Source organism: Methylopila henanensis, from assembly GCF_042681025.1.
Taxonomy (GTDB): Bacteria; Pseudomonadota; Alphaproteobacteria; order Rhizobiales; family Methylopilaceae; genus Methylopila; species Methylopila henanensis.
On record NZ_JBHUER010000001.1, the window covers coordinates 348,682 to 429,972 of the forward strand.

86 protein-coding genes, 1 tRNA gene and 1 pseudogene are annotated in these 81,291 nt (G+C 68.9%); 39 read left to right on the top strand and 49 right to left on the bottom strand.

Translation table 11 applies throughout. The features are described from left to right. Positions 1–235: hypothetical protein (locus ACFSCV_RS01695; RefSeq protein WP_378796373.1), on the top strand; the 235-nt coding region annotated here is incomplete at its 5' end. 1,154 nt (positions 236–1,389) lie between these two features. Here ACFSCV_RS01695 and ACFSCV_RS01700 read toward each other — a convergent pair. The 5 genes from ACFSCV_RS01700 to ACFSCV_RS01720 form a co-directional block, all read right to left on the bottom strand. Further along, positions 1,390–1,695, bottom strand: a complete 306-nt coding sequence (locus ACFSCV_RS01700) for a hypothetical protein (RefSeq protein WP_378796375.1) — start codon at positions 1,693–1,695, stop codon at positions 1,390–1,392. A gap of 199 nt (positions 1,696–1,894) precedes the next feature. After that, complete coding sequence (locus tag ACFSCV_RS01705) at positions 1,895–2,740, bottom strand: DUF4747 family protein (protein ID WP_378796377.1); 846 nt, start codon at positions 2,738–2,740, stop codon at positions 1,895–1,897. Positions 2,741–2,916: 176 nt separating this feature from the next. Then, complete coding sequence (locus ACFSCV_RS01710; protein WP_378796379.1) at positions 2,917–3,534, bottom strand: hypothetical protein; 618 nt, start codon at positions 3,532–3,534, stop codon at positions 2,917–2,919. A 41-nt stretch (positions 3,535–3,575) separates the two neighbouring features. Further along, positions 3,576–5,819 carry a tape measure protein gene (locus tag ACFSCV_RS01715; RefSeq protein ID WP_378796381.1) on the bottom strand — a complete coding sequence of 748 codons (2,244 nt, stop codon included), beginning with the start codon at positions 5,817–5,819 and terminating at the stop codon, positions 3,576–3,578. Continuing rightward, positions 5,812–6,036 carry a hypothetical protein gene (locus ACFSCV_RS01720; protein WP_378796383.1) on the bottom strand — a complete coding sequence of 75 codons (225 nt, stop codon included), beginning with the start codon at positions 6,034–6,036 and terminating at the stop codon, positions 5,812–5,814. The genes ACFSCV_RS01715 and ACFSCV_RS01720 overlap by 8 nt, the downstream gene beginning before the upstream one ends. A 100-nt stretch (positions 6,037–6,136) precedes the next feature. Between ACFSCV_RS01720 and ACFSCV_RS01725 the strand changes: the two genes are divergently transcribed. Next, positions 6,137–6,394, top strand: coding sequence for an I78 family peptidase inhibitor (locus ACFSCV_RS01725; protein WP_378796742.1), 258 nt, complete (start codon positions 6,137–6,139; stop codon positions 6,392–6,394). On the opposite strand, the gene ACFSCV_RS01730 is transcribed toward ACFSCV_RS01725, so the two are convergent. From ACFSCV_RS01730 to ACFSCV_RS01780, 11 genes and pseudogenes are all read right to left on the bottom strand, one after another. Beyond that, positions 6,391–6,585 carry a hypothetical protein gene (locus tag ACFSCV_RS01730; RefSeq protein ID WP_378796385.1) on the bottom strand — a complete coding sequence of 65 codons (195 nt, stop codon included), beginning with the start codon at positions 6,583–6,585 and terminating at the stop codon, positions 6,391–6,393. The two genes, ACFSCV_RS01725 and ACFSCV_RS01730, sit on opposite strands and share 4 nt — an antisense overlap. 41 nt (positions 6,586–6,626) lie before the next feature. Then, positions 6,627–7,262 (bottom strand): hypothetical protein, encoded by a 636-nt coding sequence (locus ACFSCV_RS01735; protein WP_378796387.1) that lies wholly within the window; start codon positions 7,260–7,262, stop codon positions 6,627–6,629. A gap of 125 nt (positions 7,263–7,387) precedes the next feature. Continuing rightward, the gene (locus ACFSCV_RS01740; RefSeq protein ID WP_378796389.1) at positions 7,388–7,678 is read right to left on the bottom strand and encodes a hypothetical protein; all 291 of its coding nucleotides are present in this window, start codon (positions 7,676–7,678) and stop codon (positions 7,388–7,390) included. A 195-nt stretch (positions 7,679–7,873) separates the two neighbouring features. Beyond that, a pseudogene (locus tag ACFSCV_RS01745) lies at positions 7,874–8,233 on the bottom strand (HK97 family phage prohead protease); the annotation flags it as partial. 190 nt (positions 8,234–8,423) lie between these two features. Beyond that, positions 8,424–8,630 carry a hypothetical protein gene (locus ACFSCV_RS01750; protein ID WP_378796391.1) on the bottom strand — a complete coding sequence of 69 codons (207 nt, stop codon included), beginning with the start codon at positions 8,628–8,630 and terminating at the stop codon, positions 8,424–8,426. Next, entirely contained in the window at positions 8,627–9,235 is a 609-nt protein-coding gene (locus ACFSCV_RS01755; protein WP_378796393.1) for a hypothetical protein, read from the bottom strand. The genes ACFSCV_RS01750 and ACFSCV_RS01755 overlap by 4 nt, the downstream gene beginning before the upstream one ends. A 9-nt stretch (positions 9,236–9,244) precedes the next feature. After that, the gene (locus tag ACFSCV_RS01760; protein WP_378796395.1) at positions 9,245–9,733 is read right to left on the bottom strand and encodes a hypothetical protein; all 489 of its coding nucleotides are present in this window, start codon (positions 9,731–9,733) and stop codon (positions 9,245–9,247) included. Between the two features lie 1,299 nt (positions 9,734–11,032). After that, on the bottom strand, positions 11,033–12,538 hold the full coding sequence (locus ACFSCV_RS01765; RefSeq protein WP_378796397.1) for a hypothetical protein: 1,506 nt from the start codon (positions 12,536–12,538) through the stop codon (positions 11,033–11,035). 246 nt (positions 12,539–12,784) lie between these two features. Then, positions 12,785–13,012, bottom strand: coding sequence for a DNA-binding protein (locus ACFSCV_RS01770; RefSeq protein WP_378796398.1), 228 nt, complete (start codon positions 13,010–13,012; stop codon positions 12,785–12,787). Next, on the bottom strand, positions 13,009–14,256 hold the full coding sequence (locus ACFSCV_RS01775; RefSeq protein ID WP_378796400.1) for a tyrosine-type recombinase/integrase: 1,248 nt from the start codon (positions 14,254–14,256) through the stop codon (positions 13,009–13,011). Before ACFSCV_RS01775 ends, ACFSCV_RS01770 begins: the two co-directional genes overlap by 4 nt. 164 nt (positions 14,257–14,420) lie before the next feature. Beyond that, positions 14,421–14,510 (bottom strand) — tRNA-Ser (locus ACFSCV_RS01780). Positions 14,511–14,616: 106 nt separating this feature from the next. Here ACFSCV_RS01780 and ACFSCV_RS01785 point away from each other — a divergent pair. The 8 genes from ACFSCV_RS01785 (at position 14,617) to ACFSCV_RS01820 (ending at position 22,693) form a co-directional block, all read left to right on the top strand. Then, positions 14,617–15,006 (top strand): hypothetical protein, encoded by a 390-nt coding sequence (locus ACFSCV_RS01785; RefSeq protein WP_378796402.1) that lies wholly within the window; start codon positions 14,617–14,619, stop codon positions 15,004–15,006. Between the two features lie 183 nt (positions 15,007–15,189). After that, positions 15,190–16,431, top strand: a complete 1,242-nt coding sequence (locus ACFSCV_RS01790; RefSeq protein WP_378796404.1) for a septal ring lytic transglycosylase RlpA family protein — start codon at positions 15,190–15,192, stop codon at positions 16,429–16,431. A gap of 97 nt (positions 16,432–16,528) precedes the next feature. Beyond that, positions 16,529–17,740: a D-alanyl-D-alanine carboxypeptidase family protein gene (locus ACFSCV_RS01795; RefSeq protein ID WP_378796406.1), complete on the top strand. Its 1,212-nt coding sequence runs from the start codon at positions 16,529–16,531 to the stop codon at positions 17,738–17,740. Next, on the top strand, positions 17,740–18,438 hold the full coding sequence (tmk, locus tag ACFSCV_RS01800; protein WP_378796408.1) for a dTMP kinase: 699 nt from the start codon (positions 17,740–17,742) through the stop codon (positions 18,436–18,438). The genes ACFSCV_RS01795 and tmk overlap by 1 nt, the downstream gene beginning before the upstream one ends. After that, positions 18,435–19,499 carry a DNA polymerase III subunit delta' gene (locus ACFSCV_RS01805; RefSeq protein WP_378796410.1) on the top strand — a complete coding sequence of 355 codons (1,065 nt, stop codon included), beginning with the start codon at positions 18,435–18,437 and terminating at the stop codon, positions 19,497–19,499. Before tmk ends, ACFSCV_RS01805 begins: the two co-directional genes overlap by 4 nt. A 28-nt stretch (positions 19,500–19,527) precedes the next feature. Further along, entirely contained in the window at positions 19,528–21,084 is a 1,557-nt protein-coding gene (gene metG / locus ACFSCV_RS01810; RefSeq protein WP_378796411.1) for a methionine--tRNA ligase, read from the top strand. Beyond that, positions 21,081–21,899, top strand: coding sequence for a TatD family hydrolase (locus ACFSCV_RS01815; protein WP_378796413.1), 819 nt, complete (start codon positions 21,081–21,083; stop codon positions 21,897–21,899). Before metG ends, ACFSCV_RS01815 begins: the two co-directional genes overlap by 4 nt. Further along, positions 21,896–22,693 (top strand): MBL fold metallo-hydrolase, encoded by a 798-nt coding sequence (locus ACFSCV_RS01820; RefSeq protein ID WP_378796415.1) that lies wholly within the window; start codon positions 21,896–21,898, stop codon positions 22,691–22,693. Before ACFSCV_RS01815 ends, ACFSCV_RS01820 begins: the two co-directional genes overlap by 4 nt. 119 nt (positions 22,694–22,812) lie before the next feature. On the opposite strand, the gene ACFSCV_RS01825 is transcribed toward ACFSCV_RS01820, so the two are convergent. Further along, positions 22,813–23,688, bottom strand: a complete 876-nt coding sequence (locus ACFSCV_RS01825) for an EamA family transporter (protein WP_378796417.1) — start codon at positions 23,686–23,688, stop codon at positions 22,813–22,815. 256 nt (positions 23,689–23,944) lie between these two features. On the opposite strand from ACFSCV_RS01825, the gene mazG reads away from it, so the two are divergent. Further along, entirely contained in the window at positions 23,945–24,769 is an 825-nt protein-coding gene (gene mazG, locus ACFSCV_RS01830) for a nucleoside triphosphate pyrophosphohydrolase (RefSeq protein WP_378796419.1), read from the top strand. Between the two features lie 8 nt (positions 24,770–24,777). Here mazG and ACFSCV_RS01835 read toward each other — a convergent pair whose 3' ends face one another. Continuing rightward, positions 24,778–25,722 carry an alpha/beta hydrolase gene (locus ACFSCV_RS01835; protein ID WP_378796421.1) on the bottom strand — a complete coding sequence of 315 codons (945 nt, stop codon included), beginning with the start codon at positions 25,720–25,722 and terminating at the stop codon, positions 24,778–24,780. Positions 25,723–25,892: 170 nt separating this feature from the next. Between ACFSCV_RS01835 and parE the strand changes: the two genes are divergently transcribed. Together parE and ACFSCV_RS01845 are read left to right on the top strand one after the other, a co-directional pair. Further along, positions 25,893–27,938 carry a DNA topoisomerase IV subunit B gene (gene parE, locus ACFSCV_RS01840; RefSeq protein ID WP_378796423.1) on the top strand — a complete coding sequence of 682 codons (2,046 nt, stop codon included), beginning with the start codon at positions 25,893–25,895 and terminating at the stop codon, positions 27,936–27,938. Between the two features lie 83 nt (positions 27,939–28,021). Then, complete coding sequence (locus ACFSCV_RS01845) at positions 28,022–28,582, top strand: hypothetical protein (RefSeq protein ID WP_378796425.1); 561 nt, start codon at positions 28,022–28,024, stop codon at positions 28,580–28,582. A 13-nt stretch (positions 28,583–28,595) separates the two neighbouring features. Here the strand turns inward: ACFSCV_RS01845 and ACFSCV_RS01850 are convergent, their stop codons facing one another. After that, a complete protein-coding gene (locus tag ACFSCV_RS01850) occupies positions 28,596–29,291 on the bottom strand; it encodes an alpha/beta fold hydrolase (RefSeq protein WP_378796427.1) in 696 nt (231 codons plus the stop codon). A gap of 194 nt (positions 29,292–29,485) precedes the next feature. Here ACFSCV_RS01850 and ACFSCV_RS01855 point away from each other — a divergent pair, with 194 nt between their 5' ends. After that, the gene (locus tag ACFSCV_RS01855) at positions 29,486–30,964 is read left to right on the top strand and encodes a DEAD/DEAH box helicase (RefSeq protein WP_378796429.1); all 1,479 of its coding nucleotides are present in this window, start codon (positions 29,486–29,488) and stop codon (positions 30,962–30,964) included. Between the two features lie 165 nt (positions 30,965–31,129). Beyond that, positions 31,130–32,206: a GGDEF domain-containing protein gene (locus tag ACFSCV_RS01860; protein ID WP_378796431.1), complete on the top strand. Its 1,077-nt coding sequence runs from the start codon at positions 31,130–31,132 to the stop codon at positions 32,204–32,206. Between the two features lie 9 nt (positions 32,207–32,215). Here ACFSCV_RS01860 and ACFSCV_RS01865 read toward each other — a convergent pair whose 3' ends face one another. The 12 genes from ACFSCV_RS01865 to ACFSCV_RS01920 form a co-directional block, all read right to left on the bottom strand. Continuing rightward, positions 32,216–33,328, bottom strand: a complete 1,113-nt coding sequence (locus ACFSCV_RS01865) for an alkene reductase (protein WP_378796433.1) — start codon at positions 33,326–33,328, stop codon at positions 32,216–32,218. Positions 33,329–33,459: 131 nt separating this feature from the next. After that, on the bottom strand, positions 33,460–34,125 hold the full coding sequence (gene tenA / locus ACFSCV_RS01870) for a thiaminase II (RefSeq protein ID WP_378796435.1): 666 nt from the start codon (positions 34,123–34,125) through the stop codon (positions 33,460–33,462). Then, positions 34,122–34,469 (bottom strand): TfoX/Sxy family protein, encoded by a 348-nt coding sequence (locus ACFSCV_RS01875; protein ID WP_378796437.1) that lies wholly within the window; start codon positions 34,467–34,469, stop codon positions 34,122–34,124. Before ACFSCV_RS01875 ends, tenA begins: the two co-directional genes overlap by 4 nt. Further along, a complete protein-coding gene (locus ACFSCV_RS01880; RefSeq protein ID WP_378796439.1) occupies positions 34,469–34,852 on the bottom strand; it encodes a HesB/IscA family protein in 384 nt (127 codons plus the stop codon). Before ACFSCV_RS01880 ends, ACFSCV_RS01875 begins: the two co-directional genes overlap by 1 nt. A 77-nt stretch (positions 34,853–34,929) precedes the next feature. Continuing rightward, complete coding sequence (locus ACFSCV_RS01885) at positions 34,930–35,367, bottom strand: VOC family protein (RefSeq protein WP_378796441.1); 438 nt, start codon at positions 35,365–35,367, stop codon at positions 34,930–34,932. Positions 35,368–35,374: 7 nt separating this feature from the next. After that, the gene (locus tag ACFSCV_RS01890; RefSeq protein ID WP_378796443.1) at positions 35,375–35,743 is read right to left on the bottom strand and encodes an SUF system Fe-S cluster assembly protein; all 369 of its coding nucleotides are present in this window, start codon (positions 35,741–35,743) and stop codon (positions 35,375–35,377) included. A gap of 13 nt (positions 35,744–35,756) precedes the next feature. Then, positions 35,757–37,007, bottom strand: coding sequence for a cysteine desulfurase (locus ACFSCV_RS01895; protein WP_378796445.1), 1,251 nt, complete (start codon positions 37,005–37,007; stop codon positions 35,757–35,759). Positions 37,008–37,030: 23 nt separating this feature from the next. Next, entirely contained in the window at positions 37,031–37,684 is a 654-nt protein-coding gene (locus ACFSCV_RS01900; RefSeq protein ID WP_378796447.1) for a hypothetical protein, read from the bottom strand. A 2-nt stretch (positions 37,685–37,686) separates the two neighbouring features. Continuing rightward, a complete protein-coding gene (gene sufD, locus ACFSCV_RS01905) occupies positions 37,687–39,003 on the bottom strand; it encodes a Fe-S cluster assembly protein SufD (protein WP_378796449.1) in 1,317 nt (438 codons plus the stop codon). Positions 39,004–39,017: 14 nt separating this feature from the next. Continuing rightward, complete coding sequence (sufC, locus tag ACFSCV_RS01910) at positions 39,018–39,770, bottom strand: Fe-S cluster assembly ATPase SufC (RefSeq protein WP_378796451.1); 753 nt, start codon at positions 39,768–39,770, stop codon at positions 39,018–39,020. Positions 39,771–39,902: 132 nt separating this feature from the next. Further along, entirely contained in the window at positions 39,903–41,372 is a 1,470-nt protein-coding gene (gene sufB, locus ACFSCV_RS01915) for a Fe-S cluster assembly protein SufB (protein WP_378796453.1), read from the bottom strand. A gap of 100 nt (positions 41,373–41,472) precedes the next feature. Then, positions 41,473–42,648, bottom strand: a complete 1,176-nt coding sequence (locus ACFSCV_RS01920; protein ID WP_378796455.1) for a cysteine desulfurase family protein — start codon at positions 42,646–42,648, stop codon at positions 41,473–41,475. A gap of 204 nt (positions 42,649–42,852) precedes the next feature. On the opposite strand from ACFSCV_RS01920, the gene ACFSCV_RS01925 reads away from it, so the two are divergent. Next, complete coding sequence (locus tag ACFSCV_RS01925; RefSeq protein ID WP_378796457.1) at positions 42,853–43,548, top strand: alpha/beta hydrolase; 696 nt, start codon at positions 42,853–42,855, stop codon at positions 43,546–43,548. An 18-nt stretch (positions 43,549–43,566) separates the two neighbouring features. Continuing rightward, positions 43,567–43,902, top strand: coding sequence for a divalent-cation tolerance protein CutA (gene cutA / locus ACFSCV_RS01930; protein WP_378796459.1), 336 nt, complete (start codon positions 43,567–43,569; stop codon positions 43,900–43,902). A gap of 17 nt (positions 43,903–43,919) precedes the next feature. Here the strand turns inward: cutA and ACFSCV_RS01935 are convergent, their stop codons facing one another. The 5 genes from ACFSCV_RS01935 to ACFSCV_RS01955 all read right to left on the bottom strand — a co-directional run bounded on the left by ACFSCV_RS01935 (position 43,920) and on the right by ACFSCV_RS01955 (position 48,520). Further along, positions 43,920–44,870, bottom strand: a complete 951-nt coding sequence (locus ACFSCV_RS01935; RefSeq protein WP_378796461.1) for a ring-cleaving dioxygenase — start codon at positions 44,868–44,870, stop codon at positions 43,920–43,922. Positions 44,871–45,029: 159 nt separating this feature from the next. Further along, complete coding sequence (locus ACFSCV_RS01940; protein ID WP_378796463.1) at positions 45,030–45,371, bottom strand: hypothetical protein; 342 nt, start codon at positions 45,369–45,371, stop codon at positions 45,030–45,032. A gap of 196 nt (positions 45,372–45,567) precedes the next feature. Beyond that, a complete protein-coding gene (otnC, locus tag ACFSCV_RS01945; RefSeq protein WP_378796465.1) occupies positions 45,568–46,209 on the bottom strand; it encodes a 3-oxo-tetronate 4-phosphate decarboxylase in 642 nt (213 codons plus the stop codon). Then, entirely contained in the window at positions 46,206–47,474 is a 1,269-nt protein-coding gene (gene otnK / locus ACFSCV_RS01950; protein WP_378796467.1) for a 3-oxo-tetronate kinase, read from the bottom strand. Before otnK ends, otnC begins: the two co-directional genes overlap by 4 nt. 20 nt (positions 47,475–47,494) lie before the next feature. Next, entirely contained in the window at positions 47,495–48,520 is a 1,026-nt protein-coding gene (locus ACFSCV_RS01955; RefSeq protein WP_378796469.1) for a LacI family DNA-binding transcriptional regulator, read from the bottom strand. 127 nt (positions 48,521–48,647) lie between these two features. Between ACFSCV_RS01955 and ltnD the strand changes: the two genes are divergently transcribed. The 6 genes from ltnD to ACFSCV_RS01985 all read left to right on the top strand — a co-directional run bounded on the left by ltnD (position 48,648) and on the right by ACFSCV_RS01985 (position 54,598). Further along, positions 48,648–49,565, top strand: a complete 918-nt coding sequence (ltnD, locus tag ACFSCV_RS01960) for an L-threonate dehydrogenase (RefSeq protein WP_378796471.1) — start codon at positions 48,648–48,650, stop codon at positions 49,563–49,565. Between the two features lie 73 nt (positions 49,566–49,638). Then, positions 49,639–50,943 carry an MFS transporter gene (locus ACFSCV_RS01965; RefSeq protein WP_378796473.1) on the top strand — a complete coding sequence of 435 codons (1,305 nt, stop codon included), beginning with the start codon at positions 49,639–49,641 and terminating at the stop codon, positions 50,941–50,943. A gap of 158 nt (positions 50,944–51,101) precedes the next feature. Then, complete coding sequence (gene otnI, locus ACFSCV_RS01970) at positions 51,102–51,878, top strand: 2-oxo-tetronate isomerase (RefSeq protein WP_378796475.1); 777 nt, start codon at positions 51,102–51,104, stop codon at positions 51,876–51,878. Between the two features lie 195 nt (positions 51,879–52,073). Continuing rightward, a complete protein-coding gene (locus ACFSCV_RS01975) occupies positions 52,074–52,466 on the top strand; it encodes a RidA family protein (protein ID WP_378796477.1) in 393 nt (130 codons plus the stop codon). Between the two features lie 60 nt (positions 52,467–52,526). After that, positions 52,527–53,618, top strand: a complete 1,092-nt coding sequence (locus tag ACFSCV_RS01980; protein WP_378796479.1) for an ATP-dependent DNA helicase — start codon at positions 52,527–52,529, stop codon at positions 53,616–53,618. Positions 53,619–53,743: 125 nt separating this feature from the next. Beyond that, positions 53,744–54,598 carry a quinoprotein dehydrogenase-associated SoxYZ-like carrier gene (locus ACFSCV_RS01985; protein ID WP_378796481.1) on the top strand — a complete coding sequence of 285 codons (855 nt, stop codon included), beginning with the start codon at positions 53,744–53,746 and terminating at the stop codon, positions 54,596–54,598. A 199-nt stretch (positions 54,599–54,797) separates the two neighbouring features. Here the strand turns inward: ACFSCV_RS01985 and ACFSCV_RS01990 are convergent, their stop codons facing one another. The 7 genes from ACFSCV_RS01990 to ACFSCV_RS02020 all read right to left on the bottom strand — a co-directional run bounded on the left by ACFSCV_RS01990 (position 54,798) and on the right by ACFSCV_RS02020 (position 59,687). Beyond that, complete coding sequence (locus tag ACFSCV_RS01990; protein ID WP_378796483.1) at positions 54,798–55,139, bottom strand: hypothetical protein; 342 nt, start codon at positions 55,137–55,139, stop codon at positions 54,798–54,800. Next, positions 55,136–55,822: a hypothetical protein gene (locus ACFSCV_RS01995; protein WP_378796485.1), complete on the bottom strand. Its 687-nt coding sequence runs from the start codon at positions 55,820–55,822 to the stop codon at positions 55,136–55,138. Before ACFSCV_RS01995 ends, ACFSCV_RS01990 begins: the two co-directional genes overlap by 4 nt. Positions 55,823–55,980: 158 nt before the next feature. Beyond that, a complete protein-coding gene (locus ACFSCV_RS02000; RefSeq protein ID WP_378796487.1) occupies positions 55,981–56,664 on the bottom strand; it encodes a response regulator transcription factor in 684 nt (227 codons plus the stop codon). Further along, positions 56,661–58,289: a sensor histidine kinase gene (locus ACFSCV_RS02005; RefSeq protein WP_378796489.1), complete on the bottom strand. Its 1,629-nt coding sequence runs from the start codon at positions 58,287–58,289 to the stop codon at positions 56,661–56,663. Before ACFSCV_RS02005 ends, ACFSCV_RS02000 begins: the two co-directional genes overlap by 4 nt. Positions 58,290–58,385: 96 nt before the next feature. Next, positions 58,386–58,643, bottom strand: a complete 258-nt coding sequence (locus tag ACFSCV_RS02010) for a histidine kinase (RefSeq protein ID WP_378796491.1) — start codon at positions 58,641–58,643, stop codon at positions 58,386–58,388. 51 nt (positions 58,644–58,694) lie between these two features. Beyond that, entirely contained in the window at positions 58,695–59,126 is a 432-nt protein-coding gene (locus ACFSCV_RS02015; RefSeq protein ID WP_378796493.1) for a cupredoxin domain-containing protein, read from the bottom strand. Positions 59,127–59,471: 345 nt separating this feature from the next. Continuing rightward, positions 59,472–59,687: a hypothetical protein gene (locus tag ACFSCV_RS02020; protein ID WP_378796495.1), complete on the bottom strand. Its 216-nt coding sequence runs from the start codon at positions 59,685–59,687 to the stop codon at positions 59,472–59,474. 368 nt (positions 59,688–60,055) lie between these two features. On the opposite strand from ACFSCV_RS02020, the gene fae reads away from it, so the two are divergent. Then, positions 60,056–60,568: a formaldehyde-activating enzyme gene (gene fae, locus ACFSCV_RS02025; protein WP_378796497.1), complete on the top strand. Its 513-nt coding sequence runs from the start codon at positions 60,056–60,058 to the stop codon at positions 60,566–60,568. Positions 60,569–60,755: 187 nt separating this feature from the next. On the opposite strand, the gene speB is transcribed toward fae, so the two are convergent. After that, positions 60,756–61,748, bottom strand: coding sequence for an agmatinase (gene speB / locus ACFSCV_RS02030; protein WP_378796499.1), 993 nt, complete (start codon positions 61,746–61,748; stop codon positions 60,756–60,758). Positions 61,749–61,907: 159 nt separating this feature from the next. Here speB and ACFSCV_RS02035 point away from each other — a divergent pair, with 159 nt between their 5' ends. Beyond that, a complete protein-coding gene (locus ACFSCV_RS02035; RefSeq protein WP_378796501.1) occupies positions 61,908–63,449 on the top strand; it encodes a DUF1963 domain-containing protein in 1,542 nt (513 codons plus the stop codon). Positions 63,450–63,467: 18 nt separating this feature from the next. After that, the gene (locus ACFSCV_RS02040) at positions 63,468–64,412 is read left to right on the top strand and encodes an SMI1/KNR4 family protein (protein WP_378796503.1); all 945 of its coding nucleotides are present in this window, start codon (positions 63,468–63,470) and stop codon (positions 64,410–64,412) included. A gap of 85 nt (positions 64,413–64,497) precedes the next feature. Here ACFSCV_RS02040 and rpsI read toward each other — a convergent pair whose 3' ends face one another. The 3 genes from rpsI to ACFSCV_RS02055 form a co-directional block, all read right to left on the bottom strand. Then, positions 64,498–64,977, bottom strand: a complete 480-nt coding sequence (gene rpsI, locus ACFSCV_RS02045; RefSeq protein ID WP_378796505.1) for a 30S ribosomal protein S9 — start codon at positions 64,975–64,977, stop codon at positions 64,498–64,500. A 2-nt stretch (positions 64,978–64,979) separates the two neighbouring features. Beyond that, positions 64,980–65,459: a 50S ribosomal protein L13 gene (rplM, locus tag ACFSCV_RS02050; RefSeq protein WP_378796507.1), complete on the bottom strand. Its 480-nt coding sequence runs from the start codon at positions 65,457–65,459 to the stop codon at positions 64,980–64,982. Positions 65,460–65,652: 193 nt separating this feature from the next. Beyond that, entirely contained in the window at positions 65,653–66,105 is a 453-nt protein-coding gene (locus ACFSCV_RS02055) for a PaaI family thioesterase (RefSeq protein ID WP_378796508.1), read from the bottom strand. A 147-nt stretch (positions 66,106–66,252) separates the two neighbouring features. Here ACFSCV_RS02055 and ACFSCV_RS02060 point away from each other — a divergent pair, with 147 nt between their 5' ends. The 4 genes from ACFSCV_RS02060 to ACFSCV_RS02075 all read left to right on the top strand — a co-directional run bounded on the left by ACFSCV_RS02060 (position 66,253) and on the right by ACFSCV_RS02075 (position 70,141). Beyond that, positions 66,253–66,942, top strand: coding sequence for a hypothetical protein (locus ACFSCV_RS02060; protein ID WP_378796510.1), 690 nt, complete (start codon positions 66,253–66,255; stop codon positions 66,940–66,942). 193 nt (positions 66,943–67,135) lie between these two features. After that, positions 67,136–68,197 (top strand): SDR family oxidoreductase, encoded by a 1,062-nt coding sequence (locus tag ACFSCV_RS02065; protein WP_378796512.1) that lies wholly within the window; start codon positions 67,136–67,138, stop codon positions 68,195–68,197. Positions 68,198–68,309: 112 nt separating this feature from the next. Beyond that, complete coding sequence (locus ACFSCV_RS02070) at positions 68,310–68,756, top strand: CoA-binding protein (RefSeq protein WP_378796514.1); 447 nt, start codon at positions 68,310–68,312, stop codon at positions 68,754–68,756. Between the two features lie 86 nt (positions 68,757–68,842). Further along, positions 68,843–70,141: an O-acetylhomoserine aminocarboxypropyltransferase gene (locus ACFSCV_RS02075; RefSeq protein WP_378796516.1), complete on the top strand. Its 1,299-nt coding sequence runs from the start codon at positions 68,843–68,845 to the stop codon at positions 70,139–70,141. 2 nt (positions 70,142–70,143) lie between these two features. Here ACFSCV_RS02075 and ACFSCV_RS02080 read toward each other — a convergent pair whose 3' ends face one another. Beyond that, complete coding sequence (locus tag ACFSCV_RS02080) at positions 70,144–71,250, bottom strand: COX15/CtaA family protein (protein WP_378796518.1); 1,107 nt, start codon at positions 71,248–71,250, stop codon at positions 70,144–70,146. Between the two features lie 133 nt (positions 71,251–71,383). On the opposite strand from ACFSCV_RS02080, the gene ACFSCV_RS02085 reads away from it, so the two are divergent. Next, the gene (locus tag ACFSCV_RS02085; RefSeq protein ID WP_271201506.1) at positions 71,384–71,590 is read left to right on the top strand and encodes a DUF2842 domain-containing protein; all 207 of its coding nucleotides are present in this window, start codon (positions 71,384–71,386) and stop codon (positions 71,588–71,590) included. Between the two features lie 6 nt (positions 71,591–71,596). Here the strand turns inward: ACFSCV_RS02085 and ACFSCV_RS02090 are convergent, their stop codons facing one another. Further along, positions 71,597–72,643, bottom strand: a complete 1,047-nt coding sequence (locus ACFSCV_RS02090; protein WP_378796520.1) for a polysaccharide deacetylase family protein — start codon at positions 72,641–72,643, stop codon at positions 71,597–71,599. 228 nt (positions 72,644–72,871) lie between these two features. Here ACFSCV_RS02090 and ACFSCV_RS02095 point away from each other — a divergent pair, with 228 nt between their 5' ends. From ACFSCV_RS02095 to ACFSCV_RS02130, 8 genes are all read left to right on the top strand, one after another. Then, complete coding sequence (locus ACFSCV_RS02095; RefSeq protein WP_378796522.1) at positions 72,872–73,450, top strand: TadE/TadG family type IV pilus assembly protein; 579 nt, start codon at positions 72,872–72,874, stop codon at positions 73,448–73,450. After that, on the top strand, positions 73,450–74,019 hold the full coding sequence (locus ACFSCV_RS02100; RefSeq protein WP_378796524.1) for a TadE/TadG family type IV pilus assembly protein: 570 nt from the start codon (positions 73,450–73,452) through the stop codon (positions 74,017–74,019). The genes ACFSCV_RS02095 and ACFSCV_RS02100 overlap by 1 nt, the downstream gene beginning before the upstream one ends. 4 nt (positions 74,020–74,023) lie before the next feature. Then, positions 74,024–75,394 carry a pilus assembly protein TadG-related protein gene (locus tag ACFSCV_RS02105; protein ID WP_378796526.1) on the top strand — a complete coding sequence of 457 codons (1,371 nt, stop codon included), beginning with the start codon at positions 74,024–74,026 and terminating at the stop codon, positions 75,392–75,394. Between the two features lie 52 nt (positions 75,395–75,446). Next, positions 75,447–76,670, top strand: a complete 1,224-nt coding sequence (locus tag ACFSCV_RS02110; RefSeq protein ID WP_378796528.1) for a GNAT family N-acetyltransferase — start codon at positions 75,447–75,449, stop codon at positions 76,668–76,670. 16 nt (positions 76,671–76,686) lie between these two features. After that, on the top strand, positions 76,687–77,922 hold the full coding sequence (locus tag ACFSCV_RS02115; protein WP_378796529.1) for a glycosyltransferase family 4 protein: 1,236 nt from the start codon (positions 76,687–76,689) through the stop codon (positions 77,920–77,922). Between the two features lie 90 nt (positions 77,923–78,012). After that, complete coding sequence (locus tag ACFSCV_RS02120; RefSeq protein ID WP_378796531.1) at positions 78,013–79,512, top strand: undecaprenyl-phosphate glucose phosphotransferase; 1,500 nt, start codon at positions 78,013–78,015, stop codon at positions 79,510–79,512. Then, positions 79,509–80,783, top strand: coding sequence for an O-antigen ligase family protein (locus tag ACFSCV_RS02125; protein ID WP_378796533.1), 1,275 nt, complete (start codon positions 79,509–79,511; stop codon positions 80,781–80,783). Before ACFSCV_RS02120 ends, ACFSCV_RS02125 begins: the two co-directional genes overlap by 4 nt. 92 nt (positions 80,784–80,875) lie before the next feature. Beyond that, positions 80,876–81,291 (top strand): ANTAR domain-containing response regulator (locus ACFSCV_RS02130; RefSeq protein WP_378796743.1); only part of this gene is annotated, 416 nt, incomplete at its 3' end.

The following is an 81,291-nucleotide window of genomic DNA, read 5'->3' on the forward strand; positions in this document are numbered from 1 at the left end:
GGGCAGCATCGCCGATTTCACCGCGTCGGTCGCGGTCGATTCAGGCGTCGGGTCGCCGTCTGATTACGATCAGTCCATTCAAGCCTTGGACGCCTATCTCGCCCAGTTCGCAGCGAAAGATCAGCGGCGAGCTCTACTGGCGGCGTTGGAGGCGCTGTCGAGCCTTAAACTTACTGGCGAAACTGGGGCGGCAGCGAAGGAGGAGATTGTGCGACGGCTTACGGTTGGGTCGTAATCGCGGCGCTATACGAGAAGGCGCACTTCCTACAGTGAGCAGGCCCGACGGCTGATTGGGTGATGTTCCTACCTCTTAAACAGGTCTCTCGCCCTGATCCATTGTTCGAGCCTTGCTGAAAAGTGCTTCTCTAATTCCATCAGCTCGGATGACGCCGCTTCGCCGAGCGCAATGATTGCGCTTCGAATCTCAGCCAGCCGCGTGCTTTCTTCGAGAATCTGCCGATCTAGGTCCGCGGCGAGACTGCTACGCGCGCGGGGAGACGCCGTGTTCCGAGGGCACGAGTACGCGTCCACGCGGCGTCGCTTAGGGGTGTCAGATGCGCTCACATCAACACTCTGCTCGACGGCACCTGAATGGTGCTATCGCGTCACTCTAGATCGAAACTTCAATTCACAGGGCAGAGAAGGCCCTTGCTCAAGTCGATCTGCCCATTCTTGCGCTTGCAGCTCCGTCAGGCCCAACAGAAGGCAGGAGCCGAACTCTATAACCTCGCCTGTGGCGGTCAACAGGACGGCCCAGGAAGCCGACCTTTTGGCATTTAACTGCAGGACGCAGAATCGCACCGTCTCACCTATTGGCTGACCCGCACCGATACGGAGGCTGCGTAATGCGCGCTATCTAAAGGTTTGGTTGTAATATCCACTACAATTTGCCAGGTGCTTCCAAGAAGCGTTTAGCCCACACAACTTCGCGTAAACTAAAGAGCGCCCCGCTCGGCTCCGGCCGGTGGGGCTAAGAATGGAGGCGATCGAACGGGACGCATCGCATTGGCTCCTATCCGAACCAATGGGAAAACCCGGTCAAGTTGACCAGGTTTCTGCGAAGGGCGGCCGTGGAAACGAAGGCGGCATTTCAGCCGCCGCCCGGGAGCTCGGCATCGACCGCAATGAGGCGCGGCGGGCTCTGGCCATAGCCTCCCCTCCCGTCGAGGCTAAGACGCTCGCTGTCGATCTCCGGTTCGAGCGTGACGAGCACATCGCCGAGTGGATCGAGAGGACGGAACGAAAGCAGAAGAAGGGACTGCCGTCGCAAGTTGCGACAGCAGTCTTATCCGACGGACGCCGCTCGGGACCGCAGCATCTCCAGTCCGGCATCCGCGCTGCTGCCCGAGAGCTGGGCGTATATAGAGAGTTTCGGTCGAGACCGCGGCTTTAGGTGAGGGGACCATTGTCGGGTGGATGGTTGGCCCCTGCATTGAATATCCTCGCCATTCCAAAAAGCATGGCTCCAATAGCTAGTGCTTGAAACATCGTGTAGATCGTTAATATAGCCGCAATTGCATCAATAAAGGAGGCGTCTGTTCGTTCAGCAAAAATGCAAATAATTAATGATATAACTTGAAGGGCTATGTAATGAAGGAAGTTTGCAACTAATTTCATAAAATATGAGTTCGGGTCTCCATCTTCTGCCATATGCCTGAATACGGATGTCGAGGCAACGGAGATAACGATTGCCATCGCGCCGATCGTAAAGCCAAGCATGCTTGGAATTAGTGCTATGCCTATCGTACTGAAGCTACTTCCTTCGTCCTTAGTGAAGTAGAATAGACCTCCGACAATAAGGCTAACTTGAAGGTATGGAGACAGCAGGAAGCCGGTCCAGCCGCCGAATGTTGACCAGTACTGGTGATAGCGAACAATCGTGTTGCGCCAGGTTCTAAAAAACCCCAAGCTTAGAAAGGAACTTAGATATCGAGAAGCCTGCATCCCCAAGATCGAGAACTTCGATCTTAGGATGAGACTTTGTGGATATATCCACTGTTTCAGTCTCTGAATCACGACCCCGGCCTCTCACGTATCCGTTCTTAGATGCGACGCGAGCCAAAGTTTTCGTGGTCTCATCGGGCTCAAGACTGACTTCACCTGCCGCCTTCGTAAGTATTTGGTGGTAACTTTTGGCGTTCTGGGTAGCCAGTCGTTCGAGAATTCTTGCTTCATCGTCGAGCAGGTCTTCTGGATTTGGTCGTTCTATATGGATTTCCAACTTTGTAAGCCGGAGTAGGTAGATCTTATCGAGAGCGTCCTCTCTCGGGATGACGGTCACAGATACCTCAGGAAAGTCAAACCCCAAGATTTCTCGGCTAAACAACTTTCTGAAAAACTTTTCCGCCCGGGTGATGCCGAATTTTTCACCGAACTCGTTCTCTATTTCGACAATCAGTCTATGCCGCGTTATGTCGAAGCCATATCTAAACGATCTATAATTCGGTTCGACTTCGTCGGGGATATTCAGGTCAGCGAGGTCTTCATCCGAGGCAACATCTTCCTTTGCGCGGTTGAGCCATTTTGTGTCCTCCTTAATAGGCGTCCACGTCAGAACTCGGCCTACGAGAATATCCTCGTTGGGGCGCTTCCGCGGCTTTGTAATCTTCCCGTAAACAGGACCCCAGATTTCGAGTTCGACGTCCGCGGCCGCAGCGAGCATCCTTTGATAAATACCCTCGGGATGCGGCGATGCAGCTACGTTCAGCCCGGCAATGACGATCCTGTTCTGCTGCGGCATCAAGCGCTCCCGAAAATTCGCGAGCTCACTCTATCCGTGGTTGTGATGGAGTCGATTCCAATAGAATCTCAACCCACAGACTTTACGGCGGGTCACGCCGCAAAGCGCCGACGTAGATGTGGGCCCGTGCGGGCAGGTAGATTCAAGTGGTCACGCCGGGAGGCATTCGTCACCACTCACGCCGCCTTCTTCCGCGCCTCGATCGCTCGTCGGTTGATCGGCTCGCCGATCTCGTCGTCCCACGCGTGCACGACGGCCATATCGGCCGGCGCGGCGGCGGACACCTCGGCATGCATGACGAAACCGCCGATGCCGTAGGCGACAACCGAGTCCTGCTTATCCGGGAACAGCGGCCACGGCGTCTGCCGCGCCCTCTCCATGGCCGCGATGCCGTCGGCGACGGTGAAGGTGTCGGGGGTCGCCTCGTTGTCGAACTCTCCGCCGAGGAACAGCGAGTCCGCCTCGTAGACCGCGCCCTCGGGGTCGAGCGTCGAGCGCACCAGGAGTAGCGGCGCCGCGCGTCTGGCTGACCATCCAGCGATAACGAGTTCGTTCGCCAGCACGCCGGGCTTGTGTTCCATAAGCGTGTCGTACTTCGCGAGGATCTCGTCGAGCTGATCGAGGAAGCCGTCGAAGTCCTCGTATTCGAAGCCGGTGCAGGCGAGCCAAAAACCGGTGAAGGCGCGCGAGTCACCGCGGCCCGTGAAGACAGCGTTGGCGCGCGGGACGTCGTGAATTTTCTGGATGACGGCGCGCAGATTGCCGGCGTCGTCGTAGGTGGCCGCGTCGGCCATGACGTGAACCCGGTCGGCTCGCGTCCATGCGAGAACAGCGCTCATCGGTGGCGCTCCTTGATGTTGAGGGTTGAAGGGCCGATAAGGCCGCCCGACCCGCCGCTGCTGCCCGTGTTGAACAGCGCGCTGAACAAAGAGTCGATCGCGCTGTCGGTGAACCGGGTAAGCAGGCGGTCGAGCACGTTGGCGAAGGCCTCGGCGGCCGACTTGCCGGCCTTCAGGTCGGCGATGAAGCCTTTCGTGGCGTCGGCGCCGGCGTCGGCCAGCGTCTCGCGGGCGCGCCGCAGGTCTTCCTCGCTGTTCGCGGCGGCCTCGTTGGCGGCCTTTAGCTCGAAGAGCGCCGCGACCTTGGCCTGAATGGCTTGTCCCTCGGCGCTGCTGAGCTCGACCCCGGCCTGCTGAAGGCGCTGCAGAAGCTCCTGCTGCTCCGCGGTCTTGCCGATCTGATCGGCCTCGAGCGAGAGCGCCTCTGTGACGCGCTTCACGGCCTCGGCGCGCTGGTCCGCTTCCTTCTGAGCGTCGGTGCGGGCGACCTTCGACCGGCCGCCGGCGGGTTCTATGTGCCAGTCTTCATTCGCGAGCGGGAACGAGAGGCCGAACGATGATGCATTGGCGTGCGCCCACTGTCTGGCCGCCGCGTCGCCGTAGCCGAGATCGGCGGCCTTGCCGGCGTTGTGCATCGACTTGCCGGGAGGAGCGACCCATTTTCGGGCCGCCGCCTCGGACCCGTACTTGGCGACCGCCTGAGCCCAGAGCTGCGCCTGCCGCTCGACGGAACGCTTGCCGCTGTTGATCGAAATATCGTGGCCGGCGTTCTTGGCCGCCGCAATGAAGCCCTCGAGCGATTTCGCGAACGACTTATTGAGGCCGTCGAGCTTCGTCGCAGTCGCGCCGCCGACGGGGAACTGCCTCACGCTGACCGTCGACGACTCCGCGCCCTGCGCGGCTGGCGTCGCGGGGCCGGAGGTCGCGCCGGCCGGCGCGGGCGGCATGTTGTTGACGTCGCCGATGCGGACCTGGGCGCCGCGCGCCGCGGCGGCCTGCACGTTCTCGATGACCTTGCGGAGCTCATCGAGTTCGCTCTTGGCGCTCTCGATGCGGGCCGTGTTGAGGTCGACCGTGAGCGGGTTCGCGGCGAGCGCCGTAATCTCGGCCTGAAGGTCCTTGGCCTGCGCCTCGAGCTCCTCCAGCGACGCCGATGCGCCCGGCAGCTCCGGCCGTCGCCCGAGGGCGCGGTCGATTTTCGGCCCGATGTTGGCCAGCCCGGTGAATTTACCGAAAGACTCCGCGCCGCCGTCGATCGCGCGTTTAATCCGCTCCAGATATCGCAGAACTGCGTTCAGCGGTCCCTGCGCGTCTTCGATGAAATTGGCGAGATCCTTGATCGCCGTCTGCACATCGCCGATCGCGGCGACGAACATGTCCGTACTCTTGGCGCCGCTGTCGAACTGGCCGGCGAGTTGGATAAGTGACGTCTTCAGGTTCTCGAACGCGCCGCTGACCGTAGTCTGCGTGCCAGCCAGCTTGGCGTCGAGCTGCGTTGCGCCGCGCATGAACGCCTCGAAGAACGCACGATTCGAAACTTGGCCATCAAGCACGAGGCCGCGGAGCTTCGAGACGGAGCCGCCTGCTTCCGCGAGCCCGTCGGCGACCGCCTGCAAGATCGGCCGGGCGCCCTCGTTCACCGAGTTGAACTCCTCGGCCTGGACCCGTGCGGAGCCCAAAAGCTGGGAAAGCTGCAGCAGCGCGCCGGACGCCGACTCCGGCGTCGCGCCGGCCACGCGAAGCGCTTTCGCGACGTTGTCGGTGAAGCCGAGAAGATCGTCCTGCGAGGCGCCAAGTTCTTTCGCACTCTGAGAGGCGCGGCTGTAGAGCGTCACCAGCGAGCCGAGCGGAGCGAAGTTGGCCTGCGCGCTGCGGGCGAGGTTGTTGAAGACCGAAGTCAGTTCCGCGCCGTCGAGGCCGGCGACCTTCAACTGGTTTGAGAGGTTGCGGAATTCGTCCGTGTATTGGACGAGCGACCGCAGCGCCATGCCGCCTGCAAGTCCGCCGGCGAGCAGGGCGGACGCCTGGCGCAGACCGGCGCCGATACTGCCGAGCGAAGCGTTCGACTTGGCGGCCGCAGCCGCCATCGAGGCCTCGATGCGGCGGCGCGATTCTTCGGCGCGGCGCTCGGCCGGGCGCATAGCACGATCGGTCACGCCCGACGCTTTCCGAAGCTCGCGCTCGTACTTCGTCAGCGACGCTTCAAGCTGGACGACAAGTCGCTCGAGATCTTCAGCCAATGCCGGCCACCTCCGCCGCCAGGTGGCGCAGCGCGGCCGCGGTCACGTCGCGCCCGGCGACGGCACGGAGATGACCGACCGCGGCACCAAGCAGCGCGAAAGCCGTTTCGGCCGGGGCGGGGGAGGAGACGACTGCCTCGCGCATAGCCGTGATGGCCGCCTCCTCGAGCGCGCGCAGCGGGTCGGTCGCGCCATCGGGCGCGTGGGTGTCAGTCATGGAAAAGCTCAGGTTGACGCGCCGGTGGTCGGCTGCGGAGGTGGCGGCATCAGTCGCCGCAAAGGAGGGACAGATGCGTTACGGATTACCCGCGCTCGCCATGGCGCTCGCACTGGCAGGCTGCGCGGCAGGTGGAGCGACCCCGCCGGCCAGCGCTGGCGCGTGCGACCCGCAAGCCGCGGCCGCGCTCGTTGGGCGGGCCAAGGTCACGGTCGCTCGCGCGCGAGAGATGACAGGCGCGGAGCTCGTCCGGCAAATCGCGCCGGGGCAGCCTGTCACGCAGGACTACCGGCTAAATCGCGTCACGATTGAGACCGATCCTGCGACCGGCCGCGTTGTGCGAGCGAGTTGCGGCTAGGCGGCAGTCTCGTCGCCCATCGGCGGCCAGATGTGGATGATTTCCGGGTCCGGTATGTGCCAACCTGCTTTTAGGTATGCGTCGAGTTCGTGCGGCTCGATTTCGGCCGTCTCAAAGCAAGGCTCGTCGCGCTCGTCGGCCTGCGGCAGCTGCCGCTTGAGGGTGAGGGTGGTGGCGCAGCGTCCAGCCATGGGGGGTCCTTAGAGGGTTGAGAGGGTTAGGGCGGGGGCGATCACGCGGCCAACGGCTGGCCGACGCGGTCGTCCTCCCAGGTGTGGATGCGCTCGATGGTCAGCCTGCGGCCGGCCACGAGGCGGGCGTGATCGACCCAGCCGCCAACATTCGTGACCGCCGCGCCGTCCTCGCCGTCACGCTCGAACACAGGTGCGGGCGTGGCGCGCTGAGCCTCGATGGAGGCGAGGGCGGCCTCGACGCTGAACGAGCCTGCGAGCGGGGCCGGCCCGGTGCAGAACTGCTCGAGCGCCATGAAAGTGCCGGCGGGCGCGCCGTGGCGATCGTGGTTGACCCGCAGGGTCAGAATCATGCGCCTCGCGGCCGCGGACCATCCTCCGATCAGCACATTGCATGGCGTCGCCGCGACGTCCTTTTCGGCCAGGTAGGCGTCGAAGGCGGTGAAGACCTTCGCCTGCTTGACGATCAGGTCGTCGATCGTGCGGGCGTTCGCCGCCCTCAAAGCGGCCTCGATCGCCGGCCACGCATGGACCGTGCCGGAAACGACAACGACCATGCGCTCGATCTGGACGATTTTGGACGCGAACGCGACGACAACGCCATCAGATGTGTAGCAAGCAGCATCGGCCGCGATGTCGATCGCCGAGCCGCTGTTTGCGGCGACGATCGCGGTCATAGGCACACCGCGCCGCGGATCGTGGCGAGCGTCGTGCCGGCGATTGCGGTTGTGCCTACCGCCGTTCCTGCCGTTCCTGCTGCGAAGATTGCAGCGGCAATAGCTGCGGCCATAGGGGCCTCCCTTCAGTTGAAAAATTCGGTTGCGGGGTCGGCCGGGTCCGCGCTTTCGGGAAGCGCTCGGATCGCGGCCGTCGATGTCGGTGTGAGGCCAAGAGAATTGAGGCACTGCCGCAGAAGGTTCAGGGCAGGGACGCCAGCCTCGCCGCGCCGCATCCGCGCGTGCAGGTGGCACGCGATGTGGACGACCGCCCGATGGCTGCGGTTCAGCCACGGCGCGGCAGCCTCAAACTCGTGCCACGCCTCGCGAGCGTCCGGATCGATCAGGCAGTCAGGTGGATCGCCGAGCGGCGGCAATCCTGACGGCTCAAAGCGAGTTCGAAACCGTTCGGGGTGCTTGAAAAGCGCCCCTGTCAGGCGCGCCTGCGCGCGCGAAAGTCGAGGTCGCGGCACGACGCCCCCCATATTCTGAATTGGAAAAATGTGCGCGTTGGTCCCTCGCCGGTCCCTAGGGCGCCGAGGCGGCCGTCCTGCGACCACCCCCTCCCGACCTCAGGGGCGGAGGCCGCGCAGGCTCTGCGCCATCCGCATCTGCATGCGCGCCAAGCGGGCCGCGTGCGGGCCGTCGACCTTGCGCGACGCGGCGATCTTCAGCGCGACGCTCGTCGTGGGGTAGGCGGGATGGTCGACGATCGAGATTTCGCTCAGATGCATTTTGTTGATGACTCTGAGCGGGAGGTCGTCGTCGTCAATCCACGCTTCGGAAATGGCGATGAACCCGAAGCTCATCGCGCGCAGATCGCGGCGTCGCACGAGCTCGAGAGCCGTTTCGCCGTCCGGCGAGCTCGGCAGGTCGAGCTCAAAGGCCAAGCCGCGCGCGTCTGCCTTCAGTCGAAGCGTGCCGGACTTGGTCCGCCCGAGAAGCTACCTGCGGTCGTGGTGGAGCAGCGCTGTCACGTCTGAGAGGTCAGCGCTGCGAACCGCGGCGACACTGATCCGCTCACGGAAAAGGCCGCCGATCACGGCCTCGTCGTCGCACCGGATCGCATACCCTGACACGAGGCGTCCGCCGCCTGTCGCCCGGTAATCGGCGGCCCGAACCTCAATCACGATATCGCTCCGCAAGGGCGTCGAGCCGCGCACGCTTTTGGGCCACCGTCCGCTTCTTCCGCTTGTCGATGATTGTGCGCGCGATCACTTCGGCCGACGGGCGCGCTCGCCCGTCGTCGCCGATGTCCTTGCCGTTGATGCGAATGGAAGTGCGCCTCCGCGACGGCGACCTGGTCGCCAATTCCAGCCGCTCGCTCACTTCAGCGCCTCCGGGACTTCGGCGATCAGGCCTGCCGCAAAAGCCTGCTGAGCGAACTGCGGGCCGCGGGTTTCGGCGAGCCAAGCGGCGCGCATCGGCGCGATGCGGCCGACCCAAGCCGCACCGGAGCGGTCGAGCTCGTCATAGGCGCGCTCGACCTCGCGGGCCGCCGAGACGGCGGCCGCTAGATGAGCCACGAACGTTTCGAGGCGATCCTTGATCATCGGGCGCACCTGGTCGCACAGCGTCTTGGATGCGCCGCCTCTGGCAGCAGAAATCCGCTCGTCCAGAATGCGGAGCGCCGCGTCGACGTCGGCGATCTCGCGCCCGATCTCGGTTAGCCTGGCCCGCTTACCGGACGTTGGAACGCCGGTGATTTCGTCGCCGAGGAGCGCCGCCACGCGGGACGTCGGCTCCGGCTTGGGCGGCTCATTGTCCAGGGCGAACATGATTTCAGAACGCTCGAGGTCAAGGCTGCGCTTTTTCTCGTCGAGATCCAGCCGTCGCTCGTGGAGCGCCGCATATTCGGGCGAAACCTCGTCAAGCGAAGGCGCGCGGAAGGGTTCGGTGGCCGCGTTCGCGGCGCCGGCGGGCTTTTTGAACATGAGGGTCTTTCAGGTGAGGGAGCGAGCGACAGTCGCGAACGCGTCGCCGTAGACGTGAATGAGGGTCCGTCGCGGCAGCGCGGGCCAATCGTCGCCGTCGCCGAAGCGGAGCGTCTGCTCCTCGCCGTCGAGCTCGAGCCGGACGAGCGCGGCGGGCTCCTCGTGAAGTAGTACGATCTCGGTCACTGAGTGGTCGCCGGCGGCGGAGCGGTCCATTTCGCGCTCGAGGAGGCGGGTTAGGGAAACGGCACGATCGCTATGGCAGGTGAGGTCGGCGTACTTCCTGACGGTGCGGCCCGTTTCCCTCGGTAGGGGTGCGAGCGCGCAAGCGAGCAGAAGTGCGATGGCGTGGTCGTTATCGACATGAGCCACGGCGCGGCCGCTGGAGCGCGGCAGGACGTCGAGGTCGCGCAGACGCGCTGCATAGCTAACCGCGCGGGGCTTCGGGGTGAGCGTCGCCTCGGCGACGACTTCGGTCAGTCCGGAAACTGAGGTCACATGCGAGTTCCTGCATTGGTGACGACGAAAACCCCGCTCGCGCGGTGCGCGGCGGGGCAAGGTCGATTGATGGTTGGTAGGTCTAGGCCGCCTTGGCGGCTGCCCTGAACCCTAGATGGTTGGCAAGTTGGTCAAGGCCGAGGTCGTGGGCGAACATTGCGACCGACTCTGCGGCAGGGTTCCGCTTGCCCGGCTTCGCCCCATAGCTGAGCGCGACTGTCGACGCGGGCTGGTTCAGGAGCACGAAGCCTCGGACGGCCGGCCAGAGCTTCGGGCCGATGGAATCGATCGCAGCGCCGAGCTCTCTGGCGGCTTTGGATCGGTCAACGGCGGCTTCCGCCGGCCAACACCATGTCGGGTTGCGCGTGCTGTCGACGATTGGTCTGGCGCAATCATGAGTACCCATGACGCCGTCTGTCCCGGCTTGAGCGGCGAGGCGCCGGAGCCAAGTTTCAGCGCGTTGCTGCTCAGGCGTGAGAACTCGATCGCGCGCCCAGACGGGCGCGACGTTGTCGTTTGCCGAATCCATAGGGAAGCCCCGGACGCAAATTTGGATCTTAATTCCAAGATGTCACGAATCGTATACGGCGTCAAGAACAAAAAGGAAACAAATTCGCAAACCTGCGAGTGGCCGTCGCTTGACAGGTGGCCTAGGTCGTCATTCCATGGTGTCTCTGGTGGGCATTAGCCCCTAGATATGGTGTTTAATCGCTGGGAGATGAGCATGACGAAGAAAGGAAGCGGTGGTCCTCACCGCAGCGCCTCGAGCGGCCAATACGTGTCAGCCGCCCAGGGCAAGGCGAGCCCGCGAACGACGGTGCAGGAAGCGCCGGGCAAGAGCGACAGCACGGGCGGGGCCTATCGAAGCGCCATCAGCGGCCGGTTCGTAACCGAGGCGCATGGGAAGCGGAGTCCGAGCACGACCGTCCGTGAGAAGTAAGGCGGTGCACGCAACTTCGCCGGCCGCGGTGCGCCGCGACCGGCCCTAGATCACTGAACTAAACGATATCGTTTATTCCCGGCTCTCGACCTTAAGCCCCTCGCACCGCAATTGATCGCGGGCCGACGAGTAGCGCCGTTTATCGCCGTGAAGAAGTTGCCGGTAATGGGCGCACCAGCCGGCGCGCTTGTGCGGTTTGCAGAGCCCGCAGACCCGCTGCGACTTGCGTCGTTTCCGCTTGTGATGAGCCATTCCATCCTCCGCAATAGAGCGGCGCGCCCTCGCGGCGCGCGCGCGTCTTGCGGAGCAGGGGAGGGATGATGGACATGCGGGGATCGTCGGGCCGGGGGCGCAGGCGGTCAAGCCTCGATAGTCCACTTCGGCCCGCTTTCAGCGAGCTCGCGGGCGGCCTCGGGGGAGATGTCCAGCCCGATCAGCTCGTCAGTGTCGCGGAGTTTCGAAATCCCGACCTCGCGACAGAGGCGCGCCAGGCGGGCCGCGTCTGGCCCTGCCACGGGTAGCCACTCGACCTGGCTCTTGCCGTCTGGGCGAGCAATCGTGATGGCCACCGTCTTCGAGCCGTCGTCTTCGATCTGAAGACTGGCGTCCACGATCCGTGGCGACGTCAGGCGAGGCGCAGGCGGGGCTCGCTTCGGCGCGGGGGCGGGCCGCTCGGGCGCCAACTCGTCGACCGGCACCGGCTGGAGATCTGACAAAGGCGCTTGCGCCCCGCCCGGCGCCGCGCCGTACGTGTACCCTTTGCCCTCAGCTCGGATTTCAACGCGGCGGCCGACCGCTTGGTTCGCATAGGCCGTGCCCGCCGCGTTCGCGAGCGCCCGCTCCAGCGCCCGGCCCTCATCGGTGAGGGACATGATCACATGCCTGAATTCCGAGCCGTCATCGCGGCGGAACGTGACGTGCGTCTCGGGCTCGGGCGCGAAGGGATTTGGCACTTCGACGGATAAGACCGTGACGGCCTCGCCGGTGACTGCCCCCCGCGGCCCGCCCTTCGGCTCGCGCGGCTTCGGCTGGCGCTTCTGGAACCTCGCCGGCGCGTCCTCTTCGTAGCGCTCGTCGGCGAGCCATTTCGCCAAGGTGAACCGCGGCGCCGTCGGATCGCCCTGCGCCGCCCAAGCCTCACGCCAGGCCGCAGCGGCGGTGATGATGTCCTCGAGGTGCTCGGCCGGAAGTTTCGCGAACGCGGCCCGAGCGTCGGCCCGGCCGCGGCGGACGCCATAGGCGCGCCACAAGCGCTCAAAGTCATCTTCATCCGCCCGTGCGGCTGAGGAGGCGGCGACGCCGCCGACCGAAGCCGGGGAGGGCGTCCCGAGCTCCGGCTCGGTCCCTCTTTCAGTGAAACCCGTCCGTGGACGGGTTTCTGTAAGAGGGTCTTTGTGTCCTACGGGGGGCACGCTAACCGGATTTGCGTGCCCTACGGGGGGCACAACAGCGTGCCCTACGGGGGGCACGCAAATGTCGGCGGGATGGTCGTCCGAGACCCCAAAATCCGATTTCGTTGCAAGGCCGTTGCAAGCCGTTGCAACGGCATCACTAAGTGCTCGTTCTGCAATGCTTTCTGGTTGCATCGGCGTTGCAACGCCGTTGTCGTTGGCTGCAACGGCCGGCTGGCAAACCAGTCGCCAAGCCGGCACATAACGGCTCGCGGACCGGCCCCCACCCGCGGTCGCGGACAGGTACCCCCAAGCAACGAGCTCTCGCAGGGTGGCGGCCACCTTACTGAAAGACAGCGCCCGCCCGCTGCTGCCGGCGCGCTCGGCGAGCTTGTCCGCAATGTGCCGCGCCGACGCGAGGGCGTCGCCGTAGCGGTCGTGATGCCAATCCAAGATGAAGCTGAAGATCAGCATGTGGCGACGCGACGCGCGAGGATCGTAGGGCAGACGGCAGAGCAGTTCGAATTTTGCTTGCAGGCTTCCGGGCGTGGGAAGTTTTCGGACACGAGGAGTGTCTACGTTCCCAGTATTTCCGGTTGCATCTTGGGCGGATGCCATTATGTTTGACCTAGCAATAACGGGGTCGGGTCAGGGTGGTGCCTGGGCGATTTCGTAACAACTCAGGGCCGCGCTGCCGAGGAGGGCGGGCGGCCCTTTTTCTTATGCGACGCGGGCGACGCTCTCGCGCTCTTGCGCTTCGATCCAAGCGAGCAGAACCGACTTGCGCGCGGACAGCGCGCCTCCTAGCCGGAAGATCGGAATGCGGCTCGTCTCGACGAGGTAGTACACGCGGCGGACGTTCGCCCGCGATGGCGAGCCGTAGATGAACGCGGCGATCTCGCGGGCGCCCGTCAGCAGGTCGTCGGCGAGGGCAGGGGCGTCGCTCATCGGCGGGGTCCGTCGAGCAAGGACTCGGCAGGCGGCAGGTCGTGAAGCAGAAGATCGGCCCACGCCTGCGCGAGCTCTCGACGGCGGGCGAGGTGAGCGGCTCGGTTGTAAGCCCCCTCGACCGCGTTCGCCGGCGTGTGGCCCAGCATGAGGTCAATGACGGCGCGATCGGCCGGGAATTCCTCATTCATGATGGTGGAGAAGGTCGCGCGCCACCCGTGGGGGACGTGCCGGCCGCTATAGCCTACGCGCTTGAGCGCGAAGCTCATCGCATTCTCGGACATGGGCTTGTGAGCCCAACGGGCGTTCGGAAACACGTATGGGCTTCCGCCGGTTATCCGGCGAACTGCATCTAGAACTTCAACGGCTTTGGCCGACAGCGGGACTAGATGATCACGGCCGGCATCTTCCTTCCGCTCAAGCGCGAGTTTCATGCGCGCCGCTGGAACGGTCCATGTCGGCGCGTGCTGATCAAGTACGCCCAGTTCACTCCATGGCAGGCTATTGATCACTCCCGGCCGGACCGCGGTCAGCGCCAGCAAGCGATGCGCGAGCTTCGTGACCGGATGCCCAGCCTCGCTCTCGACGGCCCGCAGCAGCGCACGAGCGTCGTCGAGGCTCGTGACGGCCGGCTGGCGGCCCTTCCGCAGAGGGGCCATTGCGCCCTTAACGATTGCGGCGGGATCGGTCGCCGCCTGGCCGCTCGACATCGCGTAGCTAAAGACCGCCGAGATCCTCTGCCGGACCCGACGCGCTGTCTCAATCGCCGGCCGGGCCTCGATCTCGCGGAGCACGGCGAGCACGACCGGCGGCGTGATCTCGTGCAAGGGCAGGGCGCCGAGCGCCGGGAAGACGTCTCGCTCGAGCGAGGTGATTACGTCGTCCGCGTGGCGCGCGACCCATGTGTTCGCGTTGAGCTTGAACCACTCCCGCGCCACAATCTCAAAGGTCGTCGCCGACGCCTTGACCGTGGCGGCCTTCGCCACCTTTTTCGCAACGGCCGGGTCACGGCCGGACTTGAGGATCGCCCGCGCCTCATCACGCGCCTGACGCGCGCCGGCGAGGGAGAGCGCAGGGTAGGCGCCGAGGCTAAGGAGCTTCTCCTTGCCGCCGAACTCGTAGCGCCAGCGCCAGAGCTTCCCGCCCGCGGGTGTTACATATAGGTGCAGCCCGCCGCCGTCGGTCAGCTTGAACGGCTTCTCCCGCGGCCTCGTCTTGCGGATTTCCACGTCCGTGAGCGGCATAAGAGCTTCCGATACCCGGTTTCCCGAAAATATACCCGGAAAAATACCCTACTTTTTCCGGGTATGCACGAAACAAAACAGGAACAAACGGGACCTTGACGGACACCACAAGGGCCGGAAACCCCTCAGAAATCAACGTAAGTGTTTGATTTCGTTGATGTTAATGGCGGAAGGGGTGGGATTCGAACCCACGGTGGAGTCGCCCCCACGGCGGTTTTCAAGACCGCTGCCTTAAACCACTCGGCCACCCTTCCCGCGGCGCGGATGATGGCCGAGCGGCGCCGGGGCCGCAACTGGCGCGCATCCGACTCGGCCTTCGGCGCGTACGCTCTTCACAATCTACGCTTGAAGGAGGCCGGCATGCGCCCGATGTCCGTCGCCCTTGTCGCCGCCGCGCTCGTCGCAGGCTTCGCCGGAGCGGCGGGCGCCGAGCCGTTGCGGGGCGATTCGCTCGTGGGCGCGATCTCGGGAAAGCGCGTGTTTCTCGCCACGCCGCTCGGCGGCGAGTTCCCGCTGAACTACCGCGCCAACGGCGTCGTCGACGGCTCGGGCGAGGCGATCGGGCTCGGACGCTTCATGCAGCCGAAGGACACCGGCCGCTGGTGGGTCGATGGGGCCAAGCTCTGCCAGCAATGGCGCAGTTGGTACAATGGTAAGCAATTCTGCTTCAGCATCACGTCCGCCGGCCCCGGAAAGATCACCTGGGCGCGCGACGACGGCCTGACGGGGACCGCCCGCATCGAGCCCTGAGGGCGCGTGCGCGGAGCGTCGCGCCGCATTCTTGCCTTATTTCCGACGCTTGTTCTAACCTGACTGTGGCTCTGTCGTGACAGGGTCAGCATATGAGGGGGAATGCGCAGCTTCGGCGCGCGGTCGACGCCCGCGGAAAAAGCCGCGGCGCTCGGCGTCCTCCCTGGCAGGGAACTGGACGGCATGACCGACGCGGCGACGACTGAACCCATTCAACGTCGTCGCGCCTTTCGCCCGTTCCCATCCCGATCCGACATTGCGTTTTCGCGCTTCGCCCTCGGGCGCGTCGCCGCCGCGTCGGTCGCGGCGCTCGCCTGTGGCCTGATCGCGGGCTGCTCGGCGCAGACCGGGCGTCCGGTCGCGGCCGCGACGAGCGCGCCGGCGGCGTCCGTGGCCGCCGCCGAGGCGCCTCAGCAGGACGCCGTGAAGACCGCCGCCGCCCAGCCGGCGCAGGTCCGGGCCGCTGGCGGCCGCGCGGTCGCCGCGTCCGCCTCGCGCAGGACGAACGCGGTCGGCCTCGCGTCCTGGTACGGATCGCGCTTCCACGGCCGCCGCACCGCGAACGGCGAGACCTACGACATGCGCGCGCTGACCGCGGCGCACCCGTCTCTGCCGCTGCCGTCCTACGTCCGTGTCACCAACGTCTCCAACGGGCGGTCGCTGGTCGTGCGCGTCAACGATCGCGGCCCGTTCCACCGCGGCCGCATCATCGACGTCTCGAGCCGCGCCGCCGACGTGCTGGGCTTCAAGACGTCCGGCGTCGGCAACGTGAAGGTCGACTATGTCGGCCCCGCGTCGACGAGCGGCAGCGAGGATCTCAAGCTGCTCGCGACCTATCAGGAGTTCGGCCGTCCGGCGGCGCCGGAAGGCGTGCAGATGGCGTCGCTGAAGCCGGTGCGGGACGCCGACCTCGTGAACGGGGCAGGGGCCGCGCCGACCGTCGTCGCGGCGGCCCAGCCGGTCCGGGTCCAGACCAACGCGCCGGCCGCCGCCGCGGCGGCGACGCCGGTTCGTCCGGAGCCGCCGCAGGCTCCGGTGGTCGCCTACGCGGCGCAACCGGCCGCGAAGCCCTCCGCGCTCGGCGCGCCGCTGGCGCAGGCCGCGCGCGTCGCGGCCGCTCCGGCCGAGGCTCCGGCGCCGAAGGCCCAGGCACCCAGGGTCCAGACGCCGCCGCAGATCGCGCTGAAGCCCTCCATGCCGCCGGCGCCGGCCAAGCGGGTCGTCCAGCCCGCCGAGCCCGTGCTCGCCTCCGTCGCGCCGGCGATCGGCGCGGAGGAGGAGCCGGCGGCTCCCGCCGCCGTGGAGCCGGAGCGCCGCCGCGCCGGCGGCTCCGAGGTCTCGGCGCGCATCGCGGCGAGCTTCGAGGGCTTCGACTCCTTCGCGAAGCCGCAGGACGGCGGCGCCGCTTTCAGCAGCCTGCGCTAACCACGGCTCCGCGTTCCTCGCGCGCGCAGCCTGCGCGCCGTTGTGCGCGCGCCTTCGCGGCCGTATCCTGACGCCGTGGCGTTTTCGGGAGGGGGCGATGGTCTGGCTGTGCGGTCGTTCGGTCGGCCGAGGCGCGATCGCCTTCGCGGCGCTCGTGGGGCTCGGCCTCGCCGCCGCGCCGGCCCGCGCCGCGTCCCCGGCCGCGAAGGACATGCGGACCGAGGCGCCGATCGCCTTCCTTTACGACGTCACCGCCGACGCCGCCCTGTTCGCCAAGCAGGCCGACCTGCCGTCGCCGCCCGCCAGCATGGCGACGCTGATGACGACCGAGATCGTGTTCAAGGCGCTCGCGGACGGGGCGCTGAAGGCGGACGACCAGTTCAAGGTGACCGAGGACGCGTGGCGGCGGGGAGGGGCCCCCTCCCGCAGCTCCGCCATGTTCGCCAAGCTCAACTCGCAGGTCTCGGTGTCGGACCTGCTCCGCGGCGTGATCGTGCAGTCCGGCGGCGACGCCGCGATCACGCTTGCGACCGGCCTCGCCGGATCGGAGGCCGCCTTCGCCGAGCGCATGAACGAGCGCGCCAAGGCGCTCGGCCTCACCCGCTCCACCTTCCGCAACGCCACCGGCCAGCCGGACCCGGCGCAGGCGATGACCGCGCGCGACATCGCCCGGCTGGCGGCGCACATCATCCGCGTCTATCCCGACCGCTACGCCATGTTCGCGGAGCCGGAGTTCACCTGGAACAAGATCACCCAGCGCAACCGTAACCCGCTGCTCGCTGAGTATCCCGGCGCCGACGGCCTGAAGACCGGCTTCACGGCGGATTCCGGCTATGGGCTGGTCGGCTCGGTGACGCGCGACGGTCGGCGCCTGATCGTGGTGCTGAATGGGCTCGAGACCGCGAAGGCCCGCGCCGCGGAGGCCCGCAAGCTGCTGGACTGGGGCTTCGACGCGTTCCAGCGCCGCCGCTTGTTCGAGGCCGAGGAGCAGGTCGCCGAGGCCCGCGTGTTCGGTGGGGCCCAGCGCTACGTCCCGCTGATCGCCGACGTGGCCGTCGACGTGCTCACGCCGAAGAATGACGACGCCCGCATCGTTGCGCGGGTCGTCTATGACGGGCCGATCACGGCCCCGGTCGAGAAGGGCGCGCGGATCGGCGTGCTGCGGGTGTGGCGTGGCGACATGCTCTCGGTCGAGACGCCGCTGCGCGCCGGCGAGGCGGTGCCGGAAGGCGACCTCGGCCGCCGCGCGGTCGACGGCGCGCTGGAGCTGGTCGGCGACTGGTTCGATCAGGTCATCGCCAGGATCTGATGTCGGCCGTCCCCATCTCCGCCCCGGCCGTCGCCGGCGGGCGTTTCGTCACTTTCGAAGGCGGGGAGGGCGTCGGCAAGTCGACGCAGCTCCGCCGGCTCGCCGAACGGCTGCAGGCCGCGGGCGTCGCCGTCACCGTCACCCGCGAGCCCGGCGGATCGCCCCGCGCCGAGCAGCTCAGGGCGTTCCTGCTGTCCGGCAAGGCCAAGCGCTATGGAACCTTCGCGGAGACCGCGCTGATCGCGGCGGGGCGCGCCGATCATGTCGACCGGCTGATCCGCCCGGCGCTGAAGCGCGGAGACTGGGTGCTGTGCGACCGCTTCATCGACTCGACCCGCTGCTATCAGGGCGTGCTCGGCGAGGTGCCTGACCGCCTGATCGCTGGGCTCGAACGTCTCGCCGCGCGCGACGTCATGCCCGACCTGACCCTGATCCTCGACGCGCCCGCCTCCGTCGGGCTGGCGCGCGCTCGCCGCCGGGCCGGGCTGGACGCCGCCGCGGATCGTTTCGAGAGCGAGGACGAGAGCTTTCACCAGAGGCTGCGCGAGGCGTTCATTGACATCGCGCGCCACGAGCCCGAGCGCTGCCTGCTGATCGACGCGCTGGGCGAAGCCGACGCGGTCGCGGCGCGCATCTGGGACGGCGTCGTGCGGCGCTGGCCGGAGCTCGCGACGCAGACGAAGGAGGCCGCGCGATGAGCGACGTCGAAGGCGCGCCCGAATCCGACCGGCGCAACTCCTGTCCGCATCCGCGCGAGACCTTCGCCTTCGTGGGCAATCGCGCGGCCGAGGCCGATCTGCTGGCGTCCTACGCCTCCAGTCGGATGCACCACGCCTGGCTGATCTCCGGCGTGGAGGGCGTCGGCAAGGCGACGCTGGCCTACCGGCTGGCCCGCTTCATTCTGGCCAATCCCGACCCGACGGCCGAAGCCGTGCGGCGCGCGGCGAACCTCTCCGTGCCGGAGGACGCGCCGGCGGCGCGCCGCGTCGCCCGGATGTCGCATCCGGACCTGCTCGCGCTGCGGCGCGGCTGGAACGCGGACCGCAAGGCGTTCTACGGCGACATCCGCGTCGACGACGTGCGGCGCGCGACCACGTTCTTCGGCGCGACGGCGGGCGAGGGCGGCTGGCGGGTCGCGATCGTCGACACCGCCGACGACATGAACGGGGCCGCGGCGAACGCTCTTTTGAAGGTGCTGGAGGAGCCGCCGCCGCGCGCGGTGTTCCTGCTGCTGTCGGCCGCGCCGCGCTCCCTGCCCGCGCCCGTGCGCTCCCGCTGCCGCACGCTGACGCTCGCGCCGCTTGCCGCGGAGGAGACGCTCGCCGTTCTCCACGGCCTGCCGGAGATCGCCGAGCAGCACGACGCCGAGGCGCTGCGCCGGGCGGCCGAACTCGGGGAGGGCAGTGTGGCGCGCGCGCTGTCTCTGCTCGCGAGCGACGGCGCGTCGCTCCACACGGCCGTGGCGGCGCTGTTCGACAAGCTGCCGCAGGTGGACGTGAAGGCGGCCCATGCGCTCGCCGAGGACCTGTCGAAGCGCGGCGCGGAGGCGCGGTTCGCGCTGTTCGTGACGCTCGTCGGCGACTGGCTGCACCAGCGCGTCCGCGCCGGCGCCGCGGTGCGGGAGCCGCGCCTTGCGCGCCTAGCCGAGGTATGGGAAAAAACCGCCCGCTCCGCGCGTGAAATCGAGGTGTTCAACCTCGACCGGCGGCCCTTTGTTCTCGAGACGCTTCAGCAGCTTGCCGGACTCGCGCGCCGCTGACGCCGGCTTGAGCCCGAGAGTGTGATCGATGGCGACCGACAAGAAGCCCTTCTACGTCACGACGGCCATCGCCTACCCCAACGGGGCGCCGCACATCGGCCATGTCTACGAGGCGGTCGCCACCGACGCGATCGCGCGTTTCCACCGGCTCGACGGCCGCGACGTACGCTTCCTCACCGGCACCGACGAGCACGGCCTGAAGATGGCGCAGACCGCCGCCCGCGAGGGCGTGCCGCCGCTCGACTGGGCGACGCGGAACGCCGCGCGCTTTCGCGAGATGGACGAGCGCTACGGCGTCTCCTTCGACCGCTTCATCCGCACCACCGACGCCGACCACTACGCCGCGAGCCAGGAGCTGTGGCGGCGGATGAAGGCCGCCGGCGACATCTATCTCGGCAAGTACGAGGGCTGGTACTCGGTCCGCGACGAGGCCTATTTCGACGAGAGCGAGACGACGCTGGGCGAGGACGGCTCCCGCAAGGCGCCGACCGGCGCTCCGGTGGAGTGGGTGGTCGAGGAGAGCTATTTCTTCCGGCTATCAGCCTATCAGGACCGGCTGCTGAAGCTCTACGAGGAGCAGCCCGGCTTCGTCGGCCCGGACTTCCGCCGCAACGAGGTGGTCGCCTTCGTGAAGCGCGGGCTGAACGACCTTTCGATCAGCCGCACCACCTTCGACTGGGGCGTGCCGGTGCCCGACGACCCGAAGCACGTCATGTACGTCTGGGTCGACGCGCTGACGAACTACCTCACAGGCGCCGGGTTCCCGGACGAAGCCAGCGACCTCAGGCGCTTCTGGCCGGCCGACCTGCACGTCATCGGCAAGGACATCATCCGCTTTCACACGGTCTACTGGCCGGCCTTCCTGATGTCGGCGGGCCTCGCCCTGCCGAAGCGCGTCTTCGCCCACGGCTTCGTCAACAACCGCGGGGAGAAGATGTCGAAGTCGGTCGGCAACGTGATCGACCCCTTCACCTTCGCCGACGCCTATGGCGTCGACGCGATCCGCTACTTCCTGCTCCGGGACACCCCGTTCGGGCAGGACGGCAACTACACCCACGAAACCATCGTCGGGCGCATCAACGCCGACCTCGCCAACGACCTCGGCAACCTCGCGCAGCGCTCGCTTTCGATGATCGCGAAGAACTGCGAGGGCAGGGCGCCTCGTCCCGGCCCCCTCGCCTCTGCGGACGAGGCCGTTCTCGCCGCGGTCGACGGCCTCGGCGCGACCGTGCGCGCGGCGGTCGGCGAGGTCGCGCTGCACGCCGCGCTCGCCGCGATCTGGAGCGTCATCGCCGAGACCAACCGCTATTTCGCCAACGCCGAACCCTGGGCGCTGAAGAAGACCGATCCCGAACGCATGGGCACGGTGCTCTACGTCACCGCCGAGGCTGTCCGGAACGTCGCGATCCTGACGCAGCCCTTCATGCCGACGGCCTCCGCGAAGCTGCTCGACCTGCTCGCCGTCGCCGAGGAGGCGCGGAGCTTCGCGTCGCTCGGGAGCGCGGAACGTCTCGCGCCCGGCGCGGCGCTGCCGGCGCCGCAGGGCGTGTTCCCGCGCTACGTCGAGCCGGAGGCCGCGGCGTGACCGGACCGCTCGTCGACAGCCACTGCCATCTCGACTTTCCGGACTTCGCCGCCGAGCAGGACGGGATCGTCGCGCGGGCGCATGCGGCCGGCGTCGGGCTGATGGTGACGATCTCGACGCGGGTCCGCCGCTTCGACCAGATTCTCGCGCTCATCGAGCGCCACCCCTCCGTATACGGCACCGTCGGCACCCATCCGCACAACGCCTATGAGGAGCTCGACGTCACCGCGGACGAGCTGATCCGGCTCGCGGAGCATCCGAAGATCGTCGGCTTCGGCGAGGCCGGGCTCGACTATCACTACGAGGGCGACTACGCGGCGCAGGAGCGCGGCTTCCGCACGCACATCGCCGCGGCGCGCGAAGCGCGGCTGCCGCTCGTGATCCATGCGCGCTCGGCCGACGACGCGATGATCGCGGTGCTCGAGGACGAGATGGGGAAGGGCTCCTTTCCGGCCGTCCTGCACTGCTTCTCGTCCGGGCCGGAGCTCGCGCGCCGCGGCGCCGCGCTCGGGCTCTATGTGTCGTTCTCGGGGATCCTGACGTTCCGGCGTTCCGACGAGCTGCGCGCGATCGCGGCCGAGGTCCCGGCCGACCGGCTGCTGGTGGAGACCGACGCGCCCTATCTCGCGCCCGAACCGTTCCGCGGCAAGCGCAACGAGCCGGCCTACACCGCGAACACCGCCGCCGTGCTCGCCAAGGTCCGCGGCTGGAGCGAGGCGGAATGCCGGTCGATCACGACCGATAATTTCTTCCGTCTTTTCAACAAGACGCCGCGATCCGCTCTTGTGGCGCCTGAGCCGGCGGGCGCCGCGTGAGCCTCAGCGTCACCATCCTCGGCTGCGGCTCCTCCGGCGGCGTGCCGCGGGTCGCGAGCGGCTGGGGACGCTGCGACCCGAACGAGCCCAAGAACCGCCGCCGCCGCTGCTCGATCCTCGTCGAGCGCGCCGGGCCGGACGGCGTGACACAGGTGCTGGTCGACACCGGCGCGGACCTGCGCGAACAGCTGATCGACGCAGGCGTCCAGCGCCTCGACGCCGTGCTCTACACCCACGAGCACGCCGACCACACCCACGGCATCGACGACCTCAGGCCGCTCGCGATCCACGTCCGTAAGCGGGTCGACGTCTGGGCCGACGCCCGCACCGGCGCGTTCCTGCGCAGCCGCTTCGGCTACGCCTTCGAGACCCCGCCGGGCTCGGACTACCCGCCGATCCTCAACGAGCACCGCCTGCAGCCCGGCGAGCCGACCGCGCTCGAAGGGCCGGGCGGGGCGATCGTCGCCCTGCCGATCGCGCTGACGCACGGCGCCGAGACGGCGCTGGGCTTCCGCTTCGACGGGCTGGCCTACACGCCGGACGTCAACGCCATTCCCGACGCCTCGGCGGCGCTGCTCGGCGGCCTCGACGTCTGGATCATCGACGCGCTGCGGGACACGCCGCATCCGAGCCATTTCTCGCTGGACGACGCGCTCGGCTGGGTCGAGCGCCTGAAGCCGCGGCGCGCGGTCCTGACCAACCTCCACACCGATCTCGACTACGCCACGCTGAAGGCCCGGCTGCCGGAGCATATCGATGTGGCTTACGACGGGATGAGGATCGCCGCGCGCTGACCGTTCCTGCGCCGCGCCGGTCGTCGAAGCGGGCCGGAAGCCTCATTCTTCAGCGGTCCGATCAACCGAATTGTTCCATAATATATCTTATGCGACTCGGGGTTGGCCACGTGGCGTGCTCACCCCTGCGCCAGGAGAATGACGCCAGCGACCAGAACGGCGCTCCCGGCGAGCCGCCACGGGCCGACCCTCTCGCGCAGCACCAGCATGCCCATGAGCGCGCCGAGCATCATGGACATCTCACGCATGGGCGCGACCAGGCTGAGCGGCGCTCCCGAAGACAGCGCCGCCAGCACGAGGATGTAGGAAAGCGGCGACAGCAGGCCTACGGCGATCGCGATCCGCCAGTAGCCGCGCATGGCCTCGACCGCCCGCCCCGGCTTCGCGACCACAAGCGGCGCCAGCAGGAAAAAGCGCAGGAGGTTCGAAAACCAGTCGAGCACGACCGGCGCGATGCCGAGCTCCTTTACCGCATAGGCGTCGACCACGGTGTAGGTCCCGATCAAGCCGCCCGTCGCGGCGCCCCACCGCACGCCGGCATGTCCGCTCGGACGCCGGAACACGGCGAGATCGCCCTGCGTGGCGATGAGGACGATCCCCACGGCGACGAGAAGCACGCCGGACAATCCGAAACCGGACGGCCCTTCTCCGAGGATCAGGAAAGCGCCGAGCGTCGACAGCATCGGGCCGGAGCCCCGCGCGACCGGATAGACCACCGACAGGTCGGCGACCAGATACCCGCGTTGCAGGCAGAGGCTGTACGCCAGATGAACCAGCCCGCTGACGAGAACGAACCCGACGCCCGCGCATGTCCAGACGACGCCGTCGCCATTCGCGAGCTGGTGGATCACCCAGGGCGCATAGGCGGCGCAGGCGACCAGATTGTAGAAGAAGACGAATATCGGCCCGACCGTAGCGGCCTTCTTCGCGAGCAGATTCCAGGCCGCATGGACGAAGGACGCCAGAACAACGAGCAGCAGCGAGGAGAGCGCCATCGAGACCTCCTTTTGCGCCGACGGCGCAGGTTGATCTCGACTTCTCCGCCTCTGGGATTTTGCCCCTCGGGTGCAGCCGCGGAACGCCCGCGGTTTCTGCAACGCTCGGTCCAGCGACGGCTTCGCCGTCCGGAACCCTAGTTGCCACTCGGTCGATACGGAGAAGCTAGCCCGTCCGTAAGAGCGCGATCAAGCGCTACGCCTTGACCGCGCCGCTGCGGCGGGCGACCAGAGCGTTCTTCCGTGGAGAACGCGCATGACCCCTGCCCGCGACATCGCCCGGCTGATCGAGATCATGGCGGCGCTCCGCACGCCCGTGACGGGCTGTCCGTGGGACCTCGAGCAGGATTTCGCGTCGATCGCGCCGTACACGATCGAGGAGGCCTACGAGGTCGCCGACGCGATCCGGCGCGGCGATCTCGACGACCTCCGGGACGAACTCGGCGACCTACTGCTGCAGGTCGCGTTCCACGCCCGCATGGCCGAGGAGCAGGGCGCCTTCGCCTTCCCCGACGTGGTGGAGGCGATCACCACGAAGCTGATCCGGCGCCATCCGCATGTGTTCGGCGCGGCGCGGGACCTGCCGGCGGCCGAGGTCAAGGCGCTGTGGGGCGAGATCAAGGCCGAAGAGAAGGCCGAGCGCGCCGTCCGCCGCGGCGAGACGGCGAGGGCGCCGAGCCTGCTCGACGGGGTGACGCCCGCCCTGCCCGGCCTGACCCGCTCCGTGAAGCTGCAGGAGAAGGCCGCCACGGTCGGCTTCGACTGGGACAACGTCGGGCTGGTCGTGGGCAAGGTGCGCGAGGAGGCCGACGAGGTCGCCGAGGCGGTCGCGAGCGGCGACCGCGACGCCATGGAGGACGAGATCGGCGACCTGCTCTGCGCCGTCGCCAATCTCGCGCGCCACGCCGGCATCGATCCGGAAGCGGCCGTCCGCAGGTCGAACGCCAAGTTCGAGCGCCGCTTCCGCGCCATCGAAGCGGCGCTGGCGGCGCAAGGCAGGACGCCGGCCGACAGCGACCTCGACGAGATGGACGCGCTCTGGAACGCGGCCAAGGCCGCCGAGCGCAAGGCGGCGGAGTAGGCGGTCCGTCAGGCGGCGTCGGCCGAAAGACCGCCCTCGCCCGCCGCGAGCCGCGCGTCGAGGAACGCGACGATGCGCGCGATCGCGCTGCGGCCTTCCGGCAGGAAGCGCGCGAAGGCCTGCCAGACATGCGGCATCTGCGGCCAGATCTCGAGCGTCGCGTCGACGCCGGCGGCGAGCAGCGCCGCGTTCATCCGCACGGAATCGTCGCGCAGGATCTCGTCGCCTCCGCACTGGACGAAGCACGGCGGGAGCCCGGCGAGATCGCCGTAGAGCGGCGACAGCAGCGGGTCGCGCGGATCGCGTCCGGGAGCGTAGGCGGCGACCAGCGCGGGCAGACCCTCCGGTTCAAGAAACGGGTCGAGCGCTTTGTTTCCGCTCATGCTTTCACCGCTTCCCGTCAGGTCGACGAAGGGCGAGAGCGCCACAGCGGCGGCCGGTTGCGGCAGGCCTCGGCGCTTCAGGTCGAGCATGAGCGCGAACACCAGATTGCCGCCGGCGCTGTCCCCGACGAGGCCGATCGCGCCCGGCGCGACGCCGCTTTCGAGCAGGGCCTCGTAGACCCCGAGCGCATCCTCGATCGCGGCCGGAAACGGGTGCTCGGGCGCGAGCCGGTAGTCCGGCGTGATCGTGGTCGCGCCGACCCCGCGCGCCAGCCGGCCAGAGATGCCGCGGTGGGTGCGGGGGGAGCCGGCGACGAAGGCGCCGCCGTGGAGGTAGAGCAGCACGCGCGATCCCGCGAAGCCGACCGGGGCGTGGGCCTCCGCCGCGAGCCCGCCGACGCGCGTCGCGCGCCGCGCGACGTTGCGCGGAGCGTCGGGAGCGAGCCGCGCCACCGCGTCGACCTCGGCGCGCAGGCGGAGCAGGTCTGGCTCGCCGAGAAGCCGCGGCTTGACCGCGTAGCGCAGCGCCAGACGCAGCATCCTCGCCCGCACGCTCACCGGTTCGTTCATCGATGCGCCCTCGCCTTGCGCGCCGCAGCATAGCCGGACGATTAGACGGGAAAATGAAGCCGAACTGCGGCGTCGCGCCTGCCTCCGGAACATGGGCGGCGCGACTTCGGGGGCCGCCGCGTGGCATGATGCTCTTGCAGCGCAGCGGCGCGAATCGCTATGGACGCCCGATGGCCGAACCGAAATCTGATCTTCTCGCAGGCTTGGGCGGAGAACCGCCCAAGCCTGCGGCGACGCCCAAGGCGGCGGCGCGCGCCCTGCCCCGCGCCGAAACGCCGGCCGAGGCCGGCTACACCGCCGCCGACATCGAGGTGCTGGAGGGGCTGGAGCCCGTGCGGCGCCGGCCCGGCATGTACATCGGCGGCACCGACGAGAAGGCCCTGCACCACCTGTTCGCCGAGGTGATCGACAACGCCATGGACGAGGCGGTGGCCGGCCATGCCACCTTCATCGCGGTCGACGTCGGCCAGGACGGCTCCGTCACCGTGACCGACAACGGCCGCGGCATCCCGGTCGATCCGCATCCGAAGTTTCCGGGCAAGTCCGCGCTCGAAGTCATCATGACGACGCTGCATTCCGGCGGAAAGTTCGACGGCAAGGTCTACGAGACCTCCGGCGGCCTGCACGGTGTCGGCGTCTCGGTCGTCAACGCGCTGTCGGAGCGTCTCGACATCGAGGTGGCCCGGAACCAGAAGCTCTACCGGCAGTCGTTCTCCCGCGGCCATCCGCAGGGCGCGCTGGAGGAGGTCGGCCCGGTCCACAACCGCCGCGGCACGCGGGTGCGCTTCCTCCCCGACGCGACGATCTTCGGCGCCGAGGCGCGGCTGAAGCCCGCCCGCCTGTTCCAGATGGCGCGCTCCAAGGCCTATCTGTTCTCGGGCGTCGAGATCCGCTGGACCTGCCCGGCCGAGCTGCTCGCCGGCGCCGAGAACGTGCCGGACAAGACCACCCTGCACTTCCCCGGCGGGCTGAAGGACTACCTCGCCACCAGCCTGGCGGGCCGAGAGCTCGCGGCCGAGATCTTCGCGGGCCACCACAAGCGGGCCGGCGGGCACGGCGCGGTCGAATGGGCGATCGCCTGGGCGGACGACGGCGAGGACGGGTTCTGCCGCTCCTACTGCAACACCGTGCCGACGCCGGAAGGCGGCACGCATGAGCAGGGCCTGCGGGTCGCGCTGCTGCGCGCTCTGAAGGGCTACGCCGAGCTGACCAACGTCAAGCGCGCGTCGATCCTCACCGGCGACGACGTGATGGCGGGCGCCGCCGTCATGCTGTCGGCCTTCATCCGGGAGCCGGAGTTCCAGGGCCAGACCAAGGAGCGCCTCGCGACCGCGGAGGCTGCGCGCATCGTCGAGGCGGCGGTGAAGGACGCCTTCGACCACTGGCTCGCCGCCTCGCCGCAGCAGGCGAACCGGCTGCTCGAGTTCGTCATCGCCCGCGGCGAGGACCGGCTGCGCCGCCGCGCCGAGAAGGATGTCGCGCGCAAGTCCGCGACGCGCAAGCTCCGCCTGCCGGGCAAGCTCGCGGACTGCAGCCAGGCCGGCTCGAAGGGCTCGGAGCTGTTCATCGTCGAGGGCGACTCGGCCGGCGGCTCGGCCAAGCAGGCGCGCGACCGAGCCACGCAGGCGGTGCTGCCGCTCCGGGGCAAGATCCTCAACGTCGCCAGCGCCGGCGCCGACAAGCTCGCCCAGAACCAGCAGCTCTCCGACCTGCTGCTCGCGCTCGGCTGCGGCGCGCGCTCCCGCTACGCCGAGGCCGACCTGCGCTACGAGCGCGTCATCGTCATGACCGACGCCGACGTCGACGGCGCGCACATCGCCTCGCTGCTGATGACCTACTTTTTCCGGGAGCTGCCGGAGCTGATCCGCAACGGCCACCTCTATCTCGCGGTGCCGCCGCTCTACCGCATCAGCCATGGCGGCCTGACCGTCTACGCCCGGGACGACGCCCACAAGGACGAGATCGTCGCCAAGCGGTTCAAGGGCAAGAAGGTCGAGATCGGCCGCTTCAAGGGTCTCGGCGAGATGATGCCGGCGCAGCTTCGCGAGACCACCATGGCGCCGGACAAGCGGACCCTGCTGAGGGTCGAGATCGCCGAAGAGGGCCGTGAAGGCACCCGCGACGCGGTCGAGCGGCTGATGGGCTCCAAGCCCGAGGCGCGGTTCCGCTTCATTCAGGAGAACGCCGCCTTCGCGAGCGAGCTCGTCGACATCTGATCGCCGCGGAGGGATCGAACGCCGCCGGACGATCGTTGTCGAGGCAGAGAGGTTCGCCGGACTTGACGCTCAGGAGCGCGACCATGGCCCGATCGACACGTCTTCTGCTGGCGGCCTTCGCCCTCGCCGCCGCGACGTCCACCGGCGCGCAGACGCCGCCGCCCGCCTCGCCCTCCCCCGCGGCGCCGCCGGAGAAGATCGATCCCGGCCCGGTGAGGCCGGACGAGCCGGCTCGCCCGACCGTCACGCCCGCGCCTGCGCCCGAGAACATGCCCGGCCCGTCCGACGCCGCAGGAGACCCGCTCGGCGTCGCGCCGAACGTGTCGGTCGTGCGGCTCGCGGGACCGTGGAGCACCGCCGACGGCAAGGGCTTCTCGCGCGTCGTGGGCGTCGTCGACGGCTCCCGCCAGCGCTTCTATGTCCAGTGGCTGACCGAGCCCGACGGCCGGATCTTCGAGACCAAGGAGCTCGAGGACGAGGACGCCGCCCGGCTGACCTTCGGCGACGTCCGGGCGGAGCCGGGACCGGCCGGCGGGGTCACGATGTTCCTCGACACGGTTCCCGACAGGGACGGCCTGCGCGACACCTGGGTGCTGATAGTGGGCGCGCCGGGCGAGGTGCGGTTCGGCCCCGCGATGAACTGAGCCCCGGCCTCCGTCAGCCCAGAAACGGCGTCAGTTCGGCGTTCACGCCGTCCGGGTTCTCCAGCGTGGAAAGATGCCCGGTCGCCGGGAGCACGGCGAGCCGCGCGCCGGGGATCGCCGCGGCCATCCGGCGCGCGTGGTCCGGCGGGGTCGGCGCGTCGTTCTCGCCGACGAGCACCAGCGTCGGGCAGGCGATCCGTTCGAGCAGCGGCTCGTAGTCCGCGCGGTTCAGGATGGCGGTCATCTGGCGCACGAAGGCCGGCGCGCCGGTCGCGAACAGCATGCCGCGGACGACCGCCTCCAGCTCGGCGTCGGCGACGCGGCCCGGCTCCACGTAGCGCGCGAAAGTCGCGGCGTGGATCGAGCCGAGCTTGCCCCTCTCGGCCGCGGCGATCAGCGTCCGGCGCCGCGCTCTGCCCTCCTCCGTGTCGGGATAGGCGGTGGTGTCGAGCAGCGCGAGGCGGACGACGCGATCCGGCGCTCGGCGCAGGATCTCGAACGCGACGTAGCCGCCCATGGACAGGCCCACCAGCGCGAAACGCTCCGGCGCGGCCGCGAGCACGTCCTCGGCGATCGCCGCGATGTCCGCGTGGCGCGTGTGGTCGGCGACCATGGCGGTCCGGTCGCCGAGCGCCGCGAGTTGGGCCTCGAACAGTCGTGCCGTGCATCCGAGACCCGGCACGAAGACGACAGGCAGTTTTTCCGTCACGAGATGTGTCTCTCCGCTGCGATATGAGCGCTCAGCCGCAGGTTTCCGGGCATGCGACGATTGACAAAACGCGCCTGATGCCTCATCTCCGCCACAGATCGCAAGTTGCGGCGAACCTTGGCGTTTGCGCGCGGCGCGTGGACTACACGTCTGACGTGTCCGTCCGCCCTCCCCGATCGATGATTAAGGACGACATGACTTTTTCCGAACTCGGACTGAGCCCGAAGGTGCTCGCCGCCGTGGAAGCCTCGGGCTACACCCAGCCCACGCCGATCCAGGAGCGCGCGATCCCGCATGTGCTGACCGGCCGCGATGTGCTCGGCATCGCGCAGACGGGCACGGGCAAGACCGCCTCCTTCACGCTCCCGATGCTGACTCTGCTCGAACAGGGCCGCGCCCGGGCGCGCATGCCGCGCACGCTCATCCTCGAACCGACCCGCGAACTCGCGGCCCAGGTCGAGGAAAGCTTCGCGAAATACGGCGCGAACCACAAGCTCTCCATGGCGCTGCTGATCGGCGGCGTCTCCTTCGGCGACCAGGACGCGAAGCTCACCCGCGGCGTCGACGTGCTGATCGCGACGCCCGGCCGCCTGCTCGACCATCACGAGCGCGGACGTCTGCTGCTGACCGGCATTGAGATCCTCGTGATCGACGAAGCCGACCGCATGCTCGACATGGGGTTCATTCCCGACATCGAGCGCATCTGCAAGCTCATCCCCGCGCGGCGGCAGACGCTGTTCTTCTCGGCGACCATGCCGCCCGAGATCACGCGCCTGACCCAGCAGTTCCTGCGCGATCCGGAGCGGATCGAGGTCGCCCGGCCCTCCTCCACGAACGCCTCGATCAAGCAGCTCCTCGTCGCGACCAGCGACGACCCGGCCGAGAAGCGCGACGCGCTGCGCCGCGTCGCCCGCGCGCAGGAGAACTTCAAGAACGCGATCGTGTTCTGCAACCGCAAGCGCGACATCGCCGTGGTCCACAAGTCGCTCCAGAGCCACGGCTTCCGGGTCGCGGCGCTGCACGGCGACATGGACCAGCGCGCCCGCATGGCGGCGCTCGACAGCTTCAAGACCGGCGAGGTCGACCTGCTGGTCGCGAGCGACGTGGCCGCGCGCGGCCTCGACATTCCCGACGTGAGCCACGTCATCAACTACGACGTGCCGATCCATGCCGAGGACTATGTCCACCGCATCGGCCGCACCGGCCGCGCCGGCCGCTCCGGCGTCGCGCTGACGCTCGTCGCGCCGTCGGACGGCAAGAACCTCGAGGCGATCGAGAAGCTCGCCGGCGCGAAGATCGAGTGGCAGGGCGAAAGCCTGACCGAGGAGAGCCTCGCCGCGGGCGGGCGCGGAGGCCGCGGACGCGGCCGCGCGGCTCCCGCCTCCGGGCGTGGACGCTCTTCGTCCAAGCCCGCCGAGGCGTCCCCCTCGCCCAAGCCCGCTTCCGACAAGCCTGCCGGGCGCAGGCGCTCAGCCGCTTCGAAGGCGCCGGCCGAACCGAAAGAGGCGGTCCCGGAGAGCCGGCCCGCCGCCGCGGAGGCGCCGGCCGCTCCCCGTCGCGGCGGCGAACGCCGACCCGCGCCGCAGGCGTCCGACGACGGCGTCAAGGTCGTCGGACTGGGCGACCATGTGCCGGCCTTCCTGCTTCGTCCGGTGCGCCTGAAACGGGCGTAAGTGTTCGATCGCTTCTAAGTGCGTCGTTGTGCGTCGTTTTTCGGTTTGACGACCGATCTTATTAACGACGACTTTACGCGCGCCTCCATACATTGGATGGCGTTGCGCGCCAGCGGGGGCGTCGACGGGCGTCGACCCGCGGCGAGGCGGGGTTAGGAGCGACCGATGCGCGGTGGGCTGAGTGACTTCGAGAGAACGCTGACCTTCAGCGACGCAGCCGTCCACCGACTCCGCGCCCACCGTCATCCCGCCTATCCGCGCAATTACGAGCTCTGGTACACTTACGCGACCGGGTACAACTCGGCGCTGAACCGTGCGATCAACGAGGCGCTCGAACGCGGCCCCGTGATCGCCGAGGCCGACCTCGACCTGCTGTATGAAACCTACCTGTCGCCGCTTCGGCTCTCGGAGCGCGTCGACCATGTGGGCACGCGCATCCTCGAGGAGATCGTCAAGGTCACCAGCGTGCTGAAAGCGGGCCGCGGCTCCAGCAAGGACTATGCGGAAAGCATCGCAAGGATCTCCGAAGACGCGCGCAAGCTCGGCGGCGCGGCCGAGCCCCTGTTCTCCATGTCGCAGAAGCTGCTGGCCGAAACCCAGCGCATGGTGGAGCGCACGAAGGAGCTTGAGCAGAGCCTATCGAGATCGCAGGAGCAGATGCAGGAGCTGCATCACACGCTCGAGGTGGTCCGCGCGGAATCGCTCACCGACCCGCTGACGGGCCTCGCCAACCGCAAGTTCCTGCAGAGCACGATCGACCGCGCCCTCATCGACGCCGAGGCCGGCTCCGGCTTCTCGATCCTCGTGGTCGACATCGACCACTTCAAGACCTTCAACGACAACTACGGCCACCTCACCGGCGATCAGGTGCTGCGCCTCGTGGCGCTGGCGCTGAAGCAGAACGTGAAGGGCCAGGACCTCGCCGCGCGTTTCGGCGGCGAGGAGTTCGCAATCGTGCTGGCGGAGACCGACGTCAACGCCGCGATCGCCGTGGCCGAGCGCGTGCGCCGCGCCGTGATGGCGAAGGACCTCGTCAAGCGGTCGACCGGCGAGCACCTCGGACGCGTCACCGTGTCGATCGGCGTCGCCACCTGGCGGCGCGGCGACACCGGCCAGACGGTGATCGACCGCGCCGACCAGTGCCTCTACGCCGCCAAGCGCAACGGCCGCAATCTGGTGGTGGGCGAGACCGACCCGCTCGTCGCCGTCGCCGACGAGGCGAGCCGGTCCCAGGTGGCCTGAAGCTTTCGCTCAGGCGACCTTGGCCGCGTCCTGCCCGCGGGTGGGATAGTCGGTGTAGCCTTTCTCTCCCCCGCCGTAGAAGGTGGCCTGGTCGGGCTCAGCCAGCGGCGCGCCTTCGCGGATGCGCTCGACGAGATCGGGATTGGCGATGAACGGCCGCCCGAAGGCGACGGCGTCGACCTCGCCGGCCGCGACGCGCGCGGCGGCGAGCTCCGGATCGTAGCCGTTGTTGCCGATGTAGACGCCGTTGAAGGCCTTTCGCAGCACCGAGAGGTCGAAGGCGCCTTCCGGCGCGCGCGAACCGCGGGTCTCGCCCTCGATCACATGCAGATAGGCGAGGCGAAGATCCGAGAGGCGCTCGGTCAGATAGGTGAACAGCGGCTCGGGATTGGAATCCGCGCAGTCGTTGGCGGGGCTGACCGGCGAGAGCCGGATGCCGACGCGCTCATGGCCGATCGCGGCGATCGCGGCCTCCGTCGCCTCCAGCAGGAAGCGGGCGCGGTTTTGGATCGAGCCGCCATAGGCGTCGGTGCGCAGGTTGGTCTTGTCGCGCAGGAACTGGTCCGGCAGATAGCCGTTCGCGCCATGCACCTCGACGCCGTCGAAGCCGGCCGCGATTGCGTTGCTGGCGGCCCGCCCGTATTGCGCGATGATGTCGGGAATTTCGTCGAGCTCCAGCGCGCGCGGGGTCTCGAGGTCCTTGAACCCGGTCTCGGTGAAGGCCTTGCCTTCCGGCTTCACCGCCGACGGCGCGACGGGAAGCTTTCCGCCCGGCTGCAGATCGCGATGCGAGATGCGCCCCACATGCCAGAGCTGAAGCACGATCTTACCGCCTTTGGAGTGGACCGCGTCGGTGACGAGCTTCCACCCCGCAATCTGCTCGTCGGAATAGATGCCGGGCGTCCAGGCGTAGCCCTGGCCTTCCGGCATGATCTGGGTCGCTTCCGCGATGATCAGGCCGGCGCTGGCGCGCTGGCCGTAGTAGTCGGCGTTGATCTGGCGCGGCGCGAGCGTTTTGGCGTCGGCGCGGGAGCGCGTCAGCGGCGCCATGACGATGCGGTTGCGGAGCTCGAGCGCCCCGGCCTTGAGCGGCTGGAACAACGGATCGACGGTTCCGGTCATGAAGAAACTCCGGCGTTCTTAAAAAGGCCCGCGGCGGGCGGCGGGCTGTCGCCTAACGAGATAGTTCGATCGGCCCGTCCCGAAAGACGCTCGGGCCTGCCTCAGACGCAACGCCGCCTTGCTTCGCCGGATCAGTCCGCCGCCGCGTCGTCGAGCGCCGCCTGCCAGAACGCAGCCTCCAGCCGCGACGCCGTCACGAACAGCCGCTTGAGCTCCCGGTAGCGCTGCGGCGTCAGCCTGTCCGCGCCGAGCCTGTCCAGCGTCACGCGCGCGGAGGCGGCGACGTCCTGATAGGCGGCGCCGGCGTATTCCTCGATCCACGGGCGGTAAGGGTTATTGGGCGCGACGCCCTGCGCCGCGAGCCCACCGCCGATCTCGGCGTAGCCGATCACGCAGGGGCTGAGCGCCACGGTCAGGTCCAGCAGGTCGCCGCGCAGGCCGGCGTCGAGCACGAAGCGGGTGTAGGCGACGCAGGCGTCGCCCTCCTCCGCGGCTTCGAGGTCGGCCGCTTCGAGGCCCCAGCCGGCGCAGACCCGCACATGCAGGTCCATCTCGACGTCGAGGATGGCGTGCAGCGTGGCCGCCGCGGCGCGCATGTCCGACAGCCGGTCGGCCTTGTAGACGGCGAGACCGTAGGCGCGGGCGAACTGGATCAGGAACAGGTAGTCCTGCACGAGATAGGAGCGAAACGCCGCCTGCGGCAGCGAGCCGTCGCCCAGGCCGCGCACGAAGGCGTGGTCGACGTAAGAAGCCCATTCCCTGGCCGCGTCCGCCTTCAGCCGCTCGAACAGGCTCATGGACGCCGCCGTTTCGGCCTGGCCGCCGCCGCGCGGGCGACGGCGGCCGAGCGCCGCGCCCAGGCCGCGAGTTCGTCCGGCTCGTCCATCAGGCGCTCGGGCAGCCGCCAGTAGGAGGCCATCGTCCGGCGGCCGCTCGACCTGACGTAGGAGAAGGGCTCGCTTCCCTCGGCGCGGAAGGCTTCGGCCGCCTCGGCGTCCGCCTTCAGATAGAGGACGCCGTCGGCTTCGAGCGCGAACATCACGCCGTCATGGTAGAGCCCCGCGCCGCCGAACATCCGGCGCACGCGCACCTCGCCAAGCTCGCGGAACAGCTCCGACGCCTCGTCGGCGCCGATCGCCATCAGCGGGCCGGGACGTAGGTGTCCGGCACGGCGGGCGTGATCGCGACCGACTCGCCGCAGCCGCAGGCCGAGGTCTGGTTCGGATTGTTGAACACGAAGCGCTGCGACATCTTCTCGGTCACGAAGTCCATCTCGGTGCCGAGCAGGTAGAGGATCGCCTTCGGGTCGATCAGGACCTTCACGCCCTTGTCCTCGATCACCTCGTCGGCCGGACCCGCCGCCTCGGCGTAGTCCATGGTGTACTCCATGCCGGCGCAGCCGCCGGTCTTCACGCCGATGCGCAGCCCGGCGAGCGGCTTGTCCGAGCGCGAGATGATCGAGCGCACCCGATCCGCCGCGCGGTCGGTCAGCGTCATCACCTTGGGGATTGGGCGGGCGGCCATGGCCATCATGCTCCAGCGAAACGGACGTCGTCCGTAAAGGTAAGCGTTCGCCGCGATGAAGAGAAGATCGCTGCGGCTCAATAGGTGGCCCACAGGCCGGGCGTCGCGATCTCCAGCAGGTTGCCGTCGGGGTCGCGGAAATAGACGCTCTCGCCGCCGCGCGGCCAGCTCACCCGTCCCTCGACGGCGACGTCGAGATCGGCGAGCAGCCGTTCCCACCCCGGCAGCGCCGCGGCGTCCACGGCGAAGGCCATGTGCGCGCCGCCCTGCCCGTCATGGGCCGGGATCGAGCCGCCGGGCAGCCTCTGCTCCGTCGCGCTCGCGCCCGCCGCGAACAGCAGCAGCACGCTGCGGCCTGCGACGTCATAGGCGATCAGCCGCGCGTCCGCGAACAGTTTGGGGAAGCCGAACAGGCGGTCGTAGAACGCCGAGGCCCTTACGAGGTCGTCGACATAGAGCGCGGTCTCGAGCACGCCGGCCACGGAAGGCCGTTCGATCGCGCTCTCCGCCGCCATGCCCTCGTCACCACATGTCGAGCGCGACGCGGGCCTCGTCCGACATGCGGCTCTGGTCCCACGGCGGGTCGAAGACCATCTTGACGTCGACCTTGCCCACGCCCGGCACGGCGCCGACGGCGTTCTCGACCCAGCCCGGCATTTCGCCCGCCACGGGGCAGCCCGGCGCCGTCAGCGTCATGTCGATCGCGATGTCGCGGTCGTCGGAGATGTCGATGCGGTAGACCAGTCCGAGCTCGTAGATGTCGACCGGGATCTCCGGATCGTAGACGGTCTTGAGCGCGGTGATGATGTCGTCGGTGAGACGGTCGAGCTCTTCGGGCGGGATCGCCGAGGCCGGCTCGGCCGGCTTCGCCGCCGTTGCTGCGTCGGTCATGGTCGAGCCTTTCTCACGCGAACAGGTCGCGCGCTTTCAGAAGCGCTTCGGCGAGACGATCGATCTCGTCGGTCGTGTTGTAAAGGGCGAAGGAGGCGCGGCAGGTCGACGTGACGCCGAGCCGCTTCAGCAGGGGCTGGGCGCAGTGCGTGCCCGCGCGCACCGCGATCCCCGAGCGGTCGAGCACGGTCGCGACGTCGTGGGCGTGCGCGCCTTCCAGATTGAAGGCGAGGATGGCGCCCTTGCCCGGCGCATGGCCGAAGATGCGCACGGCGTTGATCGCGCCGAGCTTCTCGTGCGCGTAGGCCGCGAGCGCGGCCTCGTGGGCGGCGATCGCCGGAAGCCCCACGCCGCGCATGTAGTCAAGCGCCGCGCCGAGGCCGATCGCCTGCACGATCGGCGGCGTGCCGGCCTCGAAGCGATGGGGCGGCTCGCCATAGGTGACGTCGTCTTCCGTCACGTCGCGGATCATCTCTCCGCCGCCGTTGAACGGGGCCAGCGCCTTCAACCGTTCGTACTTGCCGTAGAGCGCGCCGATGCCGGTCGGTCCGTAGACCTTGTGGCCGGTGAGCACGTAGTAGTCGCAATCGATGTCGCGCACGTCCGGCGCGAGATGGACCGCGCCCTGGCTGCCGTCGACGAGCACCGGCACGCCGCGCTCGTGGGCGATCCGGCAGACCTCCTTCACCGGCACGACGGTGCCGAGCACGTTCGACATGTGCGTCACGGCGACGAACTTCGTGCGCTCGGAGAGCGCCGCCTCGAACGCGTCGAGGTCGAACGAGCCGTCCTCGCGCACCTGCACCCACTTGAGGACCGCGCCGCGCCGTTCGCGCAGGAAATGCCATGGCACCACGTTGGAGTGGTGCTCCATGATCGTGAGGACGATCTCGTCGCCCTCTTGGATCCCGCCAAGGCCGACGCCGTTGGCGACGAGGTTGATCGCCTCGGTGGCGGAGCGGGTGAAGACGATCTCGTCGGTGGAGGCCGCGTTCAGGAACGTCCGCACGCTCTCCCGCGCGCCCTCGAACGCCTCGGTCGCGGCGTTCGCGAGGTAGTGCAGCCCGCGATGGACGTTGGAATACTCGGTCTCGTAGGCGCGCCGCATCCGGTCCAGCACCTGGACCGGTTTCTGGGCCGAGGCGCCGTTGTCGAGATAGGCGAGCGGCTTGCCGTGCACGGTGAGCGCGAGCGCGGGGAAGTCCGCGCGCAGGCGCTGCACGTCGTAGGCCGGGACGGCGTCGGCGATGTGAGCGAGTGCCATAAGACTGATCTAACCGTTTCGCGTCAGATCACAAGTGCCACAGCCCATGCCCCGGCGGCGACCGCCGCGACGGCGCCGAGGCCCGCGATGAACTGAAGGCCCAGAACCTGCAGGGTGGACACGCCGGTCGCGGCCGAGACCGCGACCACGCCGTAGCCGACGGCGAGCGCCATCGCCACGACCAGGCTCGCCTCGATCGCCGAGAGCGCCGGCGCGCGCCAGCCTTCCCCGGCCAAAGCGGCGATGCCGATGATCGCGAGATTGATGAGGCTGAGCACGATCTGCGGATAGCCGCTTGCCGCCATGGCGATGCGCATGTCGGCGAAGGTCGTCCCGCGGCGGGCGATGCGGAACGTCAGGTGAAGCACGGCGGCGAGCGCATAGACGATGACGGTTCCGAGCACGAGAAAGCCTAGGAAGGCGCCGGTCAGCGTCGCCGCCTCGCCATAGGCCGCGCGCCAGCCGTCGAAGAGCGGATCGGGCTGATAGGCTTCGATCGCCGCCTGCTCCGCCGCCATCACGAAGGCGGAGGACGCGATGGCGACCAACCGCCAGCGCTCGTCAATCCCGGCCGCCTGCATCTCGCGCGTCACGCGGCGCATGCGCGTGACGGAGAGCGGCACGTGCCGCAGCAGCGCGCCCCAGCCGTAGCCGGGCGCGGCGGCTTTCGCCTCCATGCTCAGTCGCGCGCCTTGAGCCAGGCGGTCGACCGCGCGGTCAGCGCGTCGCGCAGCGCCTCGTCCTCGGCGGTTTCGATCACCTCGCCGACGAAGGCCTGCACCATCAGCGCCTCGGCCTCCTTCTGCGGAATGCCGCGGGACTTGAGGTAGAACAGCAGCTCGTCGTCGAGCGCGCCGACGGTCGCGCCATGGCCGCAGACCACGTCGTCGGCGAAGATCTCGAGCTCGGGCTTGGCGTCGGCCTCGGCGCCCTCGGACAGCAGCAGCGCCTGGGCCATCATCTTGCCGTCGGTCTTCTGCGCGCCGGGCTTCACCACGATCTTGCCCTGGAACACCGAGCGCGCCTCGCCGTCGAGCGCGGTCTTGAAGTGCTCGCGGCTGGCGCAGCCGAGCGCGTCGTGCTCGACGACCAGCGTGGTGTCGAGCAGGCGTCGCGCGCCGGCGAAGCCCGCGCCACGGATCTCGGCGGTGGAGCGGTCGCCCCTGAAGGCGAGATAGACCTGCTGCCGGGCCGCGGCCGAACCGGCCGAGAGCGCGAGCGACGACAGCTTCGCGCCGGCGCCGAGCGTCGCGGTCAGCGTGGCGAGATGCAGCGTGCCGAGGCCTTCGTCCTGCAGCTTCACGAGCGAGACGTCCGCGCGGTCGGCGAGAGTCACGGAGACATGCGTGTTGGTCTGGTGGCCTTCCGGGCTTCCGACGTGGCTTTCCACGATGGTGACGGAAGCGCCCTCGCCCGCCGTCACCGCCACGCGGCCGAAGGCCGCGTGAGCCGCGCCGGTCTGGACGTTCGCCACGTGGATCGGCCGCGCCACGGCGACGCCGGCGGCGATCCCAAGCACGATTCCGTCCGCCACGAAGGCCGCGTTGAGCGCGACGGCGGCGTTGCCGGCGGGCGCCTCGCCGCGGTCGAACAGCGCCGCGCCGTCGTCGCCGAGCGCGTCGGCGAGCCACGTCGCCGAGACGCCCTCAGGCAGCGGATCGATGTCCGACAGGGCGGCGCAGAACTGGCCGTTCACGAACACGATCCGGGCCGCGTCGACGCCGGCCAGCGGCAGCAGCGCGCGGGCCGCTTCGATCTCGGCGTCGCCGATCGGGGCTGCGAGCGGCCGCGCGTCGCGCATCAGCGCGCGCAGGTCGAAATACTTCCAGTCCTCGACCCGCCGCGTCGGCAGGCCGCGCTCGGCGATCTCCCGGAGCGCCGCAGCGCGGCGTTCGGTGACGTCGGCGCCGCCGGGCAGCGACGGGCCGACGGCGGCGAAGGCCTCGACCAGAGCGCTCTCGGCGGCCGTTCGGATGGAGCGGACCTCGGCGTTCATCGTCTCATCCCTTCTCACGCCGCGGCTTCGCCGACGTAGTCCGCGTAGCCGCGGGCCTCGAGCTCATGGGCGAGCTCCGGTCCGCCGGTGCGGACGATGCGGCCCTTCGCCATGACGTGGACGATGTCCGGCTTGATGTGGTCGAGCAGGCGCTGGTAGTGCGTGATGACCACGAAGGAGCGGTTCTTCGCCCGGAGCGCGTTGACGCCCTCCGACACCACCTTGAGCGCGTCGATGTCGAGACCGCTGTCGGTCTCGTCAAGCACGCACAGCTTCGGCTCCAGCAGCGCCATCTGCAGGATCTCGTTGCGCTTCTTCTCGCCGCCGGAGAATCCGACGTTGAGACCGCGCTTCAGCATCTCCGTGGAAATACCTAGGTTGTCTGCCTTTTCGCGGACGAGCTTCATGAACTGCGGCGTCGGCAGCTCGGCGTCGCCTCGGGCGCGACGCTGGGCGTTCAGCGCGGCCTTCAGAAAGGTCATGGTCGCGACGCCGGGGATCTCAAGCGGATACTGGAACGCGAGGAACAGGCCGGCTGCGGCGCGCTCGTCGGCCTCCATGGCGAACAGGTCCTCGCCGTCGAGCGTGGCCGAGCCTTCGGTGACCTCGTAGTCCTCCTTGCCGGCGAGCACGTAGGACAGGGTCGATTTGCCCGAGCCGTTCGGCCCCATGATCGCGTGCACCTCGCCCGGTTTCACGTCGAGGTCGAGCCCGCGCAGGATCGGCTTGTCCTCGATGGAGGCGTGGAGGTTCTTGATCGAGAGCATTGTCTTCCCGTTTCCCAAACTCGTCATCCCGGCCAAGCGAAGCAAGCGCCGGGATCGTCCTTCGAGGACGCGCAATCTTCGCGCGATCCCGGCTCGGCCTTGCGGCCGTCCGGGATGACGCGGACGTCGATGTTAGCCCACGCTGCCTTCGAGCGAGATCGAGATCAGCTTCTGCGCCTCGACCGCGAACTCCATCGGCAGCTGCTGCAGCACGTCCTTGACGAAGCCGTTGACGATGAGCGCCACCGCCTCCTCCTCCGACAGCCCGCGCTGCTGGCAGTAGAACTTCTGGTCGTCCGAAATCTTCGAGGTGGTGGCCTCGTGCTCGAACACCGCCGTAGAGGTCTTGGCCTCGAGGTACGGCACGGTGTGCGCGCCGCACTGCTCGCCGATCAGCAGGCTGTCGCAGTTGGTGAAGTTGCGCGCGTTGGTCGCCTTGCGATGCGCGGAGACCAGCCCGCGATAGGTGTTCTGCGAACGCCCGGCCGAGATGCCCTTCGAGATGATCTTCGAGGTCGTGTTCTTGCCGAGGTGGATCATCTTGGTGCCGGAGTCGACCTGCTGGCGGCCGTTCGAGATCGCGATCGAGTAGAACTCGCCGCGTGAGTTGTCGCCCCGCAGGATGCAGCTCGGGTACTTCCAGGTGATGGCCGAGCCGGTCTCCACCTGGGTCCACGAGATCTTCGAGTTCCGGCCGCGGCAGTCGCCGCGCTTGGTGACGAAATTGTAGATGCCGCCCTTGCCCTCGGCGTCGCCCGGGTACCAGTTCTGGACGGTCGAGTACTTGATCTCGGCGTCGTCGAGCGCGACCAGCTCGACCACCGCGGCGTGCAGCTGGTTCTCGTCGCGCATCGGCGCGGTGCAGCCCTCGAGATAGCTCACATAGGAGCCCTCGTCGGCGATGATCAGCGTGCGCTCGAACTGGCCGGTGTTGCGCTCGTTGATGCGGAAATAGGTCGAGAGCTCCATCGGGCAGCGCACGCCCTTCGGCACGTAGACGAAGGAGCCGTCGGAGAACACCGCCGAATTGAGGGTCGCGAAGAAGTTGTCGGAGGTCGGCACCACGGAGCCGAGATACTTCTTCACCAGCTCCGGATGCTCGCGGATCGCCTCGGAGATCGGGCAGAAGATGACGCCGGCGGCCGCCAGCTCCTTCTTGAATGTGGTGGCGACCGAGACCGAATCGAACACGGCGTCGACCGCGACGCGGCGCTGTTCCACGCCGGCCAGAACCTCCTGCTCCCTCAGCGGGATGCCGAGCTTCTCATAGGTGCGCAGCAGTTCGGGATCGACGTCGTCGAGCGTCTTCGGCGCGACGAAGGCCTTCGGCGCGGAATAGTAATAGAGGTCGTCGTACGGGATCGGCGGGTAGTCCACCCGCGCCCAATCCGGCTCGGTCATGGTGCGCCAGCGGCGGTAGGCGTCGAGCCGCCACTCCAGCATCCACTCCGGCTCGTCCTTCTTGGCCGAGATGAAGCGGACGATGTCCTCGTTGAGGCCTTTTTCGGCGCGTTCGGATTCGATGTCGGTGACGAAGCCGTATTTGTACTGGTCGACGTCGATCTCGCGAACGCGGGCGACGGTCTCCTGAACAGCCGGCATTTTTCCTCACTCCTATCCGCCCGGGCGAAGGGCCGGACAGCGCTTGAATACGTCTAAATAGCAGATACGCGGCTTGCGCCAAACGCCTGTCGCGGTTTCGTCACGCGGCGTTCGCCGACGCTCCGTTGCGCCGGGCGATCTCGGACCACACCGCGAGAAATCTGTCGCAGTCGGCGGCGCGCGAAGGCCAGCCGAAGCTCACCCGCACCATACCTTGTGACAGATCGTGTGCGACGCCCATCGCGTCAAGCACCGGAGACGCCTTGGTTTTGCCGGAGGAGCACGCGGAGCCGGTCGACACCGCGACGCCGCCGAGGTCGAGCGCCATCATGGCGACCTGCGCGGCGACGCCCCGCATGGCGAAACAGGAGGTGTTGGGCAGCCGTTCGGCCCCGGCGCCGAACACCACGAGATCGCCGAGCCGCGCGAGTTCGGCCTCGAGCCGGTCGCGCAGCAGCGAAAGCGACGCGAAGGCGTCGAGGTCCTTCAGCGCCTCCGCGGCCGCGACGCCTGCGCCGACGATGGCCGCGACGTTCTCGGTGCCGCCGCGCCAGCCCTTCTCCTGCCCGCCGCCCCGCACCACGGGCTGCTCCACATGCAGGCCCTCATGCGCGCGGGCCAGCGCGCCGACGCCGGCGGGGCCGCCGAACTTGTGGGCTGCGAGCGCGAGGAAATCGCAGCCGAGCGCGGCCATGTCGACCGGGATCTTGCCGGCGGCCTGCACCGCGTCGACATGGACCAGCCCGCCATGGCGCTTCGCGATCGCCGCGGCCTCGGCGACCGGCTGAACGACGCCGGTCTCGTTGTTCGCAAGCATGAGGGCGAGGATCATGCGCTCGCCGGGCCGCTCGGCCGCGTGCCGCGCGAACGCCGCCTCCGCCGCCTTGAGGTCGACGACGCCGCGGCCGTCGACCGGGATCGTTTCGACGGCCTCCTTCGGGAACCGGGCGCCGGCGGCGACCGCCGGGTGCTCGACCGCCGAGACCGCGAGCCGTGTCACGGGGCGCGGATCGCGGGGATCGCGGATCGAGGGCGTCAGGGCGAGGTTGGAGGCTTCCGTTCCGCCGCTCGTGAAGGTGAGGCAGGCGGGATCGGCCCCGACCAGCGCCGCGACCTTGGCTCTCGCCTCCTCCACCAGCCGGCGCTTGGCGCGCCCCTCCGCATGGGTCGACGACGGATTGCCGACCACGGCGAGCGTCTCCGCCATGGCGGCGATGGCCGCCGGGCGCGTCGCGGTGGTGGCGTTGTGGTCGAGATAGACGCGGTTCGGGCTCATGGGACCTCGCGACCGACGCCTGATCGGCGCATTTTGCGCGTCTGCGATCGTTGCGTTACGGCACGGCATTCGTGCTAGAGACGTCCATTCAACTATGCAAGCCGGCGCGGCCGTATGGCCGCCATCCCGTGGCGGCCCTGCCGTGCCCCTGCCCGCGCCGTCCGTTCCCTACCCTGGACGGCGCAGAGACGAGGATTTGAGCCCATGCCCGAGGTGATCTTCAGCGGCCCCGCCGGCCGGATCGAAGGCCGCTATCATCCGGCCAAGAAGCGCCGCGCGCCGATCGCGCTCATCCTGCACCCGCATCCGCAGTTCGGGGGCACGATGAACAACCAGATCGTGTACAATCTGTACTACGCCTTCCTGAACCGCGGCTTCTCGGTGCTGCGTTTCAATTTCCGGGGCGTCGGCCGCAGCCAGGGCAATTTCGACCACGGTTCGGGCGAGCTGTCGGACGCCGCCTCCGCGCTCGACTGGGCGCAGGCGCTGAACCCCGACGCGCGCGCCTGCTGGATCGCCGGCGTCTCCTTCGGCGCGTGGATCGGCATGCAGCTCCTGATGCGCCGCCCCGAGGTCGAGGGTTTCATCTCGGTCGCCCCGCCCGCGAACCGTTTCGACTTCTCCTTCCTCGCGCCCTGCCCGTCGTCGGGCCTGTTCGTCCATGGCGACCAGGACCGCGTGGCGCCGATGAAGGACGTCCAGACCCTGATCGAGAAGCTCAAGACCCAGAAGGGCATCGTCATCGACCAGGCGGTGATCCCCGGCGCGAACCACTTCTTCGAGAACCGCACCGAGGAGCTTCTGGTCGAGGTGAACAGCTATCTCGACAAGCGGCTCGGGCCGATCGTCCCCGAAGAGGCGCCGGCCGCCCTGCCCGCCCCGGGCGAAGACGCGGCCTGACCGCCGGACGTCCGCGCGATGCCTGAGGCCGACGACATCGTCCTCGTGGTCACCACGACCGACGACCGAGCGCTCGCCGACGCCATCGCCCGGGCGCTGGTCGAACGTAGGCTTGCGGCCTGCGTCCGCATCGTCCCCGTCGGCAGCGTCTACCGCTGGGACGGCGAAATCTGCGCCGCGGACGAATTCGCGATCGAGGCGAAGACGACCCACGCCGCCGCCGGCGTCGTCCAGTCCGCGATCGCCGCGCTCCATTCCTACGACCTGCCCGAGATCCTCGTGCTGCCGGCGCTCGGCGGCTCCGACGCCTATCTCGGCTGGATCCGGAGCGAGGTCACGCCGCCGGCGGCGTGACCTCCGAAACCCTCCGCTCAGAGCGGCTTCAGCCCGGCCTCGATCTCGGCGCGGCGATGTTCCAGGAACGGCGGCAGCGCCAGCCGCTCGCCAAGGCTCTCGGCCGGCTCGTCGACTGCGAAGCCCGGACCGTCGGTCGCGATCTCAAACAGCACGCCGCTCGGCTCGCGGAAGTAGAGCGAACGGAAGTAATGGCGGTCGATCTCGCCGCTGTTCCGCACACCGAGCCCCGACAGCCGCTCGGTCCAGGCGCGCAGATGGTCCGCGTCCGGCGTGCGGAAGGCGACGTGGTGTACGCCGCCCGCGCCCTGCTGCGCAAAGTCGAGGCCGGGCTCGACCGCCACATGCAACTCCGCGCCGGCGCCGCCGTCGTCGCCCATCGCGAAGACGTGAACGGCCGCGCCGTCCGCGTCGCGCCGCTCGCCGAGATCGCGCATGCCAAGCGCCTCGGTCAGCAGCCGCGCGGTGCGCTCCAGCTTCGGCGCGCTCATGGTGATGGGACCGAGCCCGATGATCTGGCGGTCGGCGGGAACCGGGCTCCGCTCCCAGGTCCGGGCCGCGGCGCCGGTCTCGTCCGCCGTCAGCCGCAGCCGCTGGCCCTCGAAATCCTCGACGTCGACGCTCAGGCGGCCCGCGCGTTCGGCGATGGCGGACGGGGCGTAGCCTTCCTCCGACAGCCGCTCGCGCCACCATGCGAGCGCGTCTTCGCCCGAGACCCTCAGCCCGGTGCGGACGACGCTGTTCGAGCCGCGGCGCTCGCGCGGGGCCGGCCAGTCGAAGAAGGTGATGTCGGTGCCGGGCGACGCCTCGCCGTCGGCGTAGAACAGGTGGTAGGCGCTGACGTCGTCCTGGTTGACGGTCTTCTTGACCAGCCGCAGGCCGAGCGTCCCCTCGTAGAAGCGCCGGTTGCGGGGCGCGTCGGCGGTGATGGCGGTGAGATGATGAATGCCGGTCAGCTTCGGCGTCATGGCCCTGTCTCCGTGTTCGGTTGACGGGGCATATCGTCGGTCCGCGCCCTCGCCGGAAGCGCCTGATCCGCCCGCAACGCATTGCCCCGGCGCAATCCGATTGCGCCGGGGCAGGCGTCCGGGACAACGGCGGCGTCCGTCAGGACGCGCGCCGCGGCGTCACTGGGCCTTCTTGCCGTCGTCGTTGCGCGCCTCGGTCGAGGTCGCCTGGCCCTCGTAGGCCAGCATGCCGTCCTTGCCGATCACGATCTTGTCGCCCTTCGTCGCGGCGAGGCCATAGGCGAACGGGCCGCCACGGACCTCGCACCCATCCGGGCAGTCGACGGTTGCCGACTTGCCCGCGTCGATCTTGGTCTTCGGCTCTTCCGATCCGAGATCGACGGTGATCTCGTGCGCCTTGTCGCTCTGGTTGGTCACCGTGACGGCGAGGGCCGGACCGGCGACCAGCGCGCCGGCCCCAACCACCGCCGCAGCCAGGGTCTTGGCTCCGAACATCGTCATCATATCGCTCCCTCCTCTGTTGAACTGTCGTGGCCGCCGTTCGAGCAACGGCCATGAGGAGTGAAGTGTGGAAACGACGGCAGGGAACAATATCCCTACGCTTTCGTGAAGAGAGCCTTTACGCGGATGTGAAAGGCAAGCATATCTGGCTGACGTGCGCGTTATGTTCCATAACGCGCACGTGATCTTCGCAGGTTCACCAGAGCGAGTGCTTGTCGCGCAGATCTTCCACCTGTTCGCAGGTGAGCGGACGCACGCGGGAACCACGGAGCAGGAGGTAGAGCTTCGCGGTCTCCTCGAGCTCTTCGGTAGCGTGCATGGCGGCGTCGAGGCTGCTTCCGGCGACCACCGGGCCGTGGTTCGCCAGCAGCACCGCGTGGTGCGTGCCTGCGAGCTTGCGCACCGCCTCGGCGAGTTCCGCGTCGCCGGGCGCGTAGTAGGGCACGAGCGGCAGCCGGCCGACCCGCATCACGTAATAGGCGGTGATCGGCGGCAGGCAGTTCTCGCAGTCGACGCCGTCGAGGCATGACACCGCCACGGAATGGGTGGAGTGCAGATGCACGACGGCCTTTGCGCCAGCGCGTTCGCCATACATCGCCTGATGCAGGAACGACTCCTTGGTCGGCTTGTCGCCGCCGACGTGGCGGCCGTCGGCGTCGATCTTCGACAGACGCGCGGGGTCGAGTTCGCCCAGCGAGGCGTTGGTCGGCGTCATCAGCCAGCCGCCGTCCGGCAGCGCGACCGAGAGGTTGCCGGTGGAGCCGAAGGTCAGCCCGCGCCGGAACAGCGAGGCTCCGCAGGCGCAGAGCTTCTCGCGCAGCCTTGTCTCCTCGCTCACGCCAGCTTCTCCCACGCCTTGAGGAAGAAGTCCGGCGCGCCGAAGTTGCCGGACTTGAGCGCCAGCGCGAGCTGGCGTCCGCCCACGCTGCGCGTCCATGGCACGCCTGGATCGATCTCCGGGCCGATCGCGAAGGCGTCGACTTTCAGCGCCTGAACCACCGCGCCGGAGGTCTCTCCGCCGGCCACGAGGAAGCGGGTGAAGCCACGGTCAGCGAGCGCGGACGCGACCTCGCCGAGCAGGCCCTCCACCAGCGCGCCGGCGGCGTCACGGCCGAGTTCGGCCTGCGCGGCCTTCACCTCCTCCGGGTCCGCGCTCGACCACACCATGGCGAGGCCGTCCGGCTTCTGCGAGACGACCCAGGTCGTGACATCCTCGGCCGCGATCGCGCCGGAGGCGATCCCGCGCGGGTCGACCTTGAAGTCGGGCACGCCCGCCTCCCGCGCCGCCGCCACCTGCCCGCGCGTCGCGGTCGAGCACGAGCCCGCCAGGATGACCCGGCGGCCGGAGGGCGCCTCGAGCCGCGCGGCCGGCTCGAACAGCTCCGCGACCAGCCCCGCCTCGCGCCATGCCGCCGGCAGCCCCATGGCGACGCCGGAGCCGCCGGTGATCAGCGGCAGGTCGGCGGAGGCGGCGCCGATCGCGCGCAGGTCCTCGTCCCGGACGGCGTCGACGATGGCGTAGGCCTTCCCATCGCCTTCCTCGCGCGCGAAGGCCGCGCGGATCGCGTCGGCGCCGCGGCCGACGTCGGCGATGTCGACCAGCCCGACCTTGCGGGCGGTCTGGCGGCCAAGCACGGCGACGAGGTCGCTGTCGCGCATCGGCGTCAGCGGGTGATCCTTCATGCTGCTCTCCGCGAGCGGCGTTCCGTTCACATAGAGCAGCCCGTGCTCGATCGTGCGTCCGTTCGCCGGAAAGGCCGGACAGGCGATGGTGAACCGCGCCCCGAGCCGATCGAGCAGCGCGTCGGCGACCGGGCCGATGTTGCCCTCGTCGGTCGAATCGAAGGTCGAGCAGTATTTGAAGAACAGCCGCTGCGCGCCGAGCGCCAGCAGCCGGTCCGCCGCCGCGAGCGACTGCTCCACCGCCTCGGCGGCCGGAATGGTGCGCGACTTCAGGGCGACCACCACCGCGTCGACGCCGTCGAGCGCGAGATCGTCGGTCGGCAGGCCGTTCGCCTGGACCGTCCGCAGGCCCTCGCGCGCCAGCATGAGCGCGAGATCGGTCGCCCCGGTCAGGTCGTCGGCGATGCATCCGAGAAACATGATTCCTCCAGCCGTTCTTGTCAGTCCGTTCCGCCGGCGACGACGTCGAACCCGACGTCCGTCACTCTCGGCGGGGTTTCGCCGCGCAGACGCGCGCAAAGCATTTCGCCGGCTATGCGACCGATCTCGCCGCGCGCCGTGCGCACCGTGGTGAGCGGCTTCGGCAGCGCGTTCGCGAGCTCCAGCCCGTTGAAGCCGACGAGCGCGAGGCGGCCCGGAACGTCGACCCCGGCCGCCATGCAGTGGAAGGCGCCGCCGAGCGCCATGTCGTCGTTCGAGAACACGACGGCGTCGAGCTCCGGCGCCGCGTCGAGCAGCGCCGCGAGCGCCGCCCTCCCCGCCCCGACCGAGGACGGCGCGTCGAGGACATGGGCGCCGGCGAGCGCGAGGTCGGCGTCGCGCTTCAGCGCGGCCTCGAGGCCGGCGCGGCGCTTTGCGGCGCGCAGGTCGCCGGCGCCGTGGCCGACATAGCCGATGCGCGAGCGCCCCCGCGCGAGCAGCCGGCGCGCCGCCGCGGCGCCGGCCGCCGTGTGAGACAGGCCGACGGCGAGATCGACCGGCTCGCCCTCGACGTCCATGAGCTCGATGATCGTCGCGCCGGAGGCCGCCATCATCTCGCGCGTCTCCGGCCGGTGCTCGAGCCCGACCACCACCAGCGCCGCGGGCCGCCATGCGAGCAGCGCCGCCACCGCGTCGCGCTCGGCGTCGAGGTCGTAGTCCGTCACCGCGACCAGCGTGCGCAGCCGCTCCCCCGCGATCGCCGCGTTCAGGCCGCTCAGCACGTCCGGAAACACGCTGTTCGACAGCGACGGCAGCACGACGCCGACGAGGTTCGAGCCCGCCGAGGCGAGCCCGCCGGCGAGGCGGTTCGGGACATAGCCGACGGCCGCGATCGCCGCCTCCACCTTGGCGCGCGTCGCCGCCGAGATCGGCCCGCGGCCCCGCACCACGCGGGAGGCGGTGATCTCGCTGACGCCGGCCGCGCGCGCCACGTCGGCGAGCGTGGCGGCGGAGGCGGGGCGGTGCGGGCGGTGCTCGTTGGACATGGCTGCAGGCGTCCCGACGGGTTCTCACGCCACATACGATCATATGACAGCGCTGTCATCACGACGCTTGCATCAATGACAGCGCTGTCATATGGGCTGACGCGGGTTTTGAACCGAGGACGCAGCCATGGCCGTAGGGCTCCCGCCGAAAACGATCGCCGTCATCGGGCTCGGCTCCATGGGCTTCGGCATCGCCGCCTCCCTCGCCCGCGCCGGACACGCCGTCACCGGCTGCGACATCGATCCCGCCCTCGTCGCCCGCTTCGCCGCGGAGCATGGCTCGGGCGCCGCCACCCCGCTCGAAGCAGCGAAGGGCGCCGACATCGTCGTCGCGGTCGTCGTGAACGCCGCCCAGACGCGCGCGGTGCTGCTCGGAAACGGCGGCGCGCTCGCCGCGGCGAAGCCTGGCGCGCTCGCGATCGCCTGCGCGACCATGTCCCCCGACGACGCGCGCACGATCGCCGCCGAGGTCGCGCGGACCGGCCATCTCTATCTCGACGCCCCGATCAGCGGCGGCGCGCAGCGGGCGGCCGAAGGCGCCCTCACGGTGCTCGCCTCGGGATCGGACGCGGCCTTCGCCGCCGGCGAGTCCGCCCTCGCCGCCATGGCGGCGACGCTGCACCGGCTGGGCTCCGAGCCCGGCGTCGGCGCCGCCTTCAAGATGGTGAACCAGCTGCTCGCCGGCGTGCACATCGCCGCCGCCTGCGAGGCGCTGACCTTCGCGCAGCGCCTCGGGCTCGACCTCGCCAAGGTCTACGAGGTCATCACCGGCTCGGCCGGCAATTCGTGGATGTTCGAGAACCGCGGCCGCCACGTGGTCGAGGGCGACTACGCCCCCCGCAGCGCCGTCGACATCTTCGTCAAGGACCTCGGCATAGTCGCCGACATGTCGCGCGCCACGAAGTTTCCGACCCCGATGGCGGGCGCCGGCCTGCAGCTCTTTCTGATGACCGCCGCGGCCGGCATGGGCCGCGACGACGACGCCTCCGTCGCCCGCCTGTTCGCCCGCATCGCGGGCCTCGAGCTTCCGAACGCGCCGGACTGACCGGCCCGAACCCGCATCGACCCGTCACCGGCCGCACCGAACGACGCGCCGGAACGGTCGCAAGGAGACGCCCATGACGACCGCTTCACTCGCCGACGCGCCGGCCGAGACCGAGTTCGCCGCCGCCACCTACCGCAAGGTGTTCTGGCGCCTCGTGCCCTTCCTGATGCTGCTCTACGTGATCGCCTACCTCGATCGCGTGAACGTCGGCTTCGCCAAGTTGCAGATGTCCGGCGACCTCGGCTTCAGCGAGACGGTGTTCGGCCTCGGCGCCGGCCTGTTCTTCATCGGCTATTTCCTGTTCGAGGTGCCCTCGAACATCCTGCTCCACAAGCTCGGCGCGCGGGTCTGGATCGCGCGCATCATGGTGACCTGGGGCGTGATCTCGGCCTGCTTCTGGTTCGTGGAGACCGCGTGGCAGTTCTACGCCCTGCGCTTCCTGCTGGGGCTCGCCGAAGCCGGCTTCTACCCCGGCATCATCCTCTACATCACCTACTGGTTCCCCTCGCATCAGCGCGCCCGCATCATCGCGGTGTTCATGGCGGCGATCCCGGTCTCCGGCATCTTCGGCGGACCGCTGTCGGGCTGGATCATGGACACCTTCAACGGCGTCGGCGGTCACGCCGGCTGGCAGTGGATGTTCCTGCTGGAGGCCGCGCCCGCGGTGCTGCTCGGCGTCGTCGTGTTCTTCTATCTCGACGACCGCGTCCGCCACGCGAAGTGGCTGAACGACGAGGAGAAGGCGCAGATCGCGCGCGACATCGCCGCCGACCATCAGGGCAAGACCTCCGAGGCCTCGTTCGGCGCCGTGGTCCGCGACCCGCGCATCTGGGCGATGGCGTTCATCTACTTCTGCATCGTCATGGGCCAGTACGGCCTGACCTTCTGGCTGCCGACGCTGGTCAAGGGCAGCGGCGTGCAGGGCAACCTGATGATCGGCCTGATCAGCGCGATCCCGTTCCTGGTGGCGGTCGTGGTGATGATCCTGTGCGGCCGCAGCGCCGACCGCATGCGCGAGCGGCGCTGGCACCTGATCGTCCCGGCGCTGATCGGCGCGATCGGCTTCGTGATCTCAGCCACCGCCGGCAGCCCGCTGATCGGCATCGTGGCGCTGTCCGCGGCCGCCGCCGGCGTGCTGACCTGCTCGCCGCTGTTCTGGTCGCTGCCCACCGCCTTCATCAGCGGGGCGGCCGCGGCGTCCGGCATCGCGATCGTCAACTCGGTCGGCAATCTCGCGGGCTTTGTCAGCCCCTACGCCATCGGCGCCCTGCGCGACGCGACCCAGAGCACGGCGGCCGGCATGTACATGCTCGCCGGCATGCTGACGATCGCCGCGATCGCGATCTACCTGACGCCGGCGAAGCTGGTGAACCGCTGAGGCTCCCGAGCCGCCCTCCACGTCATGCCCGGCGCTAGCCGGGCGTCCACGACTTCCTCGCCATTGCGCTCGACGCCCAAGTCGTGGACGCCCAAGACAGGCTCGGGCATGACGACGGAGCGAGCCCCTGAAGGCCACGTGATAAGCCGAGGTCCGCCATGCCCCGCTTCGCCGCCAACCTGACGATGATGTTCAACGAGCGGCCGTTCCTCGACCGCTTCGCCGCCGCGGCCGACGCGGGCTTCACGGCGGTCGAGTTCCTGTTTCCCTACGACCATGCCCCGGACGTGGTGGCGGCGAAGCTCCGGGCGGCGGGCCTGACCCAGGCCCTGTTCAACATGCCGCCCGGCGACTGGGCGGCGGGCGAGCGCGGGATCGCGGCGCTCCCGGGCCGGGAGGCCGAGTTCGACGCGGGAGTCGACACCGCGCTGACCTACGCCGAGGCGACCGGCGTGAAGCGGCTGCACATGATGGCGGGCCTCGTCCCGGCAGACGATCCGGCCGCGAACGCCGCCTACCGCCGCGCGGCCAGCGTCGCCGCGGAAAAGCTCGCCGCGAAAGGCCTCGACCTGCTGCTCGAGCCGATCAACGGCCGCGACATGCCGGGCTACTTCCTGAACGACTTCGACAAGGCGGCGGAGATCATCGCCGGGCTGAAGCTGCCGAACGTGAAGCTGCAGTACGACGTCTACCACCGCCAGATCATCCACGGCGACGTGCTGGTCTCGCTGGAGGCGATGCTGCCGATCGTCGGCCACGTCCAGATCGCCTCCGTGCCGAAGCGCAACGAGCCGAACACCGGCGAGCTCAACGACAGCGCGATCTTCGCGGCGCTCGACCGCCTCGGCTACGACGGCTTCGTAGGCTGCGAATACCGGCCCGCCGGCGTGACCGAGGACGGGCTCGGCTGGCTCCAGCCGCATCTGACGCGCTGAGGCCGGCTTTCGCTCCACCGCGAAGCGGGGACGCTCCCTGAGACGCGACAGGCGCGCCGCAGGCCGGTTGACATACGTCGCGTATGTACCGATTTGGGCGCATACGGAATGCATGCCGGGCGCCCTGATGCGCAGGAGCCAGGGCCGTTCCGTGGCGACCGATCCGGTCGCAGAAACGGAACAGGGATTTGGACCATGGCCAAGCGCGACGCGATCTTTCCTGCCGGACGGCAGGCCATCTATGAGCGGGACCTCTATTCCGCGGCGATCCGCTCGGGCGACCTGCTGTTCGTCTCGGGCCAGGTCGGGTCGCGCGAGGACGGCTCGCCGGAGCCGGTGTTCGCCGATCAGGTCCGCCTCGCCTTCGACAATCTCGACGCGGTGCTCAAGGCCGCCGGCGCGACCTTCGACGACGTGGTCGACGTGACCTCCTTCCACACCGACCCGGCGAAGCAGTGGGAGGACGTGCAGAAGGTGCGCAAGGAGCGGATCGGCGAAGCGCCCTACCCCAACTGGACCGCGGTCGGCGCGACCTGGCTCGGCGGGTTCGACTTCGAGATCAAGGCGATCGCGCGCATCCCCTCCTGAACGACTTCAGCGCCGACTCGCGCTACAAACGCGGCTCCCGCAACCCCGCCGGACAGCACGATGCGCTGGTCGCCGCAGCAGGACGAGGCGCTCGCCGCCGTGGCCGACTGGCTGCGCCGGCCGCGCGATCAGGTCTTCCGCCTGTTCGGCTACGCCGGAACGGGCAAGACCACGCTCGCCCGCCACCTCGCCGAGGACATGGACGGCGACGTCGCCTTCGGCGCCTACACCGGCAAGGCGGCGCTCGTCATGCGCTCGAAGGGCTGCGTCGGCGCCTCCACCATCCACGCCATGATCTACCGCCCGCGCGGCGGCGACGAGGAGGGTCCCTCCTTCTCGCTCAACCGCGACGGCTCGGCCGCCAAGGCCGACCTGATCGTGATCGACGAGTGCTCGATGGTGGACGAGGAGCTCGGGCGCGACCTGCTCTCCTTCGGCAAGAAGGTGCTGGTGCTGGGCGACCCGGCCCAGCTTCCGCCGGTGAAGGGCGGCGGCTTCTTCACCGAGGCCGAGCCGAACGCCATGCTGACGGAGGTCCACCGCCAGGCGGTCGACGACCCGATCATCCGCATGTCGCTCGCCGTCCGCGAGGGCCAGGACCTCGACGCCGGCGTCTACGGCGAGAGCAGGGTCATCTCCCGCCGGGACATCCGGACCGAGGACGTCACCGGCGCGGATCAGGTGCTCGTGGGCATGAACCGCACGCGCCGGCTCTACAACAACCGGCTCCGGGAGCTGAAGGGCCTGCACGACCCGATGCCGGCGGTCGGCGACAAGCTGGTCTGCCTGCGCAACGACAAGACCAAGGGCCTGTTCAACGGCGGCACCTGGACGGTGCAGCGGCTGAAGGGGACCGACGCCACCCGCGTCAAGATGGACGTGACGCCGGAGGACGAAAGCTCCCGCCGTTCGGTCAGCGTGTCGGTGCTGCGCGGCTTCTTCGAGGGCGAAGCGGAGGCGATCCCGTTCGCGCAGCGGCGGCGCTCCGACGAGTTCGACTACGGCTACGCGCTCACCGTCCACAAGGCTCAAGGGTCGCAGTGGGACGACGTGGTGCTGTTCGACGAGAGTTACGCCTTCCGCGAACACCGGGCGCGCTGGCTCTACACCGGCCTGACGCGCGCCGCGAAGCGCGTGACCGTGGTGCGCTGAACCCGTCGCGCCGCAATGGTTTCAGGCGTTTTCGCGCATCTGGCGAGCCCTCCCAAAAAGGCCTATGTTTCCCTGAACGAGACAAGACGACGCTTCAAGCGCGCCTGATCCAAGGGAGACGTCCGATGTCCTTCTCTCCGCGTTCGTCCGGCTACGGCGTCCGTCTGGCGGCGGCGTTCGGCCTTGCCGCCGCGCTCGTCGCAGGGCCCGCGCTCGCCGCGCCCGGAACCGACCAGAACACCGACAAGACCTTCGAGACGTTCCGCAAGGACGCCTTCGGCGACAAGGCGATCGAGCGCGACAGCGCGCTGCTGACGATCGACGCGCCGATCCGCGCCGAGGACGCCGCCGTGGTCCCGGTCGACGTCAATGTGGCCCTGCCGAAGGACGACTCGCGCACCGTCAAGGCGGTGACGCTGATCGTCGACGAGAACCCCTCCCCCGTCGCCGCCACCTTCACGCTTGGTCAGGAGCGCCGGGAGTTCGCGCTCTCGACGCGGCTTCGGGTGAACGCCTATTCGTCCGTGCGCGCCGTGCTCGAGACCAGCGACGGCCAGTTGCACATGGCGGCGCGCTTCGTGAAGGCGAGCGGCGGCTGCTCGGCGCCGGCGCTGAAGGACGAGGACCAGGCGATGGCTAATCTCGGCCAGCTCAAGTTCCGCACCGTCGCGGAGAACGCCTCCGCCAAGCCGCGGGACGACGGGTCCTCCGAGGCGCAGCTCATGATCCGCCACCCGAACTATTCCGGGCTGCAGATGAACCCTCTCGACCGCAGCTACATCCCGGCGCGCTTCGTCAACAAGATCGTCGTCAAGCAGGGCGCGGCCACCGTGTTCACGATGGAAGGCGGCATCTCGCTGAGCGAGGATCCGGCGATCCAGTTCTCCTACCTCCCGGGCGCCGACCCCGTCACCGTGAACGCGCAGGACACCGAGGGCGTCCAGTTCTCCGGCGAGATGCAGGGCCGCCCGAAGTCCTGAGATTGCTCCTCCGTCATCCCCGGGCCTGACCCGAGGACCCATCGGGCGCGGACGCGATCGACGCCGAAGTCGTGGATACCCGCCTTCGGCGGGCATGACGCCGCCCCGTCCCGATCAAGCCCATGTCTCGCGACGTGAAAAAGCCCGGCGAAACGCCGGGCTTTTTCATTGGTCCGCCGTCAGCGCCGGGGCCGCGGCGTCACGGGAAGCACTTGATCTCGGCCTCGGCCTGGGCGCGCCGGAGGTCGGCGACGATGTCGCGAAACTGGCCCGTGCTGCGGAACACCTCGGACGACTGACCCGCGACCTGGTTCATCCGCAGAATCGTCTCCGCCTCCTCGTACTCGCTGTACGGCAGGATCGCGGCGATGGTGTCGATCGAGCAGGCGCAGTGTTCGAGCGCCTGGCGGGTCTGCCCGTTCGAGGCCATGCAGCCGAAGATGTAGTCGGCCTTCACGACGGTGGTGTAGTCGCCGTCCACGTCGGCCGCCGCCGGGGCGGCGAAGGCGATCGCGACGGCTGCGAGGAGCGCGCGCCTCATTTGGCGTCGGCCCTGGCGGCGGCGACGCCCTCGAGCGTCAGGTTCTCCACCAGCAGCGGCGCGTCGGCGCCCTTCTTCGGCGTGACGGTCACGAGCTTGTAGAGCCCGCCTGGAACCGCGTCGGAGAAGATCAGCTCGTAGGAGCGCTCCGCGAAGTCCTTGAACTTCTCGCGCTCGGCGTCCTTCGTGAACGGCTTGAGCGTCAGGCGCCAGCCGTCGACGCTGCGCCCGTCGAACTCGACCTTCACCGGCTCGACCACGCCGCCGTCGTTGATGGCGTCGCGCATGCGGTTGCGGATGTAGTAGGGGCTGCCGCCCAGCACCTTCTGCATCTCGCGCACGTCCTGCTCCAGCAGCGCGATGACGACGGGATTGCCGGAGGTCGCGAGCGGCCCAATGCTGTGCGCCCGCGCGCCGCTGAACATGTCCACGACGGCTTCCTTGCGGCCCTTCTCGTCGTTCGAGAGCTTGAGCGTCACGCTATCCTCGAAGGACGGCGACAGGCCCTTGTCGTCGGTCTTGCGCTCGAAGCGGTACGACAGCGCCGCGCCGGCGTCGATCTTCGCGAGATAGGGCTGCTCGAACACCAGCTCGACCGCGGTCGGCGCAGCGTAAGCTGGGCTCCAGAAGCAGAGAGCGGACACGGTCGCAGCCGCGACGGCGCGGCTCGCATTCTTCAGCATGGGTATCGCCTTCCTCAACCTTTAGGGGCTTCTCGGGCGCGCTCAAGCGTCGCCCCGCGACCAGCGCGGCGGCCCCGTCCGGGAAGATTATGCACCGCCGAGGGACTTTACGCCAAGGGCGCAGCCGCTTCCGCCGCGCCCGACGTTCGGACCGCTCCTCAGGCGGCGGCGAACATGAAGCCCCTGCCCCGCACCGTCACGATCAGCCGGCCGCCGTCGGGAAGCGCCTCGCCGAGCTTGTGGCGGAGATAGCCGATGTAGACGTCGACGACGTTGAGCGAGGCCCCGCCATGGCCGGCCCAGAGCGCGGCGAAGATGTCGGCGCGGGCGAGCGGCTCGCCGGCGTGGCGCATCAGCAGCGCCAGCAGGTCGACCTCGCGCTCGGTCAGCCGCGCCGAACCTTCCGAGGTGGTCACGACGCGCGTCTCCAGATCGACGTCGAGCGGGCCCACGATCAGGTGGCGCTGGTCCGCGCCGTCATTGTCGCGGCGCAACTCCTGCACCCGCACCCGCGCCAGCAGCTCCTCGAAATCGAACGGCTTCACGAGGTAGTCGTCCGCGCCAGCGAGCAGTCCCTCCGTGCGCTCGGAGACGCTGGAGCGCGCGGACAGCATGATGATGGGCGCGCTCTGCCCGGCCGCCCTGAGCGCCTTGCACACCTCGACGCCGGAGCGGCCGGGCAGCATCACGTCGAGGATGATGGCGCAGAACGGCTTGCTGGTCGCGACCGCGAGCGCCGCCTCGCCGTCTCCCACCAGCTCCACGTCGTAGCTTTCGGCTGCGAACCCGCGACGCAGAACGGAGCCGATGTCGGCGTCGTCTTCGACGATCAGGATGGTCATGAGCGGGCTCCGATCACGAGGCGATGCGCAAGCGCAGGAAGGCGAATGGTCACCGTGGTCCCCGGCGCGCGTCCGGGAGCCGCGGTCCGGCTGTCGAGCGAGATCGAGCCGCTGTGCCGCTCGATCACCCAGCGCGCAAGCGCGAGGCCGATGCCGAAGCCGGAGCTTTCGCGGTCGGCCTGGGCGCCGCGGTAGAAGCGTTCGAACACGTGGGGAAGATCGGCTTCGGCTATGCCTTCGCCGTCGTCGCTGACGGCGACGGTCACCGTGTCGGCCGAATCGATCCCGGCGATGAGGCGGACCGTGCCGCCGTAGGTCGAGTGCCGCAAGGCGTTCGCGACCAGCCCTTCGATCACCTGCCGCATCCAGTCGCCGTCCGCCTCGACCTGCAGGTCGAAGTCGCCGGCGTCGACGACCAGGGCGATGCCGCGCGCCCGCGCGGCGGGCTCCATCGCCTCCCGCACGTCCGCGAGCAGATCCTTGATCTCGACCGGCTCGAGCTCGAGTTCGAGCTGGCCGCTTTCGGAACGGGCGACGCGCAGCAGGTCCTCGACCCGCCGGTGCAGCCGCCTCGCGCGGGAGCGGATGGTGGTGAGCGCGGCGGTGAGCGCCGCCACGTCGCCCTTGCCGCGCAGCGTGACGTCGGCCTCGCCGAGGATGACGGTGAGCGGCGTGCGCAGCTCGTGGCTCACGTCGGTGAAGAAGCGGCGGCGGGCGCGGTCGATGTCGGACAGGCGCTCGTTCGCGCCGCGCAGCTCCGCGGTGCGCTCGTCGATCACCTCCTGCAGGCGCGCCTGCGCCGCCATCAGCCGCGCCTCCTTGCGCGCGAGCTGCGAGGCCATCCGGTTGAACCGCATCATCGCCAGGCTGAGCTCGTCATGGCCGCGCACCGGCAGCCGGATGTCGGTGCGCCCGCGCGCGATGTCGGCGGCGGCGGCGGCGACCTGCGAAATCCGGGACACGAGCGGCCGCGCCAGCGCGCGATAGGCCGCAAGCGCCAGCAGGGTCGCGATCCCGACGCCGCCGATCGCGCCGGGCAGCAGTCTTGCGCGGAGCTCCGCCATCGCGGCCTGGGCGGCGTTCGCGGTCGCGCGCTCCTCCTCGATCGCCTGGCTCAGCGAGGGACCGAAGGCGGCCGCGAAGGTGTCCATGGCCGTGCGCAGGCGCTCGACGTTCCCGGCCTGTCCGAGACGCGCGTCGCGGATCGATTCGAGCGCCTGACGGTCGAGGAAATCGAACCGCCCGCGCATCTGCGCCAGCACGCGGCTGCGGGCGGCGATCAGGGTGGCGTGCTCCTCGTCGCTCGAACGGACCACCGCCCGGGCGATCTCCTCGTCGAGCCGCACGAAGGTCTCCTGCACGCGCTTGCGCGGCAGCGAGAGGCGGTCCGGCTGGCCTTTCGCCTCCGTGGTCTGCATGGCGACGAGCGCGTAGTCGCCGACGCGGCCGGAGAGCGACGACAGCAGCTCCAGCCGGCGCTGCGCCGAGGCGAGCCCCTCCACGTGGTCGTCCGCGATCACGAAGGTCCAGACGACCGCGAGCCCCGCCGCAACCGTCGTCAGCACGGCGGCCGCGAGCAGCAACGCCATCCGCACCCGCAGAGACCGAAGAAAGGAGCGCCACATCAGGCGAAGCCCCCGGCGAAAGCGGCCCGGCGGGGCTCGCCGGGCCATGGGTCGGCGACGCCGGCCGCGCGTTCGCCGCGCGACCGGCGCCGGTGATCACTTGCCAGCCTTGACCGCCTTCTTCGCGTCAGCGACGGCGTCGAGGCACTCGTCATACTCCTTCTCGCCCTTTTCGCGCTCCGCCACGCGCAGCGCGGTCTTCAGCTTGTCGGCGACGGGCTGGGCGGGCCCCTTGGCCTGCTCGGCCTTGATCAACGCGATTCCCGCGTCGCACTCGGCCGCGTCGTCGGCCCTGGCCTCAACGGCGCCGGCCGCCAGCAACGCGGCCGCCAGAACCCATGCTCTCGTCTTCACTGCGGTTTCTCCCTCTTTACTAGCCCGGCGCTTTCCCGCGCCTTGTCGGCGTCACTTGACCTTGAACGTCCCCGTCATGCCGCGTTGTTCGAGCCCGTCGATCCACCATTTGAAATTGCCCGGGCGGATGACGACGAACTCGATCCGGATCGCGCCCTCGTCGTCCCACTCCAGATGGTGGGGCGCTCCGGGGCCGTGGATCTCCAGATGGTTGATGACGATCTGGTTGATCCAGATGTGCCGGAACAGTTCGGGCGAGAAGAATTTGTATTCCTTGCCGCCGTTCGAGACGATGTCGAGCTGGTACGACTTTCCGGCCTCGAGCTCGTAGTCTTTCTGGCTCACGGCGTAGTCGTTGCCCTCCTTGTCGCCCAGCACCAGGTCCGGCAGCGTGGTGCGGTTCTTGGCGAGGTCGACGGCTGAAGAGGGCGTCGCGGCGAAGGCGAGGAAGGCCGCCGCAAGGGCCGCCGATGGCTTGATCATGGTGTCCTCCACTTTGGACGTCCGTGGACCGGACGCTTCCGGGGTTGGCCGGATTTGTCCCTTGCGGGCCCGGCTCTTGATTTCATCAACGTCGCCAACGCTCTGGCAGAGACAAGGCGTGGTGGCAACGTCCGCCGGACGGCGCGGGGGCCGTCCGCGACGAGACGCCGCCCCGGACCGGGCGCCTCGGGCCCCGGCCCGTCGGCGCTGCGTTTCGTCTTGACCTATACGAAGGTCGCACGCGGCGATCGTCCCATCTCGTCTTGTCGCGCGACAGTAATGACGGGATCGATTTGCGTCTACGCTTTTGAATATTATTCTTTTCTTATAAATGTTTACTCAGGTTCAGCGCCGGCTGTCCAGCGCCGCGGCGCGGCTCGCCGGCCCGCAGGTCCAGCGCGCCACCTGCCACTCGGGGTTGCTTTCCGTCCACTCGACGATGGTGGGCACGGCGCTCGCCATGCACATGCGCGGGTCAGATCGCTCGACCGTCATGGCGACGTGCTCCTCGCGGCAGGTCTGGGGCGACGCGGCGAGGCACACCAGCAGAACGAGATCCATCGCAGTCTCCTCATGCGACTGGCGACACGTCCGGCGCGGACTCGCCGGGCGCGTCCGATAGCGCCAAGGATACGCTTATTATTTTGCGTCGCAATATCGATATGTTGCAATGCGGTGACGCTATGGGGACGAAATCGCCGGCTTCAACCGCGTCATTATGAACCCGAAATCGCCTGAAACCCGCCGGAAGAAGCTCTTGCCGTCCGCGTACGGTCCCGACTAGTGTGCGCGCCGCATGCCCCTGCATGGCGCTATCGGGTCAACCGGTTCGGCTCCCACCGAACGCAGACGCAAAGATAGCCTAGGGCATCGGTCGGCGCGCTTGATCGGGCGCCGGCGACACCATGGCTTAACCTGGGAGGATGCTTATGGCGAAGATCACCAAGACCCTGATCGGCGAGTCGCTCGTCGGCGACGGCAACGAAGTCGCTCACATCGACCTCATCATCGGCCCGCGCGGCTCGACCGCTGAGTCCGCGTTCGTTAACGCGCTCACCAACAACAAGGACGGCTTCACCTCGCTTCTCGCGGTGGTGACCCCGAACCTGCTGGCCAAGCCGAACACGATCCTGTTCAACAAGGTCACCATCAAGGACGCCCGTCAGGCCGTCCAGATGTTTGGCCCGGCGCAGTACGGCGTCGCGAAGGCTGTCGTCGACAGCGTCGCGGAAGGCGTGATCCCCGAGGACGAAGCCGACGACCTGTTCATCTCGGTCGGCGTGTTCATCCACTGGGAAGCGGCGGACGACGCCAAGATCCAGCAGTACAACTACGAAGCGACCAAGGAAGCCCTCAAGCGCGCCGTCGAAGGCGAGCCGAAGGCCAAGGACGTGGTCGCCCAGGCCGCGACCGCGAAGCACCCCTTCGCCGCGAACGCGTAGAGCGGAAACCACCCTGGACAGAACCCGCCTGCAGCAAAGCCTCCAGGCCTGCTCCAGCGGTTGGCCGCTCTGTTGACTGGTAAGTAGAACGGACGGCGACGGCTCGAGGCGCAAGCTTCGGGCCGTTTCCATTTTTAGGCCGCGACCGCGGGCGGACGACGGCCTGGCGGCCGTCCCCCGCCTACGCTCAGAGCGCGATCGAGACGCCCGCGCGCTTCCGCTCGGCCAGCAGCCCGAGATAGGCCTGCGCCAGCGAGCAGCCGGCGAGCGCGGTGATCCCGGCGTGGTCGTAGGGCGGCGAGACCTCGACGATGTCGAAGCCCTTCAGGTCGAGCGCGCCCAGACGGCGCAGGCACGAGATCGCGAAGGCCGACGACACCCCGCCCGGCACCGGCGTGCCCGTCCCCGGCGCGAAGGCCGGGTCGAGGCAGTCGATGTCGAACGAGACATAGACAGGCGCGTCCTCCACATGGCCGAGGATGCGGCTCGCGACCGCGAGCGGCCCCATCTCCCCCGCCAGCAGCCCGTCGACGATCGCGATCCCGTAATCCTGCGGCGCATGGGTGCGGATGCCGACCTGCATGGAGCGCTCCGGCACGATCAGGCCGTCGCGCACGGCGCGGGTGATCATGGTGCCGTGGTCGATGCGGCGGCCGTCGTCGTCCCAGGTGTCCTGATGGGCGTCGAACTGGACCAGAGCGACCGGGCGGCCGAGCCGCGCCACCAGCGCCTTCAGCACGGGATAGGTCAGGAAGTGGTCGCCGCCGAGCGTCACGAGATGGGCGCCGGTCGCAAGCCGCTTCGCCGCCTGGGCCTCGATCGCGTCGGGCATGAGCTCGACGCGGCCGTAGTCCAGCGAGCAGTCGCCGGTGTCGGCGACCGCCATGTCGGCGAAGATGTCGAAGCCGAAGGGATAGGCGGGATCGCCCACGTTCACCGTCGAGGCCTCGCGGATCGCCCGCGGCCCGAAACGCGTGCCTGGCCGGTTGGAGACCGAGGTGTCGAGCGGCACGCCCCAGACCGCGACGTCGAATCCTTCCGCCGAGCGCGCGTAGGGGCGGCGCAGGAAGGAGACCGCGCCGGCGTAGTTCGCCTCGATCGACTCGCCGTAGCGGCGGGAGGCGTCGAGCGCGTCGTCGACCGGTCGGGGATGCAGGGGATCGGCGTTCAGCTCGGCCATCAGGGTCTCCGTCTCCCGGCAGGCCCATGGGCGCCGGGCTCGTGGTCCGCGAAGACGCTCATACCAGCGCCGCGCGCGGCTGACGATGGCTCCGGCGCCTTGCGCCCCGCGAGGCCCGCCCTAGCTCCGCCCGCGCCTGGACGACCTAAGGGGGCCGCCGTGCCGAAAGCCACATGCCCGGAGTTCTCGGTGGAGTTCTCCGATCTCTTCCCCACGGTCCGCGTGGTCGGCACGTCGATCGGCGCCCGCGCGGCGGTCGAGACGGCGACCTCCCCGCAGATGAGCGTCTGGACCGACGCGACCGACCGGCGCCGCGTCGCGGCGGCGCTGACCGCCATTACGAAGGACCTCGGAAAGGTGGTGGAGCGGCGCCCCGTCTCGGTGGCCGGGCTGACGGGCGAGTTCGTCGACTGCCAGGACAAGCTGAAGGACTGGGACACCGGCAAGACCGTGCCGTGGCGGCGGTTGCGGGTGATGCTCGAGGGGCTCGACGGCGGCGGTCGCCTGCACGCCACCGCCATGTGCGCCAAGGCGGATCATCCGGAGGTTTCGGCGGCGTTCTTCCAAATGCTGGATTCAGTGACGTTCCTCGCCGCCGGCGCCGAGGCCGAGGCCGCCCGCGACGCCGGCGCCGCGGAGGCCGACGCGCTGCTCGCCTTCGCCAGGGAACGGATGGAAGACGCCGCGACGGCGGCGGCGGCGCGGACCGCGGCCGCCGACGAGGCGGGCGTCACGGGGCCGGTCGCAGACGCCGAGACGCGCTTTCGGGACGCGCTCAAGGCCGGCGGCTTCGCGCGGCTCAGGACGCGGCTCCGCCCACTTGCGGCACCTGGGCTGCTGCTCGTCGAGACGGCGGACCATGGCGAGCCCGCGCTGGGGCGGACGCGCGTGGGCGGCGGGCCGGACCTTCCGGACGAGGCGCCATGGCCGCGCGACGCGAGCGGCCTCCACCTCAACTTCCTCGCGCAGACCGACCTCGCCGCCCTGCCCTCGCCCCGCCCCGGCGCTCTGCCGGACAGCGGCCTGCTGTCGTTCTTCTCCGGCGTCGATCTCTCGGAAGGCCTCGTGCTCCACGCCCCGGCCGGCGCCGCGCTCACCCACCGGCCTCTGCCCGACGACGCGGCCGCGACGGCCGAGACCGCGGCGCGGATGATCGCCTGGAGTTCGGACGAGGGCCGCTTCACGCTCACGGTCCCCGCGCTGGACGGGCTCGAGGGCGCGACCGACGCGGACGGCCGGATCTCGTTCTCGCGCGGGGGAGCGCCGGTGGTCGCGCTCGCCTCGGAGCACGAGATCGGCGTCCGGCCCCGCGCCTTGCGGATCGAGCCCACGCTCGCCCTGCCGCTCGCCGACGACCGGTACGCCGCGGCCGGCGTCGCAAATCCGTTCCCGCTGTGGAGCGCCGTCCGGGACGGGATGGCGGTCGGCGACGGCCCGCAGCACCAGATGTTCGGCCTGCTGGGGTCCGAGGCGCAGGGCGACGCATCCCCCGCGGGCGTCGCCGCCAGCCGCGCCCGCAAGGCCGGCTGGGAGGACCTCGCGGCCGCTCCCGACGGTTGGTTCGTGCTGCTCGCGCTCCGCTCCGGCGGCGGCGCGGGCTTCGAATTCTGGGACCATGGCAGCGTCGTGTTCATGGCGCATGCCGCCGACACGGCCCGCGGCGACTTTTCCCGGACCGTCATGTACGTCGAATCGACGTGACGACGTGAGACGGGACGCATGCGCATCGACCGACGACGAACCCTTCTCGGCCTCGGCGTCGCGGCTGCGGCCGCAGCCATGGGCGTGATCGCCTTCCCCGCGCAGCCGAAGCGCGACGACGCCTGCAAGGCGTTGATACGCGACATCCGCGCCTTCGAGGACGCCGGCCTGGCGCGCGGCTTCACCAGCTCGTGGGACGCGCCCTCCCCCATACGCTTCGACGTCGCGCCGCCGGCGAGCGAAACCGAGATCGCGCGTGTGGAAGGCCTGATCGGCCGGCGGCTGCCGGCGACGCTCCGCGCGTTCTTCCTCACGTGCTCCTCCGCGCTCGACGTGTCGTGGCTGCTGCCGGGACGGAGAGAAGAAACGGCTTACGGCGCCGTCGAGGTGCGCTACCGGCTCGTTCCGCCGCCGCCGTTCTCGGACGACAAGGGCTCTCCGCTGCTCAATTCCGGCGGGATCAGGCTTCGCCTCGACGCGCTGCCGGGCCTCTGGCGGGAACGCGAGACGTGGCGGGCGAGCTTCCTGGAGACCGCGCGGGCGCAGACCGATCCCGGCGGCCGCGCGCATTACGAGGTCTACGCCCGGTTCTGGGAGCGCGGCTTTCCGATCGCGACCAATGGCGGCGGCGACATGGTGACCATCGACATGCAGGACCCGCGCGAGCGGCTCCTGCTGGCGTTTCACGACGGCTCCGACGAGCCGGGCTGGCTGCTCGGCCAGCCGCTCGCGGAGCACCTGAGCCATCAGGCGCGGCTGGGTTTCCCCGGCTTCGAGATCTACCTGCTGCCGCTGTTCCAGGACGAGCGTGCGAGCGCCGCCGACGAAGCGGAGTTCCAGGCGCGCTACGCCGACCGCGAGACGGTCGCCGCGCACCAGCTCGCCGCGGTCTCCGCGACCACGATCGACGCGGCCGGCGCCAACGGACGCGCCTGGCGGGAGTGGGTCGGAGTGAAGGACTGAGGCTCGGCCAGCGGCCGAACCGGACACGAAAAAGGCGGGCCTGAGCCCGCCTTGTCCGTACGCAGAACCTGAAACGGTCCGGCGATCAGCGCTTGGAGAACTGGAAGCTCCGACGCGCCTTGGCGCGGCCGTACTTCTTGCGCTCGACCACGCGGCTGTCGCGGGTGAGAAAGCCGCCCTTCTTGAGGACGCCGCGCAGCTCCGGCTCGAAATGCGTCAGCGCCTTCGAGAGGCCGTGGCGCACCGCGCCGGCCTGGCCCGAGAGCCCGCCGCCGGCGACCGTGACGGTCACGTCGTACTGGCCCTTGCGGTTCGCGACGTCGAGCGGCTGCTGCAGGATCATGCGCAGCACCGGACGGGCGAAGTAGACCTCGAGCGCGCGCTTGTTGATCTCGATGCGGCCGGAGCCGGGACGGATCCACACGCGGGCGACCGCGTCCTTGCGCTTGCCGGTGGCGTAGGCGCGACCGTACTGGTCGACCTTCTTCTCGTGCTTCGGAGCGTCCGGGGCGACGGCGTTGATCGCGCCGCCGAGGTCGCTGAGCGACTGGATGTTCTCGGCCATGATCAGGCGCTCCGGCTGTTCTTGCGGTTCAGGGCCGCGACGTCGAGCGCCGTCGGCTGCTGGGCTTCGTGCGGGTGGCTCTCGCCGGCGTAGACGCGGAGGTTGCCGAGCTGCTTGCGGCCGAGGGGCCCGCGCGGAAGCATGCGCTCCACCGCCTTCTCGACGACGCGCTCCGGGAACCGGCCGTCGAGGATCTGGTGCGCCTTGCGCTCCTTGATGCCGCCGGGATAGCCGGTGTGCCAGTAGTAGGTCTTGTCCTGACGCTTCTTGCCGGTGAAGGCCACTTCGGAAGCGTTGATGACGATGACGTTGTCGCCGTCATCGACATGGGGGGTGAAGGTCGGCTTGTGCTTGCCGCGAAGACGGAGCGCGATCAGAGACGCAAGCCGGCCGACGACCAGGCCCTTGGCGTCGATCACGACCCACTTCTTCTCGACCTCGGCCGGCTTGGCCACATAGGAGCGGGCCAGTTGGGGGCGCATGGGGTCTGCCTCGATTGAAAACGACAGCGCGCGGAGACGGGCTCCGCGCGACGGACTGGTTGATACTCAAGCCGGCGGGGAAAAGCAACACGTCGGCGCATTATAAAATATAGCAAAATCAATGGGATATAAAAAAGGTACTATGAAACCCCTGTCGTAAGCGTCTGGAATCCGCAAAGCCCAGCTTCCGTCCCTACTCTTTCGGCGGGATGGAATAGGTGGCGACCACATGCGCCACAGGCTCCGCGTCGCGCGAGAACAGCTCGGCCTCGCCCACCGCCAGCGTGCGCCCGATCTTCAGGAATCGGCATTCGGCGATCATGTCGTGCGGCTCCGGCCGGCGGAGGAAATTGATGGACAGGTTCGTCGTGACGGCGAGCTTCACGGGGCCGATGGCGCCGAGCAGCGCGACGTAGAGACCGACGTCGGCGAGCGCCATCATGGACGGGCCCGAGACCGTGCCGCCGGGACGCAGCCGCCGCTCGTCCACCAGCAGGCGCGCCCGGCAGGAGCCGTAGCCGACGGCTTCGAACACGAAGCCGCCATCCTCCGGAATTTGAGGGAACTCCGCCGCCAGGAACGCCGTCACGTCGTCGAGCGTCATGCGCGGAGTGAGATCGTGAGGCCTGCGTGGCATTTCCGTCATGGCAGCGTCCCGATTGTGCGGTCATAGTCCCGAATCGAAGGTGCCTGCCCGCATGTCGGGCGCGGGCGACCTCCGTCCGGGCGACACAGCCCTAGCGGGGTCCATGCGCAAGACCAAGGAGGCGAACGTCGTCTTCTGGAGGACTACATGCTTTCAGCTCCCTCGCGCCGCGCCCTGAGCGCCCTCGCCGTCGCTCTGCTCGCGGTCGCCGCGCCGGCGGCGTTGGCCACCTCCGCCGTCGCGCAGGACCAGGCCGCGCCCGCGCCGGACAGCGAGGCGAATCCCGCCGAGATCGAGGCGAAGCAGATCAAGCTGACGCCGGCGCTGGTGGAGGCCTTCCTCGCGGCCTGGCCGGAGTTCGAGACGCTGCGGGAGAAGCTGACGGCGGAGACGCCGGGCGCCAAGGCGCAGGAGAGCAACCCGAAGGACGCGCCGGAGAGCGACGAGGCCGAGGTCGGCGAAGCCGAGGACCCGGTCGGCGCCCTCGCCGTCTATCTCGACAAGCCTGAGGCCAAGGCCGAGATCGACGCAGTGCTGAAGAAGCACAATTTCGCGACCTATTCCGACTGGGCCGACACCGCGCAGTCCGTGCTGCTCGCCTTCGGCGCGAGCGATCCGGAAGGCGGCGAGACCGACCTCGCCTCCGAGAAGCGCAAGGTGCAGACCGAGATCGAGAACGACGGCGCGCTGTCCGACGAGGAGAAGCAGGCGGCGCTGAAGGACCTCGACGAGCAGTTCGCGGCGCTCGAGAGCTTCCAGCCGCTGCCGGGCAACGTCGACGTGGTGAAGCCCTACGTCGACAAGATCAAGGCGCTGTTCGGCGAAGACCAGAACTGAGCGACCGGCCGCGACGCCTTTCGATGTGACTTTGCGGATCCCGCAAGAGCGCGCGTGGGCGCCGCCGACGGCGGCGAGAGCGGCGGGCATCGGCGCAAGCCGGCTTTGCTTCCGCGCGCCGGCTCTCGTGCGGCCTCGCCCTGGAACCGCCTGTCCCGGAAGCCTAGATCGCTCGTCCTGAAGAGGAGCGATCATGACGAACACTGCCCTGGTGGTCGGCGCGAGCGGCGTCGTCGGCGCCGCGACGGCCGAGGTCCTGTCCGAGGCGGGTTGGCCGGTGCTGGGCCTCGCCCGACGCCCCGCCACGCAACCGGGCGTCACCGCTCTGGCGGGCGACCTTCTCGACCCGTCGTCGCTGCGTGAGGCGCTGGCCGGCGCCGCTCCCACCCATGTCTTCATCGCCACCTGGCTCCGCCAGGAGACCGAGGCGAAGAACATCCGCGTCAACGCCGCGATGGTGCGCAACCTGCTCGACGCTCTGCGTCCGTCGGGGTCGGTGCGCCACGTGGCGCTGGTCACGGGCCTGAAGCACTACCTCGGACCGTTCGAAAACTACGGCAAAGGGACGCTCCCGCAGACCCCGTTCCGCGAGGAGCAGGGGCGGCTCGACGTCGAGAACTTCTATTACGCGCAGGAGGACGAGGTCTTCGCCGCCGCCGCCCGCGACGGCTTCGCCTGGAGCGTCCACCGCCCGCACACGATCATCGGCAAGGCGGTCGGAAACGCCATGAACATGGGCACGACGCTCGCGGTCTACGCTTCGATCTGCAAGGCGACGGGGCGGCCGTTCCGGTTTCCCGGAAGCGAGACGCAATGGCGCAGCCTCACCGACATGACCGACGCGCGCCTGCTCGCCCGCCACATGCTGTGGGCGACCGAGACGCCCGCCGCCGCGAACCAGGACTTCAACGTCGTGAACGGCGACGTCTTCCGCTGGAGCTGGATGTGGGAGCGCATCGCGGCGTGGTTCGAGCTCGAAGCCGCGCCGTTCGACGGCGTGGTGCGGCCGCTGGAGGAACAGATGGCGGACGACGCGGCCGTCTGGCGGGACATCGCCGCGCTGCGCGGCCTCGCGGAGCCCGACCTCGGCCGGCTGGTCTCGCCTTGGCACACCGACGCCGACCTCGGCCGCCCCATCGAGGTCGTCACCGACATGTCGAAGAGCCGACGCATGGGCTTCTCGCTCTATCAGCCGACCGACGACGCGTTCTACGCGCTGTTCGAGCGGCTGCGCGGCGACCGGCTCATTCCGTAACGGAGTCAGGAGCACGGCCCGCCGTCACGGCGCGTCGCGCGGCCTGAATGCGTCGGCGCCGTCCAGCGGACAGGGGGCTGCGCGGCGCGCGCCGACGCCTTAAGTCTTGGGCATGACCCAGACCTCGCCCGACGCCATTCGCCAGATCCTCAGCTCCGTCCGCACCATCGCGGTGGTCGGGGCGAGCCCCAATCCCGCCCGCGACAGCCACATCGTGACCGCCTTCCTTCACGCGTGGGGCTACACGGTGTTCCCGGTCAATCCCGGCCACGCCGGCGGCCGGATCGCCGGCCTCCCCGTCTACGCCACGCTCGCCGACATTCCCGGACCGATCGACATGGTCGACGTGTTTCGCGCCTCCGAGCACGTGCCGGCGGTGCTGGAGGAGACGCTCGCGCTTCCCGACCGGCCCAGCGTGTTCTGGACCCAGCTCGGCGTCCGGGACGACGCCTCCGCGGAGCGCGCCGAAGCCGCCGGCCTGGCGGTTGTGATGGACCGCTGCCCCAAGATCGAGATCGCGGAGCTCGGCCTGCCGCGCCGGACGCCGGAGCCCGGTTGACGGGCGGACATTCTATCAGAATGATGGATTAACCTCCGCGTCGCTGAAATTGACGCGGAGTTGCAGCAATATTGCAGGGGAATTTCATGTCGGACGACGTTTCGGGAGCGAACGGCCCCGGCTTCGCGACGCTCGCGGTGCACGCCGGGGCGCAGCCCGATCCGGCCACCGGCGCCCGCGCCACCCCGATCTACCAGACCACCTCCTTCGTGTTCGACGACGTCGACCACGCCGGGGCGCTGTTCGGCCTGCAGGCGTTCGGCAACATCTACAGCCGCATCACCAACCCCACCAACGCGGTGCTGGAGGAGCGGATCGCCGCGCTCGAAGGCGGCACGGCCGCGCTCGCGGTCGCCTCCGGCCACGCGGCGCAGCTGCTCGTGTTCCACACCCTGCTCACCCCCGGCGACGAGTTCATCGCGGCGCGCCGGCTCTATGGCGGCTCGATCAACCAATTCGGCCATGCTTTCAAGAGCTTCGGCTGGAACGTGGTCTGGGCCGACGACGAGGATCCGGAGGCCTTCGCGCGCGCCGTGACCCCACGGACGAAGGCGATCTTCGTGGAATCGATCGCCAATCCCGGCGGCTCGATCACCGACCTCGAGGCGATTTCCCGGGTCGCCCGGGACGCCGGCGTTCCGCTGATCGTCGACAACACGCTCGCGACGCCGTACCTCGTCCGGCCGTTCGAGCACGGCGCCGACATCGTGGTGCACTCCGCCACCAAGTTCCTGGGCGGCCATGGCAATTCGATCGGCGGCCTGATCGTGGACGGCGGCTCGTTCGACTGGCTCGGCTCCGGGCGCTACCCGTTCCTCAGCGAGCCGCGCCCGGAATATGGCGGGCTGACGCTCGGCCGGAGCTTCGGCAACTTCGCCTTCGCGATCGCCGCCCGCGTCCTGTCGCTGCGCGATCTCGGCCCGGCGCTTGCGCCGTTCAACGCCTTCCTGCTGCTGACGGGAATCGAAACCCTGCCGCTCCGGATGCGCGCCCACAGCGACAACGCCCTCAAGGTCGCGACCTTTCTAGAGGGTCACGACAAGGTCGCCTGGGTGAGCTACGCCGGGCTCGCCTCCCACCCCCACCACGCGCTCGCGCAGAAATACGCGCCGCGGGGCGCCGGGGCGGTGCTCACCTTCGGCCTCAAGAGCGGCCACGAGGCGGGCGTCGCCCTGGTGTCGAACGTGAGGCTGCTGTCCCACCTCGCCAATGTCGGCGACACGCGCTCGCTGATCATCCATCCGGCCTCTACGACGCACCGTCAGCTCAGCGACGATCAGAAGATCGCGGCCGGAGCCGGCCCGGACGTCGTGCGCCTTTCGGTCGGAATCGAGGACGCCGACGACATCGTCGCCGACCTCGCGCAGGCGCTCGCGGTGGCCTGAGATCAGGCTGTCGCCCGGACTGCGCCAGGTAGGTCGGACGCGATCCCGGCGCGCTCCCGCGCCGCGCGTTCGTGCAGAAGCCCGGCGTTCATGACCGCAAGCCCGAGCACGACGACGGCGCCGAACTGGTGCGCGAGACCGGCCCAGAGCGGCACGACAAGCACCAGGGCCGCCACGCCGAGCGCCGCCTGCACGATCATGAGATGCGCCAGCGCGACCGCGCGCGACCGCACTCTTCGGCATAGGCCGGCGCGCGCCACGGCGACCGCATAGGCGATCGTCGCGGCGAGCAGCACATAGGCGCCGATCCGGTGGTTGAGCTGCACAAGCGCGACGTTGTCGACGAAATTCTCCCACCAGGGCGCGACCGCGAACAAGGTCGAAGCCGACGGCGCGAGGCCGCCGTCCATCAACGGCCAGGTGTTGAAGGTGAAGCCGGCGCGGGATCCGGCGACCAGGCCGCCCAGCAGGATCTGCACGAAGGACAGCCCGAGCACGGCGTAGGCGCCGGCGCGCAGCCGGCCCGGCGTCGGGGCGCCGTCGCGCCCGAACTGGCGCAGATGGACGAGAAACAGGACGATGCTGGCGAAGAAGATCAGCGCGAGCCCGAGATGCAGCGTCAGCTTGATCGGCGCGACCGCCGTCATCCCCGGCTGCAGGCCGGACGCCACCATGATCCAGCCTACCGCGCCCTGCATCCCGAGCAGCAGTCCCATCCCGAACAGGGTCACGCCCTCCTTCAGCGAGACGCGCCGCGTCACGGCAGCCAGAGCCAGACCGAGTGCGAACACGAGCCCGATCGCCCTGCCGAGCTGGCGATGGCCCCACTCCCACCAGTAGATGAACTGGAACTCTCCGAGCGACATGCCCTCGTTCAGGAGCTTGTACTGGGGGCTCGCACGGTACTTGTCGAACTCGACGGCCCAGGCCGCCTCGCCGATCGGCGGGATCGCGCCCGTCACCGGCCGCCATTCGGTGATCGATAAGCCGGAGCCTGTCAGCCGGGTCGCGCCGCCGACGACCACCATCAGCGCGACCATCAGCAGCGTGAGAATGAGCCAGCCGCGGACGAAACGGCGCGGACGATCGGCGAAGGGCTGGTCCGGCATGTAGGGCGGCTCCTCGGGCGTCCTGCGTCAAGACGGTCGCAGCTGTTGATCACGCGACGTCGGAGCGCTTTAAGTCCGAAACGGCGGCGCGGGCAAGGCGACGTCGCGCCCCAGCATGCACGGACGACCGCGAATGCCGCCTCGCATCAAAAAGTTGATTGGAACCGTGGCGCTGGTGATCGGCGTGTCGCTTTACGCGCTGATCGTGATGTTCGTCGGCCAGTTGAAGCTCGCCGGCGCGCATCCGGCCGCCCAGCTCGCCTTCTTCGCCTTCTTCGGCCTGATCTGGGTGATCCCGGCCGGCCTTCTTATCCGCTGGATGGAGCGTCCCGGCCGCTGAGAACGGTCATCGGCGGCGCAGCGCGCGGAGCCCGAGGAATGGCGTGCCGGAGAGCAACGCGTCGATCGCGGCTGGCGTCTGGAAATGCCCGTTCAGCGACACGCGCGGCAAGGCCGTCGCCGTCGCCGCGTGCGCCTTGGTCAGGTGCCCGGGCCGTGTCGTGACGGCGGTCGTGAAGCCGAGTTCGGCCGCGATCGCATAGTCGCGTGGCCCAGCCGCCGAACGATCGCCGACGGGATAGGCGAAATGCGAAGCCTCAAGTCCGAGCTCGCGCTGGATCGCGTCACGACCTTCCGCCATCTCCTCGCGCGCTTTCGCATCGTCGAGCTTGGCCAGGATCGGATGGCTCACGGTGTGCGCGCCGATGGCGACCAGCGGATGGCGTGAAACCGTCCTGAGCTCCTCCCAGCTCATGCAGAGCTCCCGGGCGAAGCTTAGCGGATCGACCTTCTGTTCGTCGCCGAGACGCCGGACCTCGTTCAGCAGCGTGTCGTAGGGACCGGAACGGAGTCGCCAGTAGATCGCGTTCCACGCCGCCTGCTTGGCCGCGTTTGAACCGGTGTCGAGCACGGCGTCGCCGCGGCCGAGATCGACATAGACGCGCCGCGCCCGGGAGATCGCCTCCTCGAGCGCGAGCCACCAGATCTCGCCCGTATGGCCCGCGAAGCGCGAGGTCACGTAAAGCGTCGCAGGCGCGCCATGGCGCTCGAGGATCGGCAGCGCATGGTCGCGGACGTCGCGATAGCCGTCGTCGAAGGCGAGGTGCAGGAACGGCCGGTAGGACACGCCCGTCGTCACACGGCGCCAGGCCTCGTCCAGCGAGACGAAGTCAAACCCAAGCGCGCGGGCGCGCGTGAGCGTCAGGTCCAGAAACTCCGGAGTGATCTCGAGCAATCGGTTCGGCGCGAAACCGTTTCCAGACCAAGGCCTTACATGGTGCAGCGTCAGCACCGCGCCGAGCCCTTGCGCCCGAGAACGGAGCGCGCGGTTCGCGCCCGAGCGATCCAAAGCCGCAAAAGTCGCGCGAATGAATGTCGTGCGAACCCCAGTCATGCCCACCCGATTCGATCGTCCCGCCGACGCGCAAATCTTGGCGAAACTGGTGAAGAAAATGTGTATCTGCGCATACGCCGATTAACTTAAATCCCGTCAGCCTGGTGAACGAAAAGAAAATATCCAGCCAAAAAAGTACCTCAATATTTAGAGAAGCCACTTCACCTGTCGTACAGACATTCATGTCTATACATGGCGGGAAGCTCCTGTCCGGAACCACCGCTCGCCATGAAGAAGCGCCTAGCAGCACGACTGGCCCGCCGTTTCCGCGCCGACCAAGGCGGCTCGACGGCGATCGAGTTCGCCCTGATCGCGCCGCCGCTTGTGCTTTTTACGGTTGGCATCGTCGAAGTCGGCATCATGGTCGCCGGCCAGCAGGCGCTCGAGGACGCCGTCTTCGTCGCCACCCGCACGGGCAAGACGGGCTACGTGTCGTCGGGCTCGACGCAGCAGGCGGACATCAACGCCGCGATCCGCAAGGCCGCGGGCGCTCTGCTCGACCCCGGCAAGATCGTCGTCACCAGCAAGGCCTACGAGGATTTCTCGAACGTCGGGCAGCCGGAGCCGTTCACGGACCTCAACAAGAACGGCGTGCGCGACGCGCTCGAGCCCTTCACCGACGTCAATGGCAACGGCGTCTACGACACCGACCAGGGCCGCACCGGCTCAGGAAGCTCCAGCGAAATCGTCGTGTTCACCGCGACTTATCCGTGGCCGCTGCACACGCCGCTGATCGCGCAGATCATGGGCAAGAACGGGACCTACGAGCTGAAGGCCAGCTCCGCCATCAAGAACGAGCCCTACTGATGCTTGCCCGCCGTATGCTCGATCGTCTCCGACAGCTTCGCGGGTCACAGTCAGGCCTCGCCGCCGTCGAGTTCGCGCTCGCCGCTCCGATGCTGACGATCCTGACGCTAGGGGGCCTCGACGTCGCGCGCTATGCGCTGACGGTCAACAAGGTCATGAAGGCCGGCTTCGCCGTCTCAGACGTGACCGCGCAGTACGACTCGCTGTCGAGCAAGCAGCTCGACCAGATTTTCAGGATCAGCGTGCAGAACCTGCCCGGCTATGTCTCCGGCGGCACGGGCGTCACGATCCTAAGCTCTGTCCAGCTCGACAGCGCCAGCAACCCAAAGGTGGTCTGGCAGTGTTTCTCGTCCACCGGAAGCGCTTGGACCAGCAAGATCGGAACAGCGGGCGGCACGGCGACGATGGACAAGACGCTACTGGCGGACAACAAGGACAACCTAATCTACTCAGAAATATACTACAAATTTACGCCTATGTTCGCAATTTTCTTCAACGGCGGTTTCGACATCTACTCCAAGGCGCTCTATCGGCCCCGGCTCGGCGCCCTCACCTCCAAGCCATGTTGACATCATGCGCGCTCCCCGCATCGCCTGCGGCGGTCTGATCCGCCGATTCAAGCGCTCCGACCGCGGCTCCGTCGCGCCGATCATCGGCCTTCTGGTGCTGGTGCTGATCGGTTGCATCGGCATCGGCATCGACACCGGCCGCTCCGTCGTCGTGCGGGCCCGCCTGGTCGACGCTCTCGATTCGGCCGGGCTTGCGGTCGCCGCGCGCATGAGCACGGCCGACTTTAACGCCGACGCGAAGAAATTCGTCGCGGCCAACTTCGCGACCAACTTCGCGGGAGCGACGGTGACGGACGTCACCGCGGTTCCAAACGCCGACAAGACCGTCATCTCCCTCACCGCCACGGCCACGATGCCGACGGCGTTCATGAAGCTGCTGCCCGGCGGAACCGACGTCGTGACCGTGAGGGCGACGTCGGAGGTGACGCGCGCCGCCGCCGGCCTCGAGCTGGTGATGGTTCTCGACAACACCGGCTCAATGGACAACAGCGGCAGCATGCCGAGTCTGAAGTCTGCCGCCAACGGTCTGCTCGATCAGGTCTTCGGCAGCGATACGGTGGCGAAGAACCTCTACGTCGGCCTCGTCCCGTTCTCGCACACCGTCAACATCGGCTCGACCCGGCTCGCGTGGACCGACGCCGCCGCCGGCTACCCCGCATCCTGGAAGGGCTGCGTGATGGCGCGCGGCGACGGCCTCGATACGACCGACGACCCGCCGATCCTGACGGACAAGAAGAAGCTCTTCAAAGCCTATAACTATCCCTATACCGGGGGCGGTGGTTGGCTAGATCAGTACTTTTATCAAGCCTACGGCGGCGGGAACCGCTTTTGCCCTCAGGCCGTAACGCCGATGACAAACGTCAAGAGCAAGGTGAGCAGCGCTATCAACTCGCTGACCGCGGACGGCAATACGCACATCAATCTCGGCGCGGTCTGGGGCTGGCGGATGCTGTCGCCGCGGTGGCGGGGATACTGGGACGGCGACATGCTGCTCAACAGTCTGCCCCTCGACTACGGCACGAAGCGGATGAGCAAGGCGGTCGTGCTCATGACCGATGGTGAGAACGTCATGAACAGCTCGACCTACACGGCCTACGGCTGGCTCTCGCAGGGCAACATCGGCGGCAAGACCACCTCCAACGCCGCCGTAACCGAACTCAACGCGCGGTTGACCAGCGTTTGCGGAAAAATGAAAGAGCAGGGAATCGTTATCTATACGGTCGCATTCGACAATCCAGACGCTACGACCAAAGCCCTACTGCAGGGCTGTGCGACAAGCACGTCCTACTATTTCGACTCGACCAGCCAGGCTCAGCTCATCAGGGACTTCAAGACCATCGGCGACTCGCTCTCGAACCTGCGGGTGAGCCGTTAAGAACGGTCGTGCAAGTCTGCGGGCCGGCAGGCCATCGTCGACGGGGCTGGGAATGACCACGCGATCCTTCAGCAACAAGACGGCCTTCGCCGCCGGGACGGAAACGCCCGCAGCGACGCCCGCCTTCGCCACGGTCGAGGTTCACCGCTCGATCGAGGCTGTCGAAGACGAGTGGCGCGCCCTGCTCGGGGGCGGCGTTGCGACGCCGTACCAGACGCCGGACTTTCTCGGCGCATGGTCGGCGAACGCCGGCAAGCTCGAAGGCGTAGCGCCGCTCATCGTTGTGGCGCGGGATGCGGACGCCCGGCCGACGGCCCTGCTGCCGCTCGGCGTGAAGCGCCGGTTCGGCCTTCAGGTCGCTTCGTTTCTCGGCGGCACCCACGTCAACTACAACATGCCGGTGTTCCGCGCCGGACGGCTCGGCCTGTTCACGCCGGCCGAAACGCGCCGGCTGATGCGGCTCGCCGCCGAGAAGGGCGGAGTGGACGTCTTCGCGCTGGCGAACCAACCGCGAAGCTGGCGCGGGCAGCCGAACCCGTTGACCGCCCTGCCCGATCAACCCTCCCCCGATTTCGCCTACAGCGGCCGGCTGGCGCCCTCGATCGAGGAGCACCTCCAGCGCCACACCTCGGCCAAGACGCGCTCGGCCCAGCGACGCAAGCTGCGCCGCTTCGAAGAGCATGGCCCGGTGCGCATCTTCCGCGCCGACAGCGAGCATGACCGCGCCCGCGTGCTCGACGCCTATTTCCGGCAAAAGGCCCAGCGTCTCGCGGCGCGCGGCATCGACAACGTGTTTGCCGAGCCCGGAGTCGAAGCTTTCATCCGCGCCGCGGCCGGGCTCGATGGTTCGCGCCAGGCGATCGACCTCTACGGCTTCGATGTCGGCGGCGAGATCGCGGCGACTTTCGGCGTGATCGCCGACAGCCGGCGCATGTGCGGAATGTTCAACTCGATCACGAGCTGCGACCTCGCCCGCTACAGCCCCGGCGAACTGCTGCTGAACTTCATGGTCGAGGACGCCATCGGCCGCGGCCTGCAGGAGTTCGACCTCGGCGTGGGGGCCGCGCCCTACAAGGCACTGCACTGTCCCGACGTGGACCCGCTGTTCGACAGCGTGTTCGGCGTCAGCGCGGCTGGTCGGCTCGCGGCGGCGGCAATCGGCGGCAAGCGCGCCCTGAAGGCGTGGGTGAAGAGCTCCCCGCGCGCCTACGCTCTGGCGACGCGGCTGCGCCGGCTTCGCGCCCGCACCGTCGAAACCTCGCCGGACGCGTCCTGAACACGAGGCGGCTCCCATGCCGAGCGCGCACCGCTCCCTGCTCACGCAGCCCGGCCTCTACGCGGAGGCCGCGACGCCTCGTCCAAAGGGCAAGGTCACGCCGATGACATCCGCGCCGCTTCGCATCGTGCACATCGTGCGTTCCCCTTTCGGCGGGATCGGTCGCCACATCTTCGACCTTGCCGCCGCCCAGGCGGAGGCGGGCCACGAGGTCGGCTTCGTCTGCGACTCGCTCACACTGACGCCGTTCGAGAGCGCGCGCATCGAGGCGGTGAAGCCCCATCTCGCGCTCGGGGCGATGACCCTGCCGATCGCGCGCCAGATCGCTCTGTCGGATATCCGCGCTCTGCGCGCCGTGCACGCCCTGCTCGGACCGATCGCGCCGGACGTCATCCACACCCACGGCGCGAAGGGCGGCGCCTTCGGGCGTCTCGTCGGCGCATGGAGCGGGCGGTCGCGCCCGATCGCCAAGATTTACGCGCCCCACGGCGGCAGCCTGCATTACGATCCCGTCTCGCTCGAGGGCCGGTTCTATTTCGGGCTGGAGCGCGCGCTGGAGCGCGCGACCGACGCGCTGGTGCATGTCAGCGAGTTCGAGCGGCTCGCCTATGTCGACAAGATCGGCGCGCCGCGCTGCCCGGCCGCGGTCATCCGCAACGGCCTCGCCCCGCACGAGTTCGAACCCGTCGATCCCGCCCCAGACGCGACCGACATCCTTTATCTCGGCATGCTGCGCGACCTGAAGGGCGTCGACGTGCTGCTCGACGCCCTGACGACGCTGAACGCCGGGGATCGGCGCGTCACCGCGACGATCGTCGGCGACGGTCCGGACGAGACGCGCTACCGCGCGATCGTCGCCGAGCGCGGGCTTGGCGACGCCGTCCGGTTCCGGCCCTCGACGCCGGCGCGCGAAGCCTTCACGCTCGGGCGGTTGATCGTGGTGCCGTCGCGCGCCGAATCCCTGCCTTACGTGGTGCTGGAGGCGATCGCGGCCGGCCTGCCGATCATCGCGACCGATGTCGGCGGCATACCGGAGATCTTCGGCCCCCACGCCGACGCCCTGATTCCGGCCGGCGCTCCCGAGGCGCTCGCCGCCGCCATCGGCGACCGCCTCGCTGATGAAGCTGCGGCCCGATCGCGCGCGGCCGCGCTGAAGCGCCACATCTCGGGCGAGTTCTCGCGCCAGGCCATGGCAGCGGGCGTTGAAACTGTTTACCGCAAAGCGATCGAGGCGGCGGCGCGGAAGGCTTAGCGAAGCCGTCGTAAACACTTATTGTCACCTCGCCGGCATAGTCTCTACCGCTCGACCGAGGGACGACACGTGACTGGTTCGATCATGCCCATGACGGACACAGGCGAACCGCAGCAGCGGGACACGCCGCGGCAGGCCCGGCTTAACGATCAGGCCCGCGAGATCGCCGAACGTTTCCGCCAGGCGTCGATCTCGCAGGTGGTGCTCGTCGGCGGGGTGCGTCTTGTGGATGTCGCGACCATCGTGGCCGCGGCGCTGATCGCCCATCTCATCACCTTCCACGGCGAGCAGTCGTTCGGCTGGACCTACATGGTCGCGGTCGGATCCGCCGTGGCGCTCGCGCTGATCTTCGCGCAGGCGGCGGACGCCTATCACGTGGTCGCCTTCCGCGCCTTCGGCAGCCAGTTTGGCCGCATGCTGGGCTCGTGGACCCTGGTGTTCGCGGGCTTCGCGGTCGCCGGCAGCTTCCTCGACTTCGGCGGCGCCGTCGACCGGCGCTGGATCGGACTCTGGTTCGTGCTCGGCGCCGGCGGCTTCGTCGCGTCGCGCGCCGTGCTCGCGGTGCTGGTGCGGCGCTGGACGGCCGACGGCCGCATCGGCCGCAAGGCGGTGATCGTCGGCGGCGGCGAGCCGGCCGCGGACCTGATCCGCGCGCTTGAGTCGACGCCCGGAAACGACGTCCACATCTGCGGGGTGTTCGACGATCGCTCCAACGACCGCTCGCCGGCGGTCGTGGCCGGCTACCCAAAGCTTGGCACCATCGCGGAGCTCGTGGAGTTCGGCCGGCTCGCGCGCATCGACCTGCTGATCGTGACGATCCCGGTCTCGGCCGCCGGCCGCGTGCGCGAAATCCTGAAGACGCTGTGGGTTCTGCCGGTCGACATCCGCCTCTCGGCGCACACCGACAAGCTCCGCTTCCGTCCACGCGCCTATTCCTATGTCGGCTCGATCCCGATGGTGGAGCTCGCCGAGAAGCCGATTGCGAACTGGGACTTCGTGGTCAAGCGCGCTTTCGACCTCATCGTCGGGACGGTCGCGCTCGTGGCCCTGTCGCCGCTGATGATCGCGACCGCGATCGCCATCAAGCTCGACACGCCTGGCCCCGTGTTCTTCCGGCAGAAGCGCTACGGCTTCAACAACGAGGTCATCGACGTCTTCAAGTTCCGCTCCATGCGTCACGACATGGCGGACCCTGACGCGAAGGTCGTCGTGACCAAGGGCGACCCGCGGGTGACGCGCGTCGGCCGGATCATCCGCAAGTCGTCGATCGACGAGCTGCCGCAGCTCTTCAACGTGCTGAAGGGCGAGCTGTCGCTCGTCGGCCCAAGGCCGCACGCCGTCAACGCGCACACGTCGCAGACGCTGTGGAACGACGTCGTCGACGGCTACTTCGCGCGCCACAAGGTCAAGCCCGGCGTCACCGGCTGGGCGCAGATCAACGGCTGGCGGGGCGAGGTCGACACCAACGACAAGCTGAAGCGGCGCGTCGACCACGACCTCTACTACATCGAGAACTGGTCGATCCTGTTCGACATCCTGATCCTCCTGAAGACGCCGTTCGCGCTGACGAAGAGCGAGAACGCCTATTGAGCGCGGCCGGCGGATACGGCGAGGCCGCCCCCCGCCGCCGCTTCGTCGTTCGCGCCGAAACGCTGCGCGAGGGTCTGGTCGCGCTCGCGGTCGTGTCGGGCTTCTTCGTCATGTACGAGCCCGCGCCCTACGACCTGCTGTTCATCGTCGCGATCGGGCTGTTCGTCGCTACCGGGCTGCGGCTGCCGCGCATGCTGCTGCCGTTCCTGCTGCTGGTGATCCTATACCAGCTCGGCGCGGTGCTCACGCTGACGCTGGTGCTCGACCGCGCCAACACGATGAAGTGGACCGTCGTCGGCGTCTTCCTGGCCGCGACGGGCGTGTTTTATTCGTTGTTCCTCGCCGAGCGCACCGAGGTCCGGGCGCGCCTGATCGCCAACGCCTGGGTGATCGCCGGCGCCTGCGGCGGCGCGCTCGCGATCGTCGGCTACTTCCACCTCGCGCCGGGCTCCGACAAACTGCTGATCTTCGGGCGCGCCAAGGCGACCTTCAAGGATCCGAACGTCTTCGCGCCGTACCTGATCTTCCCGGCGCTGATCCTGATCCAGCGGCTCTACGCCACCGACCACCTCAAGCGCGCCGCCATCACGCTCGTGCCGCTCGGCCTGATCATGAGCGGCATCTTCCTCAGCTTCTCACGCGGCTCCTGGGGGCACCTAATCGCCTCCGCGGCCCTGATGACGGGCCTGACCATCCTGGCCTCGCCGACGCCCGCGCGGCGCGCCCGCATCCTGCTGATCTGCGGGGCGGCCGCTCTCGGCGCGGCGCTGCTGATCGCCGTGCTGCTCAGCATGCCGTCGGTGTCGAGCCTGTTCGCCGAACGCGCCAGCCTCGAGCAGAACTACGACGTCGGCCGCTACGGCCGCTTCGCGCGCCACATCGCCGGCGCGCAGCTCGCCTTCGACAAGCCGTTCGGCATCGGCATCTATCAGTTCGCCAAGATCTTCGGCGCCGACGTTCACAACACCTATCTCAACGCGTTCATGTCTTACGGCTGGCTCGGCGGACTGGCGCTGCCGACGCTGGTGATCCTCACCTTTGTCTACGGGGTCCGCTACGTGCTGGCGCCCTCGCCCTGGCGGCCGATCTTCATCTGCGCCTTCTCCACCTGGACAGTGCTGATGATGGAGGCGTGGGTCATCGACGTGGACCACTGGCGCCACCAATGGGCTCTGCTCGGCATGTGCTGGGGCTTCATCGTCGCCACCGCCAAGCACGAGCAGGCGAAGATGGTCCGGGCCGAGGCGCCTGTGCGACGCCTCGTCGGCTGACGCCCCCAGGGTTGAAGCGGCAGATTGACGAAGCGATGCTCCCGAACGGCGCGCTCCGGCGCGCCTCCTCCCCGCCGACAACGAGTCGCCCCCTGTCCGATCGCCCGCTCAAGATCGTTCTGATCGACGCCAGCCCGGTCCGGGCCGCGATCCTGGAGGACGGTCTTCGTGAGGCCGGCCACGTCAACATCATGCGCATCGGCGATCACGCCAACCTGCTGGAGCGCATCTACGCCATCGATCCCGACGTCATCCTGATCGATCTCGAAAATCCGAGCCGCGACGTGCTGGAGCAGATGTTCCAGATGAGCCGCGCGGTCCGTCGGCCGGTCGGAATGTTCGTCGACCAGACCGATTCGGCCTCGATCGAGGCCTCCGTAGACGCCGGCGTTTCGGCCTATGTCGTCGACGGGCTGCGCAAGGAGCGCGTCAAGCCGATCCTCGACATGACCATCAGCCGCTTCAACGCCTTCACGCGGCTGCGCACCGAGCTCGAGCAGGCCAAGAA

Coding starts and splice junctions, on each gene's coding strand:
- ACFSCV_RS02070 (WP_378796514.1), top strand. CDS start 68,310: ATGACCCAGACCTCGCCCGACGCCATTCGCCAGATCCTCAGCTCCGTC.
- ACFSCV_RS02015 (WP_378796493.1), bottom strand. CDS start 59,126: ATGATCAAGCCATCGGCGGCCCTTGCGGCGGCCTTCCTCGCCTTCGCC.
- rpsI (WP_378796505.1), bottom strand. CDS start 64,977: ATGGCCGAGAACATCCAGTCGCTCAGCGACCTCGGCGGCGCGATCAAC.
- ltnD (WP_378796471.1), top strand. CDS start 48,648: ATGGCCGTAGGGCTCCCGCCGAAAACGATCGCCGTCATCGGGCTCGGC.
- ACFSCV_RS01990 (WP_378796483.1), bottom strand. CDS start 55,139: ATGAGGCGCGCGCTCCTCGCAGCCGTCGCGATCGCCTTCGCCGCCCCG.
- ACFSCV_RS01705 (WP_378796377.1), bottom strand. CDS start 2,740: ATGCCGCAGCAGAACAGGATCGTCATTGCCGGGCTGAACGTAGCTGCA.
- ACFSCV_RS02060 (WP_378796510.1), top strand. CDS start 66,253: ATGCTTTCAGCTCCCTCGCGCCGCGCCCTGAGCGCCCTCGCCGTCGCT.
- ACFSCV_RS02080 (WP_378796518.1), bottom strand. CDS start 71,250: ATGCCGGACCAGCCCTTCGCCGATCGTCCGCGCCGTTTCGTCCGCGGC.
- ACFSCV_RS02100 (WP_378796524.1), top strand. CDS start 73,450: ATGCTTGCCCGCCGTATGCTCGATCGTCTCCGACAGCTTCGCGGGTCA.
- ACFSCV_RS01805 (WP_378796410.1), top strand. CDS start 18,435: ATGAGCGACGTCGAAGGCGCGCCCGAATCCGACCGGCGCAACTCCTGT.
- ACFSCV_RS01925 (WP_378796457.1), top strand. CDS start 42,853: ATGCCCGAGGTGATCTTCAGCGGCCCCGCCGGCCGGATCGAAGGCCGC.
- ACFSCV_RS02120 (WP_378796531.1), top strand. CDS start 78,013: ATGACGGACACAGGCGAACCGCAGCAGCGGGACACGCCGCGGCAGGCC.
- ACFSCV_RS01995 (WP_378796485.1), bottom strand. CDS start 55,822: ATGCTGAAGAATGCGAGCCGCGCCGTCGCGGCTGCGACCGTGTCCGCT.
- ACFSCV_RS01730 (WP_378796385.1), bottom strand. CDS start 6,585: ATGGCTGGACGCTGCGCCACCACCCTCACCCTCAAGCGGCAGCTGCCG.
- sufD (WP_378796449.1), bottom strand. CDS start 39,003: ATGAACGCCGAGGTCCGCTCCATCCGAACGGCCGCCGAGAGCGCTCTG.
- ACFSCV_RS01860 (WP_378796431.1), top strand. CDS start 31,130: ATGCGCGGTGGGCTGAGTGACTTCGAGAGAACGCTGACCTTCAGCGAC.
- ACFSCV_RS01885 (WP_378796441.1), bottom strand. CDS start 35,367: ATGGCGGCGGAGAGCGCGATCGAACGGCCTTCCGTGGCCGGCGTGCTC.
- ACFSCV_RS01735 (WP_378796387.1), bottom strand. CDS start 7,262: ATGACCGCGATCGTCGCCGCAAACAGCGGCTCGGCGATCGACATCGCG.
- ACFSCV_RS01920 (WP_378796455.1), bottom strand. CDS start 42,648: ATGAGCCCGAACCGCGTCTATCTCGACCACAACGCCACCACCGCGACG.
- cutA (WP_378796459.1), top strand. CDS start 43,567: ATGCCTGAGGCCGACGACATCGTCCTCGTGGTCACCACGACCGACGAC.
- ACFSCV_RS02075 (WP_378796516.1), top strand. CDS start 68,843: ATGTCGGACGACGTTTCGGGAGCGAACGGCCCCGGCTTCGCGACGCTC.
- otnI (WP_378796475.1), top strand. CDS start 51,102: ATGCCCCGCTTCGCCGCCAACCTGACGATGATGTTCAACGAGCGGCCG.
- ACFSCV_RS01720 (WP_378796383.1), bottom strand. CDS start 6,036: ATGACTGACACCCACGCGCCCGATGGCGCGACCGACCCGCTGCGCGCG.
- ACFSCV_RS01785 (WP_378796402.1), top strand. CDS start 14,617: ATGCGCCCGATGTCCGTCGCCCTTGTCGCCGCCGCGCTCGTCGCAGGC.
- ACFSCV_RS01775 (WP_378796400.1), bottom strand. CDS start 14,256: ATGCCGCTCACGGACGTGGAAATCCGCAAGACGAGGCCGCGGGAGAAG.
- ACFSCV_RS02110 (WP_378796528.1), top strand. CDS start 75,447: ATGACCACGCGATCCTTCAGCAACAAGACGGCCTTCGCCGCCGGGACG.
- ACFSCV_RS01710 (WP_378796379.1), bottom strand. CDS start 3,534: ATGGCCGACGCGGCCACCTACGACGACGCCGGCAATCTGCGCGCCGTC.
- ACFSCV_RS01980 (WP_378796479.1), top strand. CDS start 52,527: ATGCGCTGGTCGCCGCAGCAGGACGAGGCGCTCGCCGCCGTGGCCGAC.
- ACFSCV_RS01795 (WP_378796406.1), top strand. CDS start 16,529: ATGGTCTGGCTGTGCGGTCGTTCGGTCGGCCGAGGCGCGATCGCCTTC.
- speB (WP_378796499.1), bottom strand. CDS start 61,748: ATGGCCGAGCTGAACGCCGATCCCCTGCATCCCCGACCGGTCGACGAC.
- ACFSCV_RS01975 (WP_378796477.1), top strand. CDS start 52,074: ATGGCCAAGCGCGACGCGATCTTTCCTGCCGGACGGCAGGCCATCTAT.
- ACFSCV_RS01940 (WP_378796463.1), bottom strand. CDS start 45,371: ATGACGATGTTCGGAGCCAAGACCCTGGCTGCGGCGGTGGTTGGGGCC.
- ACFSCV_RS01955 (WP_378796469.1), bottom strand. CDS start 48,520: ATGTCCAACGAGCACCGCCCGCACCGCCCCGCCTCCGCCGCCACGCTC.
- metG (WP_378796411.1), top strand. CDS start 19,528: ATGGCGACCGACAAGAAGCCCTTCTACGTCACGACGGCCATCGCCTAC.
- ACFSCV_RS01855 (WP_378796429.1), top strand. CDS start 29,486: ATGACTTTTTCCGAACTCGGACTGAGCCCGAAGGTGCTCGCCGCCGTG.
- ACFSCV_RS01890 (WP_378796443.1), bottom strand. CDS start 35,743: ATGACCGACGCAGCAACGGCGGCGAAGCCGGCCGAGCCGGCCTCGGCG.
- ACFSCV_RS01700 (WP_378796375.1), bottom strand. CDS start 1,695: ATGGCAATCGTTATCTCCGTTGCCTCGACATCCGTATTCAGGCATATG.
- ACFSCV_RS02090 (WP_378796520.1), bottom strand. CDS start 72,643: ATGACTGGGGTTCGCACGACATTCATTCGCGCGACTTTTGCGGCTTTG.
- ACFSCV_RS01965 (WP_378796473.1), top strand. CDS start 49,639: ATGACGACCGCTTCACTCGCCGACGCGCCGGCCGAGACCGAGTTCGCC.
- ACFSCV_RS01935 (WP_378796461.1), bottom strand. CDS start 44,870: ATGACGCCGAAGCTGACCGGCATTCATCATCTCACCGCCATCACCGCC.
- sufB (WP_378796453.1), bottom strand. CDS start 41,372: ATGCCGGCTGTTCAGGAGACCGTCGCCCGCGTTCGCGAGATCGACGTC.
- ACFSCV_RS02005 (WP_378796489.1), bottom strand. CDS start 58,289: ATGTGGCGCTCCTTTCTTCGGTCTCTGCGGGTGCGGATGGCGTTGCTG.
- sufC (WP_378796451.1), bottom strand. CDS start 39,770: ATGCTCTCGATCAAGAACCTCCACGCCTCCATCGAGGACAAGCCGATC.
- tmk (WP_378796408.1), top strand. CDS start 17,740: ATGTCGGCCGTCCCCATCTCCGCCCCGGCCGTCGCCGGCGGGCGTTTC.
- ACFSCV_RS02020 (WP_378796495.1), bottom strand. CDS start 59,687: ATGGATCTCGTTCTGCTGGTGTGCCTCGCCGCGTCGCCCCAGACCTGC.
- tenA (WP_378796435.1), bottom strand. CDS start 34,125: ATGAGCCTGTTCGAGCGGCTGAAGGCGGACGCGGCCAGGGAATGGGCT.
- ACFSCV_RS01755 (WP_378796393.1), bottom strand. CDS start 9,235: ATGTTCAAAAAGCCCGCCGGCGCCGCGAACGCGGCCACCGAACCCTTC.
- ACFSCV_RS02055 (WP_378796508.1), bottom strand. CDS start 66,105: ATGACGGAAATGCCACGCAGGCCTCACGATCTCACTCCGCGCATGACG.
- ACFSCV_RS02105 (WP_378796526.1), top strand. CDS start 74,024: ATGCGCGCTCCCCGCATCGCCTGCGGCGGTCTGATCCGCCGATTCAAG.
- ACFSCV_RS01790 (WP_378796404.1), top strand. CDS start 15,190: ATGACCGACGCGGCGACGACTGAACCCATTCAACGTCGTCGCGCCTTT.
- ACFSCV_RS01845 (WP_378796425.1), top strand. CDS start 28,022: ATGGCCCGATCGACACGTCTTCTGCTGGCGGCCTTCGCCCTCGCCGCC.
- ACFSCV_RS01900 (WP_378796447.1), bottom strand. CDS start 37,684: ATGGAGGCGAAAGCCGCCGCGCCCGGCTACGGCTGGGGCGCGCTGCTG.
- ACFSCV_RS02000 (WP_378796487.1), bottom strand. CDS start 56,664: ATGACCATCCTGATCGTCGAAGACGACGCCGACATCGGCTCCGTTCTG.
- ACFSCV_RS01985 (WP_378796481.1), top strand. CDS start 53,744: ATGTCCTTCTCTCCGCGTTCGTCCGGCTACGGCGTCCGTCTGGCGGCG.
- ACFSCV_RS01725 (WP_378796742.1), top strand. CDS start 6,137: ATGGCGCTCGCACTGGCAGGCTGCGCGGCAGGTGGAGCGACCCCGCCG.
- ACFSCV_RS01765 (WP_378796397.1), bottom strand. CDS start 12,538: ATGCTGATCTTCAGCTTCATCTTGGATTGGCATCACGACCGCTACGGC.
- ACFSCV_RS01895 (WP_378796445.1), bottom strand. CDS start 37,007: ATGGCACTCGCTCACATCGCCGACGCCGTCCCGGCCTACGACGTGCAG.
- ACFSCV_RS01770 (WP_378796398.1), bottom strand. CDS start 13,012: ATGAGCGACGCCCCTGCCCTCGCCGACGACCTGCTGACGGGCGCCCGC.
- ACFSCV_RS02040 (WP_378796503.1), top strand. CDS start 63,468: ATGCGCATCGACCGACGACGAACCCTTCTCGGCCTCGGCGTCGCGGCT.
- otnK (WP_378796467.1), bottom strand. CDS start 47,474: ATGTTTCTCGGATGCATCGCCGACGACCTGACCGGGGCGACCGATCTC.
- rplM (WP_378796507.1), bottom strand. CDS start 65,459: ATGCGCCCCCAACTGGCCCGCTCCTATGTGGCCAAGCCGGCCGAGGTC.
- parE (WP_378796423.1), top strand. CDS start 25,893: ATGGCCGAACCGAAATCTGATCTTCTCGCAGGCTTGGGCGGAGAACCG.
- ACFSCV_RS01875 (WP_378796437.1), bottom strand. CDS start 34,469: ATGGCGATCGGCGCCGACGAGGCGTCGGAGCTGTTCCGCGAGCTTGGC.
- ACFSCV_RS02085 (WP_271201506.1), top strand. CDS start 71,384: ATGCCGCCTCGCATCAAAAAGTTGATTGGAACCGTGGCGCTGGTGATC.
- fae (WP_378796497.1), top strand. CDS start 60,056: ATGGCGAAGATCACCAAGACCCTGATCGGCGAGTCGCTCGTCGGCGAC.
- ACFSCV_RS01880 (WP_378796439.1), bottom strand. CDS start 34,852: ATGGCCGCCCGCCCAATCCCCAAGGTGATGACGCTGACCGACCGCGCG.
- ACFSCV_RS02065 (WP_378796512.1), top strand. CDS start 67,136: ATGACGAACACTGCCCTGGTGGTCGGCGCGAGCGGCGTCGTCGGCGCC.
- mazG (WP_378796419.1), top strand. CDS start 23,945: ATGACCCCTGCCCGCGACATCGCCCGGCTGATCGAGATCATGGCGGCG.
- ACFSCV_RS01825 (WP_378796417.1), bottom strand. CDS start 23,688: ATGGCGCTCTCCTCGCTGCTGCTCGTTGTTCTGGCGTCCTTCGTCCAT.
- ACFSCV_RS01865 (WP_378796433.1), bottom strand. CDS start 33,328: ATGACCGGAACCGTCGATCCGTTGTTCCAGCCGCTCAAGGCCGGGGCG.
- ACFSCV_RS02095 (WP_378796522.1), top strand. CDS start 72,872: ATGAAGAAGCGCCTAGCAGCACGACTGGCCCGCCGTTTCCGCGCCGAC.
- ACFSCV_RS02115 (WP_378796529.1), top strand. CDS start 76,687: ATGCCGAGCGCGCACCGCTCCCTGCTCACGCAGCCCGGCCTCTACGCG.
- ACFSCV_RS01835 (WP_378796421.1), bottom strand. CDS start 25,722: ATGAACGAACCGGTGAGCGTGCGGGCGAGGATGCTGCGTCTGGCGCTG.